This is a genomic window from Marinobacter sp. S6332 (assembly GCF_023016045.1).
GTDB lineage: Bacteria > Pseudomonadota > Gammaproteobacteria > Pseudomonadales > Oleiphilaceae > Marinobacter.
Genome location: NZ_JALKAP010000002.1, coordinates 171,774 through 285,580 on the forward strand (window position 1 = coordinate 171,774; position 113,807 = coordinate 285,580).

The following is a 113,807-nucleotide window of genomic DNA, read 5'->3' on the forward strand; positions in this document are numbered from 1 at the left end:
CCGGTGCTGATAAATGCAATGGTCAACAAAGACATCAGGGTGGTTGATTGCAAAATCATGGTGCCGCCTACACCAAACATCAGCCCTTTGAGTGGCGTTGCTGTGCTGCGCTCTAACAACTGTTCAAGTCGACTTCCTGCAAGCTCCTTCAAACCCTCTTCAAGGCATTGCATCCCAAACAGAAACAAAGCCAAACCCGCACACAACTGTAACCACCCTGTGCTGTACCAGAAGCTTGCAGACAATATCGCCAGCGCCAAGACTGGCAGTACAAACGATTTCACTCTAACCATTTACGCAAAATCCGAAATTGATGCCATCGTGGCAGCGATTGGATAACGATAGCAGAAACGGAACAAATCCAACTTTCTCAGTTCGCGCTAGACTGGTGGGTATGAATAATCGATCCGCACGGGTGACCATTTGAAAAAGTTATTCCTGATTTGTGCAACAGCCCTAATGTTGGCGGCTGTTTTTAGCACTATAGCCCAGCCGGTTCCCATTGAGCACAAGCTGATTAACATTCACGCCCGAGACATGCTCGGTGACTTCCCTGACATAGAGCAAGAGCCCGTCGAGATTCAAGCGATACTGCTGGATATGTCGGATGACCCCTTGCTGTTACTGAAAGCGCAAGCTGCGTTTATACGCTACCCAAACATGGCTAGAGCGCTGTTTCCGCTTTATGCTTCCGAGCCCGAGTTTCGGGATATTCTGCGGCGCTATGGCGAGGAGGTTTTGCCGCCCATTCAGCATTTCGTAAACCAGCCTATTAGCACTATTGAGTGGATGAACAAGGCTTCTCGTCAGTATCAGGCCGCCAAACGTTTTCTTACCGGCCTCCCGGAGGCATCTGAGCCAGACAACAAACAACCCAACCAACGCAGCAACCTGTCACCGGAAGAACGGGGCTGGTACGCAGTCAATTTTATTCAAAGCGAAGGCCACGATTTTCTGGGTCAGTTTGTTGTGGACAGCCAGGGCACAACCCAATGGATTGGAACAGAACGGGTATTAGAAGGGTTAAACCAGTTTTTCGCCAGCGGCATTCGTGATTTGGAACGCAACTACCGCTCTGGCAATGAGGTTACCGCAGGCGATATTGGCTGGGCCTCGGTGGACGTCTTGGTCTTTGCCAGTGCGGTGAAAGTGCTTCAGGTGGGGCGCGCAACTGCAGTTGCCGCTAAGGGTGCAAGCCGGGGTACTCGCTCCGCAGCTCTGGCTGCGAGGGTGACCCGCAGCGGAAAACTGGCTCTGCGCAGCGCCCGATACGCCAAGTGGCCCTTGTTTATTGGCGCAGGCTACCTTGTTGTTACCCACCCAAGCCTTATCAATGACTTATTTGCCGGCGTGGCAGAGGTGCTTGGCTACCCAGTAGCCGCCGTTCAGTTTTTGGGCTGGCTGCTATTGCTTATCCCTGTACTGTACATCGGCAGTTGGCTGTTGTGGCTACTGGCCCCGCTATTGATGGCGTTACTCCACGCCTTGAGTCATCTTGTAGCAACCCTGAGCGGCAGGCGGCATCGGCATTCCGGATACGGTAAGCTATAGCGCATACACACCCTACCATCCGGAACCGCTGACAATGGCACTGCCCTACTTTCTTGGCTGCCCTCAATGGCAGCACCCAGCATGGGGTAACCTGCTACCACCGGGCGAAAGCCCGCTGGGCCGTTACAGTCAGGTGTTTAACTGTGTTGAAGGCAACACAACGTTTTATGCGACACCCAGCCAGGAACAGTGCCGGCAATGGCGTGCGCAGGTGCCAGACAATTTTCGCTTTCTACTAAAATTCCCCCGTCAGATTACTCACGACCGCCTGCTGTCTGGCGTGGACGCAAGCGTGCGCGACTTTCTGGACATTGTTGCCCCCTTGGAAGACGTGCTCGGCCCTTTCCTCCTGCAACTCCCTGCGGCATTTGGACCAAGGCACCTGAACAACCTATGGGACTTTATCGACGCCCTGCCAGCACCAATGGAATGTGCAGTTGAGGTTCGCCACAAGGCTTTTTTCAGCAAAGGTGATGCTGAAAAAGCTCTAAATCGTGGCCTTCGTGAACGCAGGGTCACACGGGTATGCATGGATACCCGTGCTTTATTTTCGGCGGTGCCAGATGCGACGCCAGATAAAGACGTCACTATTGAAGCACAGCGCAAAAAGCCCAGAGTGCCGGTGCACCTGCTTCCCGGTGATGCGGCCCCGGTGATCCGCTACATTGGGCACCCGGATCTAGAAAGTAACCGCCGCTATTTGGCACCTTGGGTTGAACGAGTTGCCACTTGGGTTGAAGAAGGTCGGCGGCCCTATTTCTTTTTACACATGCCGGACATAGGTGATGCGCTCGCACTCACCGAGCTCTGGACGAGGCTTATAAGTGAGCGGGTGGACGGGTTGGAAGCACTAAGCTTTAGCGAAAAACAGCCCCAAATGGGACTGTTCTAAAACCGCGCTCCAAACCGTATAGCTTATTTGGATGCCCTGGCAAGACGGAACAACATTTCCGGCGACAAACGTTTAACCCAAAGCGCCGCCATTTCCTTGCCTTTACCCACCGGGATCTCACGTTTTTTGCTGTTCAACGCCTTTACCACCACATCCGCACACTCACTCACATCCATTCCGCCTGCGATATCTTCATCTTCTTCGCCGAAGGTCTGGCCATCACCTGTTAGCGCATTCCGGGAGATATCCGTGCGAATAAAGCCGGGCACGATGGTTGATACATGCACCCCCTGCCCTTCCACTTCGGTGCGCAAAGCATCGAAGAAGCCCATAACCGCATGCTTGGCGGCGCAGTAACCGGTACGTGTTGGTGCGCCGACCTTGCCCGCTACGCTGGCGGTTACGGCAATATGACCACTACCCCGCTCAAGCATGTGGGGCAGAACAGCTTTGGTCAGGGCAATCTGCCCCATTACATCCACCTCCATCAATTGGCGGTAGACCGACATATCTGTATCCACACACAGGGACCGCTGAGAGAGACCGGCATTGTTGATCAACAAATCAATTCCACCAAACTGCTCGAGCACTGCCTGTACCGCACCCGGCAAAGCCTCCCAATCTGTAACATCCAGAGGCAAAACGAACACCTGATCTGCGCCGAGGCCCTTATTGCGGCAACGCTCGGCTACACGCTCTAGCTCACTTTGCCTGCGGGCGGAAAGAACAAGGCGGGCGCCCTCCTGAGCAAAACGGACGGCCAAGGCTTCGCCAATGCCGGCGGATGCGCCGGTTATCCAGATGGTTCTATCAGTCATTACCAATTACTCCAGAAAGGTGAACTAAAGGCTAAATCGAACATTTATTAGACTAACGGATACGCCCGTCAACACGAACCCCCATAAAGGGAGTTGCTGCCCTAAGCATTCAGTGCCAAGATTTCTTTCGTTTTTCAAAAATGATCGTTGAGGAAACTTATGACACTTCACCTAGAACTCGCGCCCCTCATTAGCTTGGGCGCAGGCATTGGAATTCTGGTATTCCCACGCTTGCTCAACTATATCGTTGCAGGCTACCTGATTACCCTTGGTGTTTTAGGGCTGCTCGGGCATTCACTATAACCTATCGCTTTCGTCGACAGGGTTCGGGCGCACGCGCTCTGTAGGAGATATCTCACAAGCCAGCGAGTCAATCTCCGGTATCTCACAAATTCGCTCCCGCTAGAATAGGCGGTGTTAGGGATGACAAGCCAGCACGGAACGTTGGCGCAGGGATGACTGCTCTATGGAACCAGAGCTATCAAAGGGATTTGGAGTAGCCCGAAGGATATGGGCTTTCAAGGATGATCAAGGATGAAGCGCTTAGGAAGAGTGCAGCCTAAAGGAATAGGCGGGGGTTCACGGAACATAGGACTACATGGAGTGTAGTCCTTGCCCGTGCACTATTTTTTCAGCGCTATTCTACCTACTCCCTTCGCACTTTCTCTTCCCCGCGAAAACCTGAACAACCTATTCCTGTTGTATTGCTCCCTGACTCACATACATAACGATGCACGTTAGACTCAGGAGTCACTTACATGAAACACACACCCTTTTTTGCCACACTCGTACTACTGTTCAGCTTGGCAAGCGGATTTGCCTTTGCAGAGCAGCCAGCTATAAATATCAACAGCGCAGATGCAGCAACTTTGGCAAGCCTTGATGGTATTGGCAACAGCAAAGCAGAAGCCATTGTTGCTTATCGCAAAGCCAACGGCCCTTTCAAAACGCCAGAGGGGCTGGCCAATGTGAAAGGTATTGGCGCTCGCACTGTTGAGAAAAACGCTGAGCGTTTAACTGTAAAGTAGATTGCAAGAACAGTAGCCTAGTCCCTAAAAGATGGCAGTTTGCAGTCGTCATCTTTCATTCTTACTCGCAAATACACCTTTAACTGAGCCGCTGGCATACCAACAAACGCTCTGTTAGTCTCCTAACCATCCTAAATCGCCGACACTGAACCGACCGCTCTCGGCAGTGTTCAATGTTCCAAACAACTGGTCAAACTGGGTGTAGAATGATTCGAGGCGCCCTTCTAATCGCTCTGGCTGCTCTGCTATGGGCAACCACCGGAATCGTTGCGAAATTCCTGTTTACCGAAACCGAACTTCAAGCGACTACTCTCGCCTTTCTCCGGCTAGCTGTTGCCTTGCCATTTTTCTGGATGTTGATGCGCAGAGAGCAACGGCATCTTCGCAACGCCGACGCCAGTGCAACTGGCAGCTCGCTGCGGCAGTTAAATCTGAGATCTTTGGCACCTCTTGCGGCACTTGGGGTCTTCCAAGCTATCTATCAGGGCAGCTACCTTTTGGCTGTAGACCTAACCGGCGCAGGTATCGCAACACTGATCGCCCTATGCTTACCACCGGTGCTTGTCGCACTGCTTGCAGCGCCTTTGTTGGGAGAAAAGCCCAGCCTGCTTACCGTATTGGCACTGGTCACCGCTGTTATCGGCACCGCCATGCTCGTTCTCAGCGATATGGGTACCAGCGGCACCCTACGCCTAGCAGGCATACTCATGGCGCTTCTTGCAGCGCTGGTGTACACAGGTTTCACGCTCACAAGCCGCTACAGCTCAACAGGTACGCCGGTTTTTACCACCGCATTTATCTGTTTTTTTACAGCCGCAGTAATCCTCCTGCCCGTGGTGTTGCTTAGCGATGGCTTTGAAGGAATTGAAAACCTGGCGCTTCGGCACTGGTTGATGGTGGCCATTATCGGCATTGTGCCTACGTGCATAGGTTATGTGAGCTTCTTTGCTGGCATGAAAACCACACCGGCCACACTTTCCAGCATCATCGTGACGCTGGAGCCGTTGTTTGTCGCTTTGCTCGCTTGGATTATTCTGGAGGAAGTTCTGGGGCCGATTGGCATTGCAGGCGCATTCATACTCACCGCAGCGGTGATCGTGGCCTCACGTTATGGGGGAAAACCCAACGCCGCCCCGAAAGACGACGCTGGCGCATCCGTATGATCAGCTGTTTTTGCGCTGTTTCTCCAGCATGTTCGGCTGCAGAATTTCAATCCAATAACCGTCTGGATCCTTAATAAAGGCCAAGCCTTTCATTTTGCCGTCATCGGGTTTCTTTACGAACTCAACATCCAATTTCTCAAAACGCTCGCAGGCGGTGTACACATCGGGTACGGCTATTCCGATATGACCGAAGCCTTGGGGCTCATCGTTACCATTGTGGTAAGCAAAGTCATCGTCGTTTTCTGTGCCCCAGTTATGGGTCAATTCCAACATGGCTTCACGCCCGAACGTATAAGTGGTTCGATGCGCATCGTCTGTTGGCACATACCCGGCTTGTCGATCATCGAGATAGCCAAGGAAATACAGCGTAAACTTCATTTCAGGGAAATCCAGCTTGCGCACCAGCCGCATCCCCATTACCCGCGTGTAGAAATCCATAGAACGCTCGGGATCTTTGATTCGCAACATGGTTTGGTTAAATACATAACCTTCCGTTTCTGGAACCGGCTCTTCGTGGAGGCCGGGGGCTTGCTCAAAGTGCTTGGGCATGGGATTTCCCTTTTTACTTTTCAAATTTAGTGGCAATACATGCGGGTGTCGGGACCGAATTTCAAGGTGCCGCCCTTCAATGATCGGCTAATGGGCAGGTTGCTGGGGTGTGTTAAACTCCCGGAATATTCTCCTGCTGAAGCAGGGCCGACCCATGGCCTGCCGGCTCTCAAAACCTGTTCAGAGAACCTTTATGGATTTCAAGGTGCCTAATACCCTGGCAGAGCAAATCGCCAATTATCTGGCAGAACGGATTATGACCGGGCAAATCCAGCCTGGTAAGCGCATTCAGGAGGCCACGCTAGCCACTGAACTCAAAGTCAGCCGCGCCTCGGTGAAAGAGGCACTGTACACCCTTGAGCGCTGGCATTTGGTGGAGATCACGCCGCGCAAAGGTGCTGCCGCATCAAAGCTGGACGCCAACTATGCTTCAGAGCTGTACGACGTTTACATGCACCTGTTGATGATGCTTGCAGCAAGGCTTTGTGAACGCTGGCAGGAAAGCGACCGAGAGCGCATGTTGGCAGTGGTAGCCAGCGCTGTGGAGCAAATGCGGAAACCTTCGGCAGATATTACGGCCGTGGTTGAGGCCAGCTTTGAGGTGATGGAGGCGTGCTGCGATTTGGTGGGCAATCCCTACCTCACCGAAGCGCTTTCTAATTTCAAACCGGCGGTGAGTCGCGCTTACTATTTGAGCGCTGAGCGCTATCGCCATGGGTTGGCTGAGACGAGTGAGTTTTTTACACGTCTTCCGCAGGCTGTTTTGGCGCGAGATGTGGCGCAAGCTCAAGCTTTGATTGAGGCTTTTGCAGAGCATCAGAAGAGAATGATTCAAAAGGCGTTACCCTTTACCTAGTCAGTACTGGCAAGTCTGCTGGTACGCTTTCTCAAAACACGCTGTAAATACATCCTTGTAAGCTCGGCTCCGCCATCCATGGCTCCGCACGGTTTTGAGAAAGCGTACCAGCAGACTCGCTCCAACAATGTGTTAGCACTCCAACTGTGACTAAGCTCACAGACACATCGCGGTTTCCTACCTATCGTAACAATGTGTAACAAAACTCTATTTCTGCTGCATTGGTTACGCTGTCCCCTGCGGCCGGGGAGTCTGGTTAAGGCTCTCTACCAACAAAAACAAATAGTCCAAAACCGGGGCCATCATGATTGAGCTGCACACTCGTCGCCGTAAGGCACGAACATCAACGCTTTCCCTCTGGGTGCTTGTACTCTCGTTACCTGCCACAGCCATAGCGGAATTTCAGCCGCTGGATGATGGTACGCTCTCAGCGGTAACCGGTCAGGCCGGTGTGACCATTGAACTCGAAACCAAAATCAATATCGATCGCCTAGCCTGGACAGATGAAGGCACGCTGAGCGTGAACGATATGCGGCTTTCTGGCCATAACGATTCGGTTTTGGACAACCTGAAGCTAACAGTAGATATAGCGGGTACCGGTGAGGTGCTTGAGCATGGTTTTTCAGAAATTGCCCGGCGAGCAGATGCGGGGCTTCTGAGCACCGGAAATGCGGATGTTGCAGATGCCCTTGCAAAGTACTCAATGGGTAGTGAGTTCGGTAAGCAGTTTAATAGTGGCGATTTGGTTATCCATTTGGGTGCAACCAATTATGGTGACCCGACCAGTCTGACTGACTACCTACAAGCGGTAGATTTCGAGTTAGAGGTTGGCAGCGTTACCACCACCGGTTCTGAAGGCTCGGCGACTTTATTTTCTGATGTGTTGCTGCAAGGTTATGTAGGCCCAACAGATCTGGTTATTCGCAACGAAGGCGGTTCGAGCAAAACCCTTAGCAACGGCAATGTCGTTTCCGGGGCCGAACTGCAGTTGGACACTCACTTTGAGGTCACTGATGGTAGCCTGAACTGGGATGCCGCAGATGTGATCCTACTGTTCAATTTTGCAGCTGTGGGTATTGAAGGGTTACAAATTCATAACCGCCGGGGCGATGACACGTTGGGCCACTTCGGAATGGCCAGTGCTACGGCAAAACTGTCCCGGGGTACAGGGTCGGTTTCCGGCAAGGAAGGCCTTTCGATTCATGAGGTTGAATTCCGGGCAGACATAGATATGCCTGTATTCAAAGTAGGTCAGGTCAGTATTGGCAGCGTTCAGTTCACAGACTTCGCCATTACCGATACCACCATGATGGTTTATGGTCACTAGAGTCCTGTAAACTGCCCGTCTCTTTTTGACGGGCAGCTCATGACTGACAACACCGACACCAGCTACCAACAACGAACTTCCGCAAAACGCCTTACTCTGTTCAGCCTACTTTTTATCGCGCTGACAGCAGCAGGGCTTTACGCTGTTTACGATCAATTCGCAGGGCGCAGCATCAGTTTTGATGCCAAGCTTATTGCACCTCAAACCCTAGCGGCCATTATCTCCCTTTTACTGGTGTATTTTGTTTCAGACGGTTTACGTTTGCACTTTACGCTGCGGGCGCTCGGTCACCGTTTACCTTTTCCTACCATATTTCGTCTGGTTTTCATCAATCTGTTCTTTTCCAACGTCACACCCATGGCAACGGGGGGCGGTTTTGCTCAAATCTGGTACCTGCATCGCCATGGTGTTCCGGTAGGTAGCGCAACGGCTGCGACCACCATCAGAACCGTGCTAGCTGTGCTCTTTATCTTTTCTCTCACACCGGTTTTTCTGCTTATGCTGGATACGTTTGATGGCCAGTCGATTGCGGGGGATGTCGGTTCTGCATTGGCTGTCTTTATTCTGCTGTACCTGAGCTTTTTCATTATTCTTCTGTTTCGCACCCGCTGGCTGATTGGACCGCTCGGCGGACTGCTCAGAGCCTTTAACCGCTGGAACCTCATCAGCGATACTCGCCATAAGCATTGGCAGTTCAAAGCCAAACGGGAAATGTTGCGTTTCTCCCAAAGCTTTGGAGACTATTTGCGGGGCCAGCCTCTGTTCGTGGCACTATCTGTTGTTTTCACCGCTCTGTTCTTACTTAGCTTGTTCAGCTTCCCCGCCTTACTGATTTACAGTCTGGGCTACGATACTGACTACCTTATGTCGCTAGGATTGCTCGTTGTGACAACGTTTATTATGTATTTCTCCCCAACACCCGGCGCTTCTGGCATATCGGAAGGGGTTTTTGGAAGTTTTTTCAATGACATACTGTCTGGCAACCACCTGATTCTGGTTATCGTGAGTTGGCGCCTGATCACTATATATCTCGGCATGATCATTGGATTGTTCGTGCTGCAAAAAGAACTTATTCAAAGTCGCAGGAAATCCGGATGATCTTCCGCAACCCGCTAAAGCTGCTTTTCTATACCTGCCTGCTCATCGTGATATTGCTGGTGGGGTACAAAGCCTATCTGAACTTTTTCATGAAAGACTTCGCGGGCGTGCACACCGAGCAGGTGGAGCAGATCCATCGTAGGATATCTGCCACGGAACCCTTCAGTTTTGCCGTGGTTGGTAACATCAACAACTCGGTCGGTATTTTTGAAGAACGCATTATTCCGGAGCTAAACGCCTCGGGGATGAATTTTATGGTTTCAGCAGGCAATGCTGTTAGCAGTGGAGGCGAGGATAAATACCGGGCTCTTTATGGAAGCCTTAGCCATCTGAACATTCCTTATCTACTGACATTTGGCGCTCACGAATATGACAACTTTGGCAGCTTTCGCTTTTATGACCACTTCGGGCCGCATTTCTACAGCATTCAAGCTGGCAATAGCCGGTTGATTTTCTTGGACAGCACAGGGAAAACGCCTTGGCAGTGGCAAATTAGGTGGCTGGATGACTTACTCAGCCAAGACAACTCAAAAGCCCGAATTCTGTTTATCGGCCACCCCCCACTGAAACCTACAGAAGATGCGCTCTTCGACCAAGCTGAGGATTACCTTAAGCCCACTGAATTCCGTAACGCACTTATGGATGTAGTCGAAGCGCACCGCATCGATAGGGTGTTTTCCGCCAATCTTTCACTCTATTCAGAGAAGCAGATAGAAGACACGCGGTTTATCACCACTGGCGGAGCTGGCGGCCTGATACTGAACAACGACACCAGCTTCTACCACTACGTACAGGTGAACATAAGCCCAGATGGCGAAGTTAGCCATAAGTTGCAACAGCTTGAGGTTGGCCAGCATCCGATTCTTAAGCGCCTCGAAAGCCTGTGGTTCTTCGTGTATTCGCTTTTCTATACCGGATATCTCAACTTCATTCTGATTGTGGCTGTGTTTGCAGCGATTACCATTAGGCTCTATGCCACCATTTTTGTCGGCAAGGATTACTACCCGGACTACAATCTTGATCCCACGCCGTGGCTAGAAAAGCCGTTAAGAGTGGCCATGTTCACGAACAATTATTTACCCTTCATTGGTGGTGTGCCTATCTCCATTGCCCGCCTGAGACGGGGGCTGGAGCACCTTGGTGATAAACTGCTCGTTGTGGCGCCACGCTATAAAAACCAACCTGAAGTTGAAGAGCACGTGCTTCGGATCCCCTCACTGCTTGCCATGGGCGAAAAACGAGAGTTCCGGCTTGCCAACATCTTTCTTGGCCGCATTCGTAAGCGGGTTCGGGCATTTCATCCAGACATTATTCACCTGCATCATCCATTCTGGCTGGGCTCACTCGGGCTATTCATAGCGCGCCGGCTCAAGGTGCCCGCCATCTATACCTACCACACCCGGCTGGAGCACTATGCCCATTTTGTGCCGTTGCCGGGCCTGATCTTCCGTAATCTCATTTCTCACGCGCTGATCAAGCGCTTTGCTAACAAGTGCGATGGCGTTATCGTGCCTACCTACTCAACCGAAGAATACCTTCGGATGATCGGCGTAAAGACACCCACCTTTGTGCAACCGACAGGGATTGAGCACAAGCGTTTTCAGTCGGTCTCGGATAGTGAAGTAACCAAGCTCCGCAAGACTCTAAAACTGAACGACGAGAAGATCTTCATTAGCGTATCGCGGCTGTCTAATGAGAAAAATATCGACTTTATGATCGAAGCCATAGCTGCGTTACGTATGGAAACCAGTGAGCCCTTTCATTTTTTGATGATCGGCGAAGGCCATCAGAAAGATCGCCTTCAAAGCAAGATTCATGCGCTTGATCTTACAGCCCATATCACGCTGGTGGGTGCTGTGCCGCCCGAAGAAATGGCCGTTTGGTACCGTTTGGGAGATGCATTTTTGTTTGCTTCTAAATCCGAAACTCAAGGCATGGTCATCCTGGAAGCTATGGCCGCAGGTTTACCTGTAGTCGCCGTGCGCTCCAGCGGTATTGACGACGTTGTGCGCCAAGGCTTCAATGGTTTCAAAACACCCGAAAGACAAGACCAGTGGTGTATACAGGTAAAGCGGTTACTGGAAGACGACGATCTAAGAGCTACGCTTTCCAAGCAAGCTCTGGCATTCGCCAAAGACTTTTCAGTAGAACAGTTTGCCAGTGACGTTCGCGAGATTTACGCTACCACTCTGGCACTGAACGATAAAAAATTAAGAAAACGGAGAGAAACGTGAGCGGCATTCCTGTGGGGATCAGCACTTGTTTGCTGGGCAAAGAAGTTCGCCATGATGGCGGCCATAAACACTCTCGTTACTGCACGGAAGTGCTGTCACAACATTTTGATTTTCACTCCATCTGTCCTGAGCTGGAAGCCGGTTTGGGTGTACCCCGCCCTGCTATTCATTTGCGGGAATACCCGGATGGCATGCGGCTAACGGAGACAAAAGGCACGGCCGACCACACCGACGCCATGCAAGCATTTACAACAGGGGTTTTACCGGAACTGGCCCACCTTCGCGGCTACATTCTTATGGCCAAATCCCCAAGCTGCGGCATGGCACGGATAAAGGTCCACAACCCCGAGGGGCAAGTGGTGCGGCGAGATGGTCAGGGCATGTTTGCCGAGGCTCTTTTGCGTGCCTACCCGCTGCTTCCGGTTGAAGAGGAAGGCAGGTTGAATGATGACGCACTGCGGGAGAACTTTATTGAGCGGGTGTTTGCCTATGACGACTGGATGCAGAACGTTGCAGGCGAAAAACTTACAGCGAAAGCGCTTATTGAGTTCCATACCCGTCACAAATTTCAGTTACTAGCACACTCGGAAAAAATTTACCGACAGCTCGGCCCCATGTTGGGGGACCTGAAATCCGATGCTCTGGAAACCATAGCCAGCCGCTACATTCAGGATTTTATGGACGCCATGACCAAAAAGGTAAGCCGGGGCTCGCACATGAATGTGATGCAGCACCTGATGGGCTATCTGCGGGATGCCATGGGTAACGAAGATCGCAAAGTGTTGGTTGAGCAGATTGAGGCATACGGTCGCGGCGAGGTACCTCTGGTGGTTCCTATGACACTACTGCGAATGGCACAGCGCAGGGAGCCGGTAGATTACCTCACCTTGCAGCAGTACCTGAGCCCATATCCAGATACCTTGGGGCTCAGGAACAAGGTTTAATAACTGAAGCCAGAGCTAATCAGAAACCGTAAAGCAAGGTAATAGCCGTTTCAGTATCGGTAGATTCTGTGCCCGCCGGTGCATCTGACACATGCTTTACCCGGTAGGCTGCCTTCATGGATAGGTTACCGACCAAATTAGCCTTAATTGCCGTTTCTGACTGGCTGATCACGTTGTTCTCGTCCAAGCCAATTTCGGTGCTCAGCTTTTGCCGGAAGAGAGCATTTTCAGAAAGCGCATAGTTAAACTGGGCGGCTAGCCGGGCAATGGCCTCTTTCTCTACGTCTCTACCTTCTTCATTAACGCCTTCCAGTTTGTTATAGCGATAACCAGCACCCGTGGATAGATCAAGAAACGAGCGTTCGCCACGCTGCCAAACTCTATTTCCGTAACCCGTGGTAGCGGTGGATTCGAAGTCGTACCCGGAGAAGCGATCCTTCTCGTAGGTGCTGCGCAGAAACCAGTATTGGCTTTCATCAAACTTGTAATTGGTTTCCAGCGCCGCCTTGTACTTTTCTACTGTGGTCTGGTCCTCACCCGTGGCGTCATCTTCGGCTTCAGAGTAGTTGGAGCTGAAGTCTGCAATGTTGCGCCAGCTAACTACCTCGTGCACTAGCCCCAAGCGACCGTTAATGTTCGTTTCTTCAGTATTTCCGGATGTCATGAGCACACCCAATTCCGCCTCGCCTTCCCAGTTTTTGGCACCCTGCCCGTAGGCCATAGGGGCCACCGAAATGGCAATAATCGCAACGGTTTTCTTAAAACTCATGAAAGCTCCTTGGTAACTGATTCAAGCGAGTTAGTGGTTTTTCTCCGCTTGTCGCTCGCGCTCCAGTTTCTTGCGCGCTTTGCGTTCAGCGATAATGCGTGCGGCATCGCCACCCACATGCGCTTCGCCCCGAGCTTCGGCCAAACGAATTTGGCGTTCGCGCTCCGCAAAACGCGCTTTCTGTTCCTCACTCAACGAGTCAATACAGCGGTGACAACTCACACCCTGCTGATACTCGGGAAACTGTTTTTCGGCTTCGGTAATTGGGCGACGACAAGCATGGCACTGGTCATAGGCACCACGCTCCAAACGATGATTTACCGTAACCCTATCGTCAAATACAAAACATTCACCTTTCCAGAGACTTTGCTCTTCTGGCACCTCTTCAAGATATTTCAGAATGCCTCCCTTCAGGTGATAAACTTCCTCAAAACCCTGCTCTCGCAGGTAAGCCGTTGATTTTTCACAACGAATTCCACCTGTACAAAACATGGCAACTTTTTTATGCTTTGCTGGGTCTAGATTCTGTTTTACGTAGTCCGGGAACTCACGAAAAGTATCTGTGGCGGGGTTGATGGCATGCTCAAAGGTGCCAATTTCCACCTCGTACTGGTTACGGGTGTCTACCAGAAGGACGTCTGGATCTGAAATCAGGGCGTTCCACTCCGCGGGTTCCACGTAGGTGCCCACAATGCGCTTGGGATCAATCCCGTCAACGCCCATGGTGACGATCTCTTTTTTGAGTTTCACCTTAGTGCGTTTGAAAGGCTGGATATCAACAAAGGACTCTTTGTAATCGATGCCGTCAAAACGCGCATCCGCACCTAACCAAGCCTGCACGGCGTCAATGCCTTGTCGGCTTCCGGCAATGGTGCCATTAATACCCTCTCGCGCCAGCAAAAGAGTGCCGTGCACGTCATTGGCCAGCATAATTTCCAGCAGTGGGTGGCGAAGGGCTTTGTAATCATTCAGAACGGCGAACTTGTAGAGCGCGCAGACAACAACAGTGTTGCTCATGGGGGTCTCCTGCGGGCCGGACCGTAAATCCGGAGCATGGGTTTGTTTATCTGGAGGGTTTAAACCAGAGAGGGCGCAGATTCTAACCCACTCTGGCTCAGGTTCAAGTCAGTGCTGACCGAGGCCTTTAGCTAACGCTTATTTTGTAGATTTAGAATGCTCCCGCTCCACAACAGCTGATAACTGGCCCCAACCCGGGCGGGTTAGGCGAATGTTGTCCACAAGCACGGTTGGGGTACTCGTCACCTGTAACTGCATAGCTACGCGACGGCTAGCTTCAACGGCTTCCCGGTGCAGCTCTGTTGTCATACAACGGCGGAAACGGCGCTCTTCCAAGCCCAGGTCATTTCCATAACGGGTAAAGGTTGCTACCGGGTCGTTTGAACCGCTCCACTCAGTCTGCGAATCATACAGACGCTCGTGCATCTCCCAGTAAGCACCTTGATCGCCAGCGCAGCGGGCGGCCTGAGCAGCGGGAAATGCATTCTGATGTTGTTGCAAAGGCAAATCAAAATACACAAAGCGAACCTGCCCTGCTTCCACATACTCCTGCTTCAAGCGCTTACTCGCGCTCGCAAAAAGGCCACAGGCCGGGCACTGGTAATCCGCAAACTCCCGCACAACAACCGGAGCATCTGCAGCGCCTACAGAAACACCATACTGATCCAACTGGGCAGGAAAGGCTTCCGCATTTGGCCCGGCAACCGGTAATTCATCCGAAGTGGGTGTTGGCGCTGCCGTCAGGAAAAAAGCGCCAATCACAATAGCTGCGAGAACCAGCACACTCACCCCGATAACCAGAGGCTTTTTCGAACTTGTTTTCTTTTGCGGCGGCGCACCCGTTTGTTTGCGACGTTTTGCTTCACCCATTCTTGACTCCTTTCTGTTTTGCAGAGGTAACTCTGTGATTGTTAGCAGGCGAACATTCCCACATTCACTCAGGCAGGCTAAGATCCTTTATATCCTACATAAGTTCCAATACAAATTAAGGAGATCACATGCCACGCCCTTCATTTAACAAAAACTCCCTCAGTTTACCCCTCGTCGCAGCTCCCATGTTTTTAATATCCGGGCCTGAATTGGCGCTGGCGTGCTGCCGGGAGGGTATCGTGGGTAGCTTCCCAGCCCTAAACCAACGCACGAGTGAAGGCTTCGAAGAGTGGCTGGTCCAGATGAACGATGGGCTTGCCAAGTTGAAGGAAGAAAACCCGGAAGCCAACGTTGCGCCCTATGCGGTAAACCTCATCGTGCACCGCTCCAACCCGCGCTGGCAGGCGGATCTAGAACTGTGTGTAAAGCATCAGGTGCCCATTATCATTACGTCACTTGGTGCAGCAAGCCAAGTGGTTGAGGCCGTGCACAGCTATGGTGGCGCGGTATTCCACGATGTAACCAATCAAAAGCACGCACGCAAAGCGGCCGAAGCTGGTGTAGACGGCATTATTGCTGTTGCAGCTGGTGCTGGCGGGCATGCGGGCACTATCAATCCCTTTGTGCTGGTGCACGAAATCCGCGAGGTGTTTGAGGGCATCATTTTGCTAGCTGGCGGACTCTCTCACGGTGAAGACGTACTGGCCGCAAAAGCCCTTGGTGCGGACTTGGCGTATATGGGAACTCGTTTTATTAACACCAACGAGTCCCGGGCAGAAGATGCCTATCGCACCATGATTATTGAGTCTGTTTCCAGCGACATTATCCACACACCCGCCGTTTCCGGAATACCAGCCAGCTTTATGCGGCAAAGCTTGGAAGCCGCTGGATTCCCAATGGATAAGCTAAACCAGGCGGGTGAAATCAACTACGGCGAAAAGCTTAAACCGGTAGATGACGAAGCCAAGGCATGGAAAACCGTATGGTCGGCTGGTCAGGGTGTCAGCCAAATCAATGATGTGGTCAGCGTTGAGGTTTTGGTCTCAAGGTTGAAGAAGGAATACGAGAGCGCCCTTGCGCAGCTTTGCAAATAAGCAAACCTAACTCCGTAATTAACAGGCACCCAGTTCCGTCAGACTCGGAACTGGGATGCCTTGCCTTGCAACGCCAAGAGTAGTTCACTAATTTCATGGCTAGCGGTATCGGAACGCTTGATCGCCTCAACCGTTGCCTCGGATGAGTGAGCAATGCCCTCAACGCTCACGCTTGCTTTTTCTGCCTGTCGGCCTTCCTGCTCGGCAACCGACGAAATACCCAAAGCGCGTTCCTGCAGACTGCTCAGCAACTGATTGATCTGCTCAAAATGCTCATCAGCACGGCGGAACGCTGCAGACGATTCTGCAACCTGTTCTGATACCTCGCCAATCACCAATACGGCTTGCTTGCTGCCCTGTTGCAAGCCCGCAATGATCGCCTCGATCTCGGTGGTAGACGCCTGTGTTCGGCTGGCCAGTGTTCTCACCTCATCGGCAACAACCGCAAAACCTCGGCCCGATTCACCTGCTCTGGCCGCCTCTATGGCTGCGTTAAGCGCCAGCAAGTTAGTCTGCTCTGCAATGGCACCTATAACCGACAACACTGTGGTGATTTGTGTGCTTTGTTTATCGAGTGCACTTACAGCTTCTACGGCCTTTTGAACATTAAGCACAACATCATCGAGGCGCTTCAACACATCGCGGGATATGGCTGCTGTTGCATCACTCTCGGTGCTGACACTTCGCACCGCGCCAGCCATTTCCTCAATATTCTGGGCAACACCGGCAATGCTGTGGGACATAGCCGCCATGGTTTCGGACACTTCCACCACTTCCTGCTGCTGCGCGCCTACCGCTGCAACCGCATCATGGCTGACCTCGCCTTGGGCCCGAGCCTGCCCTACCGCAGATTCCGCAGAGCTCTTAACATCGGTTACCAGCTCTTGAATGCGGGCAATAAACTTGTTCACCCCTCGGGCCATCTCTGTCAGTTCGTCATTGCCCTTGAGGTTTACACGGCGGGTCAAATCGGCCTCGCCATCAGCAATGCCGCGAATCGCGGAGTTCAAACGTAAAACTCTAGGCAGCACGCTACCGCCGAGTACCGCTGCTATCAAAATCAGAAGCACAATCATGGAACTCACAGCAACCAATGTGAGGCTAGATGATAAACCCGATGCCTCCGTGCGAAGCGCACCTACCGTCTCGCTGATACGGGATTGCGTATCTGCGCCGATATCGGTGAGTTGCTGCTGAAGCCGCTGATTCACTTGCTCGGTTTCAGTTTCAAGGGTTTGTCTTGCCGTGTTAATACTGCTCGCAAGCGCGGTACCGAACTCTTTTTCCAACTGTGCTAGATCGCGGTTGATGCCATCCAGCGCCAACCCGATCTTTAGCTGCCCAATTGCAGAACCTTTGGGCTTAATGTCTGCGGTGATAATCACTACGTTCGAATCACGAGTTGCAGCCTCCAGTACGCGGTTTGCCGCCCCTCGACCCTCACCCTGCTCCATAAGAGCAAGTACGCGCTCATCAGTACGATCAACATAACGGGTCAGGCGCTTTCCATACTGGTCAAAATAGATCGCGAAAAGTACCGACTCTCTCGCATCTGCCAACTCCACAAGATTGGTAAGCCGCGGAACATCCCGATCCCATATCAGCGGCGCGGCAACAGCTGCCAAAACATCCGCCAGCCCTTGCGCCTCTGCCATAACAGCGTTTCGAACATTCTCTGCGACCTGTTCCTGCTGCTGGCGCTGCTTAAGCGTAAGTTCCGCAGCAAGCTCACTAACGCTTTCTTCGCGCATGGCCTGCAAGCGCAACCGAACATCATCGCGGGTGGTTTCAAAAGAGTCGCTGAGTTGATCACTGCTCTGCTCAAGGGCTGAACTAGCAGTGCCTATTAAGCGCTCAACTTGGTTCGTGATCAGCCATTGACTGATCACAACCTGCGCTACACCAGCGACAATAAGCGCAATAAAGACTGGCCGAATCAGCCGACTGGTGATTAAATTTTTGAAGAAAAGAGAGGCCATAAACAATCTCCCAACACGCTATTCCGGCATCCGGAGCAGTTGTTATTTTAATTATTGAGATGCATCTTATAGTAGTTGTAGCAAAGTAAATGACAAAGCGGGACCTCTTTATGTAGGGATTTGTTGCATATCTTTAAAAACAGCCCCAAGCGGCTCATTCAAGCTCGACACTTGATGCTTCGTATTGATCCAAGAAATTGGACTTTCGCTTGTATTCAACTTCTATCACAACCTTCTCGTCACCCTTGAGCAGCGTTTCTAACTGACTGAGAGAAAAATCTTCAAACGCATCGTCTTCGATCCCGATAGACACTCCGAGAATCGTGATAGAAGAATAAGAAAGACCATCTTTTGCCAGCACACCCACAAGCTGGTACGCATCTTCGGGGCTGTCCTCAAGCTCACGCTCTACCTGAAGGGCTTCAAGATAAATCTTACCGTCACCACCTTCTTTCTGCAGGCCAGACACCTCAACTTGAATCGACTCCGCCCCTGGTATCAGGTCACTGAGTAGCAGCGTTTCATCCGTATCATCATCTGTAATAATTGTTCTCGGAGTTACACTCACTCGAACGCCACCCACCAAAAAGCTATCGGTGCTCAGATCTACAGCGTCTATTGTGCCTGCGACCTCAGCATTGCCATCTCTAATTTCAATTTCAGTAGCGTGTACGAAATGGCCGGATACAAATTCACCTTCAACCTGCACTAGCAAACCTTCTTTGAGGTCTTCCAGAGCTAGATCATCCCACTCTGTCTCTTGTGTTATCTGAATCACCAGCCCATTGAGACCAAACGTCTGGTCAACCTCGTTGTAGCTCGAAGAGACTGGGCCTGCGATTTCGATATCCTCACCGGCAGGGCGATACCGACGAAAATCATCAAGTTGTATCCGCTTGGCTATAAGCGTGTTGCTTTCCGAGTCTTCACTCCCTTCAATCTCAAAATACACTCCGGGCTTCAAATCCTCAGCAGACAGCCCTTCTACAAAACTGCTGTCGTCAAATCTAATCACAACGCCATTCATCGTGAACTGGTTTGGTCCAACTGAACCCGCGTCAACAGGTCCCTCCAGCTCTACTCGGTTATCACCATAAAACGCAGGGTTAAAACCAATATAACTAGCTCGGTAGTCACCATCCGACTGACGCCAAGCGCTGATTCGCACATAGTCACCTTCTGCGAGGGTTGCAAGTGTTCTGTTCTTAAGAACAGTTTGCCGACCGGCAAAAACTTTTTGCCCATATATTTCGAATGAGACCGACTCCCTACCCGCACCCATTTGCAAATTGGAAACCTTGCCTCGCAGGGTGTCGTCATACTCCATCGAATCTGCATCACCCGTACCGTCGGGATGCCACTCGCCTTCAATTCTCAGAATCATTCCTTCGTTAAGGTCGTTTTCCGAGGCAATTCCATCATTGCTTTGCACTTCTCTGTCTCGGATACCATCCGTAAAAAATTCAACGCCATTCACAAATACGCTGCCAAAGCCCGATACCGGCCCCACACTTGAACCAGTACCACGGATGCCACCGTCTGCCACTTGATAGTCGCCACCACACGCAGAAAAAAGACCAAGTGTTAGCACGGTCGCTAATGCTACGAGCACACGTTTGCGGGCTATCAGAATCATTGCTCTCTCCGCGCTGGACAAGTCGACTTTGTGTGGTTTTTTTGGTGGCTCGTATCAGACATCGTCGTTATGCCGTCTACCTGCGTTTCTGCCGGGACTATACACTTTCCGTCTTACTACTGGTGGGGACTCTAAGCTGGGAGCATCGTGTACATAGGTACTTCGTCTAAGGAGAAGTTGTCCGCTATCCAGTTGTTCAACCAAACCTTTGCGTAGAAGTTCATTGAGTACCACTACAGGCACAAAACTGGGATTAACTGCATGCACAAGCTGATTAAAGTTAGGCTCATTCTGCGTGTTGGTTGCGAGTAAGATGGGATGCTCATTCTCGTCAAGGAACGCGATTGCGCTGATCCAATGGCTCACTACTTCCCGGCCAGAAGGGGACAACAGTGTGCTGGCGAGTTCCGTTGGCTCCCAGCGGCATACAAGTTCTGATTGCTTATCAGGCCTCATGACGCGTTCTCTTGGCGAGAACTGAGCAAGTGTGTTTCTTTACACTGTGGATCTTCAAAGTAAAACACGCTAACACCTGTTCTGATTGATTCCGACGACGAACCAGCAATCGGTTCCCCTGATACATCGCGATCTTTTGGCCCTAGCCATGAATCCAACTGCTCAAGCATTTTCTGGGATTGTTCCGCAGCGTGTATGCGCCAAGCGTCCATAACCTCTGAAGGTATGTTGTTATAGGTCAACGTGCGCTGAAAAAGTGGCTGTTGGCCGCTTTTGCCACAAGCTAAGTTATGATCCATTGTGGCTATAAGGTCTGACACATCCTCTCCAAAAATTTGAAGCATTTTTTGACTGTCGCCAGCAGGTACATAGGCTCTTTGGTTTAAAGATAGCTCACCAGTGTCTTTATGCACAGACACTAGATTAACCCGCAATAATTCATCCAACACAGCACGCGGTGGCATATCCCCACTGTACTTTTTTGCCAGTTGACAAAAACTCACGGGACCCTCAAAAGGAAGTTCAGCGGGTTCGCCAGTGGCATCTTTAAACTGTGCATCGTTTACCCAGCCAGAGACAACGCGAGATGCCCGGTTCGTATTGAGCACTTCAAAGGTAGCAGTGTGACGCCCTGCTAGAATCTCGCGCTGGCGCTTAACTTCTTTTCGCGTTAGCCCTGTCATAACCGCCGCCGCAGAGTCGGTTGCTTTGCGTCGATCACCAGAGAAATCTTTCAGCGCTGCTTCCACATATGCGCGTTTAACCAATTCGGAAAACTCACCAAAAGGAATACCATTACGCAAAAGCAGCCTCGCAAGGGGCCGCAAAATGCGGAACAGAGCCTGATGTAATGGGTTGGTGCGGGGATCAGTCATGTTTGGGATTGTATTCCCATGGCGCCACTAAAAGCCAGCAGTGCGGGCAAGATCAACTCACCCGCACCGCCAGCGCATCACTGATCTGGACTATCAATCAACTCATACTCGCCAGCGCCCGTGGCACAATACTCAAGTTCCACCGCACTCTGGGGCTCCAAGTCGCCAAGGCTAAAGAGGCCGGGCAGTATCTCCAAGTTCATAACGCGGATTGAGCCTGAATCAGTCACTGTAATTCTGGCTTCCAGTTCTGCGCAATCATCATCGCTTTGGCCTTCGTACTTCACAACGGCAGCTTCTAGATAGCCACCATCGCTGTCACGCTGAAAACCTTCTACTTCCAGATAGTCACCGACGTTGAAGCTTTGGATATCGAGAACCCGTGTACGGCGCTCATCATCGTTGCCTTCGTCGATAAGCGTGCTGGCCGTTAACTGAACCTTAACGCCACCGACCATGAGTATTTCATTTACTAAATCTATCGACTCAACAGCGCCTTCCAGTTCGACATTCGATTCCTGACCTTCGATGTCTTCAGCATACAAAACACCCTCACGAAACTCGCCTTCCACCTGAACATGCATGCCGTTTTGCAGGCTCTCTTCGCGGATATCATCAAACTCTGAGTTATCTGTAACCCTCACCAGTACGCCGTTAATATAGAACTGGCGGTTAGCTTCGTCATAGTCATACAAGTCGCCGGATACTTCGACGTCATCACCTTCATCATCCAACCAATGGCTTTCCTTATCGATTTCTGCAGCCAGAAGCGTTTGTTTATCGGTAGACAACGTCCCTTCTACTTCCACCGTCATGCCATCAGCCAAACTGTCTAAAACAAACCCGCCTTCCGGCTGTGCGCTTGTATAGTCGATCGGGAAGTTTCTGATCGTGAAGGTTTGGGCCAGCTTGTCTAAGTTCTCAACGACGCCCTCGATCTCTACGTCGTTAGCGCCCTCAAAATCAAAGTCGATCCCTCTCACGCCCACGTAGCTTGCTCGGAACTTACCTTCCGCTGTTCGCCAGCCACTAATGCGAACCCGATAATCCGCGGCTCTACTTGCCAACTCAATGGGTGCAACACCACGGAAAACAGTTTGGCCATCAACAATTACGGTCTGACCAAGCATATTGATCTCGCCCATACGACTGCTGGCATCCCAAGACATTGAGCTAACTGGACCACGTAAGGTGTCGTCATAGCTGACGACCCTCGCTTCGCCTTCTCCTTGTCGACCCCAATCGCCCTGAACTTTCAAGATCATGCCCTTGTCCAGCTGCGCTTCACGCACGACACCGTCATCACTAAGAACAGTGCCGTCTGTTCTAAACCTTGTGCCATTCACATACACACTGCCAAAACCAGAGATTGGGCCGACACTGGTACCCGACGAAGTTTGACTCGGGCTAGAGCTCTCGGAACCACTACCACCACAGGCAATGAGCGAGCTTGCAAGAGCGCCGGTTAAAGCGAACTTAACGGCTGAAGCTAAAAGGTTGTGTTTCATCACGTATCTCCGGGCTACTGTACAAAGTTTAGGCAATCAAATTTGACGCCCCAGCGAAGTGGGATTATTTTCCCAAATTCAATATTGGGAATTTATTCCCATTTAGCGCTTTTGTCCAGCGTCCTTTACTTTTAATTTATGAACTTTCAGACAGTCTGAGCGTAACCTTATGACCATCAACAGATTGCGAGATGAGAAATGCTGGGATTTTTGAAGGGCGATCCAAGGAAAAAACTGCAGAAAGAGTACGAAAGCAAGCTTGAAAAAGCGCTTCATGCACAGAGAAACGGGGATTTAAGAAGCCACGGTACTTTGATGGAAGAGGCAGAAAAGATTTACGCCGAAATTAAAGCGTTCGACGCAAACCAGTAAAACGGATTTTAACAATGAGTGGTGCCGGGGGAGGCTACCACCCCCCTGTTAGTTGCTGTAGTTGCAGGTTGAGTCGCTCTACCTCTTTGCGCATTCCCTGAACTTCATCTAACAGCTCTAGGGACATGGCAAGGCCGGGCAGGTTCATCTTCAAGTCGCGCTGCAAACGTCTGGCCTTGTGCAGGCGAGCAAGCGCTGCAACATCAAACAGCCACTGGCGTGCTTCCTCTGCCGGCTCTACCGGAGCGATGATGCCGTAGCTTACCAGCTTGATCACGAACTCTGCGTGGCACTCACCACGCTCGCACACCTCGTGAAGGGTAAAGGTGCTGCCATCTGAGTCCATTACTTCAACGGTCAGAATACTGTTTCTATCACTCATGTTTTAAGCTCCCCTTCACAGGTGCAGTTTGCTGCGTGGGTTGAATGCTTTCTCAGCCTCGGCAAGCTGCTCGTAGAGCTTTTCTGCTTCCGCAGAATGCTGCTCCGGTATGGCTATCTGTAGAATAACAATCTGATCGCCCGGATGCTTGCCCGGCAAGCCTTTGCCTTTTAAGCGGAGCTTGCGGCCGGAGGACGTTCCCTTGGGTACTTTTACATTCACCTTTGAGCCCACGGTTGGCACGGTAACGGTCGCACCCAGCGCGGCCTCCCAAGGTGCCACCGGAACGGTCACAACAACATCATGCCCTTCTACACTAAACAGTGGATGCGGTGCCAATTCGATTTCTATAAGCAAGTCACCCGCTGCTGCGCCACCATAACCGGGAGACCCTTGGCCTTTCAGGCGCAAATGCTGCCCTTCGCGCATTCCAGCGGGGATTTTCACTTTCAGTGTTTTCTGCCGGGCAACAACACGGCCCTGTTCGTCGGCTTCGTGCACGGCAAAGGAAACCTGTTTCTCGGACCCGTTAAACACTTCCTCAAGGAACAGAGCCAACCGTGCATGAACGTCTTCACCGCGCATGCGCATGTTCTGCCGGAAATCACCAGCACCCGAACCTGCGCCTTGTCCGCCACCAAACATCTGCTCAAAAAAATCACTGAACTGTCGAGAATCCGCATCGGTGTACCCACCGCCGCCAAACCCGGAAGCACTTTGCCAACCGGGAGGTGGCTGGAAAGAGCCGTCAGACTGCGCGCCATATTTACGCAACTGATCGTATTCCGCGCGTTTTTCAGGGTCCTTCAGTACTTCGTAGGCCTCGCCAAGATCTTTGAATTTTTCGTCGGCATTGTCTTCTTTACTGACATCCGGATGATATTTCCGCGCAAGCTTCCGGTAGGATTTTTTGATTTCCTCGGGGGAGGCAGACTCGCTCACACCAAGTACGGCGTAATAGTCTTTGAAGTCCATTGAACTCCTCGCATCTAATGAAAGATTGTTCTCTGGTTATATATGATTGGCGCAAACACCGGAAATGCAAGCTCACCCCAGCGCATTTAAATAGGGTGTAGTACCCTTCACAGTACCTTTGAGAACGACCTTAGCCTAAAACCAACACAGAGAAAGGGTGCCATGCCTGAAAAATCGCCAAAACTCGTATCCGCTTCCGCCATTGAGAAACACGTTTATAAAGTTTTCCCTAACGATATGAACTCTCATGAAACCGTTTTTGGCGGCATGATTATGGCGAAATGCGACCGTTTGGCTCTTGTGGTTGCTGAGCGCCACTCTGCCCATGTGTGTGTGACGGCTGCGGTGGATTCGATCCATTTTCGTGCCCCGGCGAAAGGCAATGACACTCTGCTATTCAGTTTATCCCTAAATCGTAGCTGGGGATCGTCTATGGAAATCGGCGCTAAGGTTGTCGCGGAGAATAGTTACACCGGCGAAACACGGCACATCCTGTCTGCGTTCTTTACGTTTGTAGCCTTGGATGAAAACGACAAGCCCATAGACGTTCCTGCAGTAATTCCGGAAACAAGCAAACAGAGGCAGCGCTTCGCGAATGCAGAGATTCGCCGTGAGGGGCGGCTGAAGACCCGGGCGCAACTGGCTAAAGTGAGCGATGACGATAAGGATTAACCGGGCTGAGATTCTGTAAACTGCCGGGCTATGATAGGGTCTCGCAGGCTCAAACCTTCCTTACCCATTTTACTTAGGAGAACCCCATGATCTGGACTGTGTATCTCTCTGGCGAAATTCATACCGACTGGCGTGAACAGATTCAGGCTGGTGCAGAAGCCGCCGGATTGCCAGTGGAATTTACTGCGCCGGTGACCAACCACGAAGCCAGCGATGCGGCGGGCGACATGCTGGGCAAGCCAGACGTAGGTTTCTGGCGCGACCACCAGTCATCCAAAGTAAACGGCATCCGCACCAAAACCCTGCTCGAGCAGTGCGACTTGGCAGTGATTCGTTTCGGGGACAAGTACAAACAGTGGAACGCGGCTTTTGATGCCGGCTTCTGTGCGGCCATGGGCACACCCTACGTTACCCTGCACGCTGAAGATATTATCCACCCCCTGAAAGAAGTGGACGCATCCGCCATGGCATGGGCGCAAACACCCGAGCAGATTGTTGAGATTCTGAAGTACGTTACAACCGCTCAATAAGGGTTTGTTTGATCTGGCGAAGGGCACTGGCTACTTCGCCAGATGCCCCACATAAGCCGCAACAAACGCCGTTTCCTGAAATACCTTCAAGCCTGTTTCTGCAAAAGGAATGGGCAGCGGCTTGGCAGACAGTGTCGCTTTGATGGTTGCTGACGAAAGCAATTCCACCTCAACATCCGACTCTGGCATCAACTGAAGAGCTGCTTCCATTTTGAAGCTGATGGCACCACCGGCAAACTTGCCTTTGGGCATACGCTCTTTGATGGCCACTTTTTTCACATCGTGCTCTGCCAGAAACGCTGAAAAAGACGCCTGGAATGCCTGAAGATCCTCACGGGTGTGATTCTTCTTCAAGGTGATTTTGCGAACCTTGGTATCCGGCAGGCTGAACTGCCCTGCGTCTAGGTTCAGCAAACACACCACCGCATCGCTTCCGCTCAATTCAACACCGCAAATACGCATGGGCACTCCTTTTTGGTCAATAAGGCTTCCGGTTCAGCATGCACAGTACATTTTAAACGACTCCACTGCAGCTTAAACCGCTTGCGTACCATGCCACACAGGCAGCGCCATATCCTCCGGCTCCTCATTAGGCCCGCCAGTCCGGCTTTTAAACGCACCTTCTTCAATGGGCACGCGGAACAGGGCCGTTGCTATACGCTCTTTGGCGCTGGGCGCACGAACCTGATCCCAACGCCCTGGTGAAAGCTGGTTGATAATTGCCTTGAATGCATCGTCAAATGCACCGTCATCCACCACTCGCACGGCCTTTCCAAACAACACCAGCGATGAGTAGTTTGCGCTGTGGTGGTAGGCTGATTTACTCATCACCCACTCCTCAGTTACCGCAAACGAGATACACAGCTGCGCTCCGGATTCCAGCTGCTTGCACACACGACCGCCGCTCAAGCTATGCAGATAAAGATCATCCCCCAGACGCCAGGCCGTAAGTGGAATAATTCTGGGTTCTCCTTCCTCTACAAACCCAACGTGGGCCGTCTTTAACCGGTCGATCAGGGCATAGGCATCGGCGCGTTCATAGCTTGCGCGTTTAGCGGCCCGTTTCACCTGGCTGCGCGGGCAACAGGAAAGAGAAGACATTGCAACGGGGTCGATTTCCTTCAAAGACATCATAGTTTCCTTTCGTTAAGTACCCCGCTATTAAAGAAAACATCTGATACCATCAAAAGATCCAGATTATGATTTTCAATAGGGCCAGACAAAGTGATTAACGATATTCGTTTGGACTCCGCCACTCCGCTGCAACAACAACTGTACCGGCAGCTATCCCAGCGCATCATTAACCAGCGCTACCTGCCTGGCAGCCAACTGCCATCCAGCAGGCAACTGGCAACCGATCTTGGGGTGAGCAGAAATACCGTAAATGCAGTTTACGACCAGCTAAAAGCAGAAGGCTTTCTGCTAAGCCGTCCGGGCAAAGGCGTATTCGTCAACGAGGATATCCGCGCCAGCCTGAACAAACCGGACCAGACGCCCTCGCACGCGCCAAATAATGCTGAGCCACTGCCACCTTTGCCCACTGTGCCAAGACACAGCATGCGGCTAGGAGAAGACGCCAATCTGCCCTTTCAGCCCGGCCTGCCAGACCTGGATGCCTTCCCGATCCGCAGCTGGAACCGGATCCTGCATCATCAGGAAAGCCGCAGACTGCTCAGAGGGTATGACTGCATTCAAGGCTATCAACCCCTGAGAAAAGCCGTTGCGGAATATGCACGGGAGTCCCGTGGGGTGCGCTGCCACGAGCATCAAATCATCATTACCAACGGTGCACAGCAGGCATTGTCTCTGATTGCGGATGTACTGCTTAAAACTGGTGACCAAGTGTTCTGCGAGAATCCGGGTTATCGCGGAGCCCGTTACGCGCTGGGGCGTTACGGCAACCCGTTATTGCCCGTGCCCTTGAAAGGCCAGGTGCTGGATGTGGATGCACTTGCGGATATGGGCCCTGCCAAACTGTTATTCTGCACGCCCACGCATCAATACCCCATGGGCGGAATTCTGGATATTGCACAGCGTATGGCTCTGGTTCAATGGGCACAGCGTAATCAGACCTGGATTATCGAAGACGACTACGACAGCGAATTCCACTTTCACAACAAACCCTTCGCCGCTATTCAGGGGTTATTCGACAACGCACCCGTTCTTTACGTAGGAAGTTTCAGCAAAACTCTGCTTCCCGGCTTGCGAGTGGGCTATCTGGTTGTGCCCGAACCCATGGTGGAGGCGTTCCTGTGGGCCAAGCGGGTTACCGGCGGTGAAACGCCACTGCTTACTCAGGCAACCATAGCGGAATTCATTGCAAGCGGGCAGTTCACCCGTCATCTGCGACGCATGCGGCAGCTCTACAAGGAGAAGTGGACATACTTCCAACAGCTTGTGCTATCGGAACTGGGCGGGCTGGTCACACCGGTGGCGGAGAGTGCCGGCATGCATCTGGTTCTGGAGGGCGAATTCGACGATGCCGACATGAGCCAAAAGCTAAGGACCAAGGGGTTTGGCAGCACACCCTTGAGCGTTCATTTTATCGGGGAGGACACGAGAAGCGGCCTGGTGATGGGTTTTGCCAGCGCCAGCGAGCGCGAGATCAAAGCGGCTGTATTGGCACTGAAGTCACTCCTGCAAGCACAGTGATAATTTTGCCGTGAGCTCACGCAGATCGCCGGCAATTAGCGCAACGCCTGACAGCTCTTGTCCTTTCGCATTTTTGATTCAAGCAATTGCGGGTATGCTGATCAGGCAAGCTATTGTTGATGGAAAAGGAGTCAATATGACAGACCACATGCCGGATGATTTATCCGCAGCTGGCCGTGATTTGAGGGCCTACACTGATGAGTTGCGCCCCAAACATCCTGTCGTGCGAAACATCAAAGGTGAATGGGTGCTGCTTCGGCACGCCGACGTTTTGGCCGCTGCTCTGGATCACGAGCGGTTTTCCAGCCAGGTGTCTCGCTACTTGCAAGTGCCGAACGGGCTTGATGGAGAGGAGCACACCCTCTTCCGAAATGTGATCGAACGGTATCTTACCCGGGAAGCGGTGGAGCCATTCGTTCCCGTTTTCACACGCGTCGCTCGCCAGTTGGTCGCGGAGCTACCCAAGGGTGAAGTACTGGATGCCGTTAATGACATAGGCGCCGTGTTCGCCGTTCGCGCCCAGTGCGCCTGGCTAGGATGGCCGGCAGATTTAGAACCAAAACTCCTGATCTGGATGAAGGAAAACCATGCCGCCACCCGCTCTGGCGACAACGCCCTGATGGCAGATGTTGCCGAGCAGTTTGATGAAATTATTCGTTCAGTTATCCAGCCACGGCGTGCTGCTGACGCAAGCGCTCCTGACGATTTGACGACAAAGCTATGCCGGGAGACGGTGAATGGCCGTGAACTGACAGAAGCAGAGTTGGTTTCAATTCTGCGCAACTGGACAGGTGGAGATTTGGGTTCGATCGCTCTCTGTGTCGGCGTGCTCATCGCACATCTGGCGCAACATCCTGACCTTATTGCGCGGATACGAAGTGCTTCCAACACAGAAGTAGAAGCGATCATTGATGAAATTCTTCGTCTCGACAATCCGTTTGTGTCCAACCGGCGTGTAACCACCTGCCCCGTTCATATCGGTGGCCGGGATATTCCCAGTGGCGCAAAAGTAAAGCTGAACTGGACATCTGCCAACCGCGATGAATCTGTCTTTGACAACAGCCGGTTTGACCCTGACGGCAATGCAGCGAATAACCTGCTCTACGGTGCAGGCAAGCACGTCTGCCCGGGCCGCCTGCTGGCCACATGGGAGCTCAGGATTGCATTACAAACTATGCTCACTTCACTGCAGGCAATTGAACTGGCAGAGGACCAACCGCTAGAGCGGGAAGTAGCGCCGGTTGGCGGGTATCACCGAGTGCCGGTAGTGTTAAGGTGAGGAGTGCTAAGATGATGGAGCCTGAACAAGGCAGTTAATCAACGTAATCGAAATATCCCGAAAAACCGCTTCTGAGGCCACAACGCTCGGGAAGCGGTCATACACACCCCGCCGGCAGGTTGAAGTGCGTGTCTGTGCTGACTCAACACAACTCACTTGAGCTTTTTCGCTCTGGTCGGAGGCCTGTTCACAGAATGAGGGGACTTGCGTGATCACCCAATCCACAGTTGTGCTGAGCTTTACCGGATTATTCTGAAGGTCGGTAAAGCGGCCTGCGTCAACCGGTTCGGGCCGCTCGCGGGTTTGATCCCAAATAACATAAAGCAACGCAGCCAATACGAGGGTGACAGTAACAACAGGGAACTTTATCCGGGTTTTAAACACGCTCTATCACCGCCGAGGCAGGTTTAATCAAGCTAATCATCAGGCCAGCCATGGGTTATCGCTAAGTTGCATTTTACCAAGTGGATACGCGTGCAAAGGTTACGCAAACATCTTCTGGGATAGTAGACTGAACGCAACAATCATAAAAGGCGTGATCATGATAAAAGCCTCCCTCATTTGCTGCGGCCTACACCACATCTGCCAAGTTGCATTCGCAACTGTTAACGACAATGGCTCCTGAACACCTGCTCACTCTGGTTGCACGCCTTGGCTATGCATCCAGAGGTATTGTCTACTTGTTGATCGGTGGGCTTGCTACGCTGGCCGCTATTGATCAGGGCGGCAAAACCACTGGCAGCAAGGGAGCGCTAGCGCAATTACTAACGGCGCCCATGGGCCATGTGCTGCTTGGCATCTTAGCTCTGGGCCTCATAAGTTATGCGTTATGGCGGTGCGTGCAAGCATTCACAGATACCGACCACCACGGAAAAAGCCCGAAGGGCCTCACTATTCGAACGAGTCTGGCAATAAGCGCGATAACCCACATGCTTCTTGCGGTATTCGCAATCAAGTTGGTTTTGACGTTGGGCGGCAACGACTCAAGCGGTGGCGGCTCCGCAAATACTGCGAGCTGGCTGATGACACAGCCGTATGGGCGGTGGTTGGTTGGCGCCGTTGGCCTAGTGATGATCTCCGCAGGTGTGGCTCACGGTGTCAAAGGCGCAAGAGCACAATTTGACCGCCACTTTGACATGCCACATAACACTCAACGCTGGGCCTACCCAATATGCCGATTCGGGCTAATGTCTCGCGGATTGGTGTTCATGGTCACTGGCACGTTTTTTCTTATGGCGGCTTATCACCTCAATCCTGAAGAAGCTGGCGGCATCGCAGAAGTATTCGATACATTCCGCCAGCAGCCCTTCGGTACGCCACTGATGGCATTGGTCGCCGTCGGACTGTTCGCATTTGGTACCTACAGCATATTGGAGGCGTTTTACCGTCGTGTGAACCCAGCATCCGAGCCTAATTAGCCAGTAATCACCAAAGCGTGCAACTACCGGCGCCTCACCAACCGGAACTTCACCAATAGCCCAGAAGCTTCCACCAAAGCCCGCCTACCACCACCCATACAGCCAGATTTACTAGGCTCATCACGAACCCAGCTTTCCACCATTCGCTCAAACTTACATAACCTGAGCCGAAGATAACTGGCGATGTGCCGGTAGCGTAATGGGTCAGCGTCATCATTATGGACGAGGTGGCTGCCATCATCAGCACGAAAGCCATGGGTGGCGCGCCAAGGCCGAGACCAACCACTAGGAAAGCACCCATCATCGCCGTGATATGGGCAGTGGTGCTGGCGAAGAAGTAGTGAGAATACAGAAATACCAAAACTAGAATAGCTGTTGAGGCTGGCCAAGCCAGACCAGTGCTGACTATTTGCTCTTGTATTTCATCAGAGAACCAAGCAATCACCCCCAGCTCATTCAACTGGGTGGCCATCATTACCAGCGCGCCGAACCAAACAAGCGTATCCCAAGCGCTTTTCTCGGAAAGTGCATCCTTCCAATTCAACACGCCCGTTACCAACAGAATCGATAGACCTACAAAAGCGGTTGTGGTTGCATTCAGCTTAAAAAAAGCTCCAAAAATCCACGCGGGTACGTCTGCCCACAGCAGCAGTAAAACAACAAAGACTCCCAACATTATAAGCTCATCTCGGGTTAATTTACCCAATCGCTCCAAACGTTCACGGGCGAAACTAACCGCATCGGGAGTGGCTTTGATCTCCGGCGGATACATCAGATAAATCACCAGAGGCATAAGCGCAATAGCAACGAGGCCAGGCAACAGCATAGCGAGAGCCCAGGTCATCCAGCTCAAACTGATCGCAGCGCCAGTAGCGTCAGCAATCAGTTTTACGGTTAGGGGATTCGGTGCAGTGGCGGTTATGAACATAGCCGATGTAATGGGGTTGGCATGGTAATTCACCAGTGCCAGATACTTGCCAATTTTTGGGGTGTTGTCGTTATCTGGTGTACTGCCATAACTTTGAGCTATAGACTGCATAATCGGATGAATAATAGCGCCACCACGAGCTGTATTGCTGGGCGTAACCGGCGCAATGACAAGTTCAGAAAGGGCCAGGCCATACCCAATACCTAGGGTTCTTTTGCCAAAAGTGGCGATAAAGTAATAGCCAATGCGCTCACCCAACCCGGTTTTTATCAGCCCTCGGGAAATCATGATCGCTATGGCTATCAACCAGATCAGAGAATTATTAAAACTCCCCAAGGCATTACGAATCGATGCGCCGGGATTGTCGCTGGTAACGCCGCTAACGGCCACTACCGTAATCGCAACAATCGAGATCGCACCAATCGGCATGGCCTTGCCAATGATGGCTGCAATTGTCGCTACAAATATGGCCAGCATCAGCCAGCCCTGACCAGAAACACCCTCCGGCGTTGGGATAAACCAGATCGCAACCCCGATGGCAATCGCCACAAGCGCGGGCACTAGATTGAAATCGGATGTGGAAGATGGCATCACGAAGGTTCCTTTGGTGACGAGTATGGTCGGCGTTATTCCATTCAAATACATGGCTATTTGAGTTGGAACGCGGTGGCTACAGGCTATCCCTTGATGGCCATAACTGTAAACAATCCGTGTGTATTGTGAAGTTTCGCAAGCGTGCGGCAGTGAGCGTATATTACCGGTATGCCTTTGTTCAGGAGCACCTTATGCCCGATAACATTCACTTCTATGAACCTTCTAACGGGCATGGGCTTGCTCATGACCCATTCAACGCTTTGGTAGCGCCGCGCCCCATAGGCTGGATATCATCGAAGAGCCGGGATAACGTGCTTAATCTCGCACCCTATAGCTTCTTTAACGCCTTCAACTACCATCCGCCCCTCATCGGATTTTCCAGCATCGGCTACAAAGATTCTGTTCGTAATGCCGAGGATACGGGCGAGTTCTGCTGGAATCTGGTTACCCGCTCACTAAGCGAGGCAATGAACGAGACTTGTGCTGCTGTGGGTCCGGACGTGGATGAATTTGCACTCTCTGGCCTAACGCCAAAGCCTTCTCGGGTTATCTCCGTGCCCCATGTGGCAGAAAGTCCGGCCTCTTTTGAATGCCGGGTCACTCAGATACTCCAGCTTGCTGGCGTCGATGGCGAGAAGGTCGAGACTTGGGTGGTATTCGGTGAAGTGGTCGGTGTGCATATCGCCCAGCACCTACTCAGGGATGGGGTTTTCGATACGGCTGCCGCCGAACCCGTCATGCGAGGCGGAGGGCCAGCCGACTACTTCACCGTGGGTGCCAAAAACAAGTTTCAGATGCATCGGCCAAAATAGCTCCGAGCCGGAACTTCAAGCATTGATCAGTGATGTTCCGGCGGAACCCAAATTGGAACATCCTCTGGTTTGGGTTCATTCCACTCTCGGTGCATAGAACTGCTCAGCGCTTCTTCAAGCTTCATAAACAGCTCGCCATAGCGCGGGCTAAACTTAATGCCTTGCTCAATCTCCTTCCAAGCTTCGAATAACTCCTCCTCATGGGCCTTCTCATTTTGCACAAATGCCCAAGTCATTTGCTTCGCGCGCATCGGGTGCACCCCCATAGCCGTCAGCACATGGCCTCCCAACTCGAGAGCGGAATGGTAGGTCTCGCTCATTACATCGTCAGCACCCGCCTCCCGAAGCTGGTAGCCGTGGCCACGGTCAAAGGCACGGGCCAGCACCCAAACACCCGGGAAAAACTTTTTCACATGCTCCACCATCTTTACCGAGCGGTCCCGGTCGTCAATCGCTACAACTAGCAAGCGAGCCTTTTCGATGCCTGCTTTTTCCAACAGGTCGGGGCGGCTGGCATCGCCAAAAAAGCTCTTGATGTTGATTTGGCGAACATTTTCGATCTGTTCGAGTTCGTGGTCTAGCACAACAATAGGAATATTGTTCGCCCTTAGTAAGCGGCAAATTATCTGCCCAAACCGCCCTACCCCAGCCACAATAACTGGGCCCTGCTCATCAATGATGTCGGCGTCTCGCTCATCGTTCTTGGAGCGCCGATATCGGGGCAACACAACTCGGTCGTAAACAATAAATAGTAGCGGCGTGAGGAACATGGAGAGGGCAACAACCAGCGAGAGAACTTGAGCGATGTCTTGCGAAATCACATGGCTTTGAACGCTGTAGGTAAGTAACACAAAACCGAATTCGCCTGCCTGCGCCAAACCCAGCGTAAATAGCCAGCCGTTGCTGCTACGAATACCAAACAGCCGGGCAAGAGCCAGCAGGATCAAAGCCTTTACTGCAATCACTGCGACACCCAGTGAAACAACAGTGACCCACTCAGCCACCAACACCTCGAAGTTGATACCGGCGCCCACGGTGATAAAAAATAGGCCAAGCAACAAACCCTTGAACGGTTCAATGTTGGCTTCTAGTTCATGCCTGAATTCACTGTTGGCCAAAACCACACCGGCCAAAAAAGCACCCAAAGCTGGGGACAGGTTCACCACACTCATCAGAGCAGCAATGCCGATTACCAGCATCAATGCCGTGGCCGTGAAAACCTCCCGCAGCCCCGACTTCACCACATAACGGAACAGTGGTCGGCTTAGGAAATAGCCGCCAACAATAACCGCAGCGACTGCACCCACCACAACCAAGGCATGAGCCCAACCCGGTAAACCAGAAACAAGGCTAAGCCCTGCATCGGCGGGTGACTCAGCACTGCTACCACCCATTAAACCCGGCAACGCCAATAAAGGAATCAAGGCAAGCATGGGAATAACCGCGATGTCCTGGAACAGCAGGACAGAAAAGGCATTCCGCCCGCCTTCCGTTTTCGACAGGCCCTTTTCATCCAACGTTTGCAGCACAATAGCAGTGGATGACACAGCGAAAATAAGCCCAACGGTTAATGCCGTCTGCCATTGCAGTCCAAGCCACCAAGCTATCGACATTCCGGCCGCAGCCGTTAAGGTCACCTGAAGCCCACCAAGCCCCAAAAGCCGAACCCTCATCGCCCAAAGCGCCTTGGGGTCAATCTCCATACCGATCAGGAACAGCATCATGACAACACCGAATTCGGCGAAGTGCTGAATAGTGCTGGCTTCCTGTCCCACAAGCCCCATGACTGGCCCGATTACAACGCCGGCAACTAAGTAACCCAGCACGGAGCCCAAACCAAAGCGCTTCGCCAATGGCACTGCAATCACCGCAGCCACAAGATAAATGAAAGCCTGAATGAAATAGGTAGTCATAAAAACCGGAGCTCGATAAATTTGGGGAGGGGCATAAGTACATTATCTGCAGCCAAGAGCGCAAGCTACGTTTGTTGTCGGAACCGGTTCAGCAAAAACGTGATAATGTGGAGATCAAGGATTGCCAAAGGCTCACTGGGACGACGCCACAACCCAGCACTAAAGTAGGATAAGCTCATGATGTACTTTGCTTACGAGATCGGCCGCGCCGCGCTGAAACCAGTACGTATGCTAGCCAAGGCTCAAAGCAACCTGCTCCAACACCCACAAAACCCACTATCCCTAATGCCCGGAGCGCGCAGCGTTGCCTCCGCCTATGGGGTGTTTGGCGACCTGACCCGTCGCTACTCGAAACCTGCTTTCAATCTGCCCACTACCCTGTGTGACGGCAAAGAAGTTGCCGTTCATGAAACCATTGTAAAGCGCAAACCGTTTGCGCAGCTCAAGCATTTCAAGCGTGATGTAGCACGACCCGATGACCCGAAACTGCTGATTATCGCGCCGTTGTCGGGCCACTTTGCGTCACTGCTGCGCGGCACCGTGGAGGCCATGCTGCCGGAGCACGACGTATACATCACCGATTGGCGCGATGCGTGTCTGGTTCCTTTATCGGAAGGCGATTTTGGTCTCGACGATTACATTGATTACATCATAGATTTCATTAGCCATATCGGGCCAAACACCCATGTTCTGGCAGTGTGTCAGCCCGTAGTAGCAGCACTCGCAGCAACTGCCATCATGGCCGAGGATGGCCACCCTTCGGCACCCCGTTCGCTAGCGCTGATGAGCGGCCCGATCGATGCCCGAATTGACCCCACCGCGCCTTGCAAACTGGCCACCAAGCACAAACTGTCCTGGTTCAAAACTAACCTCGTTCACCCGGTTCCCGCCCCCTACCCTGGCGCCTTACGCATGGTTTACCCGGGATTCCTACAGCTAGCCGGGTTTGTGAACATGAACCTCGACCGCCATGTTGATGCCTACCGCGGGCTGTTCAGATCCATCCGCGACAATGAGACTGACAAGGTAAATCGTCACCGCGACTTCTATGACGAATATCTGGCAGTGATGGACCTTCCGGCACCCTATTATTTAGACACCATTCAGCGAGTTTTTCAGGAGTTTGCGCTAGCACGAGGCTGCTTCACATACCGTGGGCGCACAGTGAATCCTGCCGCAATACGAAGCACTGCACTGATGACGATTGAAGGCGAAAAAGACGACATCTCCAGCCCGGGCCAAACTCAGGCGGCCCACGATTTATGTATCAATGTGCCACAAATCCGCCGCTTGCATCACCTTCAGTCAGGTGTTGGCCATTATGGTGTTTTCAACGGCAGCCAATGGAGGGAATCCATTGCACCGAAACTACGGAGTTTCATTCGCGCCGCGTGACTCGTTTTTGACTTGGCACATAGCGAGTCAGATAGGTCTCTGCTAGCTTGAGATTAGGCCTTCCTCACAACAAGTCTTGTGTGGATGTGACCTATCTCAAACAACAATAGACAAGCGAGACAAGGGTTAATATCCCAAGGAGAGTGTCATGCAAGACCTCAAAGGCAAGGTTGCCATCGTTACCGGTGGATCACGTGGCATCGGGCGACACATTGCACTTAAACTTGCCCAGCGCGGCGCCGATGTCGCAATCAACTATCGCTCACGCCAATCGGATGCAGAAGACGTTATCAAAGAACTTGAAGAGATCGGTGTCCGGGCAATGGCCATCCAAGCCAATTTGGCCAATAAGCCGGAGGCGCGCGGCGTCATCAGGGAGGTTAATAAACAATGGGGGCGCATCGACATTCTGGTGAACAACGCCGGTATCACCCGAGACAAGACGATGAAAAAGCTCACGGACGATGACTGGGACGATGTTCTGGATACCAATCTGGGAAGCGTATTCGCAACCTGCTCCGAAGTGCTAAACATCATGTTAGAGCAGAAATACGGGCGCATTATCAATATCAGTTCTTTTGTCGGCCAGTCCGGCAACTTCGGGCAGGCGAATTACGCAGCCAGCAAGGCTGGCGTAATTGCGTTTACCAAAACCTTGGCACTGGAAACGGCAAAGTACAACATTACAGTGAATGCCATAGCGCCCGGCTTCACCGATACAGAAATGGTCGCCCAGATACCCGAGAACATCCGCGAGAAGATCGTTGCAAGGGTGCCCATGGGTCGATTTGGACAGCCAGACGAAATTGCACGTGCTGTGGTATTCCTAGCGACGGAAGGGGACTACATTACCGGCCAGCAGATTAACGTAAACGGCGGCGTGTATATGTAAACCTAGCGCGCGACGCGCCAATAGTTCGTCGCGCGCGGGTGAGTGGTTTTGGTTAGCATTAATCAGCTGAGAAAAAGCGGATATTGTTCGTGCCTGAACTTTTGGCTGCATACATTGCTGTATCGGCATTTCTTATTAAATCAACAGATGTGTCTCCTCCTGCAGGGTACATGGCAATGCCGATGGACACTCCCACCTGAAGCAGGTCGCCGAGAATCTCTACTGGCTCATTAATTGAGCTGACGATGCGGTCCGCCACTTGGGTGATTTCATCCTTTCCCTGCGGATTATTAAGGATGAAGATAAACTCGTCGCCACCCACGCGGGCCACAGTGTCCGATCTACGCACCAGCGCCAGAAGCCGTTTCGCCACACTTTTTAATAGATCGTCCCCAACGTTATGCCCCAACTGATCATTAACCCGCTTAAACCCGTCAAGATCTAGAAACATCAGTGCAAAGTGAGTCTGGTCCCGTTTGGAATGAAGTAGCTGCTGGTCAATCCGGTCCATCAATAACGTGCGGTTCGGTAAGTCGGTCAAAGCATCGTGAAATGCCAGATGTTTAATGTGCTCATCTTTACGCCAAAGCGCCGTAATATCACTGAATACCGATACGTACCGCTCTGGTATGCCAGAGTCATCAGGCACCATGCTGATCGTCATACGTTGTAAGTAGAGCTCTCCATCTTTACGACGATTCCAGATCTCGCCATGCCAACGGCCACAGGCTTCTATTTCTTCCCACATAGCGGCGTAAAATGGCTGATCGTGTTGTTGGGATTGCAGAATGCGAGGGGTTTGTCCGACAGCCTCATCAGCTGTGTAGCCCGTGATTTCAGTGAAGCCAGGGTTAACCGACAGAATCGTGCCGCAGGTATCGGTGATCAGAATACCATCAAGTGTATTCTCAAAGACGCGCGCAGCCAGTTTGAGTTTCGCCTCAATTTCCTTGAGGACGGTTACTTCATTGGCTTGTATTGAGAAGCCCCTGACCACCCCATCGGCGTCCACATCCGGAATGTAATGCCCGATGATGTGCCCAACGCTTCCATCAGCTTTGTTTAACGTGCGTTCAAAACGCTGCTGCTCTCCTGCCAAGGCACCGCGTATATGGGGCTCATTCAGTTTGAACAATTGCTCGCTTACCAAGTCTTGAAACCGCATCCCTATAATCTTTTCGGGCGGTATACCAAACCATTGGCTGTATGCAGCATTCGCAAAGCGACAGCGTAAATCTCTTCCCCAATACCCCATCATATTTGGCGCATCATCTATGATGGTTCTAATGAGTTGGTCACTCCCTAGGCTGACCGCATGTTCCTTTTGCCCTTTATCTATTTTTATACTCATGAGTTATTACTGGGCATAGTGTTCGAGCTCCGGGCTGGATCTTTGGCGATAATACGCTCGATGTCATCTACAAATTTAACACAGTCTCGCAAATTCTTAACGAAAATAGCATGCACCCAGACTAGTGACCTGCCTGGCCAAATCGCTGCAACTGCATCTCCTGCAAGCGACTCAAAGTGCGGCGGAACGGAAAAGCCAGTGCGCCCACACTGTAGAGTTCACACAACGGCACCGCAGCGTCGAGATAAAGTGGAATGCCACGGTCGTAACATTCATCAACCAAAGCAATAAACCGGCGCGCGCCATCATCCAGATGGGTCAATGCTGGCAACTGGCGATCTCCAGCCTCAACTTGAGTCACGCCGTCTTCAGTGCCTCGAGCGATGGCTTTTTGCTGCCCACCTCCAGTAAGTTGTGGAACTTCACTCAAAAACACGTAGGCAAAACGATCACAAAGTTCTATAAAATCCTGCGCCGCAAGCTTCCGCTCACATAGGTCTTCATAGCGACACCAAAGCGCATGTTCGCTGCGTTGGACCACTCTGATATCGCTGTGGCCCAAGCGAAGGGGCTCACTGTTTACCTGCTCACCCTCGCAAAGCAACTCCGCAAATGCGGCTTCCAGAGCCTGCGGCTGGTCAACCCAATAACGCTGTTTACGCTCGCCAGGGTGAAGCCGGTGATCCTGGCCACCATCCACGCTCACTACCTGCATATACTGTTTTAGAGCATCAATGGCAGGCAATAGTCGCTCACGATTAAAGCCGTCTTTGTACAAGTCATCCGGTGGCTGGTTAGACGTGGCAACCAGAACCAAACCCTGAGCGAAAAGCTGCTGAAACAAGCCACCCAGCAACACGGCATCACCAATGTCACTGACGAACAACTCATCCAGACACAGCACCCGCGCTTCAGCGGCCAACTCTCGCGCAAGAAGGCCAAGCGAGTCTTCTTGCCCGGTTAACTGAAACAGGCGCCGGTGCACCCAGCGCATAAAATGATGAAAGTGCTGCCGACGCGCCGGCACGGTAAGCGACTGGTGAAAACGGTCCATAAGCCAGGTTTTTCCGCGCCCTACAGGCCCCCAAAGATAGACACCCTGAATATCAGGATGCCCGACTTGAAGCTGCTCATAGCAGCGCTGCAAACATATAGCCGCATGTTGTTGGGCGGGGTCGTATTCAAAGCCGGAAACCAGCGCGGCTTGATAGGCTTCGTAGGGAGGAAGTGAGCTAGTCACAGAGTTGCTTTTCATATTGACGAGCTCACAACTATCTCAGAGCGTTACTGCGCAGTTAAGCCGCCATCAGCCACATACTCAGAACCCGGAGAGTAACTGGATTCGCCCGATGCCAGATAGACCACAAGGGCGGAAACCTCTTCTGACTTCGCCAGAAGGCGCCAATAAGTCACACCAAGGCTCCATTAACGATAGCCCGCAACTCCTGCCGGATAGGGTAAGAGGACGAAGGAATCAGTTGCGTCATAAAGATCACGACCAATTCCTCAACGGGATCAATGTAAAAGTTGGTACTTGCCAAGCCCCCCCAACCATACTCGCCCACAGACCCGTTAACCTGTGATTTGGCCACGTCTGTTTTTACAGAAAAGCCCAGACCAAAACCACTTCCGGCATAAGGTGTCTCGCTAAAGGCGCCCACTGAAAGGCCCGGCAAATCTTGATTGCCCGGCAGATGGTTATGGCGCATGAACTCGAAGGTTTTACGCCCTATGATCCGCTGTCCTTGGAACTCCCCGCCCTGACACAGGGCCTGAGCAAAATGGAAGTAGTCATCAATGGTAGAAACCAACCCGCCACCGCCAGACAGGAATCGACCCTTATGCCGAAAAGGAGAAGTTACCGGATCATCCTGCAGTTTGAACTGATCGCCGGGCTGGTAAACATAACAGGCAGCGAATCTATCAAGCTGATCACCACGGACATAGAAACCAGTGTCTGCCATGTTTAGGGGGTCAAAGATATGCTCTCGCAGATACTCGTCAAACGGCTGACCAGACAACAACTGCACCAGATACCCTAGCACATCGGTGCTGACGGAATAGTTCCAAGCCGTACCCGGCGAAAACTCCAAGGGCAGCTCCGCCAACTGATCAACCAGCGCCTCCATGGTCAGGTCCCTGCTACCATCAAGCCCTAACTCTCGATAAGCAGCGTCAACATTGGTCCGATTCATAAACCCGTAGGTCAGGCCAGACATATGCGTGAACAGGTCGCGAATCGTCATGGGGCTGGCTGCGGGTGTCGTCAAAAACTCGGGATAGAGACCGCTTTTATAAACCCGCAGATTTTTCCAAGCCGGAATGTACTTGTGTACCGGGTCGTCCAGTAAAAACCGGCCTTGCTCGTAGAGCTGCATCATGGCAATCGATGTGATCGGTTTTGTCATGGAGTATATGCGGAAAACAGTGTCCCGGCAGACAGGCTTGTTGCGCTCCACATCCATTAGCCCCTGAGCCTTCACATAAGCAATCTCTCCTCGCCGAGCAACCAGAGTCAGTGCACCCGGCAGTTTTTTAGGCTGGATGTAGCAACGCTCTAAGTGGCCTTCGATATTAAGAAGCTGGCTCGGCGCAAGGCCAGCAATTTGCTTGAGTTCCGTCATACAAGGCGACCTTAATTACGTGGTGTTAAAATCTCGCTTAGCAGATCTCTTTTCAGGCTTTTTTAATCAGACTCTGCCATCTCCTGCAACGCCTGCACCAGAGTATCGGGTTCCTGAGCGCCGGAAATAAGATACTTGCCGTTAACAATAAATGCTGGAACAGCTGAGACGCCCGCCTTCTGGTAAGTGGCTTCATCCTTGCGCACGGCAACCGCGTATTGGTCTGAGTTCAATACTTCCCGGGCTTTTTCCACCTCCAGCCCAAGGGCCTCAACACACCCGAGTAGAACATCGTGATCGGCCACATTCTCGGCCCTGCCAAAATAGGCTTCAAACAATGCTTGCTTCAACTCGGTCTGACATTCCTGCTCACCCGCCCATTTAACCAACCGGTGGGCATCAAAGGTATTACAGACAAGTCGCTCCTGAATCTTTTCAAAATTCAGTCCCAGCCCTTTGGCGATAGCCATCATCTGATCTTGAGTTGCGCGCAACTCTTCCTCGCTCCGCCCATATTTGCGCGCCAAAGCCGGCAAAATAGGCTCACCATCACCGCTGTTATCCGGGTTCAGCTCAAATGCATGCCACTGAACTGTAAATTCATAATTTGCCGACAACTGCTCCATTGCGAGCTTTAAACGAGCGTAGCCAATAGCACACCAAGGGCAAGCAATGTCAGAAACGATATCAATATGCATCTTATCCATAGTAGACCCTGTCATCTATCAAACCGGTGCGAAACGCCTGAACTATAAACAGGCCTTCCCCGTAATTTACTTGTACTTTGCATAAAAAGATTTAACACTCTTAAGATAAACATCGATCAATTTCGGGCCACAGCGAGCAGCATTGTGACTTCATCTTCTAACAGCGAGGCCGATCAAGCAAAACCAAGCTCAGGTGCCGATGAAGATGCGCCTTCAGTTTCGCGCGCCCAAAGACTGGCCCTCGTATATCGTGCTCTGAACGAAATCAACCAAGCCATCATCCGAACACGTTATGAAGATGCGTTACTTCCTTTGGTGTGCAAAATTGCCAACGATGTCTGCGGTATCCAATTCAGCTGGATTGGAATTGCCGACCTGAAAGATCACGCCCCCCTAGCGACTGCACAATTTCCCGTTAAACGGGGGGGCCAGCCTTTTGGTGTTTTGTCGGCTTTTCATGTGGATGGCGGTTTTTTCGACCGTGAGGTAACCGCCCTTCTCAATGAACTGGCTCTCAACATTACCTTCGCATTCGACAGTTTTGATCGAGAGAGCGAGCGCCGCAACGCATTGGAAGCACTGCGCTCCAGCGAGCAACACTTCCGAGCCTATTTTGAGCGCTCCATGTTTGGTATGGCGGCCTCCAGTCCAGCGAAAGGCTGGATTGAAGTCAATCAAGCACTGTGTGACATGCTCGGTTATACAGCTAAAGAGCTGATGGCCACAACATGGGCGGATGTTATCCATCCCGATGATATAGAGTTCAGTCACGCTCGCTACATGCAACTGGTCGAAGGCAAGGCTGATGAGCTATCCGTTGAAAAGCGGTTTATCCACAAATCCGGTTATTTTCTCGATACTCATTTAGCTGTGCGCGCAGTTCGACATGCTGACGGCAGTTTCGATTATGCGGTAGCGCTGATTGAAGACGTTTCGTTCCGCAAAATGGCCGCACGGCGTGAACAAATGCGACGGCAAACGCTGGAAAAAGTCGCGCGAGGCGGTTCATTAGAAGAAATCATGTCGCAGGTTATCGAGTCGGTCGAATCCATTTACTCAAACTCCATGTGTTCCATTCTTCTTATGGACGATGAAGGAAAACACCTGTTCAATGGTGCAGCGCCCTCTTTACCCAGCTTTTTTACCGAAGCCATCAATGGCGTGAGCATTGGCATAGGCGTTGGCTCCTGTGGCACCTCAGCCTTTACCGGAAAGCGCACGGTTGTCGAAGACATCGCGTCCCACCCTTACTGGGAGAACTTTAAAGGCCTTGCCGCCGAGGCGGGTCTCGGCTCTTGCTGGTCGGAACCGATACATGCGGCGTCTGGTAACGTCTTGGGCACCTTCGCGATCTACCGCAAGGAACCCTGCGCTCCAGACACGCAAGAAATCGCCTTGATTGAGAGCGCCGCCAATCTTGTTGGGATCGCTATTGAGCGGGCACACGCTCAGGAAGAACTTCATCTCGCGTCTTCCATCTACCGCAACAGCTCGGAAGCCGTGATGGTTACCGACACCCACAACCGTATTGTTGCAATCAACCCTGCCTTTACCAAAGTCACCGGTTACACTCTTGAAGACACACGTGGCAAAGACCCCTCCATTCTCCACTCCGGCCGCCACAACGCCGAGTTTTTTCAGGCGATCTGGCAAGAAGTGGCCCAGCAGGGATTTTGGCAAGGCGAGGTGTGGAATCGCCGCAAAAATGGCGAGGCCTTTCCTTCGTGGCTCACCATTAACGTTATTCGAAATAAAAACGGTGATATCCAGAGGCACGTGGTGATAGGTTCGGACATCACTGGTAAGGTGCGCTCGGACGAACTGATTTGGCGCCAAGCAAACTACGACTTCCTGACCAACTTACCAAACCGGTATATGTTTCAAGACCGCTTGGAGCAAGAAATTCGCAAGTCGCTACGCCAAGATTCATTGCTAGCGCTGTTGTTTATTGACCTCGACCACTTTAAAGATGTTAACGACACACTCGGACACCCAGTAGGCGACCAGTTGTTGGTGGAAGCAGCCGTTAGAATTAACAGTTGTGTGAGGGATTCAGATACGGTCGCTCGCATGAGTGGCGACGAATTCACCGTTATCCTCCCCCGGCTTGAAAATACGCTCGACGGTGAAAAGGTGGCCGAGCAGATCATTCGTGTGCTGGCAAAACCTTACACTATTAATAATGAAACAATTTATGTTCAGGCCAGCGCTGGCATCACTTTCTGTCCAAACGACGCCGCAGAGGCATTTCAGTTAATCAGTAACGCCGATCAGGCTATGTACGCCGCGAAGACATCAGGGCGAAACCGCCTTGCTTACTTTACCCAATCACTACACGATGAAGCTCAGAACCGCCTTAAATTGCTGCATGATATGCGCTCAGCCGTTGAGAACCGGCAGTTCGAGCTCCACTTCCAGCCCATAATTGATCTTGCGAACGGGAATGTCTGCAAAGCTGAAGCCTTAATACGCTGGAATCATCCAGAGCGCGGAATGATCAGCCCGGCCGAGTTTATTCCTCTGGCGGAAGAGTCTGGGTTAATTGTCAAAATCGGCGACTGGGTATTTAGAGAGGCTGCCGCTCAGGCAAAGCGCTGGTGTGAGTTATACGATATCGGGTTACAGATATCAGTGAATGTTTCGCCTGTGCAATTTCAAAGTGACGCACTGAGTATTGCAGACTGGCTGCACCACCTGAGTGAAATTGGGTTGGATGCGAAGCATCTAAGTATCGAAATCACCGAGGGGCTGCTTCTGAATGCCAGCGATGACGTTAAGGAAAAGCTACTTCGGTTCCGGGATGCAGGCATTCAGGTTGCTATTGACGACTTTGGCGTGGGCTATTCAGCGCTGTCTTATCTCAAGCGGTTCGATATTGACTACCTCAAAATTGACCAGTCTTTTATTCAGAATCTCGAAACAGACCAGAACGACCTGGTGCTTTCTGAAGCCATTGTGATGATGGCTCACAGGCTTGGCCTTCACGTTATCGCTGAGGGTGTAGAAACTCAGGCTCAGCGACACCTACTGTTGGAAATCGGCTGTGATCACGGCCAAGGGTACTTCTTCTCCCGCCCCCTGCCCGCTGCAGCATTTGAAGAGTTCTTGGCAAAACCGGTCGCCTAAAACTTCAAAATGCTGAACTGAGACCCCTGCCAAATCTGTTAGAATCGGCCCGAACTTTCCTCTCTGAACCGAAGTCCTAACAGGCCGTTATGCATGAAGCTCAATCCCTTTAATACCCGTATTGGTCTAGCCCTTGGGGGCGGTGCAGCCAAAGGCATTGCTCACATAGGTGTTTTGAAGGCGTTTGAGGAAGAGCAGATACGGATTCACTGCATTTCGGGCACCAGCGTAGGGGCATTGGTCGCCAGTTATTACGCTTTCGGCCGCCCGGTGGACTCTATCCTTTCCATTGGTTCCGCTCTAAATCTATCCAAGATTCTCAACTTTACTTTGGAGCGTGGCGGCCTGTTCAGCACGCAGGCCATTCGGGACATGATTCACCGAGATCTGGGGGATTGCCGAATTGAAGATGCCAGCATTCCTCTGGCCATTTGCGCCACAGATATCGAAACCGGCGAGCAACTGATATTTAGGGAAGGGAATCTTGCAGACGCTGTGTGCGCATCCATGGCAGTACCCGGCTTGTTTGTACCGGTGGAGGTGGGTGGCCGGATTCTGGTAGATGGCGGACTGGTTGAAAATGTTCCAATTTCTCCATTGGCCCAAATGGGCGCGGGCATCACTGTAGCCGTTGATTTGAGCCATGTAAGCCGATACCAAAAACCAGAAGATACATTTGATGTCATCAGCAATGCCATCAACATCGCCATCGATTTTAATACCCGGAAGCAGCTAAAAAACGCAGATATTGTAGTGCCGCTGGATTTAAGCCGGTATAGCCTCACTAACAACGCCAAATCTGTGAATGAGCTATACATGGAAGGCTATCACCCCATGATGAAGAAGATTCAACGTGTGCTCTGGTACAAACGGGCAAATGTTATTATGTATCTTTTCAAAGCCGCCAAAAAACTTCTGCCTCTGAAAGTGCCAGAGATTATCAAAGACCTAAAAAGCCATGTTTTCGACCGCCGTCATCGCAGCTGACGACTTAAATCACAATCGCAGTGAACCAAAAAGCGATTTGCGGACTACTCTATAACCCTACTCATTTTTGAATGCGAACGGAGCTTCTGCATGATTACAGTTCATCACCTCAACAACTCTCGCTCACAACGTGTTCTCTGGATGCTGGAAGAGTTGGGAGTGCCCTACGAGATCCAGCATTACGAGCGCGACACCAAAACCATGCTCGCACCTGCAAGCCTTAAAAAAATACACCCATTGGGCAAATCACCGGTGATCACGGATGGTGATCTGGTGGTGGCAGAGTCTGGCGCTATTATCGAGTATCTTGCCCACACCTACGGTAAAGACACTATGCTGCCAGAGGCTGGCAGTCAGGCGTGGCTGGATTACACCTACTGGTTGCACTACGCAGAAGGTTCTTTGATGCCACCGCTGGTAATGCGGTTAGTGTTTGAAAAGGTGAAAACCAGCCCGATGCCGTTTTTTATCAAGCCCGTGGCGAAAGGCATTGCCGATAAAACCAATGAAGTGTTTATCGGCCCCATGATCAAAACACACTTAGATTTTGTTGAGTCCCATCTGGCAAAAAACACCTGGTTTCTTGGAGACAAACTCAGCGCTGCGGATATACAGATGAGCTTTCCGCTGGAAGCCTCAGTGGCTCGCGGTATCGTAGGCAAGAACCGGCCTAGCATCACAGAGTGGGTAAAGCGGGTTCACGCTAGGCCTACATACCAACAAGCGCTTGAAAAGGGCGGAGAATACGATTTCGCGTGAGAGCTTAATGTCTATTTAGAATGGACAAAGGGAGGCAGGTGCCTCCCTTCAATTTTTCTATGCGATGTTAGGACGCAGATTTGCGACGAGCAAATCCTAGACCAGCTAGGCCAAGACCCAACAGTGCCAAGGTGCCCGGCTCAGATACCGATGCCGTTGTATTACCTTTCCAGATAACACCTGTGGCGTGGTCTGCACTGTTCGTTACCCAAAAGTTCAATCGGCCATTGCCCGCTATCAGAAATGGCGCCGCCACATAATCAAAGACATTTATAACCTGCTTCCAAGGCTGGCTGATGGAGTGATCCGCAGAATCAAAAAGAGTGACGCCTTGACTTTTAATCTTCAAAGTATCGTCATAAGACACGAACAATGAGTCAATAATTGTGTCAATGCCCGTCTGGTTCAGATCTTCTTCCCAAACGCGGTACCCTGCGTTATTAACGTTCCAGCTTGAAGTGTCTTGTATCCAAACCGCACCATCTAGAGCGGTATGATGCGTCGGGTCGATATAGTGAGGATCGATCTGATCTGACAGAGAGCAACCAACGCAATTGTCGCCCATACTGGACATAAACGGCACAGCTTGTGCCGCGGCTGAGGCCAAGGTCAGTGCGACCACTCCTAAGGCTAGACTTAATGTTTTCATGTGCTTATTCCTTGTGTACGACGTTATGCTTTAAAACAAATGGGGCTCTATGCCATTGACATAGTTTTATTAGCAATATCCGAACCAAAAAAAATTATTGGATATAAAACAATGGCATAAACCAAATCGCTCTAAACAGCAGCGTCGCACAGACCTCACACGTGTATAAAAATCCGACACTAGTCGCTTGATAATCTATTAACCGGCCAACGCAGCACGCACTTTCTTGCTCAGATGCCCCATATCCACCCGGCCTAGCACTTGAGGGCGCAGCTCATTCATCACATTGCCCATGTCCTGCATTCCCTTGGCGTCGGTGGAACTTATCGCCATACGAATCAGGCCATCCAGGTCGTCTTCAGAAAGGGCGGCAGGCATGAACTCTTCAATGATCACCATTTCTGCTCGTTCTTTGTCGCCCAATTCTTCACGACCGGCATCATCATATTGAGTGGCAGCATCTCGACGCTGTTTGAGCATTTTATCCAACACTTTCAGGACATCCTCATCACTCAGCTCGCGGCGCTCGTCAATCTCGATCTGCTTAATGGCCGCCTGAGCCATGCGCAAAGTGACAAGACGGAGTTTATCCTTACTGCGCATCGCGTCTTTTACCGCGCTGGTCAGTTGCTCTTTGAGTGTTAGTTCAGACATTATCTGTTTCCTACTCTATGGGTTAAGGGCGGTAAGTTTGCATGAAGCACAAGGGTAGATCTAGCGGATGTCGATAAGTTACGAGCACTTTATCTGGGTGAAAGGCCAGCCACAAAAAAATTAGCCTGTCTAAGAGTGCGGCACTTTTATTTTGCCTCACGCCCCCAATATATAGAAAGATATCAGCCCCACACCGCAGGACATGACAATGAACGAGATTCTCAAGAAGTTCCTTTTTGTCTCAAGCATTTACCTTCTAGCCCCTACCGCTGGGGCGTTTAATCTTGATGAAGCCATCGCCAGTGGTACACAAGCGCTCTCTTCCGCTACAGAGGTCAGTGGCGAAGCCCAGCAACTTCTAGGTCAGCTTGAGAACGACCTCGGCGTAACTGAAACTCAGGCAGCGGGCGGTACCGGTGCACTGTTGCAACTGGCAAAGAGCCAGCTGGGCGCAGATACAATGAACACGGTGAAATCCAAAGCTCCTGGCCTTTCTGGCTTGCTGGGTGCCGATAACAGCATGGGGTCAAGCCTGCTATCCAATATCTCATCCATGGATAGCGTGCAGTCCGCATTCTCAGCATTGGGAATGGATAGCGCCATGATCCAACAGTTTGTGCCGATTGTGATGGGCTTTTTGGGCGATCAAGGGGTTGGATCCGGACTGCTAGGTCAGCTTCAGGGCCTTTGGGCGCCTGCTAGCTGAATGGATAAACCTTGATTCGCTTGAAGGCACTCAGGAGCGGAAAGAGTCGTGGGCAAGCTAACCGAAAATCGCTGACGATCCGCCCCAAAAAACTCCCTTTCCGGCGGCGCCTTGCTCGTGCCTCTGTGGCATTGATCTATCGAGAAAGTGAAAGCAACGGAGTGGAGCTGCTGTTCATTCAGCGAGCTCACCGAGAGGGGGACCCTTGGTCTGGTGACATGGCCTTCCCAGGCGGGCGTATGCAACCAGAGGATGCCACACCGCGCGCTGCCGCAGTTAGAGAAACCCTTGAAGAAACCGGCGTCGACCTGATGAGCCATGGCCGCTTCCAGCTCAGGCTGTCAGACCTTATTACCCGCCAACACAGCCGCTGGCGACCGATGGTAGTAACCCCCTATGTTTACGAGTGGCAAGGGCCGGAAACAGTATTGCCAAACCACGAAGTACAACAGATGGTGTGGATTTCTCTCGACTACCTTGCAGCCAAAGAGAATCAAGGCAAAATTCCATGGCGCACGCCCCTTGGAACATTAACGCTTCCATGCTGCCGGTATCAGGGCTACTGCATTTGGGGGCTGAGCTATAGCATGCTGCAAGAGCTGCTGGCGCTGGACTTAGACGAGCCTTGAGCGCCGCCCCCTTGGAGACTTCAAAAAACAAACATCAAACCCGCAGTAACAACCCCCAAAAAGATGGATAGCCCGATTAGAACCTTCCACGGAAAGGGTGGCGGGGGTGGTTCATCGGCGAGCTGCTCTTCCAAGTAGTTTCTCAGTAACCTCGTATTGCGAATATTGGCCTTAAAAACGGCATCAAAAGCGTCCCCCACTACGGGAATCAGGCCACCGAAAAAATCGACGCCCATGTTGCGCAACATGCGCAGCTTTACCTTCTTGCTGGCTCCCGCGCGCTGAGCTTCAATCAACACATAACTCGCCAGTACCAGCCCTACAGCGTCGCCTACAACCGGCAACAGACCGATTACGGCCTCTGCACCAATTTTAAATGGCGTGAAAGGGATATTAATGCTGTTGTCGGTAAACCGGCTGAACTTATCCAGCCGCTTAAGTATCGCCCTTTGCCGGGCCTCAGTTGGTTTATTCATTGCAAGCCTCTGGCGCGGCGACGTTGAATTAATACGACTGGCGCATAATGTTTTCTATGGTTGCTGTCGACAAGGCAACCGGATTTGCCTTCATGGAAGATGAGCTAGCAGCTGCCTGTGAGGCTGAAAGAATGTGATCTTCCGTGACCCCAATCGAAGCAAGCCCGGGTAGGCCATTTTGCGCAATCCATTCACGGAACCGCAGCAGAGCCTGATCTGAGGACGTTTCAAATACCTCTGCAATCCAGCTAATCACCTGATCAATACGGGCCTTTTGCTCGGCGTCGACCACATTATCACGGTTTGCAGCTATGCCCGCCGGCAACAAAGCACCGCATATTGCTCCGTGGGGCGCACCACACAACCCGCCCAACGGCCCAGCAATGCCATGCACAACACCCAGTCCCGAGTTCGCAAGCGCGAGCCCACCAAATAGGCTCACCTGAGATAGAGCGTCACGCGCTTCTGTGGATTCTTCTTCCATCAATTGCTTTAACGCATGGAGGCCTTTGGGAATAGCTTCTTTACACAACATGTCCGTGAACAGGTTTGAGCGTAACGAGAGGTAAGGCTCTATAACCTGAGTTACGGCATCCAGCCCAGAATGCAAGCTGACCTCTCGGGGACAGTTATCAGTCAGTGCTGGATCTACCAAGGCTAAATCAGGAAGTAATTGGTAATCTCGGAGGCTGACCTTGCGCTGGGCTTCCACAACATCGATAACCGCATTTCGAGTCACTTCCGCCCCTGTGCCCGAAGTGGTTGGCACCAGAATTAGCGGCAAGCGCCTCGCCGATAATGGCAACCCGCTACCGACAACCTCCAAATGACTCATCAAATCCGTCTGGCTTGGCAGCATGGCTGCAAGCACCTTAGCTGAATCCATTACAGAGCCACCGCCAATACCAATCACTAGATCTATACCCAATGATTTGCCCTGATCAATAGCCGCCACTAGCGCTTTGAGATCTGGTTCCTTCTCAACGGACAAGGTCTGGGCAATATCAACTCCCTTGAGTGACTCGAATACCCCGGTAAGTCGGTCTGGATTTTTACCATGCACGATTAATGCGCGCCTACCCAGCTTTGCTGCCCGTTCGTTCAGTTGAGCTATCACCCCCCGCCCGAACAGGATCTCAGTCGGGGTTACCAAGCTAAATGTGCTTAACATAAACAGGGTCATCCTGAGGATTTAAAGATGTTTCCACTCAACGCCACCGCTGCAAACCCATGCGCATTCAGAGCTAATAGGGTAACAGCCAGACTACAGCCGAATGCTCTCCTCACCTTGGCCATGCAACCAGCGCCCCCAGTTCAGATTCAACATGGATACACCACCAATATAATTATTATCAACGAGGTAATACGCCAGCGTGCGATCGCCCCGATTAAAATTGTGCATTAACCGCACCAAGAAGTTGCGGCTAGTCGGTTTGGAGAGCAAGAAGTAAATGAACTGACCAGCCTGAGCCCTTAGACTCCCCTTCCCTGAAGCATCTGAATGCAGCCATTTATCGCTGGGTAATTTCAAAAACTGATCGATTCCGTTCAATCGGCCCAGTTCACGGGCTTGAGCGACCACCCATTGATTTTCCCGATGTCGTTTGAAATACAGGCCCGAGCCGTCGCGCTCAAGCATCTCCATTTGTTCGGCGAGACCTTCGTTTAACCAAGCTGGCGCGTAAGGAACAATGGTATCGATGATTGCGTGACTCACCTCATGCTTAATCGTTTTAAAGGTGAGCCTTCTGTTCTTCTGCATATAGACGACGATCTGATTTTCGGAAGGTATGTACAAGCCATAAGACGCAACCGCCTTACCTCGATTATTGCGGATCAGGTAACTCCGATATTCTGCCCTACCCTTAAAAATCATGATATTGACGGGCACCGTCCGGTACATATCAAAAGACATCACACGATCAAAAAACTCGTAGACATTGTTCGTGCCGTCAACAATTTGCTGGTTTTCCTCATCGGTCAGCTCCACGTCAACAGCTGTAATATCGATTTTAAACCGCGACCATTTAGATACGCCGGGCTTCACGTTAACAATCTGTTGTTCAACCTTGTGGTCTTTACGGTCGCTGAAATGAACTTTTCCGTCACCATCTACCCATTTATAAATTTCTGCATCAACGGTACTTGCAGCCATCATAAACAGCGAAAAAACAAAAATTGAATGTATGGCCTTCCTTAACCTTCTAATCACTCGATTTTACCTTTTGGCAGGGCCAGAAATTCGGACACAACGAGACCGTCAACACGCACAGCCTACCTATCTGCGCACCTAAAGATGCGCGGAACATTGCACGAATTCAACCCCAAAAACCGATATACTTCTCGCTCAATACTGCAACAAAGGCTCTGGCTGTTCTGGCTGCAAAACCTCAAGAATGCTAATAGAGCCTCTGGTTAACGTTAGGGTGTAAATATGGTCGACGAAAACGATATGAAGCACTTGAACCGCTGCGTTGAGCTGGCCGCCCAAGCGCTGAAAACCGGCAACCCGCCATTCGGCTCAGTGTTGGTAGACGAACAAGGCACTGTGAGATTCGAAGACCACAACCAGACGGCTGACGGCGACAACACTCAACACCCGGAGTTCGCTATTGCTCGCTGGGCGGCCGCCAATATGACGGAAGATGAACGCGCAGCATGCACGGTATACACCTCTGGCGAGCATTGCCCTATGTGCTCAGCCGCCCACGCTTGGGCTGGCCTTGGCAGAATTGTCTACGCCAGCTCCTCTGAACAGCTGGTGGCCTGGCTGCAAGACATGCAAGCACCACTTCCGCCTGTAACAACTCTTCCCATTAACAGCGTTGCACCAGACGTACCAGTTGAAGGCCCATTCGCAGAACAGGCCGCAGCCATTCATCAACTGCACAAAGAATTTCAGGGTAGACGGTAACTAAACGCCGAACAGGCTACCCCAATCCGGGGTAGCGTCGCTTCATCTTCACCAGCCGGTGTATGGTGATGAAGTTGGTAACCAGCACCATGGCTTCCGCCAAAGTGCCGCCGATTGAATCGATGGCAATATTGTTCAGCATCCAGGCAGTCGCCCCTGCAGCAAGCATTAGCCGCAGGGGAATGCCTCTGAGCATAAACATTCCCACGGTTCCGAAAACAGCTGCCGCAAGAGCGAAAATGTCGACAGGGCTACTCCAAGTTAATAGCGCGGCAACAAAATTTACAGCCAACACAGCCAACATCACCTTCCAGTTGCCCAAATATCGCTGGGCCAACATGATCCGAGCGATCACCAACAAGCTCAGAACCGCAGCAGTCCAACTTCCAAACAGAGCAAACTGCAGCGCGAAGGCCACATTCGCAGAAATCAGCAACCCCATCAGCCGGTCGTCGCGCTTACTGGCAAAGCCAGCAATGCAGAAACCCAAAGCAATCAGGCTAGCAATCTGGCCCGCCAACTGCGTGTATGTCATCTGATCAAGTAAAAACATGAGGGGAGCCTACGACAAACAGGCCATACTTGGAACTCAGGGGCTGAAGATCTGCCAGACGCTGACTTTAATAGGCTTTGCGATAGCCACCCTGATAATCAAAAATCCTATCCTGCACCTGCCAGTAGTGTTTCTGCTTTCGAGCAATCACAAAATCCGGTGCTGACAACAAGGCCTGAACCTCTAGCACCTCTCCAATTCGGCTGAACTCTTGCGGATCTTGGCTATTGGCCAAACGTCGCCCAAACAGTCTGTTGAACACCTTGCGTTGCCCCGGCTTGCTGAAATCAAACGACTCGTTGAGCTCTTCGCCGTCTTCGCTGTGATAAGTAATCTTCAGTTTTTGGCTACTGGCGCCCACTGTAATACCTGCACAACGGATTACCATGGCATCCTTCAATTTCAGGGCATCCCTTAGCTGATCATCCGGATCGATAATGGCCTTGCTACACTGGTGACAGTTGCGGGCGGCAATATCATTCTCTGCATTGCAGTGGGGGCATTCTTTGAAACGAAAGCGGTAATCGCAATGCTCCGGGCGCCCGGCCTGCTCAGCCAGCTCACCCCCTTCTGCAGGCTCCAAAAGTCCCTGACAACGGCGACCGTAGTGTTCAACTATCAGACCTTCGTCATCAGTTTTTCCCCAAAAGATATTGGCAAATCCACAGGCTGGACAAAATACCTGCACCGGCTCGCTATCCGGGTTTGGTTTCTTCTCCCCCACCTCAGGGTGATGCAGGTTCACGTTATTTCCCGCATAATCAATCACCAGACAATTCTGTTTACCTTCATCCAAGCGAAGGCCTCGCCCCACAATTTGCTGATACAGGCTCACCGACTGGGTTGGGCGGAGAATGGCAATAAAATCCACATGAGGTGCATCAAAGCCCGTGGTCAGCACAGAGATATTCACCAGATACTTTAATTCTCGCTGTTTAAAGCGCTGGATCAGCAAATCCCGTTCTCTCAATTCAGTAGCGCCGGTAATCAAAGCGGTTTGGTGAGCCGGCAAATAACCGGTGATCTCCTTAGCATGGTCCACCGTTGCCGCAAAGATCATCACCGCGTTGCGCTCAACTGCAAGCTCCACTACTTGCTCAATAATGGCCCGGGTTACACGCGGATGCTTGCCCAACAGTTGGTTCACATCCTTTTCCGCGTATTCACCAAACTGATTCCGGGGTAGCGCGGAGAAATCGTATTGCGTGACAGCTGCATCGACCAACTCAGGCTTGCTGAGGTACCCCCGGTTGATCATATAACTCAACGGCAGCTCGTAGATGCAATGCACAAAGGGCTTAACCTGAGCGTCATCAGTGCCGCGAACAAAGCCCCGATAGTGATAGCGATAAATCCAGCCCATGGCCAAACGATAGGGTGTTGCGGTTAGCCCGAGTACTTTTAGCGAGCCATTATGTTGCCGCAGGAGTTCAATAATTCTTTGATACTGACTGGTCTCTTCACCGCTGACCCGGTGGCACTCATCGATGACGATCAGTGAGTATTCGTCTTTAAACTGATCTAAATTAGCCGATACGGACTGCACACTGGCGAAGGTTACCTGATGCTTGCTTTCCTTACGCTTTAACCCTGCGGAGAAAACACCCCCAGCTAACCCATAGCTTTGGTATTTCGCGTGATTCTGTTCAACTAGCTCTTTAACGTGGGTTAGCACCAGAATCTTGCGCCGGGCAAGGCGAGCCAGTTCGGCAATGACCAAGCTTTTACCTGCACCTGTCGGCAAGACAATCACGGCAGACTCATCCGACTTTCGAAAGTGCCTCAATGTGGCATCGACGGCTTCTTGCTGGTATGGGCGCAGCTTGAAAGGAATATCCATAGTGCAGTATTTAACCGGTATCGGTTTTTGGTGTAGAGCGCGATCATACTAAAGGTTGCAAGCTAATACTTGGTCTTGCTGGGCGATCATGAAAATACCTTCTACACTGACATGTACACTCCAAGCATAGGCTCCCTACTCTATTAGTTTGCGGCGAGGTGTTCAGGGGATAAGGCATGTCATCTGGTATTGAAAACAGTGAACAGAAGTTCCACGAGCTGATTGAAAGCCTGCCAATGGTTGCGGTTCAGGGATATAACAAGGATCGACAGGTTATATATTGGAACGAAGCCAGCAGACGTCTTTACGGATATACCCGGGAGGAGGCGTATGGCCAATTGCTGGAAGACCTAATTATTCCCGACAATATGCGCGACAGCCTGATCGCAGCACACCAAAACTGGTTGACGAACAATGTCAGCATCCCTGCTGACGAAATTGAGCTAAAGCACAAGCAAGGCCATCTCATTCCCGTTTACTCTAGCCACGTAATGATCAAACAGAGCACTGGCGAATGCGAAATGTTCTGTATTGATATCAGTTTGGAGGAACAGAAAAAGGCGAATGAACAACTCAGCCAGATGGCTAATTTTGACGATTTAACCCAATTGCCCAACCGACGAATGCTCGAAAGCGAGCTATTTACGAGAATTGCAAAAGCAGAACGAGGGTCTCAAAGCGATTTGGCGGTCGTATTTATTGATCTGGACAACTTCAAACTGATCAACGACACCCTCGGACATCACCATGGCGATGATTTACTGCAACTAGTTGCAGAAGGCTTGCAAAAAGAAATCCGAGTCTGTGATTTTTTAAGCAGATTTGGGGGTGATGAGTTTGTTTTGTTGCTCACCAACTTCAATGATTTTGCAGGCATAAACGAACTTCTTCAGCGGCTAATTTGCGTACTTGATCAAGGTTTTGTACTGAACGGTGTTTGTTACCCTGTAACAGCAAGCTTTGGTATCAGCCTATTCCCGGACAATGGAACCACCGTAACCGAACTGATGGGGAACGCAGATGCCGCAATGTATCAGGCGAAAGACAACGGCAGAAACAGCATCTGTTTTTACACCTCGGACATCAATGACCAATTATTCCATTACCAAGAGGTCACAACACTGCTACGCAACGCGTTAGCAACCAATGGCCTGCAACTTTATTATCAGCCGCAGATTGACCTAAAATCCCGTAAAGTGCGTTCCTGTGAGGCACTATTAAGATGCTTCGACAAGAATTTCGGCCCCATATCCCCGGCTGAATTTATCCCTGTAGCAGAAAAATCAGGGCTGATTAACGATATCGGAGACTGGGTCATTGAAGAAGCTTGTAGGCAGCTAAAGGCCTGGCAAGGCACCAAACTCGAAACCCTTCGGGTCGACATTAATTTGTCGGGCAAACAGTTGGCCAAACCGCATCTGGCAGAACATATTCTCAGCACCCTTAAAAAATACCGCCTGCACCCCTCTCAGCTTGGTATAGAGCTTACTGAGAATGAAGTAATTGGCGGAGACGATGGACAAATTAGGCAACTGGAAACACTAAAGCAGGCGGGCGTGCATATTTCCATTGACGATTTCGGCACCGGCTATTCGTCTCTGGTATACCTTCGCAAACTCCCAATTTGCAGCCTTAAAATTGACAGAGCATTTCTGCACCATGCTATGGAGAATGACTGCGATATGGCCATCATGGAGGCCATAATCACAGTTGGCCACCGCCTTGGGTTGGCAGTGCTTGTTGAGGGTGTAGAAACGTTGGAACAAGATCGCATAGTGAGCGAACGGGGGTGCGACTTGGCTCAGGGATTTTTCTACGCGAGGCCAATGCCCGCAGCTGATATGCCAGCTTTTAAGGTTGAGGTTTGAGTCCAGTCATTGATTGGGAGAAAATGTTCTCAGCTTAGTCTTCACTCCAAAAGCCGATAAGGCCGCTCCAGCGCAGCGCGCACGTCGCTGATGGAGAAGACTCTAGCGAACTCTGTGAATCGTTGCCCACCAAACCACAGCTGAACAACCGGCAGAGAAAATATACCGCGAGCCGCGCATAGTGGGGCGGCGGCTTTCTGGCAATCAATGTAAGCTGTTACCAATCTCGGATACTCCTCACTGGCTAGCTTTTCAAGTTGGGGCTTGATGGCCTGACAGACGCCGCAGTGGGCTCCGCCGAAGAGGAGAAGCACTGCAGCGCTGGACTCTAGCAGTTCGGATAAAGCTTCTTCAGAGCAGACGTTTTTCAAAGCTCACTACCCTTAGGTTTCCCGTTCGATAAACAGCTTTATGTATAACAAATAGCCAGAAAACAACAAAATCGGTGCCACATACCAAAGGTACGCAAGCTTGCCCGCACCCGCGCGATACAGCCCAATTACAACAACAGCACTCACAATACAGCTTGCCGGTAATGAGTAAAAAGCCGAGTCGAGCACCGAAGAATCAAACGGTGTAGGGCGGTGAGAGGCCCCAACAGCACTAAACCCGAACACCGCCAATAGAAACAGCATATAAGCTAGAAGGAACTGACCAATACTGCCTGCAACTACCCAACCTAGAGTCATCCGTATTTCCCTTTACTGATAGATTAATTACCTTTCGGCCGATAGGCACCTCAACAAGCACTGTAAGTGCATGCACCTGTCAGGCGCCATGGCTCGTGCCGCCAAAGACGACATTGAAGAGCAGACAGGGATTGCTTACTCTCCAAAGCGATTTCTATACACAAAGGACTGAACAATGGCACAAGGAACCCGTGTCGCCAAATCGGCGCAAACTTCCCTCACTCAGAACCTGACATTTAGCGTCCGCGGTCGCTCCATGCTCAAACGTCTTGAGGACGTTCGTCTCAAGCCCTACGACGATCAAACTGGCGTTGTTATTACACAATGGTGTGCAGGTGCCACAATTGGCGTCGGACATCTGATTGACCAAGGTGACTGGCAAAGGTTTTCAACAGGTATTACACACCAAGAGGCAGAAACACTTTTGGCCCAAGACGTCGCACCTTATGTGCGGGAAATCCGCAAAGCCGTAACGCGCCGCCTTTCTCAAAGCGAATTCGATGCGCTGGTGATCTTCGCCTTCAATATCGGGAGAAGGGCTTTCACGGGGTCATCCGTCGTGCGGTTATTAAATAACCCGAAAGCCAGCACAGGCTATACTTCGTTAGAAAGTGCGTGGAAAGCGTGGAATCAATCGCAAGGTAAGGTGATGCAAGGGCTGAACAACCGCCGAGCGACGGAATGGAAGCTGTTTAACCAAGGAGTCTACCAATAATGATTGTGGCCGGAGTTCTTCGCTCCCTCGCGCTTTTGAGCATCGCGCTGACATCACTAGGGTGTCACGCCATCGATAACCCGGATGCACCAAATTATCTCGAGGACTTTCTGTTCGAGTCATCCTCCTACGAACAGGCGATTTATGAGGAAGCGAAGACCACCTCGGATTCGATAGAGAAGTACCGCGATTACCTCAGCTTCCTTGAAGCTAAACTGGCCAAAGTTTCAGCTGCACTGAACAGCAAGCTTTCTGGTTCTGAGCAAGAGGCGTTCAACAAATCCCAAAGTGCATGGAAAGCCTACCAGCAGGCAGAGAAAGCCTTTGTTTCATCTGTCTGGAAGCCACAGAACTTTGGTAGCTCCTCTGCTATGTCTCGACTGGCTTTTTACGCAGAAACTCTCCGTTCACGCACAGAACTACTGCTCAAATACAAGCTGCAGCTCTAACCTTTCTTCAATGGTGCCCACCGGGTCCATGCGCGTGGCCGTGCGAGATCTCTTCTGGGTCGGCAGCGCGTACTTTGATGATTTCGACATCAAAGGTTAAGGTTTTACCGGCCATCGGGTGATTGGTATCAACATCCGCAAACTTTAAGCCAACCTTAACCACACTCACATGGCGCGGCCCCTGCTCGGTTTTTACCTGCGCAATCATGCCCGGCTTCCAGCGTTTAGCACCCATTAAATGTTTAACTGGCACGCGCTGCACTGCGTCAGCCTTGCGTGGGCCGTAAGCTTTATCTGGAGTAACGGTAACGCTGAACGTATCGCCAGCCTCTCGGCCGTCCAGAGCCTCTTCCAAACCTCGGATGATGCCTCCATGGCCATGCAGGTAAGCATTCGGTTCGCCGCCGCGGGAACTTTCAACAACGTTGCCCTGTTCATCGCTGACACTGTAGTGAAACAAAACGACTTGACTCTTTTCGATTGGCATAGGGTTCTCTGGGGTGATTTGGGATGCGTCATTATAACGAGGCACAGCGTCAACTCCAGCCGCTACTTCGGACAGCTGTCGGTATTGGTAGTGACCAGCGGCAGGTGTTACAGCGTCAGAGTTGATCAGTGACTATGCTCTTTGACTCCGGTGATGCAAAACCCATGAGAATCTTTAGCGTGCTTTCAAACTAATCTGCTTTGTACCAGTAGAGGCAAGTTGGCCACTCTTACCCTTGCCAACGTACTCAACAGCTCCGCCTGACTTTAAAAAAGCAGCTGTCTGTTCCTCAATCATGGCGGTAGTTAATGTCGCTTTTGTGGGGCTCTTGCTCATTTTATTCTCCAAGTTATCGGTTGGCTTTATCATCAGCCTCAAACGTTCATGGTATTCCAAATAGAAAATAATTGTTTGGAATGAGCGACGTTCTTTGCTAGGAGCACGCCCGTAGAGACTCAATTGCTGCCGTGTAAGCACTCACTTCTGGAGCAACAATTAACCAACACAGGCCTCTGAGGCAACCTACCGCGCTAACTTGATGCGATGTAAAACCTGATAAGGCCCTTGTATTTCACGGGTTCTGTATTGAGCAAATACTATTTCATCAACCGTAAACTCGATATCTTGCGATTGTATGCCCGATAATTCTTCAGCTATGCGTGAAGTGTCATGGGCTTGGTTGTAAAAACCCAGAGTGACATGTGGCGTGTATGCGTTGGGGTTCTGCTCGTGTTCATCGCGATTCAAACAGCTACGAATAGTATTCAAATAACCTTTTGGGTCAGTCACTTCCAAATAAGGGCAGGTTGCAAAACTGTTGCAACTGGCCAGCTGTAAAGGGAAAGCAGATAGCTTGGAAGCTTCCAACTGCTGAATACTATTCCGAATCGAAGGCTTCAGCGAAGGGGGATCTTTCAGCAACCCCTCCAAAGCCAGAGTAATGTGAGGCTGGCGCAAGTAGCCGGAATGCAACCACTCGGAAAGATAATCTTGATGGAATCGTATTTTTCTCTGGCAATCAGAGCCAGATATCTCAATCGCCCAAAACCCAAAATACTCAACGCCCTTATGCCATTCATAAAAATCCCGCAATTCGGTAGCGTAGGTCGTTTTACTGCCTAAGAAATCGGAAAACATAATTACACAACTGGGCTTTGATCTGCGGGAGCAACCTGACGCCCCAACAGGAGCTGGGGCGTCATCAATGAGCTAGCAGCTTTTACTGCACGTTCTCCGCATCGCCAAACTGCTCGGCAAACAGGGCACTGGAGAGATAGCGCTCAGCAGAATCCGGCAGGATGACCACAATGTTCTTGCCCTTGTGTTCTGGCTGCTGGCTAACGCGAACCGCCGCTACAACGGCTGCACCACAGGAAATGCCACACAGAATGCCTTCTTCCTGCATCAACCTATGCGCCATCGCCATGGCGTCTTCATTGGTAACCGTTTCCACCTGATCAACCATGCTCAGGTCGAGATTTTCTGGCACAAATCCAGCGCCTAGGCCTTGGATTTTGTGGGGCGCGGGCTTGAGGGCTTCTCCGTTTCGCACCTGAGTGATAATGGGTGAGTCGGAAGGCTCAACGGCAACGGTGGTAATGGCTTTGCCCTGCGTGTTTTTGATGTAGCGTGATACGCCTGTAAGCGTGCCACCCGTTCCTACACCGGCAACAAAAATATCCACAGCGCCATCGGTGTCGTTCCAGATTTCAGGACCAGTGGTGTCTTCGTGAATCTGCGGGTTAGCCGGGTTCTTGAACTGCTGTGGCAAAAAGTACTTTTCGGGCTCGGCAGCAGCCAATTCTTCTGCTTTTGCGATCGCGCCGGGCATGCCTTCGGCGGGCTCTGTGAGTAGCAAATCGGCACCCAGCGCTTTCAACACCTTACGGCGCTCCAGACTCATTGAAGCGGGCATGGTAAGAACTATTTTGTAGCCTCTGGCCGCAGCCACAAAAGCCAGAGCTATGCCCGTGTTACCGCTGGTGGGCTCAATAATAGTCATACCCGGCTTAAGCACGCCCCGCTTCTCGGCATCCAGTACCATGGCAGTGCCAATCCGGCACTTTACCGAGTAGGCCGGGTTGCGACCTTCAATCTTGGCCCAAATAGTAGCGCCATCACTAACACGATTAAGCTTGACCAACGGCGTGTTGCCAATGGACTGAGAGTTGTCTTCATATATGCGGGGCATCGATTATCTCCTCAAAAGTTCTGAAGTATTTAACCACAAGCCCGCGATATCACCGAAAAACCCAGACAGTTTTTTCTGCAGCGTTCAATGCTTTGCTTTAGTCACCATTTTGGGCGTAGCCGTATTGCCTGGATTACCCGCGAGAATCCGGTCAGCATTCAGTGAAGCGATCGACACTCGGGTATCCCTTGGAACATCGCCGTCTAATTGCAGCTCAAGATAGCGGAGCGCACAAACCCGCAGGAAGGACGTGAAATTGCCCAGATCGTGGCCAGCGTCAATGGATTCGTGGTAAAGCCGGGTGATCATCTGCGGGAGGTTCATGCCGTCCCGTTCGGCCAGTTCTGCCAGTACATGCCAAAAAGCGTTTTCCATGCGCACACTAGTGACCATACCATCAATACGCAGAGAGTGGGTCCGGCTTACCCAAAGCTCCGGGTCGGCGTTGATAAAGAGCTTACACATTACAGCCTCCCGGGAAGCGCTGAGGGGCCGGTGTGGCCAGCCCCTGTTGTTTTATTGATCCAGCAATTTGAAGAACTGCGCAAGCCACGCCGGATGAGCGGGCCACGCGGGCGCTGTTACAAGATTAGCATCGGTTACAGCCTGATCAACCTCAATACTGGCGAAGGTACCGCCAGCCAATTCCACTTCCGGCTGGCAAGCCGGATAGGCTGAACACTTGCGGCCATCCAGAACTCCCGCAGCCGCCAACAATTGAGCACCATGGCAAATCGCCGCTACCGGTTTGTTGGTTTCGAAAAAATGGCGAACCAGATTCTTCACGTCTTCGTTAAGACGCAGGTATTCAGGTGCGCGGCCACCAGGCACCACCAGTGCGTCATAATTCGCCGGGTCCAACCCATCAAAATCCGCATTCAGGGCAAATCGATGGCCCGGCTTTTCTGTGTAAGTTTGGTCGCCCTCAAAATCATGGATAGCCGTGGCAACGGTATCGCCCGCTTTTTTGTCCGGGCAAACAGCATGAACCGTGTGGCCGACGGCCATCAGTGCCTGAAACGGCACCATGGTTTCGTAATCTTCGGTGAAATCACCGGTAATCATCAGAATCTTCTTCCCGCTCATGGCTATCTCCTTATGCTTGTTTTGATGAGTTTGGAAACAGTAGCAGTGGAAATGATGAAGTGGGTATTAAGAGACTACTACAAGCCTTCCAGAGTGGGCGCTTGGAAAAAAGACCTGCCCCGGTTTTCCAAACAACAACGATTGGTAATGCTTCGCATTGATACTTGAGGCTATATGAGCCGTATACTGATTCGGTCTTGACCATCAACCAATGCATGCAGCTCGAGGTACCCTCTGGCATGGTAAAATCCCTTCAATGGCTCATCAGAACCACAATATTTTTACTGGTTCTGCTGGCGGGCCCTGCACTGATTGCGGCCTGTAGCAGTCAGTCTAGTCAGAGCTGGCGTGACACCGATCGCTCCAGCGCAGGCATTGCGCCACTGCCCGATCAGGCTGAGGAAGCCATTGTGCAAGTTTACGGTGCCCGAGCTTATAATTGGCGCGGCAACTTTGCGATCCACACTTGGATTGCGACCAAAGTGCGCGGGGCATCATCCTACGAGGTTCACGATGTAACTGGCTGGGGTTATAACGCGGTGCGATCCCGCCCCGGTGAGCCCGATACGGCCTGGTATGGCAACCCGCCGATGTTGCTCGCCGACCTCCGTGGTGAGAAAGCGGAGGCCGCTATCATCAATATCCGGACAGCGATCGGCGCCTACCCTTTCCAGAACAAATACAAAGCTTGGCCCGGACCCAACAGCAACACTTTTGTAGCCTGGGTAATCCGGCAGGTGCCCGAACTAGATGTTGCACTGCCCAACATTGCCATCGGAAAAGACTATCTCGCCGACGGCATTGTTGCGAAAGCCCCCAGCGGTTCAGGCTACCAATTCTCCCTCAAAGGTTATTTCGGCCTTATGGCGAGTATCCGGGAAGGTGTCGAGCTGAACATTCTAGGCCTTAACATTGGAATTGACCCTCTGGCTTTGGCTGTCAAATTGCCCGGGATCGGGCACATTGGCCTGCGCGACCCTTGGATGGACCGCTCAACGTGGCACCAACCCCCTTCAGAGGAGCAGTTTTCAAAAACCAGCCCATAAATCAATCTGGAGAAATAGGCCCGCACCGGTTTTCTTACAGAGCAGGCCCTACGACAACACCTTCTCCGGCACCGAAGAACTTTCCATCACCACCTCATCGCCCTGCTCAGAACGGGCAATCACAGAGGTACACGCCAGATCCCCGGTTACATTCATGGCGGTAGCCCCCATACCTACAAGGGCATCAATGGACACCAACAAAGCCACAGTTTCAATGGGCAAGCCCACCTGAGCAAACACAGTGGCAATCATCACGATACCCGCACCCGGCACACCAGCCGTGCCTATGGAAGCCAAGGTGCCGATCAGAACAATTTCTAGCATGGTGACGACGTCCAGAGGCACCCCCACCACATTGGCTGCAAAGGCAGCAGAAATAGCAATACGGATACCCGCCCCATCCATGTTGATGGTGGCGCCCAAAGGCAGACTGAAACCGTAGATGCTCTGGGGAATGCCTAAACGCCGAGCAGCGTTGAGCGTTAGGGGCAGAGTGCCTGAACTGCTCTGGGTGGCAAAGGCGGTGGCAACCGGAGCCCGGGCCTCACGAATAAAGTCCCTCAGCCTCACACCATTGAGGCGCATAAGAACGCCGTAGACCAGCAGTTGCACCCCCAAGGCCAGATACAACACCATAACCATATCGCCCAGAGCCAGTATCGTGGCTATGCCCTGCTCACCTGCGGTACTGGCCACAATCGCAAACACGCCAATCGGCACATACTGCAGAACCCCGGCCATCACTTTCATCGTGACTTCGTTCAAGCCAGAAACTACCTCATACACTCTGGTTCCGGCTTCCCCGTGAGTATCTGACTCACGTAATTTCAGCAGTGCAACGCCAAACACAATTGCCGTAAAAATAATCCCGAGCAGATTCGGCTTGGCAAATGCCTCGACAATATTGGCGGGAACAATATTCAGAAGCACCTGAACAAAGCCCGGGTTCTCCGGCACCTCAACACTGGCCGAAGGCGACAACTCCAGACCGCTACCGGGTTCGAATACGGAAGCCACAACCAGCCCCACCGCAATGGCCAGAGCCGAGGTCAGCACATAGAAGCCCAGCAGTTTTCGGCCCACGCGGCCCATACTGGAAAGATTGGCCTGATTGATCCCCACCATCAGAGTAAACAGGACAATCGGCACGATCAGAAACTTGAGCAACCTGAGCAGCAACTCCCCTAACGGGTTAAGCCATTCGGCCACTACCGGCCCGCCTACCAGGCCTACAACCAAGCCAAGAACAAGTGCAATACCAATGCGCAGCACCAGAGAAGACTTCAGATAACCATCAAGTACAGCTTTCATGGGGGCTCCCGTTTCACGCGAACTCGTTAATGAGCGAGCGTTCAAATACGTCAGGGGCGAGGATTCTGGTCAGCACCGGCCTATGGGTAAACCGGTATTCCCACGTATGTTACTCACAAAAGCTGTGGATAAAGTTGTTGGCGACCGGGGGTTAAACAGTCGGAAGCCATGTGCCCCATGGCCTTTGGGAAACTGATGCAAAAATGGCCTATACAGTGAGGCTATATGAATATAGAAAATCCGTCTCAGCAGAGCTGTTCCATCGCTGTGTTCAGGCGCTTACTCATGTCCAGCCGGGACAAATAAACCTGCCCCTATTTCCTTCCAATCCCGGCCCCGAAACAATTACCCATATTGGGCACAAATTTACCCAATATGGGTAAAGACAAGATTTACCCTGCGGTGAGTGCAGCCATGGCTAGCATGATTTCTTCTGTTATTTCCACAAGGCTTGTCACCAACGCTTCATCAACGTCGATATCACCTTCATATTCCGCAAGATTTCGCTTGCGATGGGCCTGATCAAGAACACGCCATTTGGCTGGCGACAAGTCGAGCGTATGCTGCAAACATTGAAACACCAGATATCGATTGTCGGACCGATAACCAAAGTAACGAAGTGCAGCCAAAGAAAGCGCATGCGCTGCGTTATAAGATAAATCGAAGCGACTCTGCAGGCTAAGCGCTTCCAAACCAGCGTCCTTTAATCGTACGTTACCGGATTGGATAAGCCCTTCAACCTCGTTCGCGTCTACCGCCTCATGGTGGAGCTTGTGTATCCGAACCAGGTTCTCCAGTGCGTCTTCATTCATTGATGCTTCCTTTCAATAATATGTACTGTCCTTCCAGGACTTTCCTCAAAAAGGGGTTATTGTTGGCTCGACGTTTCTTAAACTCTTCTTGCTTGTAGAGGGTTGGATTGATGGTACGGGTAAGCTTGGCCTCTGCAGACCCCAACGCTTCAAAAACCTCTTCTAGGGTGAGGGAATCCGATACCAACATGAGGTCGATATCGCTATTGGCATGATCGGTCCTCTTAGCCACCGAACCATAGATCAGAGCAAGGTCAATTTTATCACTAATCGAATTGAGAGCATCTTCAACCTGATATTCTGGACCAAGTAGTTTGGAGACAAGAGAAGACAGCTCCGGGAAAATGGGTGAGTCCGGATTGGCTCTATATCGTTTCTGGCGCCCCTGCAGCTTCACTTGCACTAGACCGCTATCCACCAGACGCGCCAGTTCCCGCTGCACAGCCCCCGAACCGGCTTCCGCCTTCCCGATGAGCTCTTTGACCGAAAAGTCCCTTTCCTGATGTGCAAAGAACAGTCGCAATACCTTTTGGCGGGTTTGTGAAAATAAGGCGTCTGCCAATCCAGTGCGGTTAGATGTTGTTACTGCTGGCATGTAAGTTACGTCTCCAAAACCCATTTTGGGTAATTATATACCCAAAATGGGCATCTCAAAACTATAAAACCGAGTTGCTTAAACCCAAGGCGGCGAGCCAACTCATCACCGGGCTCGACGCTGATCAAAAAACCGGTCTAATTGGACGTGGAATTACTGATGTGCCATTTTTAGATTAATAGAGCAATGCCATGGATCGTTCTTACACACCTTAACCCCTCTCACCCGAGGAACTTGCGGAAATGCTCAAGCGAACGCTTTTTACACTGGCCATTTCCATGGTTTTACTTTCCACCAGTGCTCTGGCAAGACCTTTCACGCTCTCCCATGCCCCGCATCCGGCCATTACATCCATCTACATCCCGATTCTCAAAGAGGTCTACTCTGAGCTGCAAATAGACGTAGAATTTCAGGAGATGTCGACCCACCGAGGATTGGTAGAAGCGAACGCCCGCCACGTGAACGGCGACGTCGCTCGCTTCTCAGAAGGCCTGCAGGACTACCCCAACTTGATGGCGGTGCCAACCGCGCTGGACCAAGCAGAAATTATTCTGCTGTGCGTCCGCGAGGCAGACTGTTCGGGCAATGCGCTCAAAGAGCCAAAAAACCGGATCCTAATTCCCACCGAAACGGCCGTCATGCGCCGTTTCATTGCCACCTACCCGGCCAATTTCATACCTGTCAGCTATAGCCTGTCGAAATCACAGGAGATGCTTTCAATGGGCCGATTCAAATACGCGTTGTATGTATCTTCAGAACTGCACCCGCACCAAGCCAAGACCGAGGAATACAACCTGAACTGGGCGGTACTGGAAAGTTTCCCGATTTACCACGTGCTGCATAAAGATCACAAAGCACTGGCAGACGCCATTGCCCCTGTTTTATCTCGAGTACTTGAACGCTATCGGCGGGAACAGCAACTTAGGCAGTAGCCTGCATTCTCCGCACTGACAATAGATTTTCCCCGATATTGAGAGCTCACGCCTTGCCAGCCAAAAACCATAACAACAAGCCAGCAACCCCGAAAAGAAACACCGCAAAATGGACAGCCAGACTCTTTCGAATAGTTGGGGTTGGATGCGTTGTGTGGGATTATTGACCGAGTGTAAGCAAACTAGGGTATTGTTCCAAAGACCGCGTCAAAAGGCTCAGAGAGCGTTCAGGTGTCATCAGCGATGAATGAAACAAACGAGGATAAAACAGCATCAGCACCGCCACCCAAAAAGAAGGGCTTCAGTGGCTTGCATGTATTTGGCATTGTGCTGCTCACCATCGTCGCCACCTTAGGCGCTGGTTACTGGTGGTTCAGCCACTATGTGTTCCCTGAGAACTTCGACCCCGTAACCCTGACTGCCAGTGAACAGGATTCACTCAACTCCAAACTCAATACTCTGGGCATTGACACTCAGGGCTTCGAATCCGGCCGCCCGTTGCAGCCGGTACCCTACAGTGAAGAAGGCGCCAGCCGGGAGGTACGTTTCAGCGAGCGGGAACTTAACGGCATGCTGGCCAATAACACCGATCTGGCTCAGAGACTCGCAGTGGACCTTTCGGACGATCTGGTGAGCGCCGTGCTTCTGGTGCCTCTTGACGAAGGTTTCCCTGTGCTCGGCGGCAGAACTCTACGAGTAAATGCTGGCGTAGAGCTCTCCTTTGCCAACGGTCGTCCCCTGGTCAAATTAAGGGGCGTCAGCCTCATGGGCGTACCCATTCCAAATGCCTGGCTGGGTAACCTCAAGAATGTGGACCTGGTTAACGAATTCGGTGCCAACGAGGGATTCTGGCAATCTTTTGCAGCGGGTGTGGATTATATTCAGGTTGAGGATGGCCGGTTGCTTGTCCGGCTAAAGGAATAGAAAACCGAGGAAAATCTCTTTATCAAACGCGAAAACAAATCTGTCCCGGTTTTCTCACAACAACGAACCCCGCTTTTGCAGCTAACGCAGTGCCGCCGATAACTGAAGTGGACCCCGAAAAGCCGGCCTTTTTCTACTCAATCAAGATTGAAAAAGAACCCTCCTAAAAGCACGATGGCAAGGAAGATCAAACCGGAAATCATCAATGCCCACCCCAAATAACGGTCAAAGCGAGTTGAGTAACGGCGCACTGTAGGCACATCTATGAGCGGATCATTTGCTTGATTGAAAATGCCCACAGGAAAAGCAATGGCAGAGGCGTACCAGAGTACCCGAAGCCCCACACCGTCCCATGAAGATTGGCGTTTTACTCCGTCCTTCTTCATCTGGCGCTCGATTCTGGCCATTGAGAAACGGGCGAACCCTATCCAGACTACCGCCATAATCGCAAACACAACCAGCAGTACGAAGTAGTACCAACCTTCCGGTGTACCATCCAACATCTAAATCAACTCCTATCCCAGATGCCGGCTGCAATATTCCGACCCCGCTTGTCAGCAATGGATCCTGCTCCCACCCCAGCAAAAACACCTACCGTCACAATGACTCCAAGCACTGCCCAACCAATTGGGCCTGCAACAAGAAGTCCTGCTTTTGCAGCCAAAGTTGTACCCGCAAGTATCGTGTATTTTCCAGTCAGGCCGCCAGCAGCCCCTGCAAACCCAAACCCAGTCATTTGAACAGATGACTCCCGCAACCAATCGCCTCCGGTCTCATAGGTCGCGTGAATTTTATTAGCCCGAAGACCCGCATCCGCTACAATAGCCAAACGCCCGGTATTGTTAAGGATTCGGCTGAGGGACCCCATGCGCCCGGCATCGGTAGCGTCCGCAACGAAAAGACGGGCATCCGGTCTCGCGCTCGAACTGCGTGAAGCAAGCAGTATTCCGCGATCTGTATTACTTAGAGCATTGCCGCGATTTTTACCACGCAAGGCTTCCGGTGAGATTCGATTTAGCTCAGTTTGATAAGCCTTTTGCAGAGTCTGGTAGGCACTACGCGCCACGTTCTCGGCCTGAATGCGCCTTGCGCCTACCCCGGGGCCACCGGATTTATGAGCCCTTGTAAGGTTGAGCAAGGCTTCCTGGTACTTTACCAACGCCTGCTGAAAGCCATTCAGTCGAGCAAATGCTGCCGTGGCTCCTGCCCCAACCAGCCCGTTAATCTCTTGTATCTTTTCAGGTGAAAGGTGGGTCTCGAAAAACACCTTCAAAATATGAGCTTCCTCACCCATGGCCTCTGCACTGCGCGCGAGGCACATGCGCTCCGGCATTGGCAAGGAGTTCAGTCTACGCAATGTGGATAGGGTAAAGACGTCGTCATTCTCAAGAGAATAGGCTCGTCCGGGCTGGATCATTTCTCTTTCGTTGAGGCCGTTGCTGCGCAGGAAAGCTTGAAGGGTAGCGGGATCGTCGCCGACCAGGGCAGAAGCGGAAGTCGGTTTTTGGGCGAAGAAAATATCGGGCATAGACTCGTTCCTTAAGTCATTTTGGTGGGATGCCATTGATTCAGGAGGAATGGTAGCGAGGCTACTTTGGAATGTCTATGGCGAAGCACATGAGGTTTTCTATGGACCAAATTACCTACAAATAAACATGTCCCGGTTTTGCTGCTAACATTCAGATCCACCATCCGAGACAAGGACAGCTCAAAGAGATGGAGAGTGCCAGTGCAGGCAGTCCTGCTTCACATGTTTTTTGATGCTCAGTTATGGTGCAGCCCAGCGGAGAAAAAAAGCAAAGTGATCAAGATCGCCCTGCATTTATCGCTTCATCGTAGGGCAGTGGTCGGGCAAACAGGTAACCTTGGGCCTGATCACAACCGCGCTCATAGAGCAGCACGAGTTGCTCCTCGGTTTCCACACCCTCAGCAATAACCTTAAGCTCTAGTGCATGAGCCATGGCGATAATGGTATTCACAATCACTCTACTGCCAGAATCTGTCGTTACCTCTGCGATGAAGGATTTGTCGATTTTGAGGGTATCTATGGGGAAGCGTTTGAGATAACTCAGGCTTGAGTATCCCGTACCAAAATCATCCAGAGAAATGCTCAAGCCCAAGTCAGCCAGCTCTGTCATTGTTTCTATTGCAGATTCAACGTCGTATAGCAGAGCGCTTTCGGTGATCTCCAGTTCCAGATTAGCCGGCTGCATGCCGGTTTCTTCCAGAATCTGTTGAATAACGCCTACGAGATTTTTCTGGTGAAATTGTCGGGCGGAGAGATTTACAGCCATTTTCAGCCCGGGACCAGCGGCTCCCTGACGACAGGCTTCGCGCAACACCCATTCACCAATGGGAACGATGAGCCCTGTTTTTTCTGCCAGAGGGATAAACTGGTCTGGCGCTATCATACCCTCCGTTGGGTGCTGCCAACGCAAAAGTGCTTCCAGACCCACAACTTGCCCAGTGGCAATCTCGATCTGCTGTTGATAATGAAGCTGGAACTGGTTCCCACGCAGCGCATGTCGCAAAGAGGTCTCCAACGCCAGACCATCACCGTGCGTATCAGCGCTCACAGGGTCGAAGTGCTGATAGTCATTGCCACCCTGTGCTTTGACAGCTGCCATAGCACTTCGGGCGCTGTTGATCACCGCATCCATGTTCTTCCCGCTACGCGGGTATTCTGCAATGCCCATGCTGCATGAGACAAAGAGCTCCCGACCGTCTTCCATCACGATAACTGAGTGCAGCTCACCCACTATACATTTCGCGACATCCGAGACTTCTGCGGCACTCTGGCCTGGAAGCAAAACGATAAACTCATCGCCCCCCCAGCGGGATATGGTATCGCCCTTGCCAATACAATCGCCTATCCGTTTCGAAACTTCCCTAAGTACATCATCACCACCAGCGTGCCCCAAGCTGTCGTTGATCTGTTTGAAGCGATCTATATTTACATACAAAATGCAGAGGACGCCTTGCTGGCTATCAGCCTGAAACAAAGCTTGCTGCAACCGATCGGCCAGCAGCAATCGATTCGGAAGCGCCGTAACATTATCAAAGTGCGTCAGGTACTCCAGTTGTCGGCTTTTTTCCAAGTTGCCGATCGCGAATGCGATATCACCCGCAACCTCATGAAGCAGTTTCATTTCCACTTCATCAAACGAAAACGGCTCATCCCGATAAAGCACTAGCGCTACGCCTTGCGCACTATCCACCGCTGTCAAAGGAAAGGCCCCCAGCGCTCGCACACCAAGGCCAGCCAACCCTTCACAATCCACGGTGTCACACTGCTCTGCTAAGTCACTACGAATAACGACCCGGTGGTTGTTCAAACATTCACGAACGGTATGAATCTCAAAGTTAGACAAGCGCCGACCCTGAAGCCGTTCATCAGCAGCGTGGGCATACAGAATGTCACATCTGCCCGTTTCTCTGTCTTGCTGCACTATAAGCGCTGCTGGTAAGTCACCCTCTTCCACGGTAATTCGTGTGGCTTCTTCATATAACGCATCACAGCTTTCGACGCGCACAATTAGTGTATTAATTCCGCTAAGAACTTTGTGGATACGGTTCAATCGCAAGATTTTACGCTTGGCCTCCACACGCTCCGTAATATCCACAACCGCTGCCATCACATAACGGCCATCAGCGGTCTGTACTGGATTTAACGCAATTTCAGCAGGAAACTCCGTTCCATCTTTACGCACAGCAAATAGGTCGCGCCCAACCCCCATCATTCGCTTTTCAGGTTGCCGCTGATACCCATGACGATACCCCACATGACCCTGGCGAGCCTTTTCGGGAATCAGCTGCTCTACCGACTGGCCCAATAACTGGCCTGCCGGGTAAAGGAACAAGGAATGCGCCATTTGGTTGGCCATTTGGATGGTGCCACTACCATCGACCATTACCGTGGCAACAGGAGAGGAGTCTATTGTCGAGCGGAATCGTTCCTCTTCGCGGTTCAGGGCATTCGCCCCACGCCAACCAACAAAACCAAGCACCAAAATGCTGAAGAGGCTGCTCAGTGCGAAACCGAATGCGGCCGAATAATAATCCGCCACCACACCCTGCATACTCAGCCAGCCAGTCAGCACCGGTGTAACGATAATGAAAGGCATTATCCTGCGAAGAGAGCGCCCGCCGATGTATGAACTTGCAGCGGACCTCATAAGGCTTTCATCAGGCCGTGCAAAGAGCATACAGGCACCACAGAGCACTAAAAGAAAAGACGTGTGCAGCGCCATTGTAGAGAAAACAAACAACTTGAACTTGTGCACACCGAACGCATAGCCTATGAGCACTGAGCCACTGATCATGATTACGATCAGTGCCAGAACATGCAGAATAAATGTGGCGTAGCGAACCTTAAGCACTGTGACCAGCCAGCCAACAGCTATCATACTGAAACATAATGAGGTACCAGCAGACATGCGTCCGGGCCATTCTTCTGGTGGCGTATCATGGTCTTTAACCACGATCTCATCGATGCCCAGTTGCCAACCCAATCCGTATTCGAGTAGCGTCATCCCCGATATCAAGAGGAGGAACACAGCCAAAAAAGCAACAACAGAGTCTCGGGCAGCGGCTTCGTCAAACATTGATATACTATGAAAAATGAGGCCACAAGCGAGAAAGCAAAGTGCGGTATTGAGCTTCATGGACTGGAGAGATGGCAGGATGCGTTTTCCTGCGCCAAAATCGAAAACCCACGACAAAACAACCAAAATAGCGGCGGTGATGACTAACCAACCGATCCAGCGAACGATACGTTTGTAGTTTTCCTGCAAGCTCGGAGCTTTAATGTTGTGCGAGCAACTGACCCCATGCATAGCGCCCTTCCTTATTGCACTGAGTGAGATGAACTTTGTGCAAAGGTTCCGGCAAATAACTTTCACTTCAACATAGTCGGAATAACTGAAAGATGAAAGCTGAGTTAGGGATAGCCTTCTATCCAATCGATTTTCTATTTGAAATCAACTAAGCTCAGCGTTCGTTCATTATCTCTAGCGTAGGCACGCTCATCAAAGGCGCTACCGCCTGATTTATCAAGGAAAATCACAATGACAAAACTAACTTTGAATACGCTTACCCTGAGCCTATCATTGGCTCTAGCCAGCACCGCTTTTGCTTCCGACTTTACCGACATGGACCCGGTCACTCTGCGCTTGGCGCACGTGGTCAACGAGCAGGATGGATTTCATATTGCGGCTGTAAAGTTTCAGGACTTGGTTGCAGAGCGTACCGAAGGTGCTGTGAGCGTTGAGCTTTACCCCAACGCTTCACTCGGTGATGAGCGCACCCTGTTGGAAGGCATGCAGATCGGCACCGTTGATATGGGCGTGATTACCAATGGCCCGGTAGCTAACTTTGTCGAGGAAATGGCGGTTTTCGAGCTTCCGTTTTTATTTCCTTCACCGCAAGCTGCTTACGATGTGCTTGATGGGCCCATCGGCAAGGAACTGCTCGACAAGCTCTCTGATGTTAACCTGAAAGGTCTGGCCTATGCCGAGCGTGGCTTTCGCAACCTGACGAACAGCGAGCGCGCGGTCAACAAGCCGGAAGACATGGACGGCCTACGCATTCGTGTGATGGAAAACCCGGTGTATGTGGATACTTTCCGCGCATTGGGCGCCAACGCTATCCCTATGGCATGGACGGAAGCTTTGACCGCAATGCAGCAAGGCACCATTGATGGGCAGGAAAACCCGGTGAACGTGGTTCACTCCTTCAAGCTCAACGAGACTCAGAACCACATGACTCTTTCGCGGCACACATACGCCCCTGCCATTTTTGTTATGGGCATGCCAGCTTGGAATAAGCTACCGGAAGCTGCTCAAGATGTGCTAGCTCAGGCCGCTCAAGAGGCCGCCGAGCATGAGCGCAAAGTAAACGCCGAAATGGCGTCTAAGCAGCTAGCCGAGCTGCGCGAATCCGGTATGCAGGTCAACGACAGCCCGGATATCGCAGCCTTTCAGGCGGCGGTGGCACCCGTATATGAAAAGTACGGCAAGCAGTTCGGTGACTATCTGCCACGTATTCAGAAGGCTCTCAAGTAGGTGACAGAAGCAACTCGATCGCTGCTAACGTTGCTGAAGCGAGTTGAGCACGGGTTGGATGCAATACTCCAGCCCGTGGTCTTTGCTGCCATGGCGGCGCTGATTGGGGTGATTACCCTGCAGATTGTGTCCCGGGTGTTATTCAGCGCGGTCGGCTGGACCGAAGAAGTCAGCCGCTTTTTATTGGTATGGATTACCTTTTTAGCCAGTACTTTGGCCTTTCAGCGAGGCAGGCACATCGCCGTAACCTTTGCGGTAGATGCTCTGCCTGCTCAACTTAGAAAAGGCGCACGCATCCTCGCCACGCTTGCCGTGCTCGGGTTCCTTGTAGCGCTTGTGGTGATTGGCTATCGCTATATGCAGGTGCAAAGCTATCAAAAATCTGCCTCATTGCGACTTTCCATGACTTACGTTTACGCCGTGATCCCGCTTAGCGCCGCGATAATGTGCTGGTATGCCGTGGTGGACTTGGTAGAGCTGATTGTGAAAGGCGAACGTGTTGAGGAGCCCACGCAATGACATTGCTTCTATTTGGGCTATTTTTTGCGCTCATGCTATTTGGCGTGCCTATTGCCTTGGCGATAGGTGCCAGCACCATGGTTGCGCTGAGTCAGGCTGACGTGCCGCTGATGGTCGTTACTCAGCAAATGTTTCAAGGCATTAACTCGTTCGCGCTGGTAGCCATTCCCATGTTCATCCTTGCCGGCGACCTGATGGCCCAAGGCAAGGTTAGCGAGAGGCTGGTTAATTTTGCTGATTCTCTCTTCGGCTTTTTGCGTGGAGGCTTGTCGTTAGTATCAGTAATGGCAGGGATGTTTTTTGCCGCGATCTCAGGCTCCGGGGCAGCAACTACCGCCGCAGTAGGTTCAAGTCTGGTGCCGGAATTACGCAAGAAAGGTTATGACCCGGCGTCTGCCGCCAGCCTAATTGCTGCAAGTGGTACCTTGGGCGTGGTCATTCCGCCATCCGTGCCAATGATTATCTATGCCGTAATTGCGCAGCAGTCGGTAACCGAACTATTCCTAAACGGCTTTTTGCCTGGGCTGGCCATGGGGCTGGGGCTAATGGCCATTGCCATCACTCAGGCCTACAAACGCCAATATCCCAAAGGCACACCTCTCTCGCTGCGCACCATTTGGCGCACACTCAAAAGCGCGAGTTGGGGGTTAATGACCCCGGTAATCATTCTGGGCGGCATATTTTCAGGCATTTTCACACCTAGCGAGGCGGCAGTGGTGGCCGTCAACTACGCACTCATTGTTTCACTTTTCATCTATCGTGATCTCAAGCTGAAAGATGTGTATCGCATCTTAATTCGCTCAGCCATTACCACCTCAGTGATCATGTTGGTGATCGCCACTTCAGCGGTACTCAGCTGGACGCTTTCCAGCTGGCAGGTGCCCGGCGCCATTGCTCAGGCCGTGCTTTCTATGTCTACCAACCCCTACATCATCATGTTGCTGGTAGTTGGGATTATCCTGCTGACCGGCGTATTCATCGAAACCGCTAGCGCTCTGATCATCCTGACGCCGGTTTTGCTGCCCTTGGTGCTCCAGTTGGGCATAGATCCGGTTCATTTTGGCATCGTCATTGTTGTGGGATTGGCAATCGGCATGATCACTCCACCCGTGGCCATCAACCTTTACGTAGCTTCTTCGATCACGCAACTGCCACTGGAACGCATCACTCGCGCAATTATTCCCTACTTGCTTACCTTGGTCAGTGTGCTTCTATTGATTGTGTATGTTCCAATTTTGATCGGTTGGTCCGGAAACTAAACTCCGGCCACCCAATTATTCCCTTACTAACTCATCCAACGAACTCCAAGGAATTTAAAATGCTAAGTTCATCGGAAGGTAAAAAAGTCCCTCAAGTTTCGTTTCCCATTCGCGTTGATAATGAGTGGAAATCGATAACGAGCAATGAACTGTTTAACGATCAAACCGTTGTTGTGTTCGCCTTGCCGGGCGCGTTTACACCTACCTGTTCAAGCACCCACTTACCCCGATACAACGAGCTGGCACCCGTCTTCAAGGAGCTGGGTGTAGATCGTGTAATTTGCCTATCGGTGAACGACCCATTCGTGACGCAGGCGTGGGCAGAAGATCAACACGCAGACAATATCGAGTTTATTCCGGACGGCAACGGCGACTTCACCCGTGAGATCGGAATGCTGGTTAGCAAAAGCGACATAGGCTTTGGTGACCGCAGCTGGCGCTATTCCATGCTGGTAAAAGATGGAACCATCGAAAAAATGTTTATCGAGCCAGACAAGCCGGGCGACCCGTTTGAAGTATCGGATGCCGACACCATGCTGCATTACATCAAGCCAGATGTGACCTTACCGGCACGGGTGAGCATATTCACAAAACCCGGATGCCCACACTGTACTCGCGCCAAAACGCTGCTACAGCAAAAGGGTTATAAGTATGAAGAGATAAAACTGGGCGCCGGTGGCCTGTCATACAGCACCTTGCAGGCGGTAACTGGCAAGGGCACAACCCCTCAGGTATTTATCGACGGCCAACTGATTGGTGGCGCCGATGAACTCGAAGCGGTGATGACGAAGCGGTAATCGCATAGCCTGACTGGTCTGCGCCTGAACACATAGGTTCAGGCGCTCTTCTTTGCGAGCTCTGACGAGTCCGTCATTATCAATCACCCAGCATACCCTTTAGAATAGTCGCCCCTGAAAGCTCGGGATTATCACTGGCACCCAACCTGTGCGCGATTATTCGATGACTCAAACACCCTCATTCTCTGCCAGAATTTCGCAGCAAAGATTGCTACAGCTGCTAGCCCAATCTGGAGCACCGGCTTCTGACGGCCCGCTACCCTGTTGCGGAGAAAGGCTTGGGCGTCTGTTTGGGCTTTCCGACACTCTGGTCCTGGATTCAGCCATTGCGTTTCGCGCGCGCCAAACGGGCTTGGATCAGAGGGCTGTATTTGATCGTGTCATTCAGGAACTGGCCAATAGTCGCCAAGCGCTGATACGCAAACTCAAAACCTACGGTGATGACGTTGAGCCCACCGACTGCGTGGATTTCGAGCACTACCTGAACCCATGGCTCTCGCTGCAGCGCAAAGTCATCGCCGTTAGCCGCCAGCTTCGGGACAAAACCCGAAAAGCCATGAAGGATCACAGCCAAACTCTGGCCCGGCTGGCAGAATTGGATGCAACGTTTGATCACGCCATGGCCGGGTACACCAGCCAATGTTTCTCCCATATTCCCAAAGTGCTGGAACAACGGTTTCAATCGCTAGCACACGATACCAGCGGCACCCCATATAACGGGCTCCACCGTTACTGCGAAGAAGCGCAGAATCTTTTACTCGCTGAACTGGATGTTCGGCTGGAGCCGGTATTGGGGCTGCTTGAAGCTTGCCAAAACGAGGTAACGAACTCTCCATGAGCAGACTTTTCTTTTTTCTCGCGTTTGCCATAGGCCTGGCCGTTGTGGCTTGGATAGGCCAACGCTTTCTAGGTTCAGACCTTCTCGCCCTTTCAGTGACGGGTATTATTGCGTGTGTATACGGATTGGGCTTTATCGAGTTGATGGGGTTCCGTCGCACCACCCGACAGCTTGCCGATCGGCTTAGCAGTATTCCGCAGAGCCGCGAGCAACTTGAAGACTGGCTTTCTGGCCTACCGGAGCAGATTCAGTTTGCTGTGCAGAAGCGAGTTGATGGCCACTTTTCAGCACTGCCCAGTCCGCAACTAACACCGTATCTGGTCGGCCTGCTGGTGATGCTCGGTTTGCTAGGAACCTTTGCTGGCATGATCGTAACCCTAAGCGGCGCCGCCTCGGCACTGGACGGCAGCACCGATCTTAGCGTAATCCGTGGCGCTCTCGCGGCTCCTATTGCTGGGTTGAGTCTGGCCTTTGGTACTTCTATTGCGGGTGTGGCAGCTTCCGCCATGCTGGGCCTCGCTTCCACCTTAAGCCGCCGCGAACGCTTACAAGTATCACGCCAGCTGGATAAAACCTTACGGCAACGGTTGCATCACTTGTCGGCAGACTACCAACGCCAGCAAGCCTTCAAAGCCTTGGAATCCCAAGCTACCGCCCTACCTCAAATGGCCACAGCCATGGAGTCCATGACAGCCCGCATGGAGCAGCTTGGTCAGCAACTGGAGCAGTCCCTAACCCGAAACCAGCAGGAATTTCACAGCACCGTAGGCACGCATTACCAGAGTCTGGCGGACTCTGTTGCTCAGTCCCTAGAGAAAGCTCTGGAATCCAGCTCTCGCATTACCGCCGAACGCATAGAGCCGATCGTGACGGAAGCCATGGCAACTCTTCAGTCCCATGCCGGAGAGCTACATGAAAGCTGGTCTGCGACTGCTAATCAGCAACTGGCCGACCTCACAAGCATGTTCCAGAAAACCAGCCACGAGGCAGGTGAACGTTGGCAAATGGGTTTTGATCAACAACAGCAAACCGCAGAAAAACTAATACATAATCTGCAAAGCACCTTGCAGGAATACCAAGCCCACTTCCGGGACGAAAGCGCCAAGCTTGCCACCCATCATCAACAAGGTCTGGATGCGCTCATTACACGCATCAGCGAGCAGCTCTCTAAACTGCACGAGCAAGAAGCGGCTCAGGGCGACGCTGCCCACGAACGATTGGTTCAACTCGAAGCTACGGTCACCAAGCACTTGAACGAACTGGGCTCCGGACTGGAAGCCCCCATGACCCGTTTGATAGAAACCGCCTCGGAAACCCCGAAAGCCGCCGCTCACGTGATTTCCAAGCTGCAAGAAGAGATGGCACGTAACAGCGAACGGGAAAACCAATTACTGGAAGAGCGTCAACGGCTGGTGCAAGAACTCGACAGCCTGCTCGAATCCCAACGCAGCAATGCCGACAGTCAGCGCCAAGCAGTGGACTCTCTGATCACTGGCGCAGGGGACACCCTCACCGGGATCAGCGAACGCTTCAATGTTCTGATTCAAGAGCAAAGCCAACAGCTCGGCAAGCTCGGTGAAGACATTACCGGCAGCAGTCAGGAAGTGGGCGCACTTAGCGAAGCCTTCCTGCAAGCGGTGGAGCTGTTCAGCGCTTCCAATACCCAGCTTCAGGAAAGCCTAACCAACATCCAAAAAGCACTCGATAACGCCGGTAGCCGCCACGATGAGCAACTGGCCTACTACGTTGCTCAAGCCCGTGAGGTAATCGATCTCTCCGTTAGCTCCCAGAAGGATGTGATTGACGCGGCCTCGGCCCTGATCACCAATCACGCCGAGACCAGCGGAGCCAGCTAATGGACTATCTGGAAGACGGCGAACAGCAATCCACGCCAATTTGGGCGATTTTCTCAGACCTGATGGCCGCGCTGGTAGGCATTCTGGTGCTGATCTTAGTGTGGGTGATCGGCGTTCAGGTGGAGCTCAGCCAATCACTGGAAGAGGAAAAAGCTAAGCGCGAAGCCGAAGAGCAGCGGCGTATTGCTCTGGAGCAAGCGCTTGAAGACCCACTCACCAAAGGCTTAGTTACCTTTCAGAACGGCCGCATTGGCATCAGCGGCAACGTACTGTTTGAGTTGAATTCGGATCAGTTACAGGCAGATGGTGTTGAGGTGCTCGAAGCGCTAATAACTCCATTGCAAACCTATCTCGCCCAGCACGAAGAACTCCTGATGATCAGCGGTTTCACCGATGATCTGCCCATGCACAGCGGTAACCGATATCAGGACAACTGGGGCCTGTCGGCCCAAAGGGCACTAACGGTCACTCGAACATTAATGGAGCTTGGTCTACCCAACGACCGCGTATTCGCTGCCGCGTTTGGCCCGCACCACCCTGCTGTGCCCAACATAGATGCGGAATCCCGAGCTCAAAACCGGCGGGTGGAAATCAGTACCGTACCTTTAGCACCGGAAGCAGCAAGCAAAAGCGAGAAGGCAGAGAACTGATGGCGACCACGCTTGAGGCTGCCCCCTTGCACCCGAGAATCGACGCTCTCAGGCGTTGCGGCGCAGACCAGCTAGCTCCGGTCCGCTTCCGCTATCTGGAAGCCCTAGCGTTGCGACTTCAAACAAAAGGCCTGCAACACACCCGGCATTGGCAGAAACTGGAACAAGCTATCGCAGACTATACAGCTGCTTACGAGTCGTCTGCAGAGCTTTCGCAAGCCCTTGAAACGAGCCCTCCGTCACAGCTATCAACTCTGCTAGACAAACTAAACCAAGCACCGGATGTGCCAGCAACAGAGCCTCAGTCAACGCTAGAACAGTTGATTTTTGGAGTGTCGGGGGGTGGCACGAATGCTTCACAACGCGTTGCACCTTCCAACACGCAACAGCCTCTGAAAGCCATGACCAGAGTAAATGCAGGCCGTGGCGAGCAAGCCCTCCAAGAGCGTATTCGCCATGCCATTGAGGAAGTACCCCAAGATGCAGGTCCCATAAACGCACACCGGTTGGTAAGCCGGGCAATGGCAGAAATGCAGAGGCTATCACCCGCGTATATAAACCGGTTTGTGAATTACACAGATACATTGATGGCGCTGGAAAGATTAGCGCGGAAGGGGTAGAAGGTGGGTCTATGATCAAAGCATTTGCAGTGTCCAACTACCGTAGTTTAAAAAACATTGTGTCTCCCCTTTCGGGCCTAAACGTGGTTACCGGGCCTAACGGCTGCGGTAAATCCAACCTGTATAAATCACTCCGGCTACTCGCAGAAACCGCAAAAGGCAACCTTATCTCATCGATTGCTCAAGAGGGCGGTCTGGATTACACATTCTGGGCCGGACCGGATCAACTCACCAATGGCATGAAGGAGGGTTCTGCACCCGTCCAAGGCTCCGCCAAAAAACAAAACCCTCGCCTGAGATTAGGTTTTGTAGGCGAAGAATTCGGTTACGCCATATCGCTTGGGATGCCAGCACCACAGGGGTTTGCAGGCTACCAAGACCCCTCCATGTTTCAGTTCGACCCAGAGATAAAGCGCGAGTGCATTTGGGTTGGCGATGTTTGCAGACCCAGTAGCTGCTTGATCGACCGCGTTGGCCCCGTGGTGAAAGTACGCTCCGGCCGAACGTGGGAGGTGTATAACGCGCACCTTAATTCGTACGAAAGCATCTTGAACGAAATCAGCGACCCGGTAGCGGTGCCCGAGGTGCATGCCGTTCGGCAAACCATCCGCAATTGGCGCTTCTACGATCAGTTCAGAACCGACCCGCAATCCACCATTCGCACACCACAGATAGGCACACGCACGCCAGTACTTGATCATGACGGCCATAGCTTGGTTGCCGCCCTTCGAACCATTTACGAGATTGGCGACAGAGAGGCGCTATACCACGCAATCGAGGATGCATTTCCGGGCGCCACGATTAACTTTACCGCAGACGCAGGCAACCGCTTCGTATTGCAGTTTCTGCAAGACGGGCTTTTGCGCCCCTTAAACCAAGCTGAACTTTCAGATGGCACGCTTCGCTACCTGCTGTTGGTAGCAGCCTTGCTAACACCCCGACCCCCTTCCCTGCTTGTGTTAAACGAACCAGAAACCAGCCTACACCCGGATTTGCTTCCCGCACTGGGCCGCCTAATTATCCGAGCCTCGCGCGAGACACAAGTGTGGGTGGTTTCCCATGCACCCCGCTTAGTCGCCACCTTAGAAAAACACGCCGATTGCAACCCCATCGCACTGAATAAAGAGCTTGGTGAAACAATCATTCAGGGGCAGGGGTTGCTCGATTCGCCGCCTTGGCAGTGGGTTGAGTAGACAAGAAATCACCGAAGGTTTCCGCCTCAACCAACGCCCCTAAAACAACACGCTAATCGCTCCGACACTACTAACCGCCAGCAGTACTATCCCCAGCATACGGAAAAACACCGGCGTTTCTGCTTTCAGAATACGGTCGTGAAAGCGCAGCCCAATCACGTGCCCAATGGCCGCGCACGGCAGTAGCCACAGGTGGTGAATAAGCTGCAAATCAAGCCCTACCCATATGAAGGCTGCCAGCTTGATTAGTACTAGAATAAACCAAAGGCCAAACAGCGTATCGCGCAGTTTCTCTCGCGCCACATGCTGTGCCGCGACGGCAATGATTAATGGCGCACCAATCAACGAGGTGCCGCTGATGTAGCCACCGGTCATCAACAGGGCCACGTCGACGGTTTTGCTATTACTGCGGAAAGGCCGATTCAGAATGTACGACACAGAGTAAATCGCAACAATCACAAAAATGATCGCACTCAGCACATTGGGTGGCAGCGTAAACAGGCCAAACACGCCAATCAGCTTGGGCACCAGCATAATACCGAGCATTCGCCATAGGTAAGGCCAATCAACCGTGCCTTCTTGCACCTTTGCAAACGCATCCGGCCCAAACCCGGTCAGCTTCTGGCCACTTCCGTCAGTTTCTTTACTCTTACGGTTGCCGCGATTGTTCATCCAAATGGTCAGAGATGAAAACACCAATAGATGCACCGCAATGATGGGCAAGAAAACCAGCGGGTCGTCCTTCACCAGCAGCAAAAATGGCAACGACAACACCGCGCCGCCAAAGCCCAGCCCGGAGCGCACAAAGCCACTCCAGATGAAAATCAACGCGATAAGAACATACTGAATGAAAGAAAGGTCTGACATGACACCCTGAATAGTGGGAAAACTCGTTCAAGTTTAACGATTTTCTCAAGGCTGCGCAGAGTCTATTGATTCGCTCGAACAAACACCCAGTTGGTTCCAACGTTGTCGCACACAATGACATCGCGATTGATGGTGTCACACAAAGACAGGTTTTCTGGCAAATCATCATGCTTGCCAGTTGTTACATTCAGGTTTTTTCGATCCAGTTTGAGTAATTCGTAGGCCCGTTCCATACGCTCGGAAAAATCCACGTCACCACTTTCAAGTGTGTGAAAGGCGTTGTGAAACGCCGTGAAGCTCATGGTGTTTGCGCCCAGACCAATGGCCAGCATTTTGGGGATGTAGCGATCATAAGCCGCCGAGAGATAGGACCGCACAGCTTCGTCGTCACTACGTTTGCCATCGAAAGGTACGATTCCGAGGCGGTTACTTGGCTCCAACACGCCATCACCCAATGATGCCAGTGTGCGATTATCTGCCAACTCATAGACCGCCTGCGAACATTGGATTACCTTCCCCCTCAAGTGGCATCCAGCCAACCTTTGGGCAATTGGCGGCTCGGAGACGGGCTCATTCATTGGTTCATGAGACAGCGTGGTTAGCTCAGGCTCAGACCGGGGTTCAGGGCTGGCCGAAACCTCGGGCAATGTTAGGCCCAAACGTTTAGCTGGCTGTCGCAACAACAGCGCCTGCACATTTCTGTCATTCCGTTGGAAATCCACCTGAGAAGGAAGGCCAGCACGACCTCCGCGTTCGACAACCTCGCAGTAGAGACGCTCCAATTCTGATTGCGCTGAGGTCAGGCAGGCTTCATCTGCGCTGGCGTTCGAAATCCAGCCGATGACAAAAATGGCAGTAAAAGTGCTGCCAAGCCTTACTCCAACATCACGCATATTCTTTATTTTCTCGCCGGGTCGCGCTTACAACTAGGTAGGTTTCCTAGCCAACATCGTAGCAAACTGCAACTGGGCACCATTATGCATAGTGCCCAAATCTTCGTTGTACTTAACCAGCTCCCACTCCTCATAAATCTCTCGCAACTGCCCCGATTCAAGGGTAAACGGGAAAGGAACCGGGCATGGGTGTTCTTGGGTATTCATAGCGCAAACAATCAGATTATAGCCACCCGGCAGAGTGTGCTCCTGCATGTCAGCAACGACAGCACTCACACGAGCAGGATCTAGAAACATCAAGGTTACGGTACAAGCAATCAACCCATAATCCGCATCAAGCCCGGCGTTATTGAGGTCGTATACCTTCGCATTAACATTGGTGATCCCCTCTTGGCTGACAATTTTCTGCAGCATGTTGATAGCGCCGGGGTTGTTATCAGCGGCGGTTACATCAAAGCCAAGTTGGCTCAGGTATAGAGCGTTGCGACCATTGGAGCAGCCCATGTCGAGGGCCTTGCAGGGCTTAATAACTTTGCATGCGTCTACCAGTTCGCTGTGCGGAGGATTCGAGCCGTGGCGGCTATTCAGATCTGTTGTCATGATATTCTCTCGTCGCTTTAATTGAGGCATTCATGATACTTGTTTTTGGGCGCAATTAAATGGCATAAATCAAAGCCCTTGTGACCCTATGCGGCCCCCCGCTTAGGTACCAGAAAACGAATATGCGCTTATACCTCAACAATTTTGTCTGCAACAAACAACGGCGGCTTATATTCATTCGGATAGGCCCCGGGATTGGCGAATACGCGAGTGCCTTCAACCTGAAGATCAACGGGCTCATGAACGTGACCGTGAACCCACAAATCCATCTTGCCCATCATCCTCTGCAGGTTAGAAGCAAAGGCAGGCGATAAAGAATCTCCCTGATACTTTGGCGGGATACACTCTGGCAAGGGCGCATGATGACTGATCACTACACGCGGCCCTGAAAAGGGCTCGGCTAGCGCAGACTCAAGCCACCCTATGGCCTCTGCATGCAACCTCTGGCTTTCCACAGTCGTGAACACCTCGCCTGCGGGTTGCTCAATAATCCGAAAATCAGGCATAAACGCGAGAGCGCGTCGTTCGGTCTGCAATGAGTCATAATCCGGTTGGCCGGTGTAGAGGTCAAAGTCTGTCCACAAGGTAGTGCCATAGAAGCGCACGCCACCGAGGGTTACCGTGTCATTATCAAGCAAGTGTATTCCCAAGCGCTCGGCTTCGGCGCGCAATGCATCACGCATATCGGGCATACTCGCTCCGTAGAATTCATGATTTCCAGGCACGTAGATGATCTTCTGCCCAACAAACTGATCCGCGGCCCAAGCAAGGCCCTCCGTTGTCCTATGAATGTCTCCAGCCAGAATAACGACATCCGCGGCCACATCAGGCAGGTCGCGACCTTCTCGAAAACACTCTACATGCAAATCCGACAGTATCCGCAAACGCACAGGTTTATCTCCTTTAATTATTCTTACGAAGATCTGGGCACAGCGCCCCGTCTAGCCTTCCGCTTAAGGCTAAGAAAGTTACCCGCCACCATCAGGAACCCACCAACCATTAATGACAGCTCGAACGGCTCTTGGTAGAGCAAAACGCCAACCATCGCAATCAGCGGCAACCTGAGAAAATCAATCGTAACCACCGTTGTCACCTCAGCAAAAAGCATGGCTTTTGCCATGCAGTAGTGAGCTGACAAGGCTGTTAAACCTACAACCAGAAGCCACCGCCATTGATCCCCAACCGGCCATACCCAGCTAGGCAGAGAGAGCACTAAGCCGATTGGCAGCTGGATTACACACATATAGAACAGTATCGACAAAGCAGACTCTGATGTGCTCAGCGACTTGGTACACGTGTGCGTAATCGCATAACAGATGGCAGCGCCAAGCACGATAAAGGATGCCGGATCTACAATGGCATAGCCGGGCTGCACAATTACCAGAACACCTAGGATTCCCAAAAAAACTGCTGCCAACTTGCGTACAGTAACTCTCTCATTCAAGGCCAGCGCCGCAATAAGCAGCGTCCAGATTGGAACCGTAAATTCCAGAGCAAAAACCTCCGCAAGGGGCAACAGCCCAATACCGAGAAACCAGCCAAACTGGCCCGCAAAATGAAATATGTTCCGGAACCCGTGTAACACCAGCCGCTCGGTTTTAAAACTTACTCTTCGTTTTGCAAAAAGAACAATCGCCGATATACAGAGCAAGCCAACCAGACTACGAAAGAACAGCATTTGGAAAACGGAAACATCACCGCTTAGCTCTCTCGCGCCTATAGCCATTAGGCAAAAAGAAACCAGCGTTCCGAGCATCCAGAGCACAACAGGCATATATCGCTTACCTCTTCCGATTCAGTGTGCATCGCTTCCCGCTTCGAAGAGGCCTACCCCACTGTCAGCTCTAAGCGCTCTATTAACTATCAATTGTACTTTCCTGCTGCAGATTACAAATATCGAACACTATAACCGAACCACCCGTGAGAGTTGGCTGGTACAGTGTGGATCCGAGCGTGCTGCCAAGCAAGTTAGTTGCACCCCATTCAAAAGCGCTTCGCTGAACATACCTTCAGGAGATAAACATGCAGCTCACTGCCCCGTGTCAGGGAATCGACTTTCAGACCAAGGATATTTACGGCAAGCCTTTCCAGCTTAGCGACCATGTTGGCAAGCGCGTTATCTTGTCGTTTTTTCGCGATGCAGGCTGCCCGTTTTGCAACCTTCGAGTGTACGAGTTAACGCACAACTACAAACACTGGCATGAGCAAAATCTGGAAATTGTCGCGGTATTCAGCGATACCTCCGAGCAGGTTCGACACTTCGTGGCTAAGCACCCTAGACCGTTTACCATGCTAGCCGATCCAGACTTGGAAATTTACAACCGGTACGGCATTCAGCACTCGTCTACGGCGCTAATCAAAGCGCTGCTATTCAAGCTTCCACGAATCATAAAAGGGCTATTCAAAGGCGGGCGTCCTAGCAACAACCCGCACATCAAAATCGTTCCCGCCGACTTTCTTATAACTGAAGACGGCCGAATCGCGAAGGTCTGGTACGGGCGCGATACCAGTGACCACATCCCTTTGGAAGAAGTTCAGCAGTTTATTGATGAGGGAAAGCCGGCGTAACTGCAAAACCCTAAGCGGGGTGGGCCAACGCATAGTCGATTCCCGCACACACTGCGGCCACCTGCGCGGCATTGCATTGCTCAGGCGTTGCACGGGCGCTGTCGGGATACACTTCAGTGGTGGTTCTGTAGGGTGCGCTGGTGATTCCGGCGCATAGACCCAACTGTTTGAGCGGATACTGTATTACACCTCGAGCTACTATCGGCGAGCCAAGAACCTCGCCATTTGCGTCAGCCGGCGCGATATGCGTAATTTTCTCTACAGCCTCAATCACCGCCTGCTGAAACTCCGTATGCGGGTTATCACTGTCATCAACCAAATAAAAGCCATCGGGAATCTCGCACGGCTCGAACGGCTTACCGTCGCGTGCTGCCAACGCGGGCCGAAACTCGCTTTCATCCGTATCGGTGGTTTCGTGCAGATCCATGTGCATCAATGCACGGTCACGAACTGGCTCGACCAGCCGCATGAGTGCCGCAGACTCTTCAGCCTCGCCATCCTGCCGGAATGAACGGTTAGGATCGACTGCGTTGGCGTTCCAACGGTGGATGCGCTCATACGCCCAAGGGCTGACACAGGGCGCAACCAATAAATTGACACGACCGGCGTAATCTTCCGCATGCTGATCAACGAACTGCAACGCGCCGTGGACACCGCTGGTTTCATAGCCATGCACGCCGCCCGTAATGACCACGACCGGTAGATCGTCACGCCAATCGCGGCTGCGAATCGCCATCAGTGGGTAACTCTCAGCGCCGTAATCTAGATACCCATACTGTTCCACGTCAAAGCGCGAGCGCAGGCGCTCAATCACACTCAGCACCTCAGACTCGTAGCTACGCTGACGGGACTGCAGTGATAACCACTCGGCGCGCTCTAACTCGCCCCAAGGAGTGTCAGGCGTACCGATGGGATAGAATGCGGGGGCCGTGCTCATATAATTTTGCTCCAGTAACGGATAATAGAGGCGGGCATCTTAGCATCCAGACCGAGCCCTTGCCTTCGACCAAAGGGCATACTCATTGGTATAGATTGATTCGTCTGCTGACGATCAGCTGGCGTCGTAGGGCGCATTTCCGATGATAACCGCTCCGAATGAGTTAGAATCCGTATACCCTTTAGAAATGCCCGCAACAAGGAATGGAATGAGTAAGTCTGGCGCTATCAAACCCGAGATCCGCTACCTTCTTTTTTTCGCTGCTTTTTGGGTTGTGTTACTCGCCGCTGCGGCGTACTTATTCGGTAATTGGGACTCCCACAAAACCAACCCCAACCAGCAACTGATCAGCCACGCCCGCGGCAGTGCCACGGAAATTGAACTGCAGGCCAACCGTCAGGGCCATTATCTGGCGAGAGGCACTATTAACAACCAAAGCGTCACTTTTATTCTAGATACCGGTGCTACAACCGTAACAGTCTCAGAATCTATCGCCCAAAAAGCAGGCCTTACCCGAGGGCTACCAAGCTTTGCACGTACTGCTGCAGGCACAGTAAATGTGTGGAATACAACCATCGAGGAACTTCGCTTGGGCGATATCACATTCAAAAACGTACCCGGCACCATAAACCCTGCCATGGACCCCGATATGGTGTTGCTGGGCATGAGCGTGCTTGGACAGCTTAATTTCTCCCAGCAATCGGGCGTTATGACCTTGAGCCAAGACACACATTGAACTAGCGCCTGTCGCAGCTCGCTTTTAAAGCGCAATAGAACACGGTGTTAAGCTTGTGTTGCCGTGTTGTCTGCAGCTGGCTTGCTCTCAATACGTAGATAGGTATCAAGCTCTTCGCGAATGTCTGGCGCAATCTCGTCGCTGTGGGTGATGCGCATATAGAACAAAGTGAAGTAGATCGTTTTCGCGGAATCTACAACCCGCGCCAAAATAGCACCTAACATTTTGCTCAACCATAACGCGATCAGCAGTGGTAACCAGCTAAATGATAATGCACTGTCGCCCATCCAAAATGGCGTGCTGGCGCCCAACATATCCCTCATATCACCAGCATAAAATGCGGGAATAGCATCGCCCACAGCAAAGCCGAGCGCGATCGCAATCATGACCAATACCACATACACCGGAGCGATCAACATACCGGCAGCGCCGCCAGCGATATCAATACCGAACACGCCAACCAAAGTCTCCGGCACCGAATTCTTTAAGCTCTTCATGCGCTCCACCCCATCGCGCAGGCCACATTCATCAATCGCTACTGCAGGCGTTAAAAAATGCTTGGCGAGATCCCATACCTCGGAGAGCGCAGACAAAAGAACGCGGCTGACCATCGCCGACAGGCCGCCACCCTCGCCATTGGCGGCACGAGAACTGATGAAGGCAAAGCCCATCGATACCCAGCCCAAAATTCGAGCTTGGGACTTAACACCGCGCACCCGTTTTCGGCCGTCACCGGGCACTGCATCGCGCCCACGAACCGTCTCGGCCACCAGCCAACTTTGGGCCATGTCTTGTCGGGTGTAGTAGAAATACTTGTAAACAAACATCGCTAACGACGCCAGCAACAAAAGGGTACCTGTGCCGCCAGCACCCAGCGCAATAGCGGCGATACCGCCGAAAAATGCCGTGACCATTACCACCGCGTAAATGGCCGTTCGCAGAAACGGACCTACAATATCGGTATCGCGGCCGATGATCGTGACTGTATTCTTGAGCAAGTAACCGATCTGCTGAAAGCGCTCACCGGGGCTGGGTTTTCTGAATTCCTTGGTCATGTGCTCTCCCTTTATTTGCTGACGTTATGCTTGGTGCTCAGAGCACGCTTAGGGTGCATACCGTTAACCATACCCATAATAGGCGTATGAATCGAATAGCCAACCATACTCTATAACGGCTGGAATATTTAAGAAAATCCATACCCTCCAGTGACAGTTTATAACCCAGTTAGCTTGAGCTCGGAAAGTAGCCGGTCCAGCAATTGGGTTTTAAGTTTAGGATGCAACTTGGCGCTTGGATAGCATCGCGAAATGCCAAGATGGGAAATTCCGTCTGAGCGCGCAAACACAATATTTTCGACACGCGAAGTCGGTTGCATGGCGACAGCTAAATTATCCTTCAGGCGAGGATCTGTTCCCAGGTGGTCACTCTCCGAAAAGTAATTCAAACAGAGCTCTACGTTGGGCGGCACGTTACGCATATCGAAGTTCCACCTGTGTAGCCACATTCGCCCCCCTCTCCCGCGTGCAGCTATGGGAACCAGCAGAGCCACCGGCACACCGCGCCGCTCCAGCTCTCTTGCCACACCCATGGCCTCAAAGCCGCCCTGACTGAAACCAATCAGAACAACCGGGCGACCTTGCTTTGCTGCGTTCTGCAAGTCATTGGCAATCAAATCACCCTGACGGTGGCCGTACATTGTGGTGTCGGGATAACCCGATTCACGCAAGAACCGCAACAGATGTCGGTGCATGTGCTCCCGTGAGGCAAAACCATAAATAGCCGCAATGCACGGCCCAGCATAATCCGGCGAAACAGCGGCACGGTCAGGAAATTGCAGGTTGGCAAAAATGCTCATCGTTTAAGCTCGAATATGTATCATGGGAACCTTCCACACATATGTAGCCTCCCCACTTAATGTAACGTGCGCTGGCTCTGTTCAGGCTAATTAAAGCGCTGAGTCGATATTACTCTGGGGGATTGGAGTTACTGCTTTCGTAATAACTACATTTATTCGCATACATATTTTTATCAGCTTGGCGCAACAACGCCTGTACCGATGTTCCGTCTTCAGGGTATTGCGCCGCACCCTGGCTCACATGGCAATGCAGCTTATGCTGTTGAATATGAAACTGCTTGGCCATAGTCTCTTCAATGCGGGTCATGATTTGCTTCACGTCCTGGTTGCCTTTTATTTGGGGCAACAAGACAACAAACTCATCCCCGCCAATACGCGCAAAAGTATCCGTGTCTCTCAGCTGTTTTTTGATACGTTGAGACACTTGCTGTAGCAAAACGTCTCCCACCTCGTGCCCGTGGGTATCATTTACTTGTTTAAAGGCATTAAGGTCGATGAACAACACGGCAAACGGGTCTCTACTGCGCCGCGCCAAACCAATGGTGTGCTGTAAGCGTTCCCTCAGCACTGAGCGATTTACAAGGCCAGTGAGGCTGTCGTGGTGAGCCAGATACAAAATCTTTTCTTCAGCTGCCTTGCGGTCGGAAATATCAGTGAGCATGTTCAGGGTTGCTGGCTGCCCACCCCAAACAATCGCTGCGCCACTTATTTCAATAGGATAGCTGGAGCCATCCTTTCGTAAAAAGAGGCTTTCGTAACGCTTCGGAGCTTCCTCACCAGCCACACGGCGCTGATAATTAGCCATCATTTCATCCCGTGCAGATGGATGGATGAGAGGCATGAAAGACGGCAATTCCTTGAGTTCAGCTTCATCATACCCGCTCATTTCGCACATACGCGGATTTAGGTACACCAGCCGGGTGTTTTGCACCACGGCTATCCCTTCGTGGGCGGTTTCGACAAGATACCGAAACGAATCCGCGCCCTCTCGCAACTCTTGTACCAGCAAATTTTGCGCCTTCATAGCATGGCGGTAACGCAAAAGGCACCAAGCGCCGGCCAGCAACAAAGCCAGCAAGATCAGTGGGACACTCCAGAATAAGTATCCGCTAACCCAGTATCCTGATTCGATGAAACCTGTTTGCGCTTCGGTGCTAACGTCCATAAGCAAAGCTCAGTCACGATTAATATTTAGCTGTCTATTAATAGAATATCGCTCTTCGCACTTAACACAAGATTCTATTTAAGGCTTCACAGGTAACCCCCTCGATCCACAGCTGCTTCAGCTTGTCCGGCTTTTCACCCAACTCTACAAAGGTGGCTGACTATTCTTTGACCGCATTGGGGGACTTTGCGTCCAATTACTCGGCAATTCATTGGCAATTGGTTTCGAATCTCAGGGAAGCCCGAGTGCATTTCAGCACTGCAGGATCTTGCCTCTGCTCGTGCACGAGCGGAGTCTGGCTAACCGTGGCCGCCTAGATATTGCTCTGAAATATACTCGCAAATTGATAGCGAATCCCAGATGGTCAGGCCACCATCTTTGAGCACGGGCACTTTGCCAGCATCGGTATGTTGAGCAAGTATGGTATGAGTATCATCCTGCCTTCAAGAACCACCGGACTTAACCACCCGCACCACGACATTGCTATGTTGCGACCCAGCATCTTTCTCATGCCGCGTACCCAAAAGATTGACCCATTGGCCTTGAGTCAGCAGCAATTCCCCTGCACCAGCACTGCCCCCATTACTCGCGGTGTAATTGCCCGCATAGTTGAATTGGTATTGGTCGGGTGAGCCTGCGACTGGCTTGAGTTCATAACCGATGGACAACTCATTTGAAGAAGCAAAGCCTTTACCCTCGCTCGATATGCCAACCGTTAAAAGGCGCGACTCCTTCAGGAAACTGGGTAAAATATCTGCGGGTATATTATCTGCATTGGTAGCTTGGCACTCACAGTACCGAACCTCCAGCACAAACGACTCACTCGCAAGATAGTCTTCAGGAGCGGGGTTTCCGGCGAGAGCAAAGCCGGGGAGTAGGAGAAGAAAGGGTAGACTAAACTGCCAAACAATTTGTGATGCTATCCGTTGCATGTGACCTCCTGATTTTTAGTTTTAACGCCCCGCTAAACGGCGAGCGTTTGCGAGTCAGCTGTAGACCATGCTTTTTATGGGCGAACGCACGACAACAGTTTGTTGCGCAGTGCCCAATCGTCGCACGTCATTCGATACACCCGCACAGATCGGCCATGGAACTCTTGAAGCGTATAGTTTCCGAACCCGACCTTTTCCGTCACCTTAACAGAAGCTGTATGCTCCGGCTCGATAATAACAATTACCGAATCGCAGTGCTTTTGATCAAAAGCATACTGGAGAACACCTTTGGCAGCTTCTGTCGCATACCCCTGATGCCAAAACCTACGCGCCAGACGATAACCTAAATTGATTTCTTCAACATCGCCAACCAACTCCGGCCCAACGCCACAGAAGCCGATAAAGTGCCCTGATTCTTTCTCGCACAATGCCCATGGCCCCATTCCATGAGCGGCGTAACACTCAACGCACCAATCAACGAACTTTCGGGTAGCGTCTTCGTCGCAAACTCCACGAACGGAGAATTTCATGACCTCAGGGTCACTGAGCATTGCGGTGAGCGCCGGAACGTCTTGAAGGGATAACTTCCTTGCAACCAACCTCTCTGTTTCAAACAATGGCACCGCTCTCTCCTTGTTCATAACTCCCGCCACCACCGATGACAAAACCGGCGCGACTCAAAGGTCTTATGGAGGGTGTAAAATCAAATTGCTGTTTGCTCAGCGCTACCAAAAACCATCCGTTTGGGGTTTTCCTACAGCCCTAATGCCTAGCGCACCGGTGACTTTGACGTAGCGAAGCGGAGACAAAGGCATCCGCGTGACGCTCTCGGCTAGCTGTTCTCAAGCATATATACTCGAAGTTGCCGCTCCTCTCGCATGACACAAAGGACGAGAACTCGCATCTCATCCTCACGATAAAAGATGCGGCACGGTGGACCCACTACCTCCCTGTATACTGAGTTAGGGAGCTCTGGAGGAATCCGCCCGGACTGAGGAAAATCTTCCAAGCGTTCGGTTTTTTCAAAAACACCCTGAACAAGCTGCAGCAGCCATCACGCACGGCAAAGCAGGGCACAATAGAGTAGGGGGCAACATTGAGAGGAAGGGGCAGGATTAGTGCTGAGGAGAATCAAGGTTGTTTGGCTTGATTATAGTGGCCTGCAGGAATCTATGCGGGCTGAATTCGGCCGGGTTTTGGGCCAAAAACAACGTACAGCGCTGGCGTCTTACGCCCTCCAAAGTCTGAAAACACCTTACCCCTGACGTAGATCAGCAACACAAACAGTATTGCGGCCACTGTTCTTAGCCTGATAGAGAGCCTGATCGGCTCTGTTAACCCAACTGTCCGGAAGGTCTCCGGGCGAAACTTCCGCGACTCCGAAACTGCAGGTAATGTTCCCGACCTGACCAAAAACCTGTTCAGCAATCGACAGGCGCAATTTTTCAGCGACTTTTTGCGCTTCTTCGGCATCACACTGAGGTAACAAGATGATGAATTCCTCCCCTCCCCAGCGAGCCAGAACATCACTGGTTCTCAGGTTTTGAAGGGTCAACTCAGTAAGCCGAACTAAAACCTCATCACCACCGTGGTGACCAAAGCGATCATTAATTTTCTTGAAGTAATCAATATCGAATATTATCAATGAGAGAGGCGTTCCATGACGCAGCGTACGCGAAACCTCCACATCCACCCTCTCTTGAAAATGTCGTCGATTGAAAGCGCCTGTAAGCGGGTCTGTGGTTGCCAGCTTCGCCAGTATGAGACTGGACTTCTGCAACTTCCGGTAGGCAGACTTGATTTCAACGATGTAGTTTGAGACCAAAGCGCGGCCTACCAGTAGAAACACCACCAAATATACGGGCAAAAACACGAAAACCAGACCAAGTTCTACCACCCTGATTCCGTATGTCTTATCGATCGTGACCGAGCCTCCCATGAAAAACAATGCTAGTCGCACGCACTGGACAGCTAGCTGAACTATCAGCAAAGTTTTAAGTGAATTCAGGGGAGGCTCACCCGGGCTTCGCTGAAGGTGCAACACCATCACCTCCACCAGAGCCCAGGCCGCCAGACAAATAAGCAGAATCAATAGTAAAAGCTGGTGTTCCCGCTGTATGTCGAGCAAAGACAGAAGGTCCAGACTGAAATTCAGGGCCAGTATCAATGAGCTTAGCGCACCGACCATGCTGAGCGGGAGTTTTGCCCTTTGTAACCAGGGGGTTTTAACCGGCTCTCTCACTGATTAACTCCTGCCTTTCTCATAAGAACGGGTTCTACCAGTTCACGCCACTCGGCGGAGCAACCAGGGTAAAGCTGGTCACAATGCTCAGCCCATCTTGGAAAGACGGCCTCTTTAAAAGCCTGACGCAGCAATTGATAGTCCTGCTCACCCGGCTCAACATCAATCAGATTATAAGACGTGCCCTCACGGCAAGGCTGGCCAGTATTGCACGCTGTAAACTGCACATGAAGCTGCTCAACAGATGCCCATATGGAGTCCACATAGGCTTTAAAGGCCTGCTCCAGTCTCTCCTTCTGATGACTCGACAAGCGATTCCAGAGATTCAGATTAATAACATAGCCATTGATCCCCGACTGCGTATTCAGCCGGAAAAGGTGGGTTGAGTACTTCGGCCAACCGGCCGCATTCGCCGAAGCTGCGCTACTAACAGCGCAATCGATCAACTCACGGCGCAGGCCCATTTGAACGTCCTCAAACGCCATAATGACAGGTGACGCACCAAAATATTCTATAAGAGGCGAGAAGGTTTCATTGCCCACCCGTATCCTCAGCCCCTCCAAGTCCTGCAGGGACTCAATCGGTGTTCGGCAGAAAAAAACCTGAGGACCAAACGGCCACATACCCAGTAATTTCACATTAAAGCGGTCCTGCAGCCGGCGGTCGAGTGCCGGAGCATAGGTTTGCATGACCGCGTAGGAGGTCTCAATATCGACCGTTCCGCCGAACAGATCCACGCCGAGCAGTGCAGGCTCAGACCAGGCATTCTGATAAAAACGCAGAGAAACCAGATCAAGTGCACCTTCTCTCAACATGATTAGCTGATGAGTGTCTTTGAATCCCAGGGTATCAACGGGCGTGTATTTAATTTCAAGCGGCAGGCCGGTCGTTGCAGCCAGACCCTCAAAAAACTCCTGTTCCTCTATATGCACACTACCGGATGCATGCTGTTGACCAACAACCTGAACAGGAATACGGTCATATATTTTCCAAGCAATGGAAAAACCGCCAATCAAAATAATCGCTACTAGAACTCGAACCCACATATTACCAATTTCCTCAAAGTGAGCGCTGGCGAATCCTGTGCGCAGCCAAGTAAGCGTGCGGAATATGGAGGAATGAGCTCGGAGGGAAAGTCACAGCCCGGGGCGAGGCGCCCAGGGCCGCGTTACTGCAGTCTTACTTAACCTTCGGATCCAACTCACCAGAAACATAACGCTCAAACATACGATCCAGATTGATCGGTTTGATCTTGCTTGCATTGCCAGCACACCCAAACGCTTCGTAACGAGCTACGCAGATGTCTGTCATGGCTACCATGGTGGCCTGCAGGAATTTGCGCGGGTCGAATTCGGCCGGGTTTTGGGCTAGGAAGCGGCGCACTGCGCCGGTGCTGGCGAGGCGTAAGTCGGTGTCGATGTTTACTTTGCGCACACCGTGCTTGATGCCTTCTACAATTTCCTCAACCGGTACGCCGTAGGTTTCGGGAATTTCGCCGCCGTATTCGTTGATAACCTTCAGCCACTCTTGGGGTACAGAGCTGGAGCCGTGCATAACCAGATGGGTGTCTGGAATGCGTTTGTGGATGGCTTTGATCTGTTCAATGGCTAGGATGTCGCCCGTGGGTGGGCGAGTGAACTTGTAGGCACCGTGGCTGGTGCCTATGGCGATGGCCAGTGCGTCTACGTGGGTCTTTTTCACGAAGTCGGCGGCTTCTTCTGGGTCGGTGAGCATTTGGCTCATGTCCAGAGTGCCTTCGGCGCCAATGCCGTCTTCTTCACCGGCTTGGCCGGTTTCCAGAGAGCCCAAGCAACCCAATTCGCCTTCTACGGATACGCCACAGGCGTGGGCCATTTCTACGGTGCGGCGGGTTACGTCTACGTTGTAGTCGTAATCCATGGGCGTTTTGCCGTCTTCACCTAGTGAGCCGTCCATCATTACGGAGCTGAAGCCCAGCTGGATGGAGCGTTGGCACACTGCTGGGCTGGTACCGTGGTCTTGGTGCATGACCACCGGGATGTGTGGCCATTCTTCAATGGCCGCGAGGATCAGGTGGCGCAGGAAGGGGGCTCCGGCGTATTTACGGGCACCGGCAGAGGCTTGAACAATAACCGGGGAGTCGGTTTTGTCGGCGGCTTCCATGATGGCGCGCATCTGTTCCAGATTGTTTACGTTAAAGGCTGGCACACCGTAACCGTGCTCGGCGGCGTGATCCAGCATTTGCCGCAGCGAAATCAGGGCCATTTGGTTGTCTCCTTATTTAAATAACAGTTTGGGCAATCGTGATTAATTTTTTGGCGCAGGCTTCTGAAAATTGGAGCCTGCTACGGCAGGTGTGGTGGCGCTTTTCGGGACACGCTGTAAATACTTCCTTGTACGCTTGACGGCAGCGTCCTTGCTGCCGACAGTCCCGGAAAGCGCCACCACACCTGCCTTGCGAATCCAGATCTGGGTTAGCGCCTTTACGCGCCGCGCTCTTCCAGTACGGCTACCGCTGGCAGCACTTTGCCTTCCACAAACTCCAGAAAGGCGCCACCACCGGTGGAAATATACGAGATCTTGTCAGCTATGCCGTATTTGTCAACGGCAGCCACTGTGTCTCCGCCGCCAGCCAGTGAGAAGGCGTCGCTTTCGGCGATGGCTTCAGCCAAAGTTTTGGTGCCGTTGCCAAACTGGTCAAACTCGAACACGCCGACCGGGCCGTTCCATAGAATAGTTTTTGCGTTTTTGAGCAGCTCGGCGAATTGGCCTGCGGTTTCCGGACCTACGTCTAGGATCATGTCGTCTGCTGTAACGTCGGATATGTTCCGGATGGTGGCTGTTGCGCTTTCAGCGAATTCGCTGGCAACCACTACGTCTACCGGCAGCGGGATGTTCACTCGGGAGGCGATGTCTCTGGCGGTTTCCAGCAACTCGTGCTCACACAGGGATTTGCCCACGGGGTGGCCTGCTGCGGCCAAAAAGGTGTTGGCGATGCCGCCACCTACAATGATTTGGTCACACACTTTTTCAAGGGCGTTGAGTACGTCGAGTTTGGTGGAGACTTTAGCGCCGCCAACTATGGCTACAACCGGCTTGGCAGGGTTATCCAGCGCTTTACCTAGTGCTTCCAGTTCCGCCGCCAGCAGGGGGCCAGCGCAAGCTTCTGGTGCAAAGCGGGCAACGCCGTGGGTAGAGGCTTGGGCGCGGTGGGCTGTTCCGAAGGCGTCCATAACGTAAACGTCGCACAGGGCCGCGTATTGCTTGGCCAGAGTTTCGTCGTCTTTCTTTTCGCCTTTGTTGAAGCGAACGTTTTCGAACAGCACTACTTCGCCGTCGGCTACTTCAACGCCATCGAGGTAGTCTTTAATCAGGCGTACTTCTTGCCCCAAGGCTTGAGTGAGGTTGTCGGCTACGGGTTTGAGGGAGGCGGCTTCGTCGTAAACGCCTTCTTCCGGGCGGCCCAGATGAGACATCAGCATGACTTTAGCACCGGCATCTCTTGCTGCCTTTATGGTGGGCAGGGAGGCGCGGATGCGGGCATCGCTGGAAACCGCACCGTTTTTGACGGGTACGTTAAGGTCTTCGCGGATCAGAACCCGCTTGCCAGCGAGGTTCAGGTCGGTCATTTTTTTGATGGCCATGATCTGGGTTCCGTAGTTTCGGGTTATTGGCTAAGAACTGAGAGTGGGGGGGCTGCCCCCTCTCCCCGGCCCTCTCCCGCGAGGGGAGAGGGAGTGCACAGCTGTAGATTTATAAGCCCCCGCTATGTGACTAGGGGAGTGGTACCTTAAAGCCCCTCTCCCCTCGCGGGAGAGGGGTTGGGGAGAGGGGGTGCATTAAAACACCCTCTGCAACCAAGCTCTGCTTACATCCAGCATTCTGCTGGCAAATCCCCATTCATTATCAAACCAGCACAGTACTTTCACCATGGTACCCCGGGTGACTCGGGTTTGGCCGCCGTCTACTACGCCGGAGTGGGAGTCGTGGTTGAAGTCTGAGCTGGCCAGCAGTTCGTCGGTGTAGCCGAGTATGCCTTTTAAGGGGCCGCTTGCCGCTTCTTTCAATACTCGGTTTACCGAGGGCACGTCGGTGGGCTCTCGAACGTTAAATACCATGTCGATAGCGGATACGTTCATCGTGGGTACGCGTAGGGCTACCGAGCTAAAGCGCCCTTCCATGTGCGGGAGCAGCCGTTCAACGCCCCGCGCAAGGCCAGTATCCACAGGCACTATGTTGTGGAGCGCGCTTCGCGTGAGGCGCAGATCTTGGTGGTGGTAGGCGTCGATCACCGGCTGGTCGTTCATGGCGGCGTGAATGGTGGTGGTGCTGCCCTGCTCCACACCAAAGGCCTTATCCAAAACAGTAATCACCGGTACTAGGCAATTAGTGGTACAGGAACCTGCCGCCACTATACGATCAGCTTCTGAAATGTCTGCATCGTTGATGCCAAAGACAACGGTGCGGTCTACATCGGATTCGGCGGGCTGGGAAAACAGTAAACGTTTCGCGCCTGCTTGAAGATGCAGCTCGGCCGTAGCCCGGTCTGAATAGGCGCCCGAACATTCCAGCACCAGATCAATATCCAGTTCACTCCACGGCAGCTCTGCCGGGTCGGAATGCCGGAGCACGCGAATGGCATCGCCATTAATGATCAGGTCTTGCCCTTGCACCGCAATACTTCCAGAGAACCGGCCATGGGTGGAATCGTACCGGGTTAGGTGCGCAATGGTGTCGATATCAGAAAGCTCGTTAATCGCGACCACCTGCAGGTGGTCGCGAAAACCGTTTTCGTATAGGGCACGCAACACGCACTGGCCAATACGGCCATACCCGTTGATCGCAATACGAAAGGGCACGGAGTCTGTCATTAGGCGTCCAGCAGCTCCGAGGCCACTTCCAGAATGTTCTCCACGGTAAAGCCGAACTCTTTGAACAACTCGCCAGCAGGTGCGGACTCACCAAAAGTGGCCATTCCTACAACGCGACCGTCCAGACCCACATACTTGTACCAGTAGTCAGCGATGGCCGCTTCAATAGCAATGCGATTGGTGACTTCGATTGGCAACACCTGTTGCTTGTACTCAGCACTCTGGGCATCGAATACGTCGGTAGAGGGCATGGAAACAACGCGTATTTTCTTGCCCTGCTCTCGCAGTTTGGCAGCGGTGTCTTGCGCCAAACCAACTTCCGAACCGGTGGCAATCAGAATGAGATCTGGCTCGCCTTCGCTGTCTGTTAGCACGTAGCCGCCTTTCGCCACATCTGCTAGTTGCTGCGCATCACGCGCTTGCCCGGGCAAACCCTGACGGGAGAAGATCAAAGCGGTTGGGCCGTCTGTGCGCTCAATAGCGGATTTCCAAGCCACGGCGGATTCTACCGCGTCGGCCGGGCGCCAGGTGCTCATGTTTGGCGTAGTGCGCAGGCTTGCAAGCTGCTCGATTGGCTGGTGAGTTGGTCCGTCTTCGCCCAAGCCAATGGAATCGTGGGTGAATACGTAGATGGAACGCTGTTTCATCAGCGCTGCCATGCGCACGGCGTTGCGGCAGTATTCCATAAAGATTAGGAAGGTCGCGCCATAGGGTACGAAACCACCGTGCAAGGCGACGCCGTTCATGATGGCGGCCATACCGAACTCGCGAACTCCGTAATAGATGTAGTTGCCGCTGGCGTCTTCTTTGGTGACGCCTTTTGAGCCGTCCCAGATAGTGAGGTTAGAGCCCGCCAAGTCTGCAGAACCGCCCAGCAATTCTGGCAGCAATGGGCCGTAAGCGTTCAGGGTGTTCTGGGAAGCCTTGCGGCTGGCAACGGTCTCGCTCTTGTCCTGACACTCCTGAATGTAAGCCTGAGCTTTTTCAGAGAAGTCAGCAGGTAGCTCACCGGCCATACGGCGCTTCAGTTCAGCCGCCAGTTCTGGCTCGGCCTTTTCGTAGGCTGCAAAAGTTTCATTCCAATCGCTCTCTGCCTTGGCGCCCTTTTCTTTGGCGTCCCAAGCGGCGTAAATATCGGCTGGAACTTCAAACGGGCCATGTGCCCAACCCAGCGCTTCGCGGGTCAGTGCAATTTCGTCGTCACCCAGAGGAGCACCGTGGGAAGATTCGCTGCCCTGCTTGTTGGGGGAACCGAAACCGATAACTGTTTTGCAGCAAATGAGTGTGGGCTGATCGGTGTTAGCACGCGCCTTCTCAACCGCAGCACGCACTTCATCGCCATCGTGACCATCTACATCCGGGATGACCTGCCAGCCGTAGGACTCAAAACGCTGCGGGGTGTTATCAGTAAACCAGCCTTCTATCTTGCCGTCGATTGAAATACCGTTGTCGTCGTAGAACATAATCAGCTTGCCAAGGCCCAGAGTACCGGCAAGCGAAGATACCTCGTGGGAGATGCCTTCCATCAGGCAACCATCGCCCAAGAACGCGTAGGTGTAGTGATCAACAACATTATGGCCAGGGCGATTAAACTGCGCCGCCAGTGTTTTCTCTGCCAGCGCGAAACCCACTGCGTTGGCAATGCCTTGCCCCAGCGGGCCTGTAGTGGTTTCTACTCCCGGGGTGTAACCGTATTCAGGATGACCCGGGGTTTTTGAGTGCAGTTGCCGGAAGTTCTTGATGTCGTCAATAGAAACGTCGTAACCACTCAGGTGCAGCAACGAATACTGCAGCATGGAGCCGTGGCCATTGGAAAGCACAAAACGGTCGCGGTTGGCCCACTGCGGGTTCGTTGGGTTGTGGCTCAGGTAATCGTTCCACAGCACCTCGGCGATATCCGCCATGCCCATGGGCGCACCCGGGTGGCCGGACTTGGCTTTCTGAACCGCATCCATGCTCAGCGCGCGAATGGCGTTGGCGAGATCTTTACGAGAGGGCATTGACGTTTCTCCACTGTTTTTTCAAGGAAATAGGGTGCAATCCAGAGCTTTTTACAGGGCGACAAAAAGCTGCTCAAAAATAAGGCGCGTATTTTCGCCGATTAGGGTGTGCCTGGGCAAATCGACGTGCCGCTTCTGTGTAAATATTCCCTACGAGATTGCCGAAAGAGACTGATTTCAAAGAATGATAAATCTATATCAAAAAACTTTGATATACCTCTTGATTGAACACTCCAACCCACATACACTCCGCAACCATGACAACTTTAAATGCACACGTTAACCAAATTTCCTCCGTGGACGTGCTTGCCCCTATCTACAAGGCAAGCGGCGACCCATTGCGGCTGGAAGTACTGCGTGTGCTGCGTCGCGACACGTTTGGCGTGCTGGAATTGAGCCAACTATTCGATATGCGTCAGTCTGGCATGAGCCACCATTTAAAAGTGATGCACAAGGCAGGTCTGGTAGAACCACAGCGTGAGGGCAACGCCATTTTTTACCGCCGCCCGCTGCACTTGGATAACGAAAAGCCAACAGATCTGACCATTCGCCAAATTTTTGAAGCGGTAGACAGCGCGCCCCTGCCAGCGCACTTGCAGGATAAGATCGAAGCCATCCGTAACCAACGGGCTGATCAGTCACAGGCGTTCTTCTCCCGGCACTCAGAGCAGTTCCGGGAGCAACAAGAGTTGATTGCTGCCTTTGATTTGTACGCTACCCCCGTAGCGGACATGATTCGCAAGCGCACGCGCAAAACACTGTGGCAAACGGCACTGGAAATCGGCCCGGGTGAAGGTGGTTTTCTACCGGTATTGTCCGAGCTGTCCGAACACGTTGTGGCGTTGGATAACAGCCGCGACATGCTCGCCAAGGCAACGCGCACCTGCATTGATGAGCGCTTAAACAACATCGATTTGATCGAAGGTGTAACCGACACCCTGCTGGCCCGGGGCGATGCATTTGACCTCGTGGTAGCCAACATGGTGCTGCATCACGTACCCAGCCCGGCCGATATCTTTCTCGACGCCGCCGCGCTGATGAACAACGGCGGCTGCCTAATGGTCAGCGACCTGTGCAGGCATGATCAAAATTGGGCAAAAGAGAATTGCGGCGATTTATGGCTGGGCTTCGAGCCGGAAGAACTCACCGCTTGGGCCGCAGCGGCAGGCTTAAAGGCTGGTGAGCAGCTGTTTATCGGATTGCGGAATGGTTTCCAAATTCAAGTGAGAGAGTTCTGGAAAACCCAACTGCCACTGAGATAGCCAATCTTTCATCACATTTTTCATTAGAACCAGATATTCCGTGCCTTCACGGGGAATATCAAAAAACTTTGATATTGGCGTAGGTAGTAATACCTACACACGCCAAACCGAAACAAATAATGACGTCGGCGCCTGCTGCAAAACTCAGCCGCCGGCAAGATTTCAAAACGCTCACAAAGGAGCAAACCTATGTCTGACTACAGCATCTTCACTTCCGAATCGGTCTCTGAAGGCCACCCGGACAAACTCGCCGACCAAATCTCCGATGCGGTTCTGGATTCTATCCTTATAGAAGACCCCCATGCCCGCGTAGCTTGCGAGACCATGGTAAAAACCGGCGTTGCCATCGTAGGCGGTGAAATCACCACCAGCGCCTGGGTAGACTTGGAAGATCTGGTTCGCGGCGTAATCAAAGACATCGGCTACACCTCCTCAGACGTAGGCTTCGACGCAGACACCTGCGGCATCATCAATATCATCGGCAAACAGTCCGTCGACATCGCCCAAGGCGTCGACCGCCAGAAGCCGGAAGACCAGGGCGCGGGCGACCAAGGCCTAATGTTCGGCTACGCCAGCAACGAAACCGAAGTACTGATGCCTGCACCCATCACCTTCGCCCACCGTTTGGTAGAGCGCCAGGCCGAAGCCCGCAAAAACGGCATTCTCCCATGGCTACGCCCAGACGCGAAAAGTCAGGTAACCTGCCGCTACGAAAACGGCAAAGTTGTCGGAATCGACGCTGTTGTACTCTCAACCCAGCACGACCCCGACGTTACCCAGGAAGACCTGAAAGAAGCCGTAATGGAGTTGGTTGTAAAAAACGTACTGCCGCCTGAATTGCTACACAAAGGCACCCAGTACCATATCAACCCCACCGGCAAATTCGTTATCGGCGGCCCGGTTGGCGACTGCGGCCTGACTGGCCGTAAAATCATCGTAGACACCTACGGCGGCATGGCCCGCCACGGCGGCGGCGCCTTCTCAGGCAAAGACCCCTCAAAAGTCGACCGTTCTGCCGCCTACGCTGGCCGCTACGTTGCCAAAAACATCGTTGCTGCCGGTTTGGCCGACAAGTGCGAGATTCAGGTGTCCTACGCCATCGGCGTGGCCCAACCAACGTCCATCTCCGTAAACACCTTCGGCACCGGCAAAATCGGCGACGACAAAATCATCGAATTGGTTCGCCAGAACTTCGACCTGCGCCCTTACGCCATCACCAACATGCTCGACCTGCTGCACCCCATGTACCGGGCCACAGCAGCCTACGGCCACTTCGGCCGCGAGCCGGAAGAAGTAACCGTTGCGGGCAAAACGTTCACCACTTTCCCGTGGGAGAAAACCGACCGTGCAGCTGCTCTTAGAGACGCTGCTGGTATCTAACGGATTTGTTGGCGTATTCAAGATCGCATACGCCAAAACCAGACCGAGGTGGTGGGGTCATCCCTCCCCGGAATGTCGTAGGCCATGGACGGCCGAAGACAAGCGCACATGGATGTGCTCGTAGCGGTTCCGGGGAGGGATGACCCCACCACCGACATATCGAAATTTAGCAGCACCGAGCCTTACTCACGGCTCGGGCCAAAACAGAACCAAACGGAGCACACCAATGAGCAACTTCAACGACTATAAAGTCCGCGATATCAACCTGGCCGATTGGGGCCGCAAAGAAATCAAAATCGCCGAAGGCGAAATGCCAGCCCTAATAGCACTGCGCGACAAATACAAAGCAGAGCAGCCACTGAAAGGCGCCAACATCATGGGCTGCATCCACATGACCATCCAAACCGCCGTACTGATCGAAACACTGATCGAACTAGGCGCTGGCGTACGCTGGTCATCGTGCAACATATTCTCCACCCAAGACCAAGCAGCCGCAGCCATCGCAGCAAAAAATATCCCCGTATTCGCCTGGAAAGGCGAAACCGACGAAGAATACGAATGGTGCCTTGAGCGCACAATCGGTGCCGACGTAGAAGGCTGGGAACCCAACATGATTCTGGACGACGGCGGAGATCTGACTGCCCTGCTCCACGAGAAGTACCCGGAAATTCTGGCCAACTGCCACGGTGTTACCGAAGAGACCACCACTGGCGTACACCGCCTCCAAGAAATGCTGCGCGATGGCACCCTGAAAGTACCAGCCATCAACGTGAACGACGCCGTAACCAAATCCAAAAACGACAACAAATACGGCTGCCGCCACAGCCTGAACGATGCCATTAAACGCGGCACCGACCACTTGATGTCAGGCAAAAAAGCCCTCGTGATCGGCTACGGCGACGTGGGCAAAGGCTCTGCCGCTTCACTGCGCCAAGAAGGCATGATCGTCAAGGTAACCGAAGCTGACCCGATCTGTGCCATGCAGGCCTGTATGGACGGCTATGAGGTTGTTTCCCCATACATCAACGGCGTGAACACCGGCACCGAGGCTGGCATCGACAAAGCTCTGCTGCAGAACACCGACATTCTGGTAACCACCACCGGCAACATGAACGTGTGTGATGCGCACATGCTCAAGGCTCTGAAATCCGGCGCAGTTGTGTGCAACATCGGCCACTTCGATAACGAAATTGATACGGCCTACATGCGCAAGAACTGGGAATGGGACGAAGTTAAGCCTCAGGTTCACGTGATCTACCGCGACAAGGCCGTAAACGACCACCTGATCCTGCTCTCCGAAGGTCGCCTGGTAAATCTGGGCAACGCAACGGGCCACCCTTCACGCATCATGGACGGCTCTTTTGCTAATCAGGTTCTGGCGCAGATGTACCTGTTCGAGCGCAAGTTCGCAGACCTGCCGGAAGAAGCCCGCGCTAAAGGCATCTATGTTCAGGTTCTGCCCAAGAAACTGGACGAAGAAGTTGCCCTCGCCATGGTTGAAGGCTTTGGTGGCGTCATCACCAAGATGACTCCGGAACAGGCGCAGTACATCGGTGTACCGGTCGAAGGCCCGTACAAGCCAGAAAGCTACAAGTACTAATCGGATAACAAGATGCAATCCCAGAAACAGTTTAAACGCCGCTTCAGCTTTGAGTTTTTCCCGCCCAAGACCGACTTGGGCAAGGAAAAACTTCAAACTGTTCGCGACCAACTCGCCGAGGTGAACCCGGATTTTTTCTCGGTCACCTTCGGCGCGGGCGGTTCCACCCGGGACCGCACCATTGAAACCGTGCTCAACTTGCACAAGCAGGGCATTTCAACAGCACCTCACCTCTCCTGCGTCGGTGGTACGCGGGCAGAAATTGCGGAACTGCTGGATTTGTATAAAGAGAACGGCATCAACCGGATCGTCGCCCTTCGGGGTGACATGCCCTCCGGCATGGGCGCATCCGGTGAAATGCGCTACGCCAACGAGTTGGTCGAGTTCATTCGTGAACACAGCGGCGATCACTTTAATCTGGAAGTAGCGGCCTATCCGGAGTTTCACCCGCAGGCCCGCAACGCTGAAGAAGATCTGAAAAACTTCGCCCGCAAGGTGGAGGCTGGCGCTAACAGCGCCATCACCCAATACTTCTTTAACGCAGACAGCTACTTCTACTTCATCGACCGGTTGGAAAAGCTCGGGGTAACCATTCCGGTGGTGCCCGGCATTATGCCCATCGTGAATTTTTCCAGTCTGGTGCGTTTCTCTGATATGTGCGGTGCGGAAATACCACGCTGGATTCGCAAGCAGCTCGAAGCTTACGGTGACGACAGGGAAAGCATCCTCAAGTTCGGTGAGGAAGTGATCACAGATATGTGCGAGAAGCTGTTGAAAGCCGGCGCCCCGGGGTTGCACTTTTATACCCTGAATCAGGCGGAGCCGAGTATCAGCATTTGGAAAAATCTTGGAATTAGTGAACGGGAGAAGATTGCTTTTTGAGGCATCCCCCTCTCCCCAACCCCTCTCCCGCGAGGGGAGAGGGGCTAAAAGGCAACTCCCAGCCCGGCTTACTGACTCCCTGTGCCCTAAGCATCGGTCTCCTATGGAGTGAGAGGGAGCCTGCGATGCAACGGGCGAAGGGAGTACATAGAGCCCCTCTCCCCTCGCGGGAGAGGGGTTGGGGAGAGGGGGTGCTTTCCCCTCCAAGCATTTGATTTTCGGCGTTCACCTGAGTCATAGTCTAAAGTATATGTGATGCAGTTCCACCAATGCTCCCCGGGGGTCACGGTCACCAACAGTGAACTCCCGGTTTGCCTTATCGGGTAAACGGAGCCTCAATAAGAAAGAAAAGGAGAAAGCATGAGCACGAAATGGCTGAAAACTCTGGGTACTGGTTTGGCACTTACCGTAGCAGCTAGCGCCGTTAGCGCTGAAACCCTGCGCATAGCTACCGACCCCAGCTTTGTTCCATTCGAAATGTTGGACCAAGAAACCGGTGAGATGATTGGGTTCGATATGGAGATCATCGCCGAAGTCGCCCAGCGCGCAGGCTTTGACTACAACATCAACACCATGGACTTCAACGGCATCATCCCAGCACTACAGACAGGCAACGTGGATATTGCCATTGCTGGTATCACCATCACTGAAGCGCGTGAAAAAATCGTTGATTTCTCCGACCCGTACTACGATTCCGGTCTGCGGATTTTGGTTCGCCAAGACAACAACGACGTAACCGAAATCTCTGACCTTGAAGGCCTAAAGGTTGGCTCCAAAATCGGCAGCACCAGTTACGACTTCCTGAAGAAAAATCTGGATAAAAACGACGGTGTAACGCCTTATCCAGGCAGCTCAGATATGTACATGGCGCTGATGTCTCGCTCAGTAGATGCCGTGTTCTACGACTCCCCTAACGTGGGCTACTTTGCACGCACCAAGGGTGAAGGCAAAGTTAAAACTGTTGGCAAGCTATACGAAGGCCAGCAGTACGGCATCGCACTAAAGAACGGCAGTGAGTGGGTTGACGAGGTTAACGAAGCCCTCGCTGAAATGAAAGAAGACGGTACCTACAAGAACATCTACGAAAAGTGGTTCGGCCCGCTGCCTGAAGGCAAGTAAAGGCTGAAGGGCCGCGAGGCCTATTCCTATCATAGCGCCGGGAGCCAATTAAGCCCCGGCGACTTCTGACGCTAACCCTGCGGAGACGCACACTGTGGATTCCCAGTTCCAATTTGACTGGCAGGCAGCCATAGATTCCATCCCTTTTCTGATTAAAGGGATACCCTACACTCTAATGATTTCTTTTGGCGGCCTGATGATCGGCTTTGCCTTGGGCATCTTATTTGGCTTGCTGAGCATTAACAAAAAGTGGTTTCTGAGATGGCCCGCAACGGCCTATATCGAAATCTTTCGTGGCACCCCTATTCTTGTTCAGGTTTTGTTTATCTTCTACGGTTTGCCGGATTTGATCGGTGGCCCTATTGACCCCCTAACCGCGGGTATTGCCGCAATTGCACTTAACTCGGGCGCATACATTTCCGAAGTGGTTCGCGGTGGCGTTCAGTCCATCGACAAAGGCCAATCGGAAGCCGGGCTTTCTCTGGGCTTGTCTCGCACTCAAACATTCTGGTCTATCATCTGGCCGCAAGCCTTCCGGCGTATGATTCCGCCACTTGGCAACCAAGCCATCGTCAGCATCAAGGACACTTCGCTGTTCTCGGTTATTGGTGTGGGCGAACTTGTTCGCCAGGGTCAGGTTTATATTGCCAGTACCTTCACCGCCTTTGAGGTGTATTTCGTGGTCGCGATTATGTATCTGGCCATCACCCTCTCACTGTCCCTGATTCTCCGCCTGATTGAACGGCGCGGACTGGCCTCTGTCTGAAGGAACCTGATACATGACTCATATCGTACAAATGAAGGGCATGAACAAGTACTTCGGCAAATTGCATGTCCTTAAAGATATCGACTTATCTGTAGAACAGGGCGAAGTGGTGGTCATTATCGGCGCCAGTGGCTCCGGCAAATCCACCTTGATTCGCTGTGTGAACGGTTTGGAAGAATTCGAATCCGGCCACTTGGAAGTTGAAGGTCAAAAGCTTGCGCCAAAGGGCGGAAACCAAGAAGCCCTTTCGAACATTCGCAAAGAAGTAGGCATGGTATTCCAGCAATTCAATCTGTTCCCTCACCTTACGGTGAAGAAGAACATCATGCTGGCGCCCCAGAAAGTCAAAAACACGCCACAGACGGTGGCTAACGCGACAGCAGAGCGCCTCTTGGAACGGGTAGGCATTGGCAGCCAAGCCGACAAATACCCCACCCATCTCTCCGGCGGCCAGCAACAACGGGTAGCCATTGCCCGGGCTCTGGCCATGGAACCGCGCTTGATGCTGTTCGATGAGCCCACTTCAGCACTGGACCCTGAAATGATCGGCGAAGTGCTCGATGTGATGCGGGAACTGGCAAGGGAAGGCATGACCATGATGGTGGTCACCCACGAAATGGGCTTTGCCCGAGAAGTGGCCGACCGAGTGATCTACATTCACGAAGGTCAGATTGTGGAGCAAGGCAAACCAGACGACGTGTTCGACAACCCTCAGAATGAGCGCACTCAGGCGTTTCTCTCACGGGTATTAGCGCACTGATTTGCATATATTTTTCCCCAAAGCCAAAACCAATTAAGCCCTCGCAAACGAGGGCTTAATTGTGAATATCCAGATGAAAACGAGCTAGCTACAGGTGAGTCAGAATCTTCAATAGGCGCATCATAGCAACCGAAGAATAGTCTCGTACTCACGCTCGATTTTAGCGTGGGAGTCCTCAGCTAAAAACGCCGCGATCTTTTTGCCCATCAGTGGCACGTCGCATCGCACATTCAAAGTCACATGATTAGTGCAGGCTTTTTCGGTGCCCTCCAGTTTCATCATACCTTTGATCTTGGCGGGCACGCCTTCAATGTGTACACGAAACTCGCAGTGCCATTCGCCGTCACTCTTGCGAAACCAGTGCTCTTCCTGCCGGACCTTGTTCCACTCACGATGAAAGTGCGAGAGCATACCCGGCACCTCTGCAGACGTTGTCATCTGCCGTTCAACCACTAGCTTTGCAGAGGCATCGTCCTTTTCCAACTCTGCCACGCGCACATTCCGAGAGCCCAAAAGCTCATTTTTTTCAAGGATGTGGTCTTTGTCGAAGAAGGCTCCAAGTACTCGCCCAATGCCAGCCTGATATGGGTGGGTCAGTTGAAGTTCCATAGTAAACAAGCCTCTATTTATTGATACTGGAATTGTCGATGTAGAGCCAGTTGCGCGCATTGGCCTGCCTGTCGATACCCATTGGCACAGTAGTCAGTCGGCGCTGTTAACTGTATTATCGCCCAAGGTTAACAGCCGTCACTTTACTTCATCAGAACCATCGCTTTATCGGAGAACTTTCTATGCGCAACGCCGACCTCGTCGCCCGCGGCCTCAAGTCCGTATGGCACCCCTGTACCCAGATGAAAGACCACGAAACTCTGCCACTGGTTCCCATCAAACGGGGTGAAGGCGTCTGGCTGGAAGATTTTGAAAACAACCGGTTTATCGACGCGGTCAGTTCATGGTGGGTGAACCTCTTCGGCCACGCAAACCCGAGAATCAACGCAGCCATTCAGAAGCAAATTGGCGAGTTGGAGCACGTTATCCTGGCTGGATTTACCCACGAGCCCGTGGTCAATCTGTCTGAGCGGCTCATTGAGGTGACTCCAGAAGGGCTCAACAAGTGCTTCTACGCAGACAATGGCTCTTCGGCCATCGAGGCTGCGCTCAAAATGAGTTTTCACTATTGGAAGAACCTTGGAAAGCCAGGCAAAAAGAATTTCGTAAACCTAAGTAACAGTTACCACGGTGAAACTCTAGGCGCTCTGGCACTTGGCGATGTGGCTCTTTACAAGGACACCTACCAGCCATTGCTGATGGAAGTGCTGACTGCCCCCTCCCCAGACGCCTACAACAAAGAAGAAGGCGAAACCGACGAAGCCTATGCCTTGCGCCAGTTTGAGGCCATGGAAAAGCTATTGGCAGAAAAGCATGAGGAAATTTGCGCGGTTGTAGTGGAGCCACTCATCCAGTGCGCCGGTGGCATGCGCATGCACCACCCGATTTACCATACAAAGTTGCGCGAAGCTTGTGACCGCTATGGCGTGCATCTGATTGCCGACGAAATTGCGGTCGGTTTTGGCCGCACCGGCACCCTGTTTGCTTGCGAGCAATCTGGCATCACACCAGACTTCATGTGCCTGTCAAAAGGGCTGACCGCAGGCTATTTGCCGCTCTCCGTGGTGCTGACCACCGATACCGTTTACAACGCATTTTACGACGACTACGAAACTCTAAAAGCCTTTTTGCACAGCCATAGTTACACCGGCAACCCCATTGGCTGCGCCGTGGCACTCGCCACACTCGACATATTCCGGGATGATAATGTTATCGAAAACAATCGGAGGCTCTCGGCTTGCATGGCCGAGTCTGTGGCACACCTGGCTGATCACCCCAACGTTGGTGATATCCGCCAGCACGGCATGACCCTCGCGGTGGAAATGGTAAAAGACAAAGCATCAAAAACACCGTTTCCCTGGCAGGAGCGGCGGGGTGTTCGCGTTTATCAGCACTCGCTAACACGCGAGGCCTTGCTTCGCCCCCTAGGTAATGTGGTTTACTTCATGCCGCCTTACGTCATCACCGAAGATCAGATTCGTCATCTGGCTCAGGTCGCGACCGAAGGCATCAACATAGCCGTTAGGGATTGATCAAGGTACATACGCATGCGCATCCCCAGAATTTACACCGACTCGCCCCTGAGCGAAGGAAATCATACAGATCTGGATGAGAACGCCGCCCAGCATGTTGGCCGCGTATTGCGCATGCAACCAGGGCAGGAACTCAAACTGTTCAATGGCGATGGCCAAGATTATCCTGCTACCATCACAGAAGCGGGCAAAAAACGTGTACAAGTTCTGGTGGGCGCACCGCAAGCCAATCAAACCGAATCGCCTTTGCAAATCACCCTTGGCCAAACCTTATCCAAGGGTGATCGCATGGATTACGCCGTACAGAAAGCCGTGGAAATGGGCGTTAGCCGCATTGTGCCGCTCACCACGGAACGCTGTGAGGTAAAGCTCAAAGGCGACCGCGAAGACAAACGCCTGCGCCATTGGCAATCGATTGCTATAAGTGCAGCAGAACAATGCGGCCGCGCCAAAGTGCCCGAGATCCTCCCGGTTATGACTTTAGGGCAGTGGCTAGAATACAGCCGCACCTTCGAGCTGCGTTTGGTTCTGCACCACCGCACCGAAAAATCGCTGGCATCCATGAACCAGCCCGGCGCCATTGCATTAATGATCGGCCCGGAAGGTGGCCTAACGGCAGACGAAATCGCACAGGCGGAGAAAGAAGGGTTCCTATCCGTGGCCTTGGGACCACGGGTTCTCAGGACAGAAACGGCGCCCGTTGCAGCCATTGCTCTGTGCCAGTGGTTATGGGGGGATATTGGCGGCTAAGATCAAACTGCCGTCACGTGCGAGCGAAAGGGCCATTGACAGGCACGTGCCTTCGAAACATGCTTCACCCCGCAGACATAAACAAAAAAGCGAGTGCGACCCCCGGATGACAAGCCTGTTTAACAACCCTGAATTCTGGCAATACCTCAGTATTCCCGTTATCGCAGCCCTCATTGGCTGGATCACCAACTGGCTTGCCATCAAAATGACATTCCTTCCATTAGAGTTTGTTGGAAAGCCCCCACTGCTGGGATGGCAGGGCATTATTCCATCAAAAGCCGAGAAAATGGCCGCCATCGCTGTAGATGCCACCATTTCCAAAATCGGTACTGTGAGGGAAATTTTCGAGCAGATTGATCCAAAGGTACTCGCCGCTCACATTGTTCACTCGGTAGAGCCCCGCATCGAAGAATATGTGGATGAAATGATGCTGCGAGAGTATCCGACATTCTGGGAGAACCTGCCCGCATCCGCTCGAAAAATGGTCTATGACAGAGTGCGCAGGTCAACACCACAACTTGTGGATAATCTGGTTGACGATATTGCCAACAACATCGAAGATCTGCTCGACATCAAAACCATGACCATCGAAAGGTTGTCGGCAGACAAGCAGCTTCTGAACCGCATCTTCCTCGAGTGCGGCGATGCAGAGTTTCGTTTTATCGTGAACTCCGGTCTCTATTTCGGCTTTCTGTTCGGCCTCATTCAAATGGCTGTCTGGTACGCTTACCAAAGCTGGTGGGTACTGCCGTTTTTCGGTTTGCTGGTGGGCTGGGCAACCAACTGGATTGCACTGAACGTTATCTTCCGGCCTTTGCATGCCAAAAAAGTCGGCCCTTTCAATATTCAGGGACTGTTCCTCAAACGCCAACCTGAAGTGGCTCAATCGTTCTGCCATATAATCACCCACGAAATCCTCACGGTTGGCAATATCATCGGCGCCATAATGGAAGGCCCCAAGGGTGATCGAGCACGCAATATGGTGAAGAAACACATCAAGCCGCTGGTGGACGAAACCGCTGGTATGGGCAAAGCCCTCACACAAATGGCCTTCGGCCCCACTGGCTTTGCCACGCTAAAAAATCAAGTGGGTGAAAAAGCCATTGAGATATCGAAAACATCCTTTAATAACCCGGTGTTTGAGACAGAC

At 52.1% G+C, this 113,807-nt stretch carries 116 protein-coding genes (2 of these 116 cut by a window edge); 53 read left to right on the plus strand and 63 right to left on the minus strand.

All coding sequences use genetic code 11. The features are described from left to right. Positions 1-293, minus strand: the 5' end (the start) of a protein-coding gene (locus MWU62_RS03445) for a Na/Pi symporter (RefSeq protein WP_247113539.1). The gene continues 1,573 nt to the left of window position 1, outside the view; only the first 293 of its 1,866 coding nucleotides appear in the window; it begins with the start codon at positions 291-293; its stop codon lies beyond the left edge, outside the window. Positions 294-423: 130 nt separating this feature from the next. Here MWU62_RS03445 and MWU62_RS03450 point away from each other — a divergent pair, with 130 nt between their 5' ends. After that, positions 424-1,551 carry a hypothetical protein gene (locus MWU62_RS03450; RefSeq protein WP_247113540.1) on the plus strand — a complete coding sequence of 376 codons (1,128 nt, stop codon included), beginning with the start codon at positions 424-426 and terminating at the stop codon, positions 1,549-1,551. Positions 1,552-1,585: 34 nt separating this feature from the next. Beyond that, positions 1,586-2,443 carry a DUF72 domain-containing protein gene (locus tag MWU62_RS03455; protein WP_247113541.1) on the plus strand — a complete coding sequence of 286 codons (858 nt, stop codon included), beginning with the start codon at positions 1,586-1,588 and terminating at the stop codon, positions 2,441-2,443. Positions 2,444-2,466: 23 nt separating this feature from the next. On the opposite strand, the gene MWU62_RS03460 is transcribed toward MWU62_RS03455, so the two are convergent. Next, complete coding sequence (locus MWU62_RS03460) at positions 2,467-3,261, minus strand: SDR family oxidoreductase (RefSeq protein ID WP_247113542.1); 795 nt, start codon at positions 3,259-3,261, stop codon at positions 2,467-2,469. Between the two features lie 159 nt (positions 3,262-3,420). Between MWU62_RS03460 and MWU62_RS03465 the strand changes: the two genes are divergently transcribed. The 3 genes from MWU62_RS03465 to MWU62_RS03475 all read left to right on the plus strand — a co-directional run bounded on the left by MWU62_RS03465 (position 3,421) and on the right by MWU62_RS03475 (position 5,452). After that, entirely contained in the window at positions 3,421-3,564 is a 144-nt protein-coding gene (locus MWU62_RS03465; RefSeq protein WP_072796477.1) for a DUF3096 domain-containing protein, read from the plus strand. 455 nt (positions 3,565-4,019) lie between these two features. Further along, a complete protein-coding gene (locus MWU62_RS03470; protein ID WP_247113543.1) occupies positions 4,020-4,289 on the plus strand; it encodes a ComEA family DNA-binding protein in 270 nt (89 codons plus the stop codon). Positions 4,290-4,495: 206 nt separating this feature from the next. Then, positions 4,496-5,452, plus strand: coding sequence for a DMT family transporter (locus MWU62_RS03475; RefSeq protein WP_247113544.1), 957 nt, complete (start codon positions 4,496-4,498; stop codon positions 5,450-5,452). Here MWU62_RS03475 and gloA read toward each other — a convergent pair whose 3' ends face one another. Continuing rightward, positions 5,453-6,001, minus strand: a complete 549-nt coding sequence (gloA, locus tag MWU62_RS03480; protein ID WP_247113545.1) for a lactoylglutathione lyase — start codon at positions 5,999-6,001, stop codon at positions 5,453-5,455. 193 nt (positions 6,002-6,194) lie between these two features. Here gloA and MWU62_RS03485 point away from each other — a divergent pair, with 193 nt between their 5' ends. The 5 genes from MWU62_RS03485 (at position 6,195) to MWU62_RS18985 (ending at position 12,460) form a co-directional block, all read left to right on the plus strand. Continuing rightward, on the plus strand, positions 6,195-6,857 hold the full coding sequence (locus tag MWU62_RS03485) for a GntR family transcriptional regulator (RefSeq protein WP_247113546.1): 663 nt from the start codon (positions 6,195-6,197) through the stop codon (positions 6,855-6,857). Between the two features lie 304 nt (positions 6,858-7,161). Next, on the plus strand, positions 7,162-8,184 hold the full coding sequence (locus MWU62_RS03490; RefSeq protein ID WP_247113547.1) for a DUF6160 family protein: 1,023 nt from the start codon (positions 7,162-7,164) through the stop codon (positions 8,182-8,184). Positions 8,185-8,223: 39 nt separating this feature from the next. Continuing rightward, complete coding sequence (locus MWU62_RS03495) at positions 8,224-9,282, plus strand: lysylphosphatidylglycerol synthase transmembrane domain-containing protein (protein WP_247113548.1); 1,059 nt, start codon at positions 8,224-8,226, stop codon at positions 9,280-9,282. After that, complete coding sequence (locus tag MWU62_RS03500) at positions 9,279-11,516, plus strand: glycosyltransferase (protein WP_247113549.1); 2,238 nt, start codon at positions 9,279-9,281, stop codon at positions 11,514-11,516. Before MWU62_RS03495 ends, MWU62_RS03500 begins: the two co-directional genes overlap by 4 nt. Then, entirely contained in the window at positions 11,513-12,460 is a 948-nt protein-coding gene (locus tag MWU62_RS18985) for a DUF523 and DUF1722 domain-containing protein (RefSeq protein WP_247113550.1), read from the plus strand. The genes MWU62_RS03500 and MWU62_RS18985 overlap by 4 nt, the downstream gene beginning before the upstream one ends. Positions 12,461-12,479: 19 nt before the next feature. On the opposite strand, the gene MWU62_RS03510 is transcribed toward MWU62_RS18985, so the two are convergent. From MWU62_RS03510 to MWU62_RS03520, 3 genes are all read right to left on the minus strand, one after another. Next, positions 12,480-13,229 carry a DUF481 domain-containing protein gene (locus tag MWU62_RS03510; protein WP_247113551.1) on the minus strand — a complete coding sequence of 250 codons (750 nt, stop codon included), beginning with the start codon at positions 13,227-13,229 and terminating at the stop codon, positions 12,480-12,482. A 30-nt stretch (positions 13,230-13,259) separates the two neighbouring features. Further along, entirely contained in the window at positions 13,260-14,246 is a 987-nt protein-coding gene (locus MWU62_RS03515; protein WP_247113552.1) for a rhodanese-related sulfurtransferase, read from the minus strand. A gap of 138 nt (positions 14,247-14,384) precedes the next feature. Then, positions 14,385-15,116 (minus strand): thioredoxin domain-containing protein, encoded by a 732-nt coding sequence (locus MWU62_RS03520; RefSeq protein ID WP_247113553.1) that lies wholly within the window; start codon positions 15,114-15,116, stop codon positions 14,385-14,387. A gap of 128 nt (positions 15,117-15,244) precedes the next feature. Between MWU62_RS03520 and MWU62_RS03525 the strand changes: the two genes are divergently transcribed. Then, positions 15,245-16,210, plus strand: coding sequence for a nitronate monooxygenase family protein (locus tag MWU62_RS03525; RefSeq protein ID WP_247113554.1), 966 nt, complete (start codon positions 15,245-15,247; stop codon positions 16,208-16,210). Positions 16,211-16,248: 38 nt separating this feature from the next. On the opposite strand, the gene MWU62_RS03530 is transcribed toward MWU62_RS03525, so the two are convergent. The 4 genes from MWU62_RS03530 to MWU62_RS03545 all read right to left on the minus strand — a co-directional run bounded on the left by MWU62_RS03530 (position 16,249) and on the right by MWU62_RS03545 (position 22,664). Beyond that, positions 16,249-18,189 (minus strand): methyl-accepting chemotaxis protein, encoded by a 1,941-nt coding sequence (locus tag MWU62_RS03530; RefSeq protein WP_247113555.1) that lies wholly within the window; start codon positions 18,187-18,189, stop codon positions 16,249-16,251. Positions 18,190-18,343: 154 nt separating this feature from the next. Continuing rightward, entirely contained in the window at positions 18,344-19,825 is a 1,482-nt protein-coding gene (locus MWU62_RS03535; protein ID WP_247113556.1) for a DUF5666 domain-containing protein, read from the minus strand. A 452-nt stretch (positions 19,826-20,277) separates the two neighbouring features. Beyond that, a complete protein-coding gene (locus tag MWU62_RS03540; protein ID WP_247113557.1) occupies positions 20,278-21,156 on the minus strand; it encodes a DUF6502 family protein in 879 nt (292 codons plus the stop codon). A gap of 77 nt (positions 21,157-21,233) precedes the next feature. Further along, a complete protein-coding gene (locus MWU62_RS03545) occupies positions 21,234-22,664 on the minus strand; it encodes a DUF5666 domain-containing protein (RefSeq protein ID WP_247113558.1) in 1,431 nt (476 codons plus the stop codon). A 198-nt stretch (positions 22,665-22,862) separates the two neighbouring features. On the opposite strand from MWU62_RS03545, the gene MWU62_RS03550 reads away from it, so the two are divergent. Next, positions 22,863-23,036: a DUF6435 family protein gene (locus tag MWU62_RS03550; protein WP_247113559.1), complete on the plus strand. Its 174-nt coding sequence runs from the start codon at positions 22,863-22,865 to the stop codon at positions 23,034-23,036. Positions 23,037-23,070: 34 nt separating this feature from the next. Here MWU62_RS03550 and MWU62_RS03555 read toward each other — a convergent pair whose 3' ends face one another. After that, entirely contained in the window at positions 23,071-23,418 is a 348-nt protein-coding gene (locus tag MWU62_RS03555) for a chaperone modulator CbpM (protein WP_247113560.1), read from the minus strand. A 15-nt stretch (positions 23,419-23,433) separates the two neighbouring features. After that, on the minus strand, positions 23,434-24,393 hold the full coding sequence (locus MWU62_RS03560) for a DnaJ C-terminal domain-containing protein (protein WP_247113561.1): 960 nt from the start codon (positions 24,391-24,393) through the stop codon (positions 23,434-23,436). Between the two features lie 162 nt (positions 24,394-24,555). On the opposite strand from MWU62_RS03560, the gene MWU62_RS03565 reads away from it, so the two are divergent. Together MWU62_RS03565 and MWU62_RS03570 are read left to right on the plus strand one after the other, a co-directional pair. Continuing rightward, positions 24,556-25,065 carry an acyl-CoA thioesterase gene (locus MWU62_RS03565; RefSeq protein ID WP_247113562.1) on the plus strand — a complete coding sequence of 170 codons (510 nt, stop codon included), beginning with the start codon at positions 24,556-24,558 and terminating at the stop codon, positions 25,063-25,065. A gap of 86 nt (positions 25,066-25,151) precedes the next feature. Beyond that, positions 25,152-25,595 (plus strand): YtoQ family protein, encoded by a 444-nt coding sequence (locus MWU62_RS03570; RefSeq protein WP_247113563.1) that lies wholly within the window; start codon positions 25,152-25,154, stop codon positions 25,593-25,595. A gap of 30 nt (positions 25,596-25,625) precedes the next feature. On the opposite strand, the gene MWU62_RS03575 is transcribed toward MWU62_RS03570, so the two are convergent. Next, positions 25,626-26,057, minus strand: coding sequence for a DUF3010 family protein (locus tag MWU62_RS03575; protein WP_247113564.1), 432 nt, complete (start codon positions 26,055-26,057; stop codon positions 25,626-25,628). A gap of 72 nt (positions 26,058-26,129) precedes the next feature. Continuing rightward, entirely contained in the window at positions 26,130-26,729 is a 600-nt protein-coding gene (locus MWU62_RS03580) for a pyridoxamine 5'-phosphate oxidase family protein (protein ID WP_247113565.1), read from the minus strand. A gap of 90 nt (positions 26,730-26,819) precedes the next feature. Here MWU62_RS03580 and MWU62_RS03585 point away from each other — a divergent pair, with 90 nt between their 5' ends. Both MWU62_RS03585 and MWU62_RS03590 read left to right on the plus strand, forming a co-directional pair. Continuing rightward, the gene (locus MWU62_RS03585; protein ID WP_247113566.1) at positions 26,820-28,247 is read left to right on the plus strand and encodes a PLP-dependent aminotransferase family protein; all 1,428 of its coding nucleotides are present in this window, start codon (positions 26,820-26,822) and stop codon (positions 28,245-28,247) included. 136 nt (positions 28,248-28,383) lie between these two features. After that, positions 28,384-29,526 (plus strand): cytochrome P450, encoded by a 1,143-nt coding sequence (locus MWU62_RS03590; RefSeq protein ID WP_247113567.1) that lies wholly within the window; start codon positions 28,384-28,386, stop codon positions 29,524-29,526. A 6-nt stretch (positions 29,527-29,532) separates the two neighbouring features. Here MWU62_RS03590 and MWU62_RS03595 read toward each other — a convergent pair whose 3' ends face one another. Continuing rightward, positions 29,533-29,910: a hypothetical protein gene (locus MWU62_RS03595; RefSeq protein WP_247113568.1), complete on the minus strand. Its 378-nt coding sequence runs from the start codon at positions 29,908-29,910 to the stop codon at positions 29,533-29,535. 230 nt (positions 29,911-30,140) lie between these two features. Here MWU62_RS03595 and MWU62_RS03600 point away from each other — a divergent pair, with 230 nt between their 5' ends. Continuing rightward, a complete protein-coding gene (locus MWU62_RS03600; RefSeq protein WP_247113569.1) occupies positions 30,141-30,944 on the plus strand; it encodes a DUF1206 domain-containing protein in 804 nt (267 codons plus the stop codon). 49 nt (positions 30,945-30,993) lie between these two features. Here MWU62_RS03600 and MWU62_RS03605 read toward each other — a convergent pair whose 3' ends face one another. Beyond that, positions 30,994-32,463 (minus strand): DASS family sodium-coupled anion symporter, encoded by a 1,470-nt coding sequence (locus tag MWU62_RS03605; protein ID WP_247113570.1) that lies wholly within the window; start codon positions 32,461-32,463, stop codon positions 30,994-30,996. Between the two features lie 194 nt (positions 32,464-32,657). Here MWU62_RS03605 and MWU62_RS03610 point away from each other — a divergent pair, with 194 nt between their 5' ends. Then, a complete protein-coding gene (locus MWU62_RS03610; RefSeq protein WP_247113571.1) occupies positions 32,658-33,278 on the plus strand; it encodes a flavin reductase family protein in 621 nt (206 codons plus the stop codon). Positions 33,279-33,304: 26 nt separating this feature from the next. On the opposite strand, the gene MWU62_RS03615 is transcribed toward MWU62_RS03610, so the two are convergent. Beyond that, on the minus strand, positions 33,305-35,191 hold the full coding sequence (locus tag MWU62_RS03615) for a monovalent cation:proton antiporter-2 (CPA2) family protein (RefSeq protein ID WP_247113572.1): 1,887 nt from the start codon (positions 35,189-35,191) through the stop codon (positions 33,305-33,307). A gap of 177 nt (positions 35,192-35,368) precedes the next feature. On the opposite strand from MWU62_RS03615, the gene phaZ reads away from it, so the two are divergent. Both phaZ and fabG read left to right on the plus strand, forming a co-directional pair. Then, the gene (phaZ, locus tag MWU62_RS03620) at positions 35,369-36,586 is read left to right on the plus strand and encodes a polyhydroxyalkanoate depolymerase (RefSeq protein ID WP_247113573.1); all 1,218 of its coding nucleotides are present in this window, start codon (positions 35,369-35,371) and stop codon (positions 36,584-36,586) included. Positions 36,587-36,734: 148 nt separating this feature from the next. Continuing rightward, complete coding sequence (gene fabG, locus MWU62_RS03625; RefSeq protein ID WP_247113574.1) at positions 36,735-37,478, plus strand: 3-oxoacyl-[acyl-carrier-protein] reductase; 744 nt, start codon at positions 36,735-36,737, stop codon at positions 37,476-37,478. A gap of 58 nt (positions 37,479-37,536) precedes the next feature. On the opposite strand, the gene MWU62_RS03630 is transcribed toward fabG, so the two are convergent. The 5 genes from MWU62_RS03630 to MWU62_RS03645 form a co-directional block, all read right to left on the minus strand. Further along, on the minus strand, positions 37,537-38,829 hold the full coding sequence (locus MWU62_RS03630; RefSeq protein WP_247113575.1) for a sensor domain-containing diguanylate cyclase: 1,293 nt from the start codon (positions 38,827-38,829) through the stop codon (positions 37,537-37,539). Between the two features lie 121 nt (positions 38,830-38,950). Then, on the minus strand, positions 38,951-40,084 hold the full coding sequence (gene zapE / locus MWU62_RS03635) for a cell division protein ZapE (protein ID WP_247113576.1): 1,134 nt from the start codon (positions 40,082-40,084) through the stop codon (positions 38,951-38,953). Positions 40,085-40,113: 29 nt separating this feature from the next. Then, positions 40,114-40,242 (minus strand): hypothetical protein, encoded by a 129-nt coding sequence (locus MWU62_RS18905; RefSeq protein ID WP_281494778.1) that lies wholly within the window; start codon positions 40,240-40,242, stop codon positions 40,114-40,116. Continuing rightward, positions 40,239-41,453 carry a serine hydrolase domain-containing protein gene (locus MWU62_RS03640; protein ID WP_247113577.1) on the minus strand — a complete coding sequence of 405 codons (1,215 nt, stop codon included), beginning with the start codon at positions 41,451-41,453 and terminating at the stop codon, positions 40,239-40,241. The genes MWU62_RS18905 and MWU62_RS03640 overlap by 4 nt, the downstream gene beginning before the upstream one ends. A 62-nt stretch (positions 41,454-41,515) precedes the next feature. Beyond that, positions 41,516-42,160, minus strand: a complete 645-nt coding sequence (locus MWU62_RS03645) for a DsbA family oxidoreductase (RefSeq protein WP_247113578.1) — start codon at positions 42,158-42,160, stop codon at positions 41,516-41,518. A 144-nt stretch (positions 42,161-42,304) separates the two neighbouring features. Between MWU62_RS03645 and MWU62_RS03650 the strand changes: the two genes are divergently transcribed. From MWU62_RS03650 to MWU62_RS03660, 3 genes are all read left to right on the plus strand, one after another. Further along, positions 42,305-45,286, plus strand: coding sequence for an EAL domain-containing protein (locus tag MWU62_RS03650; protein ID WP_247113579.1), 2,982 nt, complete (start codon positions 42,305-42,307; stop codon positions 45,284-45,286). Positions 45,287-45,379: 93 nt separating this feature from the next. Continuing rightward, positions 45,380-46,273 (plus strand): patatin-like phospholipase family protein, encoded by an 894-nt coding sequence (locus tag MWU62_RS03655; protein ID WP_281494779.1) that lies wholly within the window; start codon positions 45,380-45,382, stop codon positions 46,271-46,273. Positions 46,274-46,363: 90 nt separating this feature from the next. Continuing rightward, positions 46,364-47,032 (plus strand): glutathione S-transferase, encoded by a 669-nt coding sequence (locus MWU62_RS03660; protein ID WP_247113580.1) that lies wholly within the window; start codon positions 46,364-46,366, stop codon positions 47,030-47,032. A gap of 67 nt (positions 47,033-47,099) precedes the next feature. Here MWU62_RS03660 and MWU62_RS03665 read toward each other — a convergent pair whose 3' ends face one another. Then, complete coding sequence (locus tag MWU62_RS03665) at positions 47,100-47,681, minus strand: PEP-CTERM sorting domain-containing protein (RefSeq protein ID WP_247113581.1); 582 nt, start codon at positions 47,679-47,681, stop codon at positions 47,100-47,102. Between the two features lie 198 nt (positions 47,682-47,879). Continuing rightward, positions 47,880-48,335, minus strand: coding sequence for a GatB/YqeY domain-containing protein (locus MWU62_RS03670; protein WP_247113582.1), 456 nt, complete (start codon positions 48,333-48,335; stop codon positions 47,880-47,882). A 208-nt stretch (positions 48,336-48,543) separates the two neighbouring features. Between MWU62_RS03670 and MWU62_RS03675 the strand changes: the two genes are divergently transcribed. Both MWU62_RS03675 and MWU62_RS03680 read left to right on the plus strand, forming a co-directional pair. Then, positions 48,544-49,041 (plus strand): DUF2780 domain-containing protein, encoded by a 498-nt coding sequence (locus tag MWU62_RS03675; protein WP_247113583.1) that lies wholly within the window; start codon positions 48,544-48,546, stop codon positions 49,039-49,041. Between the two features lie 11 nt (positions 49,042-49,052). Further along, positions 49,053-49,670: a CoA pyrophosphatase gene (locus MWU62_RS03680; RefSeq protein ID WP_247113584.1), complete on the plus strand. Its 618-nt coding sequence runs from the start codon at positions 49,053-49,055 to the stop codon at positions 49,668-49,670. Between the two features lie 20 nt (positions 49,671-49,690). Here MWU62_RS03680 and MWU62_RS03685 read toward each other — a convergent pair whose 3' ends face one another. From MWU62_RS03685 to MWU62_RS03695, 3 genes are all read right to left on the minus strand, one after another. After that, positions 49,691-50,146: a DUF4112 domain-containing protein gene (locus MWU62_RS03685; RefSeq protein ID WP_247113585.1), complete on the minus strand. Its 456-nt coding sequence runs from the start codon at positions 50,144-50,146 to the stop codon at positions 49,691-49,693. Between the two features lie 28 nt (positions 50,147-50,174). Then, on the minus strand, positions 50,175-51,317 hold the full coding sequence (locus tag MWU62_RS03690; RefSeq protein ID WP_247113586.1) for an iron-containing alcohol dehydrogenase: 1,143 nt from the start codon (positions 51,315-51,317) through the stop codon (positions 50,175-50,177). Positions 51,318-51,410: 93 nt separating this feature from the next. Continuing rightward, complete coding sequence (locus MWU62_RS03695; RefSeq protein ID WP_247113587.1) at positions 51,411-52,358, minus strand: DUF4124 domain-containing protein; 948 nt, start codon at positions 52,356-52,358, stop codon at positions 51,411-51,413. 222 nt (positions 52,359-52,580) lie between these two features. Here MWU62_RS03695 and MWU62_RS03700 point away from each other — a divergent pair, with 222 nt between their 5' ends. Then, positions 52,581-53,060 (plus strand): nucleoside deaminase, encoded by a 480-nt coding sequence (locus MWU62_RS03700; RefSeq protein ID WP_247113588.1) that lies wholly within the window; start codon positions 52,581-52,583, stop codon positions 53,058-53,060. A gap of 16 nt (positions 53,061-53,076) precedes the next feature. On the opposite strand, the gene MWU62_RS03705 is transcribed toward MWU62_RS03700, so the two are convergent. Beyond that, complete coding sequence (locus MWU62_RS03705; protein WP_247113589.1) at positions 53,077-53,613, minus strand: YgjV family protein; 537 nt, start codon at positions 53,611-53,613, stop codon at positions 53,077-53,079. Between the two features lie 67 nt (positions 53,614-53,680). Then, complete coding sequence (locus tag MWU62_RS03710) at positions 53,681-55,453, minus strand: DEAD/DEAH box helicase (RefSeq protein WP_247113590.1); 1,773 nt, start codon at positions 55,451-55,453, stop codon at positions 53,681-53,683. A gap of 176 nt (positions 55,454-55,629) precedes the next feature. On the opposite strand from MWU62_RS03710, the gene MWU62_RS03715 reads away from it, so the two are divergent. After that, positions 55,630-57,321 carry a GGDEF domain-containing phosphodiesterase gene (locus tag MWU62_RS03715; protein WP_247113591.1) on the plus strand — a complete coding sequence of 564 codons (1,692 nt, stop codon included), beginning with the start codon at positions 55,630-55,632 and terminating at the stop codon, positions 57,319-57,321. Positions 57,322-57,362: 41 nt separating this feature from the next. On the opposite strand, the gene MWU62_RS03720 is transcribed toward MWU62_RS03715, so the two are convergent. Both MWU62_RS03720 and MWU62_RS03725 read right to left on the minus strand, forming a co-directional pair. After that, entirely contained in the window at positions 57,363-57,692 is a 330-nt protein-coding gene (locus MWU62_RS03720) for a thioredoxin family protein (protein ID WP_247113592.1), read from the minus strand. A gap of 12 nt (positions 57,693-57,704) precedes the next feature. Next, entirely contained in the window at positions 57,705-58,010 is a 306-nt protein-coding gene (locus MWU62_RS03725; protein WP_247113593.1) for a hypothetical protein, read from the minus strand. A 175-nt stretch (positions 58,011-58,185) separates the two neighbouring features. On the opposite strand from MWU62_RS03725, the gene MWU62_RS03730 reads away from it, so the two are divergent. Further along, entirely contained in the window at positions 58,186-58,725 is a 540-nt protein-coding gene (locus tag MWU62_RS03730; protein WP_247113594.1) for a lysozyme, read from the plus strand. Further along, a complete protein-coding gene (locus MWU62_RS03735; RefSeq protein ID WP_247113595.1) occupies positions 58,725-59,174 on the plus strand; it encodes a lysozyme inhibitor LprI family protein in 450 nt (149 codons plus the stop codon). The genes MWU62_RS03730 and MWU62_RS03735 overlap by 1 nt, the downstream gene beginning before the upstream one ends. Positions 59,175-59,181: 7 nt before the next feature. Here the strand turns inward: MWU62_RS03735 and MWU62_RS03740 are convergent, their stop codons facing one another. From MWU62_RS03740 to MWU62_RS03765, 6 genes are all read right to left on the minus strand, one after another. Further along, entirely contained in the window at positions 59,182-59,661 is a 480-nt protein-coding gene (locus MWU62_RS03740) for a peptidylprolyl isomerase (protein ID WP_247113596.1), read from the minus strand. Positions 59,662-59,835: 174 nt separating this feature from the next. Next, the gene (locus MWU62_RS03745) at positions 59,836-59,997 is read right to left on the minus strand and encodes a hypothetical protein (protein WP_247113597.1); all 162 of its coding nucleotides are present in this window, start codon (positions 59,995-59,997) and stop codon (positions 59,836-59,838) included. Positions 59,998-60,183: 186 nt separating this feature from the next. Then, on the minus strand, positions 60,184-60,798 hold the full coding sequence (locus MWU62_RS03750) for a 2'-5' RNA ligase family protein (protein ID WP_247113598.1): 615 nt from the start codon (positions 60,796-60,798) through the stop codon (positions 60,184-60,186). Positions 60,799-60,880: 82 nt separating this feature from the next. Next, entirely contained in the window at positions 60,881-61,852 is a 972-nt protein-coding gene (gene cysK, locus MWU62_RS03755) for a cysteine synthase A (protein ID WP_247113599.1), read from the minus strand. Positions 61,853-61,936: 84 nt separating this feature from the next. Further along, complete coding sequence (locus tag MWU62_RS03760) at positions 61,937-62,317, minus strand: ribbon-helix-helix domain-containing protein (RefSeq protein WP_247113600.1); 381 nt, start codon at positions 62,315-62,317, stop codon at positions 61,937-61,939. Positions 62,318-62,368: 51 nt separating this feature from the next. Further along, entirely contained in the window at positions 62,369-62,938 is a 570-nt protein-coding gene (locus MWU62_RS03765) for a DJ-1/PfpI family protein (protein WP_200367303.1), read from the minus strand. Between the two features lie 239 nt (positions 62,939-63,177). On the opposite strand from MWU62_RS03765, the gene MWU62_RS03770 reads away from it, so the two are divergent. Next, on the plus strand, positions 63,178-63,984 hold the full coding sequence (locus MWU62_RS03770) for a DUF3750 domain-containing protein (protein WP_247113601.1): 807 nt from the start codon (positions 63,178-63,180) through the stop codon (positions 63,982-63,984). Positions 63,985-64,032: 48 nt separating this feature from the next. Here the strand turns inward: MWU62_RS03770 and MWU62_RS03775 are convergent, their stop codons facing one another. From MWU62_RS03775 to MWU62_RS03785, 3 genes are all read right to left on the minus strand, one after another. Next, on the minus strand, positions 64,033-65,295 hold the full coding sequence (locus MWU62_RS03775) for a dicarboxylate/amino acid:cation symporter (protein ID WP_247113602.1): 1,263 nt from the start codon (positions 65,293-65,295) through the stop codon (positions 64,033-64,035). A gap of 392 nt (positions 65,296-65,687) precedes the next feature. Continuing rightward, positions 65,688-66,107 carry a hypothetical protein gene (locus tag MWU62_RS03780; RefSeq protein WP_247113603.1) on the minus strand — a complete coding sequence of 140 codons (420 nt, stop codon included), beginning with the start codon at positions 66,105-66,107 and terminating at the stop codon, positions 65,688-65,690. After that, positions 66,100-66,702 (minus strand): transcriptional regulator, encoded by a 603-nt coding sequence (locus tag MWU62_RS03785; RefSeq protein WP_247113604.1) that lies wholly within the window; start codon positions 66,700-66,702, stop codon positions 66,100-66,102. Before MWU62_RS03785 ends, MWU62_RS03780 begins: the two co-directional genes overlap by 8 nt. Positions 66,703-66,944: 242 nt before the next feature. On the opposite strand from MWU62_RS03785, the gene MWU62_RS03790 reads away from it, so the two are divergent. Together MWU62_RS03790 and MWU62_RS03795 are read left to right on the plus strand one after the other, a co-directional pair. Next, complete coding sequence (locus MWU62_RS03790) at positions 66,945-67,634, plus strand: hypothetical protein (RefSeq protein ID WP_247113605.1); 690 nt, start codon at positions 66,945-66,947, stop codon at positions 67,632-67,634. A 243-nt stretch (positions 67,635-67,877) separates the two neighbouring features. After that, complete coding sequence (locus MWU62_RS03795) at positions 67,878-68,558, plus strand: arginine N-succinyltransferase (RefSeq protein ID WP_247113606.1); 681 nt, start codon at positions 67,878-67,880, stop codon at positions 68,556-68,558. 137 nt (positions 68,559-68,695) lie between these two features. Here MWU62_RS03795 and MWU62_RS03800 read toward each other — a convergent pair whose 3' ends face one another. From MWU62_RS03800 to MWU62_RS03810, 3 genes are all read right to left on the minus strand, one after another. Beyond that, positions 68,696-69,061 carry a hypothetical protein gene (locus tag MWU62_RS03800; RefSeq protein WP_200367293.1) on the minus strand — a complete coding sequence of 122 codons (366 nt, stop codon included), beginning with the start codon at positions 69,059-69,061 and terminating at the stop codon, positions 68,696-68,698. A gap of 5 nt (positions 69,062-69,066) precedes the next feature. Further along, the gene (locus tag MWU62_RS03805) at positions 69,067-70,086 is read right to left on the minus strand and encodes a hypothetical protein (RefSeq protein WP_247113607.1); all 1,020 of its coding nucleotides are present in this window, start codon (positions 70,084-70,086) and stop codon (positions 69,067-69,069) included. Between the two features lie 277 nt (positions 70,087-70,363). Next, a complete protein-coding gene (locus tag MWU62_RS03810) occupies positions 70,364-73,393 on the minus strand; it encodes an EAL domain-containing protein (protein WP_247113608.1) in 3,030 nt (1,009 codons plus the stop codon). A 231-nt stretch (positions 73,394-73,624) separates the two neighbouring features. On the opposite strand from MWU62_RS03810, the gene MWU62_RS03815 reads away from it, so the two are divergent. The 9 genes from MWU62_RS03815 (at position 73,625) to MWU62_RS03855 (ending at position 82,352) form a co-directional block, all read left to right on the plus strand. After that, a complete protein-coding gene (locus MWU62_RS03815; protein ID WP_247113609.1) occupies positions 73,625-74,620 on the plus strand; it encodes a TRAP transporter substrate-binding protein in 996 nt (331 codons plus the stop codon). After that, positions 74,621-75,139: a TRAP transporter small permease gene (locus tag MWU62_RS03820; RefSeq protein ID WP_247113610.1), complete on the plus strand. Its 519-nt coding sequence runs from the start codon at positions 74,621-74,623 to the stop codon at positions 75,137-75,139. Next, positions 75,136-76,398: a TRAP transporter large permease gene (locus MWU62_RS03825; RefSeq protein WP_247113611.1), complete on the plus strand. Its 1,263-nt coding sequence runs from the start codon at positions 75,136-75,138 to the stop codon at positions 76,396-76,398. Before MWU62_RS03820 ends, MWU62_RS03825 begins: the two co-directional genes overlap by 4 nt. 59 nt (positions 76,399-76,457) lie before the next feature. Further along, positions 76,458-77,195: a glutathione peroxidase gene (locus tag MWU62_RS03830; RefSeq protein ID WP_247113612.1), complete on the plus strand. Its 738-nt coding sequence runs from the start codon at positions 76,458-76,460 to the stop codon at positions 77,193-77,195. 163 nt (positions 77,196-77,358) lie between these two features. Next, positions 77,359-78,033, plus strand: a complete 675-nt coding sequence (locus tag MWU62_RS03835; RefSeq protein WP_247113613.1) for a DUF3348 family protein — start codon at positions 77,359-77,361, stop codon at positions 78,031-78,033. Beyond that, positions 78,030-79,889: a DUF802 domain-containing protein gene (locus MWU62_RS03840; RefSeq protein WP_247113614.1), complete on the plus strand. Its 1,860-nt coding sequence runs from the start codon at positions 78,030-78,032 to the stop codon at positions 79,887-79,889. The genes MWU62_RS03835 and MWU62_RS03840 overlap by 4 nt, the downstream gene beginning before the upstream one ends. After that, positions 79,889-80,539: an OmpA family protein gene (locus MWU62_RS03845; RefSeq protein ID WP_247113615.1), complete on the plus strand. Its 651-nt coding sequence runs from the start codon at positions 79,889-79,891 to the stop codon at positions 80,537-80,539. The genes MWU62_RS03840 and MWU62_RS03845 overlap by 1 nt, the downstream gene beginning before the upstream one ends. After that, positions 80,539-81,159, plus strand: a complete 621-nt coding sequence (locus MWU62_RS03850; RefSeq protein WP_200367217.1) for a DUF2894 domain-containing protein — start codon at positions 80,539-80,541, stop codon at positions 81,157-81,159. The genes MWU62_RS03845 and MWU62_RS03850 overlap by 1 nt, the downstream gene beginning before the upstream one ends. Positions 81,160-81,170: 11 nt before the next feature. Further along, positions 81,171-82,352 carry an AAA family ATPase gene (locus MWU62_RS03855; RefSeq protein ID WP_247113616.1) on the plus strand — a complete coding sequence of 394 codons (1,182 nt, stop codon included), beginning with the start codon at positions 81,171-81,173 and terminating at the stop codon, positions 82,350-82,352. Between the two features lie 39 nt (positions 82,353-82,391). Here MWU62_RS03855 and MWU62_RS03860 read toward each other — a convergent pair whose 3' ends face one another. The 5 genes from MWU62_RS03860 to MWU62_RS03880 form a co-directional block, all read right to left on the minus strand. After that, positions 82,392-83,219: a sulfite exporter TauE/SafE family protein gene (locus MWU62_RS03860; protein ID WP_247113617.1), complete on the minus strand. Its 828-nt coding sequence runs from the start codon at positions 83,217-83,219 to the stop codon at positions 82,392-82,394. 62 nt (positions 83,220-83,281) lie between these two features. Further along, positions 83,282-84,112 (minus strand): hypothetical protein, encoded by an 831-nt coding sequence (locus MWU62_RS03865; RefSeq protein WP_247113618.1) that lies wholly within the window; start codon positions 84,110-84,112, stop codon positions 83,282-83,284. A 33-nt stretch (positions 84,113-84,145) separates the two neighbouring features. After that, positions 84,146-84,712, minus strand: a complete 567-nt coding sequence (tehB, locus tag MWU62_RS03870) for a tellurite resistance methyltransferase TehB (RefSeq protein WP_247113619.1) — start codon at positions 84,710-84,712, stop codon at positions 84,146-84,148. A gap of 128 nt (positions 84,713-84,840) precedes the next feature. Further along, entirely contained in the window at positions 84,841-85,602 is a 762-nt protein-coding gene (locus tag MWU62_RS03875; protein WP_200367208.1) for a metallophosphoesterase, read from the minus strand. A 23-nt stretch (positions 85,603-85,625) separates the two neighbouring features. After that, positions 85,626-86,486: a DMT family transporter gene (locus tag MWU62_RS03880; protein ID WP_247113620.1), complete on the minus strand. Its 861-nt coding sequence runs from the start codon at positions 86,484-86,486 to the stop codon at positions 85,626-85,628. 248 nt (positions 86,487-86,734) lie between these two features. Between MWU62_RS03880 and MWU62_RS03885 the strand changes: the two genes are divergently transcribed. Then, a complete protein-coding gene (locus tag MWU62_RS03885; protein ID WP_247113621.1) occupies positions 86,735-87,280 on the plus strand; it encodes a peroxiredoxin-like family protein in 546 nt (181 codons plus the stop codon). 10 nt (positions 87,281-87,290) lie between these two features. On the opposite strand, the gene MWU62_RS03890 is transcribed toward MWU62_RS03885, so the two are convergent. Beyond that, positions 87,291-88,217 carry a M14 family metallocarboxypeptidase gene (locus MWU62_RS03890; protein WP_247113622.1) on the minus strand — a complete coding sequence of 309 codons (927 nt, stop codon included), beginning with the start codon at positions 88,215-88,217 and terminating at the stop codon, positions 87,291-87,293. 208 nt (positions 88,218-88,425) lie between these two features. On the opposite strand from MWU62_RS03890, the gene MWU62_RS03895 reads away from it, so the two are divergent. Continuing rightward, the gene (locus tag MWU62_RS03895) at positions 88,426-88,953 is read left to right on the plus strand and encodes a TIGR02281 family clan AA aspartic protease (RefSeq protein WP_247113623.1); all 528 of its coding nucleotides are present in this window, start codon (positions 88,426-88,428) and stop codon (positions 88,951-88,953) included. A gap of 47 nt (positions 88,954-89,000) precedes the next feature. Here MWU62_RS03895 and MWU62_RS03900 read toward each other — a convergent pair whose 3' ends face one another. The 13 genes from MWU62_RS03900 to tkt all read right to left on the minus strand — a co-directional run bounded on the left by MWU62_RS03900 (position 89,001) and on the right by tkt (position 101,997). Continuing rightward, positions 89,001-90,008, minus strand: coding sequence for a hypothetical protein (locus MWU62_RS03900; RefSeq protein WP_247113624.1), 1,008 nt, complete (start codon positions 90,006-90,008; stop codon positions 89,001-89,003). A 158-nt stretch (positions 90,009-90,166) separates the two neighbouring features. After that, positions 90,167-90,808: a thioesterase domain-containing protein gene (locus MWU62_RS03905; RefSeq protein WP_247113625.1), complete on the minus strand. Its 642-nt coding sequence runs from the start codon at positions 90,806-90,808 to the stop codon at positions 90,167-90,169. Positions 90,809-90,917: 109 nt separating this feature from the next. Next, positions 90,918-91,973 (minus strand): diguanylate cyclase, encoded by a 1,056-nt coding sequence (locus tag MWU62_RS03910; RefSeq protein ID WP_247113626.1) that lies wholly within the window; start codon positions 91,971-91,973, stop codon positions 90,918-90,920. A gap of 299 nt (positions 91,974-92,272) precedes the next feature. Then, a complete protein-coding gene (locus MWU62_RS03915) occupies positions 92,273-92,395 on the minus strand; it encodes a glutathione S-transferase N-terminal domain-containing protein (RefSeq protein WP_348645624.1) in 123 nt (40 codons plus the stop codon). A 21-nt stretch (positions 92,396-92,416) separates the two neighbouring features. Beyond that, the gene (locus MWU62_RS03920; protein WP_247113627.1) at positions 92,417-92,905 is read right to left on the minus strand and encodes a hypothetical protein; all 489 of its coding nucleotides are present in this window, start codon (positions 92,903-92,905) and stop codon (positions 92,417-92,419) included. 74 nt (positions 92,906-92,979) lie between these two features. Then, positions 92,980-93,546 carry a GNAT family N-acetyltransferase gene (locus MWU62_RS03925; protein WP_247113628.1) on the minus strand — a complete coding sequence of 189 codons (567 nt, stop codon included), beginning with the start codon at positions 93,544-93,546 and terminating at the stop codon, positions 92,980-92,982. Positions 93,547-93,737: 191 nt separating this feature from the next. Next, positions 93,738-93,956 carry a type II toxin-antitoxin system RelE/ParE family toxin gene (locus tag MWU62_RS03930; protein WP_348645625.1) on the minus strand — a complete coding sequence of 73 codons (219 nt, stop codon included), beginning with the start codon at positions 93,954-93,956 and terminating at the stop codon, positions 93,738-93,740. Between the two features lie 204 nt (positions 93,957-94,160). After that, positions 94,161-95,147 carry a GGDEF domain-containing protein gene (locus tag MWU62_RS03935; protein ID WP_247113630.1) on the minus strand — a complete coding sequence of 329 codons (987 nt, stop codon included), beginning with the start codon at positions 95,145-95,147 and terminating at the stop codon, positions 94,161-94,163. Continuing rightward, complete coding sequence (gene dctP, locus MWU62_RS03940; protein WP_247113631.1) at positions 95,144-96,193, minus strand: TRAP transporter substrate-binding protein DctP; 1,050 nt, start codon at positions 96,191-96,193, stop codon at positions 95,144-95,146. Before dctP ends, MWU62_RS03935 begins: the two co-directional genes overlap by 4 nt. Positions 96,194-96,326: 133 nt before the next feature. Then, positions 96,327-97,391 carry a class II fructose-bisphosphate aldolase gene (gene fba / locus MWU62_RS03945; protein ID WP_247113632.1) on the minus strand — a complete coding sequence of 355 codons (1,065 nt, stop codon included), beginning with the start codon at positions 97,389-97,391 and terminating at the stop codon, positions 96,327-96,329. Positions 97,392-97,609: 218 nt separating this feature from the next. Further along, on the minus strand, positions 97,610-98,770 hold the full coding sequence (locus MWU62_RS03950) for a phosphoglycerate kinase (protein ID WP_247113633.1): 1,161 nt from the start codon (positions 98,768-98,770) through the stop codon (positions 97,610-97,612). A gap of 195 nt (positions 98,771-98,965) precedes the next feature. Then, complete coding sequence (locus MWU62_RS03955; protein ID WP_247113634.1) at positions 98,966-99,997, minus strand: glyceraldehyde 3-phosphate dehydrogenase NAD-binding domain-containing protein; 1,032 nt, start codon at positions 99,995-99,997, stop codon at positions 98,966-98,968. Beyond that, the gene (gene tkt, locus MWU62_RS03960) at positions 99,997-101,997 is read right to left on the minus strand and encodes a transketolase (protein WP_247113635.1); all 2,001 of its coding nucleotides are present in this window, start codon (positions 101,995-101,997) and stop codon (positions 99,997-99,999) included. Before tkt ends, MWU62_RS03955 begins: the two co-directional genes overlap by 1 nt. Before the next feature lie 257 nt (positions 101,998-102,254). Between tkt and MWU62_RS03965 the strand changes: the two genes are divergently transcribed. The 7 genes from MWU62_RS03965 to MWU62_RS03995 all read left to right on the plus strand — a co-directional run bounded on the left by MWU62_RS03965 (position 102,255) and on the right by MWU62_RS03995 (position 109,766). Further along, a complete protein-coding gene (locus tag MWU62_RS03965) occupies positions 102,255-103,259 on the plus strand; it encodes a metalloregulator ArsR/SmtB family transcription factor (RefSeq protein ID WP_247113636.1) in 1,005 nt (334 codons plus the stop codon). A gap of 189 nt (positions 103,260-103,448) precedes the next feature. Further along, positions 103,449-104,639 (plus strand): methionine adenosyltransferase, encoded by a 1,191-nt coding sequence (gene metK, locus MWU62_RS03970; RefSeq protein ID WP_247113637.1) that lies wholly within the window; start codon positions 103,449-103,451, stop codon positions 104,637-104,639. A gap of 226 nt (positions 104,640-104,865) precedes the next feature. Then, positions 104,866-106,239 (plus strand): adenosylhomocysteinase, encoded by a 1,374-nt coding sequence (ahcY, locus tag MWU62_RS03975; protein ID WP_247113638.1) that lies wholly within the window; start codon positions 104,866-104,868, stop codon positions 106,237-106,239. 12 nt (positions 106,240-106,251) lie between these two features. Then, entirely contained in the window at positions 106,252-107,121 is an 870-nt protein-coding gene (metF, locus tag MWU62_RS03980) for a methylenetetrahydrofolate reductase [NAD(P)H] (protein ID WP_247113639.1), read from the plus strand. A 360-nt stretch (positions 107,122-107,481) separates the two neighbouring features. After that, complete coding sequence (locus MWU62_RS03985; protein WP_247113640.1) at positions 107,482-108,240, plus strand: transporter substrate-binding domain-containing protein; 759 nt, start codon at positions 107,482-107,484, stop codon at positions 108,238-108,240. A 94-nt stretch (positions 108,241-108,334) separates the two neighbouring features. Next, on the plus strand, positions 108,335-109,006 hold the full coding sequence (locus MWU62_RS03990; protein WP_247113641.1) for an amino acid ABC transporter permease: 672 nt from the start codon (positions 108,335-108,337) through the stop codon (positions 109,004-109,006). A 13-nt stretch (positions 109,007-109,019) separates the two neighbouring features. Further along, positions 109,020-109,766, plus strand: a complete 747-nt coding sequence (locus MWU62_RS03995; RefSeq protein ID WP_200361883.1) for an amino acid ABC transporter ATP-binding protein — start codon at positions 109,020-109,022, stop codon at positions 109,764-109,766. Between the two features lie 120 nt (positions 109,767-109,886). Here MWU62_RS03995 and MWU62_RS04000 read toward each other — a convergent pair whose 3' ends face one another. After that, positions 109,887-110,375 carry a DUF2505 domain-containing protein gene (locus MWU62_RS04000; RefSeq protein WP_247113642.1) on the minus strand — a complete coding sequence of 163 codons (489 nt, stop codon included), beginning with the start codon at positions 110,373-110,375 and terminating at the stop codon, positions 109,887-109,889. Between the two features lie 182 nt (positions 110,376-110,557). Between MWU62_RS04000 and MWU62_RS04005 the strand changes: the two genes are divergently transcribed. From MWU62_RS04005 to MWU62_RS04015, 3 genes are all read left to right on the plus strand, one after another. Continuing rightward, positions 110,558-111,907, plus strand: coding sequence for an adenosylmethionine--8-amino-7-oxononanoate transaminase (locus MWU62_RS04005; protein ID WP_247113643.1), 1,350 nt, complete (start codon positions 110,558-110,560; stop codon positions 111,905-111,907). Between the two features lie 15 nt (positions 111,908-111,922). After that, a complete protein-coding gene (locus tag MWU62_RS04010; protein WP_247113644.1) occupies positions 111,923-112,657 on the plus strand; it encodes a 16S rRNA (uracil(1498)-N(3))-methyltransferase in 735 nt (244 codons plus the stop codon). Positions 112,658-112,763: 106 nt separating this feature from the next. After that, positions 112,764-113,807, plus strand: partial view of a hypothetical protein gene (locus MWU62_RS04015; RefSeq protein WP_247113645.1) — the 5' portion only. 186 nt of this gene lie beyond the right edge of the window; the window shows 1,044 of its 1,230 coding nt (coding positions 1-1,044); its start codon is at positions 112,764-112,766; the stop codon falls past the right edge of the window.

What these genes read in the sequence shown, in the direction of transcription:
- MWU62_RS03455 (WP_247113541.1), top strand. Translation starts at nt 1,586, where the DNA reads ATGGCACTGCCCTACTTTCTTGGCTGCCCTCAATGGCAGCACCCAGCA.
- MWU62_RS03460 (WP_247113542.1), bottom strand. Translation starts at nt 3,261, where the DNA reads ATGACTGATAGAACCATCTGGATAACCGGCGCATCCGCCGGCATTGGC.
- MWU62_RS03465 (WP_072796477.1), top strand. Translation starts at nt 3,421, where the DNA reads ATGACACTTCACCTAGAACTCGCGCCCCTCATTAGCTTGGGCGCAGGC.
- MWU62_RS03470 (WP_247113543.1), top strand. Translation starts at nt 4,020, where the DNA reads ATGAAACACACACCCTTTTTTGCCACACTCGTACTACTGTTCAGCTTG.
- MWU62_RS03475 (WP_247113544.1), top strand. Translation starts at nt 4,496, where the DNA reads ATGATTCGAGGCGCCCTTCTAATCGCTCTGGCTGCTCTGCTATGGGCA.
- gloA (WP_247113545.1), bottom strand. Translation starts at nt 6,001, where the DNA reads ATGCCCAAGCACTTTGAGCAAGCCCCCGGCCTCCACGAAGAGCCGGTT.
- MWU62_RS03485 (WP_247113546.1), top strand. Translation starts at nt 6,195, where the DNA reads ATGGATTTCAAGGTGCCTAATACCCTGGCAGAGCAAATCGCCAATTAT.
- MWU62_RS03490 (WP_247113547.1), top strand. Translation starts at nt 7,162, where the DNA reads ATGATTGAGCTGCACACTCGTCGCCGTAAGGCACGAACATCAACGCTT.
- MWU62_RS03495 (WP_247113548.1), top strand. Translation starts at nt 8,224, where the DNA reads ATGACTGACAACACCGACACCAGCTACCAACAACGAACTTCCGCAAAA.
- MWU62_RS03500 (WP_247113549.1), top strand. Translation starts at nt 9,279, where the DNA reads ATGATCTTCCGCAACCCGCTAAAGCTGCTTTTCTATACCTGCCTGCTC.
- MWU62_RS03510 (WP_247113551.1), bottom strand. Translation starts at nt 13,229, where the DNA reads ATGAGTTTTAAGAAAACCGTTGCGATTATTGCCATTTCGGTGGCCCCT.
- MWU62_RS03515 (WP_247113552.1), bottom strand. Translation starts at nt 14,246, where the DNA reads ATGAGCAACACTGTTGTTGTCTGCGCGCTCTACAAGTTCGCCGTTCTG.
- MWU62_RS03520 (WP_247113553.1), bottom strand. Translation starts at nt 15,116, where the DNA reads ATGGGTGAAGCAAAACGTCGCAAACAAACGGGTGCGCCGCCGCAAAAG.
- MWU62_RS03525 (WP_247113554.1), top strand. Translation starts at nt 15,245, where the DNA reads ATGCCACGCCCTTCATTTAACAAAAACTCCCTCAGTTTACCCCTCGTC.
- MWU62_RS03530 (WP_247113555.1), bottom strand. Translation starts at nt 18,189, where the DNA reads ATGGCCTCTCTTTTCTTCAAAAATTTAATCACCAGTCGGCTGATTCGG.
- MWU62_RS03535 (WP_247113556.1), bottom strand. Translation starts at nt 19,825, where the DNA reads ATGATTCTGATAGCCCGCAAACGTGTGCTCGTAGCATTAGCGACCGTG.
- MWU62_RS03540 (WP_247113557.1), bottom strand. Translation starts at nt 21,156, where the DNA reads ATGACTGATCCCCGCACCAACCCATTACATCAGGCTCTGTTCCGCATT.
- MWU62_RS03545 (WP_247113558.1), bottom strand. Translation starts at nt 22,664, where the DNA reads ATGAAACACAACCTTTTAGCTTCAGCCGTTAAGTTCGCTTTAACCGGC.
- MWU62_RS03550 (WP_247113559.1), top strand. Translation starts at nt 22,863, where the DNA reads ATGCTGGGATTTTTGAAGGGCGATCCAAGGAAAAAACTGCAGAAAGAG.
- MWU62_RS03555 (WP_247113560.1), bottom strand. Translation starts at nt 23,418, where the DNA reads ATGAGTGATAGAAACAGTATTCTGACCGTTGAAGTAATGGACTCAGAT.
- MWU62_RS03560 (WP_247113561.1), bottom strand. Translation starts at nt 24,393, where the DNA reads ATGGACTTCAAAGACTATTACGCCGTACTTGGTGTGAGCGAGTCTGCC.
- MWU62_RS03565 (WP_247113562.1), top strand. Translation starts at nt 24,556, where the DNA reads ATGCCTGAAAAATCGCCAAAACTCGTATCCGCTTCCGCCATTGAGAAA.
- MWU62_RS03570 (WP_247113563.1), top strand. Translation starts at nt 25,152, where the DNA reads ATGATCTGGACTGTGTATCTCTCTGGCGAAATTCATACCGACTGGCGT.
- MWU62_RS03575 (WP_247113564.1), bottom strand. Translation starts at nt 26,057, where the DNA reads ATGCGTATTTGCGGTGTTGAATTGAGCGGAAGCGATGCGGTGGTGTGT.
- MWU62_RS03580 (WP_247113565.1), bottom strand. Translation starts at nt 26,729, where the DNA reads ATGATGTCTTTGAAGGAAATCGACCCCGTTGCAATGTCTTCTCTTTCC.
- MWU62_RS03590 (WP_247113567.1), top strand. Translation starts at nt 28,384, where the DNA reads ATGACAGACCACATGCCGGATGATTTATCCGCAGCTGGCCGTGATTTG.
- MWU62_RS03600 (WP_247113569.1), top strand. Translation starts at nt 30,141, where the DNA reads ATGGCTCCTGAACACCTGCTCACTCTGGTTGCACGCCTTGGCTATGCA.
- MWU62_RS03605 (WP_247113570.1), bottom strand. Translation starts at nt 32,463, where the DNA reads ATGCCATCTTCCACATCCGATTTCAATCTAGTGCCCGCGCTTGTGGCG.
- MWU62_RS03610 (WP_247113571.1), top strand. Translation starts at nt 32,658, where the DNA reads ATGCCCGATAACATTCACTTCTATGAACCTTCTAACGGGCATGGGCTT.
- MWU62_RS03615 (WP_247113572.1), bottom strand. Translation starts at nt 35,191, where the DNA reads ATGACTACCTATTTCATTCAGGCTTTCATTTATCTTGTGGCTGCGGTG.
- phaZ (WP_247113573.1), top strand. Translation starts at nt 35,369, where the DNA reads ATGATGTACTTTGCTTACGAGATCGGCCGCGCCGCGCTGAAACCAGTA.
- fabG (WP_247113574.1), top strand. Translation starts at nt 36,735, where the DNA reads ATGCAAGACCTCAAAGGCAAGGTTGCCATCGTTACCGGTGGATCACGT.
- MWU62_RS03630 (WP_247113575.1), bottom strand. Translation starts at nt 38,829, where the DNA reads ATGAGTATAAAAATAGATAAAGGGCAAAAGGAACATGCGGTCAGCCTA.
- zapE (WP_247113576.1), bottom strand. Translation starts at nt 40,084, where the DNA reads ATGAAAAGCAACTCTGTGACTAGCTCACTTCCTCCCTACGAAGCCTAT.
- MWU62_RS03640 (WP_247113577.1), bottom strand. Translation starts at nt 41,453, where the DNA reads ATGACGGAACTCAAGCAAATTGCTGGCCTTGCGCCGAGCCAGCTTCTT.
- MWU62_RS03645 (WP_247113578.1), bottom strand. Translation starts at nt 42,160, where the DNA reads ATGGATAAGATGCATATTGATATCGTTTCTGACATTGCTTGCCCTTGG.
- MWU62_RS03655 (WP_281494779.1), top strand. Translation starts at nt 45,380, where the DNA reads ATGAAGCTCAATCCCTTTAATACCCGTATTGGTCTAGCCCTTGGGGGC.
- MWU62_RS03660 (WP_247113580.1), top strand. Translation starts at nt 46,364, where the DNA reads ATGATTACAGTTCATCACCTCAACAACTCTCGCTCACAACGTGTTCTC.
- MWU62_RS03665 (WP_247113581.1), bottom strand. Translation starts at nt 47,681, where the DNA reads ATGAAAACATTAAGTCTAGCCTTAGGAGTGGTCGCACTGACCTTGGCC.
- MWU62_RS03670 (WP_247113582.1), bottom strand. Translation starts at nt 48,335, where the DNA reads ATGTCTGAACTAACACTCAAAGAGCAACTGACCAGCGCGGTAAAAGAC.
- MWU62_RS03675 (WP_247113583.1), top strand. Translation starts at nt 48,544, where the DNA reads ATGAACGAGATTCTCAAGAAGTTCCTTTTTGTCTCAAGCATTTACCTT.
- MWU62_RS03685 (WP_247113585.1), bottom strand. Translation starts at nt 50,146, where the DNA reads ATGAATAAACCAACTGAGGCCCGGCAAAGGGCGATACTTAAGCGGCTG.
- MWU62_RS03690 (WP_247113586.1), bottom strand. Translation starts at nt 51,317, where the DNA reads ATGTTAAGCACATTTAGCTTGGTAACCCCGACTGAGATCCTGTTCGGG.
- MWU62_RS03700 (WP_247113588.1), top strand. Translation starts at nt 52,581, where the DNA reads ATGGTCGACGAAAACGATATGAAGCACTTGAACCGCTGCGTTGAGCTG.
- MWU62_RS03705 (WP_247113589.1), bottom strand. Translation starts at nt 53,613, where the DNA reads ATGTTTTTACTTGATCAGATGACATACACGCAGTTGGCGGGCCAGATT.
- MWU62_RS03710 (WP_247113590.1), bottom strand. Translation starts at nt 55,453, where the DNA reads ATGGATATTCCTTTCAAGCTGCGCCCATACCAGCAAGAAGCCGTCGAT.
- MWU62_RS03715 (WP_247113591.1), top strand. Translation starts at nt 55,630, where the DNA reads ATGTCATCTGGTATTGAAAACAGTGAACAGAAGTTCCACGAGCTGATT.
- MWU62_RS03725 (WP_247113593.1), bottom strand. Translation starts at nt 58,010, where the DNA reads ATGACTCTAGGTTGGGTAGTTGCAGGCAGTATTGGTCAGTTCCTTCTA.
- MWU62_RS03730 (WP_247113594.1), top strand. Translation starts at nt 58,186, where the DNA reads ATGGCACAAGGAACCCGTGTCGCCAAATCGGCGCAAACTTCCCTCACT.
- MWU62_RS03735 (WP_247113595.1), top strand. Translation starts at nt 58,725, where the DNA reads ATGATTGTGGCCGGAGTTCTTCGCTCCCTCGCGCTTTTGAGCATCGCG.
- MWU62_RS03740 (WP_247113596.1), bottom strand. Translation starts at nt 59,661, where the DNA reads ATGCCAATCGAAAAGAGTCAAGTCGTTTTGTTTCACTACAGTGTCAGC.
- MWU62_RS03745 (WP_247113597.1), bottom strand. Translation starts at nt 59,997, where the DNA reads ATGAGCAAGAGCCCCACAAAAGCGACATTAACTACCGCCATGATTGAG.
- MWU62_RS03750 (WP_247113598.1), bottom strand. Translation starts at nt 60,798, where the DNA reads ATGTTTTCCGATTTCTTAGGCAGTAAAACGACCTACGCTACCGAATTG.
- cysK (WP_247113599.1), bottom strand. Translation starts at nt 61,852, where the DNA reads ATGCCCCGCATATATGAAGACAACTCTCAGTCCATTGGCAACACGCCG.
- MWU62_RS03760 (WP_247113600.1), bottom strand. Translation starts at nt 62,317, where the DNA reads ATGTGTAAGCTCTTTATCAACGCCGACCCGGAGCTTTGGGTAAGCCGG.
- MWU62_RS03765 (WP_200367303.1), bottom strand. Translation starts at nt 62,938, where the DNA reads ATGAGCGGGAAGAAGATTCTGATGATTACCGGTGATTTCACCGAAGAT.
- MWU62_RS03770 (WP_247113601.1), top strand. Translation starts at nt 63,178, where the DNA reads ATGGTAAAATCCCTTCAATGGCTCATCAGAACCACAATATTTTTACTG.
- MWU62_RS03775 (WP_247113602.1), bottom strand. Translation starts at nt 65,295, where the DNA reads ATGAAAGCTGTACTTGATGGTTATCTGAAGTCTTCTCTGGTGCTGCGC.
- MWU62_RS03780 (WP_247113603.1), bottom strand. Translation starts at nt 66,107, where the DNA reads ATGAATGAAGACGCACTGGAGAACCTGGTTCGGATACACAAGCTCCAC.
- MWU62_RS03785 (WP_247113604.1), bottom strand. Translation starts at nt 66,702, where the DNA reads ATGCCAGCAGTAACAACATCTAACCGCACTGGATTGGCAGACGCCTTA.
- MWU62_RS03790 (WP_247113605.1), top strand. Translation starts at nt 66,945, where the DNA reads ATGCTCAAGCGAACGCTTTTTACACTGGCCATTTCCATGGTTTTACTT.
- MWU62_RS03795 (WP_247113606.1), top strand. Translation starts at nt 67,878, where the DNA reads ATGAATGAAACAAACGAGGATAAAACAGCATCAGCACCGCCACCCAAA.
- MWU62_RS03800 (WP_200367293.1), bottom strand. Translation starts at nt 69,061, where the DNA reads ATGTTGGATGGTACACCGGAAGGTTGGTACTACTTCGTACTGCTGGTT.
- MWU62_RS03805 (WP_247113607.1), bottom strand. Translation starts at nt 70,086, where the DNA reads ATGCCCGATATTTTCTTCGCCCAAAAACCGACTTCCGCTTCTGCCCTG.
- MWU62_RS03810 (WP_247113608.1), bottom strand. Translation starts at nt 73,393, where the DNA reads ATGCATGGGGTCAGTTGCTCGCACAACATTAAAGCTCCGAGCTTGCAG.
- MWU62_RS03815 (WP_247113609.1), top strand. Translation starts at nt 73,625, where the DNA reads ATGACAAAACTAACTTTGAATACGCTTACCCTGAGCCTATCATTGGCT.
- MWU62_RS03825 (WP_247113611.1), top strand. Translation starts at nt 75,136, where the DNA reads ATGACATTGCTTCTATTTGGGCTATTTTTTGCGCTCATGCTATTTGGC.
- MWU62_RS03830 (WP_247113612.1), top strand. Translation starts at nt 76,458, where the DNA reads ATGCTAAGTTCATCGGAAGGTAAAAAAGTCCCTCAAGTTTCGTTTCCC.
- MWU62_RS03835 (WP_247113613.1), top strand. Translation starts at nt 77,359, where the DNA reads ATGACTCAAACACCCTCATTCTCTGCCAGAATTTCGCAGCAAAGATTG.
- MWU62_RS03840 (WP_247113614.1), top strand. Translation starts at nt 78,030, where the DNA reads ATGAGCAGACTTTTCTTTTTTCTCGCGTTTGCCATAGGCCTGGCCGTT.
- MWU62_RS03845 (WP_247113615.1), top strand. Translation starts at nt 79,889, where the DNA reads ATGGACTATCTGGAAGACGGCGAACAGCAATCCACGCCAATTTGGGCG.
- MWU62_RS03850 (WP_200367217.1), top strand. Translation starts at nt 80,539, where the DNA reads ATGGCGACCACGCTTGAGGCTGCCCCCTTGCACCCGAGAATCGACGCT.
- MWU62_RS03855 (WP_247113616.1), top strand. Translation starts at nt 81,171, where the DNA reads ATGATCAAAGCATTTGCAGTGTCCAACTACCGTAGTTTAAAAAACATT.
- MWU62_RS03860 (WP_247113617.1), bottom strand. Translation starts at nt 83,219, where the DNA reads ATGTCAGACCTTTCTTTCATTCAGTATGTTCTTATCGCGTTGATTTTC.
- MWU62_RS03865 (WP_247113618.1), bottom strand. Translation starts at nt 84,112, where the DNA reads ATGCGTGATGTTGGAGTAAGGCTTGGCAGCACTTTTACTGCCATTTTT.
- tehB (WP_247113619.1), bottom strand. Translation starts at nt 84,712, where the DNA reads ATGACAACAGATCTGAATAGCCGCCACGGCTCGAATCCTCCGCACAGC.
- MWU62_RS03880 (WP_247113620.1), bottom strand. Translation starts at nt 86,486, where the DNA reads ATGCCTGTTGTGCTCTGGATGCTCGGAACGCTGGTTTCTTTTTGCCTA.
- MWU62_RS03885 (WP_247113621.1), top strand. Translation starts at nt 86,735, where the DNA reads ATGCAGCTCACTGCCCCGTGTCAGGGAATCGACTTTCAGACCAAGGAT.
- MWU62_RS03890 (WP_247113622.1), bottom strand. Translation starts at nt 88,217, where the DNA reads ATGAGCACGGCCCCCGCATTCTATCCCATCGGTACGCCTGACACTCCT.
- MWU62_RS03895 (WP_247113623.1), top strand. Translation starts at nt 88,426, where the DNA reads ATGAGTAAGTCTGGCGCTATCAAACCCGAGATCCGCTACCTTCTTTTT.
- MWU62_RS03900 (WP_247113624.1), bottom strand. Translation starts at nt 90,008, where the DNA reads ATGACCAAGGAATTCAGAAAACCCAGCCCCGGTGAGCGCTTTCAGCAG.
- MWU62_RS03905 (WP_247113625.1), bottom strand. Translation starts at nt 90,808, where the DNA reads ATGAGCATTTTTGCCAACCTGCAATTTCCTGACCGTGCCGCTGTTTCG.
- MWU62_RS03910 (WP_247113626.1), bottom strand. Translation starts at nt 91,973, where the DNA reads ATGGACGTTAGCACCGAAGCGCAAACAGGTTTCATCGAATCAGGATAC.
- MWU62_RS03920 (WP_247113627.1), bottom strand. Translation starts at nt 92,905, where the DNA reads ATGCAACGGATAGCATCACAAATTGTTTGGCAGTTTAGTCTACCCTTT.
- MWU62_RS03925 (WP_247113628.1), bottom strand. Translation starts at nt 93,546, where the DNA reads ATGAACAAGGAGAGAGCGGTGCCATTGTTTGAAACAGAGAGGTTGGTT.
- dctP (WP_247113631.1), bottom strand. Translation starts at nt 96,193, where the DNA reads ATGTGGGTTCGAGTTCTAGTAGCGATTATTTTGATTGGCGGTTTTTCC.
- fba (WP_247113632.1), bottom strand. Translation starts at nt 97,391, where the DNA reads ATGGCCCTGATTTCGCTGCGGCAAATGCTGGATCACGCCGCCGAGCAC.
- MWU62_RS03950 (WP_247113633.1), bottom strand. Translation starts at nt 98,770, where the DNA reads ATGGCCATCAAAAAAATGACCGACCTGAACCTCGCTGGCAAGCGGGTT.
- MWU62_RS03955 (WP_247113634.1), bottom strand. Translation starts at nt 99,997, where the DNA reads ATGACAGACTCCGTGCCCTTTCGTATTGCGATCAACGGGTATGGCCGT.
- tkt (WP_247113635.1), bottom strand. Translation starts at nt 101,997, where the DNA reads ATGCCCTCTCGTAAAGATCTCGCCAACGCCATTCGCGCGCTGAGCATG.
- MWU62_RS03965 (WP_247113636.1), top strand. Translation starts at nt 102,255, where the DNA reads ATGACAACTTTAAATGCACACGTTAACCAAATTTCCTCCGTGGACGTG.
- metK (WP_247113637.1), top strand. Translation starts at nt 103,449, where the DNA reads ATGTCTGACTACAGCATCTTCACTTCCGAATCGGTCTCTGAAGGCCAC.
- ahcY (WP_247113638.1), top strand. Translation starts at nt 104,866, where the DNA reads ATGAGCAACTTCAACGACTATAAAGTCCGCGATATCAACCTGGCCGAT.
- metF (WP_247113639.1), top strand. Translation starts at nt 106,252, where the DNA reads ATGCAATCCCAGAAACAGTTTAAACGCCGCTTCAGCTTTGAGTTTTTC.
- MWU62_RS03985 (WP_247113640.1), top strand. Translation starts at nt 107,482, where the DNA reads ATGAGCACGAAATGGCTGAAAACTCTGGGTACTGGTTTGGCACTTACC.
- MWU62_RS03995 (WP_200361883.1), top strand. Translation starts at nt 109,020, where the DNA reads ATGACTCATATCGTACAAATGAAGGGCATGAACAAGTACTTCGGCAAA.
- MWU62_RS04000 (WP_247113642.1), bottom strand. Translation starts at nt 110,375, where the DNA reads ATGGAACTTCAACTGACCCACCCATATCAGGCTGGCATTGGGCGAGTA.
- MWU62_RS04005 (WP_247113643.1), top strand. Translation starts at nt 110,558, where the DNA reads ATGCGCAACGCCGACCTCGTCGCCCGCGGCCTCAAGTCCGTATGGCAC.
- MWU62_RS04010 (WP_247113644.1), top strand. Translation starts at nt 111,923, where the DNA reads ATGCGCATCCCCAGAATTTACACCGACTCGCCCCTGAGCGAAGGAAAT.